The sequence below is a fragment of the Streptomyces sp. NPDC012474 genome (genome assembly GCF_042955185.1).
Taxonomy (GTDB): domain Bacteria; phylum Actinomycetota; class Actinomycetes; order Streptomycetales; family Streptomycetaceae; genus Streptomyces; species Streptomyces cahuitamycinicus.
On the sequence record NZ_JBIBEP010000008.1, the window covers coordinates 193,090 to 308,432 of the forward strand.

Here is a 115,343-nt window from a genome sequence, read left to right on the forward strand (position 1 = left end):
GCGACCACGCGCGCCGACGCCGACACCGTGTTCCGGCGGTCGGTCGCGAACGGCACGATCGACGTCAACCCCTTCGTCGTCCTCCAGGCCGGAGCCCCCCGCTATGCGGCCGGCGGGGGAGTGCTGCGGCCCGCGCCCGTCGCCTCGGACAGCGGTGAGCTGTGGCGGCAGTCGACGTACGGCGGCGATCTGCCGGCGTGGTTCGTTCAGGACACGGCGTTCCGGCCGGTGACCAGGCTGCCCGGAACCGACGCGAGCCAGGACCACTTCCCGCAGTTCAGCGTGGTCGGCACCTACGCCGTCGAGCGCCTGAAAGGCTTCTCGAAACTGTCCGAAGTGCCCCTGGAGACCTACCGGCCGCCCGCCGCCCGCGCCGCCGACGAGGCCGGCCGCGCCGCACTCGGCGGCCAGGCGCTCGCCCCAAACAGCAACCCGGGCGGCTACCTCGCCACCCCGCCGCAACTGCTCACCACCCTCCAGTCGGTGGAGGCCGTCACCGGCCCCGACTCCCCGCATGCGAAGGACCCGATCTCCGCAGTGCGGGTCAGGGTCGTCGGTGTTCACGGAACGGACAAGGCGTCCCGGGAACGTATCCGCGCAGTCGCCGAGGCGATCACCACCCGCACCGGGCTCGACGTGGACATCACGGCGGGCTCCTCCCCGGCGCCGCAGCAAGTGGCACTGGGAGAGGGCAAGTTCGGGCGGCCCGCGCTCGCGCTGACGGAGAACTGGACCGCCAAGGGCACCGCCGTCGCACTCGTCGAGGCCGCCGACCGCAAGAGCGTGCTGCTCTTCGGCCTGGTGCTCGGCGTGTGCGCGCTGTTCCTCGGCAACGCCGTGGCCGCCTCCGTACGCACCCGGCAGCGCGAACTGGCCGTCCTCGCCTGCACCGGCTGGACGGGCGCCCGCCTCGCGGGACTTGTCCTCGGTGAAGTCGCCCTGGTCGCGGCCGTTGCCGGTGCCGCCGGTGCCGGGGCCTCGTTCCCGCTGGGCTGGGCCTTCGGCCTCGACGTCACCGCGGGGCGCGCGCTGCTCGCGGTACCGCTGGTGGTGGCCACGGCTCTGCTGGCCGGCGCGCTGCCGGCGATACGGGCAGGGCGGCCGTATCCCGCACAGGCGCTGCGGGGCTCGGTTGCCGGACCGCGGCGGGCCCGGCGCGCCGGACGCGGACGCACGCTGCCCGGGCTCGCGGTGAGCGGGGCGCTGCGAACGCCGTCCCGTTCGGCGCTGGGCGCGCTGGCGCTCGCGGTGGGAGTGGCCGCGGTCTCCCTGCTCACGGCGGTCATGTGGACGTTCCAGGGCGCGGTCCAGGGCACGCTCCTCGGTGAGGCGATGTCCCTCGAGGTGCGCGGGGTCGACGTGGCCGCGGCCGTACTCACCGCGGCCCTGGGGGTGTTCGCCCTCGCCGATGTCCTCTATCTCGACAGCTGTGAACGCGACGGGGAGTTCGCCATGCTGCGGGTCTGCGGCTGGGCCGACACCGAGGTCATGCGACTGGTCGTCGCGCAGGGCGCGGTGATCGCCGTGGCGGGCGCGGTGCCCGGCGCCGCGACGGGGCTCGCACTGACCGTGGCCTTCACCGGCTCGATTCCGGCCGGGCTGCCGGTGGCGGTGGGCGTGGTCGCGGTGGCCGGAGTGCTGGCGGCCGTGGCGGGCAGCGTCGTCGCGGCCGGCCTCGCGGTACGCAGGTCGCCGGCGGGACCGTTGGCCGAAGAGGAATGATCCAAGAGCGATGGACAGAGATACGGCGAGGGAGAGAGAACCCTATGGGGGACGGTGCGTCGGTCCTGGTGGAGGACCTGCACAAGAGCTTCGGCACCGGTGACGGGCTGATCACGGCCGTCGACGGCATCAGCCTGGACATCCCGGCCGGACACAGCGTCGCCCTCGTCGGCGCCTCCGGCTCCGGTAAGTCCACGCTGCTGCATCTCATCGGGGCCATCGAACGGGCCGATGCGGGACGGGTGTTGGTGGACGGCCAGGACGTCACCGCGCTGGGGCGGCGGGGCGCCGCCGAGTACCGGCGCACGGTGGGGTTCGTGTTCCAGCGGTTCCATCTGCTGCCGGGCCTGAGCGCGCTGGACAACGTGCTGGCTCCCGTGCTGCCCCGCAAGGCCGGCTTCGACCGGGACGCGCGCGCCCGCGAACTCCTCGCCGCGGTCAGCCTTCAGGGACGGGAGTCGGCGTTGCCCTCGCAGCTGTCCGGCGGACAGCAGCAGCGGGTCGCGGTGGCGCGGGCGCTGATCGCCCGGCCCCGGCTGCTGCTCGCCGACGAACCCACCGGGAGCCTGGACTCGGCGACCGGTGAGCAACTCATGGACCTCGTAGGAGAGTTGGCCGCTCAGTCCGGCTGCACGCTCTTGGTGGCCACGCATGACATGGGGGTGGCGGAACGCTGCGCGGACGTGCTGCGGATACGGGACGGGCGCCTCGGTGAGGTGGCGGGCGGCGGGGCTTGAGATCGGGCGTGCCCGGTGAGTGGGGCGTACCTGGTCCTGCGTATCGGCGATGTATGGCAGGCGTATGCCGTCCTCGTAGCGTCAAGGACGAACGCCGTCGTGACGGGCGACGGCCTCCATTGGGGGTTGTGTAATGCGCACTCTGAACCGACTCGCAGACTCGCTTCTCGGCCGGGTGGTACCGCGCGCCGAGGCCGAGGCGACCACCACGGAGTACTGGTGCCGCCGCGACACGAGCTGCGGCCCCCAGTACCCCTCCGCCAAGGGGAACTGGCGCCGCACCTGTCAGTCGCCGGGCTCGAACTGCACCGCGTGGACGCTCTACTCCTGCTGCTACTGACGCGGTTCCCGTTGTCCCCGGCGCCTCCCCGTGGCGTCGGTCGCGCCCGGCCCTCCGTCGCGCCCTGCGGCGGGGGGCCGCGGGCTTGTGCCGAGCACCACCGCGACCACCACGTCCACGGGTACGAGACCGAGGGTCCGCGAGTCCGTGCTCACCGCCGCGTTGTCGCCGAGCACCGCCATCCGTCCCGGCGGCACCCGGCCGGGACACCCGGGAACCCCGGCCGGAACCGGGTCGCCCGGCAACGCCGCGACCCGTTTCACCCACAACCCGTCCCCGTCCGCGACAGGCCCCACCACACGGGCGCCGCTCGGCAGTTGCACCGGCAGGACGACCACCTGGCCCACGCGCAGCCGTCGGCCCGCCGAGCCCCGGCGCCGCCCCGGAAGCCGTCCGCCTCGCCCCGGAAGCCGCCCGCCTCCGCCCGTACGACTTCTGAGCCGACGGGCCAGGACCACCGCCCCGTCCCTCAGCCCGGGCTCCATGCTGTGCCCTCGTACGGTCACGAGAATCAGCCACCTGCCGAGGACCCGCTTCACCCCGCGACCTCCTGCTCCCGGCCGGGCTCGCCGCCCTCCTGAACCCCCGCCACCTCCCGCTCCGGCCCCGACGCGTCCTCCCAGAACCCCGCAGCCTGCCCCCGGAACAGCTCGGCGTACCGTCCCGACGGCAGCCTCATCAGCTCCTCATGCGGCCCTTCCTCGCGCACCGCACCCCCGTCAAGCAGCACGATCCGGTCCGCCGGACGAACCTCGCTCAGCCGGTGCGAGATCAGCAGCCGGGCCCGTCCCTGCCCCAACCCCCGGATCACATGGGCCACTTCGGCCTGAGCATCCGGATCGAGCCCCGACGTCGGTTCATCGAGCACGAACAGGTCCCGGTCCGCCCGCAGCAACGCCCTGGCCAGTGCGACCCGTTGCCACTGTCCGCCGGAGAGCACGACACCGCTGTCCCGGTCGTTCGCCCCGAAGAACCCCCGGGTCAGCATCGTGTCGTACCCGGCCGGAAGACTCGCGAGGACCTGGTGCACCCCCGCCTCGCGCGCGGCTTCGACGACCTCCGAGCCGGGTGAGCCGTCGGGAGTGCGAACGGCCAGCGCCGGATCGCCGAGCGCGATGTTCTCCGCCGCCGTCATCTCGTACGAGACGAAGTCCTGGAAGACGACACTGAGCCGGTCCCGCAGCGACTCGGGCGTGAACTCCCGCAGATCCGTGCCGTCCCACAGGATCCGCCCCCGTTCGGGGTCGTAGAACCGGCAGAGCAGTTTGACCAGCGTGCTCTTGCCAGCCCCGTTCACGCCGACGAGACCCACGCTCTCCCCGGCGCGCACCGTCAGCGTCACGCCCCGCAGCACCCACGGCAGATCCGGGGCGTAACGGAACCACACGTCATCGAGGACGATCCGGTCGCGCAGGGGTCCCGCGACCCGCCGCGCCGTGCCGGGCCGTGCGCCGCCCTCGGCCACGGCCACGTACTCGGCGAACACCAGCAGATGCTGATGGCCGTTGGCCACCGCCGTGACCGCCGAGCCGAGTCCGCCCTGTACCGAGGCCACCGCCGCGAGGAACACGGAGAGGTCCCCGACCGTCAGCGTCCCGGCCGACACCCGGCCCACCGCCCACAGCAGTCCGCCGCCCGCGATACCCGAAGCGAGCAGTGTGGGCAGCGAGTTGACGCTCAGACGCCGTACGTCGAGCCGGTGCCGGATCCGGTTGACGGCCCGCCGCTCGACGAGCATGCGCTCCCGCAGCACATCCCCGATGCCGAACAGCCGTATCTCCTTGGCCGCCGTCGTACCGCCGAGCAGCGTCGAGAAGAACGCCTCGCGGCGCTCGCCTGCCGTGACACCCGCGAACGCCACGGCTGTCGCCCGGGCCAGCCGTAGCTCCGCGACCAGCTTCGGTACGGCACCGAGCAGCACCAGTCCCGCCAGGACCGGGCTGATGGCGGCCAGCATCCCGGCGAACCCCACCAGCGTCCACCCCGACCGCAGCACGATCAGCGCGCACTGCACCAGCTGTACGGGGGTGTCCTGGCCGGACTGCTGGGCGAGCCGGAGCCGGTCGAGCCGTACCGGATCCTCGTACAGGTCCAGGCCCGGGTGGGCGTTGACCGCACGGAACAGCCGGTCCTGCGCGGTCAGCGCCACGGCCCGGGTGAGCACGCCCTGGCAGAGATCGTCGACGTACGGCAGGAGCGCGAGCAGCACGCCGATCGCGGCCAGGGTCGCGGCGGTCGCGGTGACCTCGCGCGTCCCGTGCCCGGTGAGCGAGTCGATCAGCTGCTTGGTCAGCCAGGCCGCCGCGATCGGCCCGGTGGCCTCGACCATGGCGAGCAGCAGGGTCGCCGTGAGGGCGCGGCGGTGCGCGCCGAGCGCGAGCCGCAGCGCGGTGGCCGCGACCCGGGACCGGGACACGGGGTGCTGTGCCGGGTGCGTCATACGACCGGCCGGCCCACGATCCCCGCCTTGGCGATGAGCTCCGGCGCGCTCACCGCCGACCAGCGGATCGCCACGCCGTCGCCGGTGTCGTCGAGACCGCAGACCAGGGGCAGCCCGTCCACCCGGAACGTGGTGATCCACGACTGGATCCAGGGGTCCTTCGGGCCGCCGACGATGACCCGGGCCACCGGTTCCAGGGCCTTTGTGAAGCGTGCGTTGTCGTCGTCGGTGCCCTCGGAGAGGACGGCGACGACACGTTCGCTGCCGCCGGGCTCGTCCATGGCCCTCGTGACGACCAGCGGCAGCAACTGCTCGCAGGGCTCGCAGCCCGGTGCGAAGAAGGCGACGAGCGCGGGCCGGGTGCCGTCCGGTATGTCCACCATCGCGTCGGCGGTCATCCGGTGGGCGTCGGTGATGCCGGTGACCGGGGCGGACGCCGCGTCGGCCGGGCGGGCCTCGATCTCCTTGAGCCGGCGGATGACGCCGTACAGGAGAAGGAGATTGAACAGGCCGAGGAGCAGGCCGAGTACGGAGAGACCGAAGGACACAAGGACTCCTACGGGAGGTCGGTGGAGCGGGCGGTGGAGGCGGTGGGCGCGGTGAACAGATCGGCGATGTCGTCCAGGCCGATCACGACGACGGCCAGCACCGCACCCGCGGCCACGGACACGACCAGATCGCCGCCGGTCGCCCGCCCCGGACCGGAGCCGGTGACGACCAGGGCGCCGACGGCGGCCAGCAGCAGTCCGGTGTTCCTGACCAGGTGCAGTACGCCGAGAGGGCGCCCGGTGCGGCCGAAGCAGGCGCACGTCACGGGCGGACCGCCGCCGCGTACCGCCCGCACCACGCCGATGGTGAGCGCGGCAAGGACCAGCGAGGCCAGGAACAGCCCGATGACACCGGCCCGCGTGCCGGGCAGCAGCAGCAGGCCCGCGGCCACGCCTTCGGCCGTGATGGTCGCGTACGCGAGCGGGCGGCGCATGCCGGCAGTGCCAAGGCCCATGTCGGCGAGCGTGGTGAGGAACGCACGGAATCCGGCGGGCCGTGCCTTGCCCACGGCGGATGCGGCGAGGACGACGGCGACCAGAATGTGGCAGACCGTCGAGAGCGCGGCGGCCATGGCGCTCACCCCGCGAGCAGCTGCCGGTGCAGCCGGCCCAGACAGGCATCGGGTTCGGTGCCGAGTTCGCGGCGGAAGACGGTCCGCGCCGACTCGAACGCGTCGGTCACACGTCCTGGTTCGCCGAGGTGGTGATGGGCGTTCAGGACGAGCAGCCAGCTGCGGATGCGCAGCGGCTCCGCGGCGAGCACCTGCCCCGCCGTACGCAGTGCGGAGTGCGGCTGGCCGACGCCGAGCCAGGCATCGGCCAGATCCTCGGTGGCGCGGATGCGCTCGGCGTCCAGGGTGCGCAGCGGGCCGTCGAGCATGCCGTACCGCTCGACTCCGGGCGCCGCGTGGTCCGAACTCCACAGCGCCAGCGCGGCGTTGAGCAGCTCGATCGCCCGGGGTGGGTCGTCGGTGACCGCGCTGCGGCCCCGGTCGGCGAGGCGCTCGAACACCAGGTGGTCGACGGCGTCCGGCGCGATGCGGAGTTCATAACCGCCCTGGTGACTGATCAGCGGGGTGGCCACCGGTAACCGTCGGCGCAGGAGATGGGCGTACGAGCGCAGGTTCGCGACGGCGGAGCGCGGCGGCTCGCCCGCCCACAGTGCGTCCATCAGGTTCTCCAGGGACACCACGCTCCCGGGCCTGAGCAGCAGCGCGGTGAGCAGTGCGCACGGCTTGATGCCGCGAAGTGGCCCCGGGTGTGCGCCGTCGCTGATCTCGATCGGCCCCAAGATGCGTATCAGCGGTGCCTGCACCTGCACTCCCCCTCTGTGACACGTGGTCGGCTTGGGCGCACACCGTATTATCGAAGCGCTTCGAACGTAACCCTGCTGCAACAGCCAGTGGATCATCCTCGCCGCCGCCGGCTCGTACGACGACCAGGACTGGGTCGTCACGCAGCACTCCTCCGGCGCTTGGACGATCAGGAACGCCAGAACCGGGCGGTTCTACGCCGACTCCGAACCGAGCAACGCCGTCATCTGGAACTCCGGCGAAGTCACCCCAGATTCGCTCTGGAGGCTCGAATCAGCCTCCGGAGGATTCCGGCTCAACAACGAACAATCCGGCAGGCACTTCATGTACGGAACCTCGGCCGGCGAAGTGAAATGGAACACCGGATCGACCGACAACAGCACAATCTGGTCCTTCGAACGCAAGTAGCCAAAATCCAAGAAGATCAGCCTCGATCGTCCATGAGTCCTCGTCGGTTTCCCGACGGGGGCTCTGTATTTGTGTGGTGCGGTCGACGTCGGCATGCTGCGGGCCGAGCCGGCTGTGTCCGCCCCCCCGGGCGCTCGTGAACGCCGGCCGCCGCCGCTGCCTCCGCCTGCCCGGCACGATGGCCGGGACGGGCGTCATCCCCCACGCACTCGGCTGGCTCCACGCCCTGCCGAACCCCGGCACCTGCTGGTGCGCCTGGGCGACCGGGCCACCGGCAAACGCCGCCGCGGACGGCCGCTACACAGCCGGCTCCAGGACCCCACGCAGCGGCGACGGCTTCAATCCTCCCGACCACCACACCGCGTCTGACCCACCGAACCCCCGTCCCAATTCCGACGCACCCATTGACGCCCTCCCAGCCCCCACATACCTTCCTCTCCGTCGAAGCGCTTCGACGTCTCGCATCGAAACGATTCGATGATCCCTGCGTGACGCCCCCACGACGAGCGTGACGAGCACGACTCACCGGGACAGTGAGCCATCCCACTCCCCTGGAGGCACTGAATGATGACGGCACGAAGACGTGTGGTGGCGACCGCTGCGGCGGTTCTGAGCGGGGCTCTGCTCCTGGCCTCCTGCGGCGACTCGGACAGTGGCGGATCAGACGGCAAGACGCTGAAGCTGTGGCACTACGAAGGTCCGGACAGCGCGATGGGCGTGGCCTGGAACGCGGCCATCAAGGAGTTCGAGAAGACCCATCCGGGGGTCAAGGTGGAGTTCGAGGAGAAGGGCTTCGAACAGATCCAGAAGACCGCCCCGATGGTCCTCAACTCGGACGACGCACCCGACCTCATGGAGTACAACAAGGGCAACGCGACGGCGGGGCTCCTCTCCAAGCAGGGGCTCCTGACCGATCTGTCCGCCGAGGCCGCCAAGCGGGGCTGGGACAAGAAGCTCAGCTCCGGGGTGCGGACGACCAGCCAGTACGACACCAACGGCGTGATGGGTTCCGGAAAGTGGTACGGAATCCCCAACTACGCCGAGTACACGATGGTGTTCTACAACAAGGATCTCTTCAAGAAGTACGGGATCCAGGAACCCACCACGTTCGACGAACTCACCGCCGCCATGGACAAGTTCGTCGACGAGGGCATCACCCCGCTCGCCAACGCGGGCGCCGAGTACATGGCCGGGCAGTACCTCTACCAGCTCGCGCTGTCGAAGGCCGACCGCGCGTGGGTCGACTCGTACCAGCTCTACAAGGGCAAGACCGACTTCCACGACGCCGCCTGGACCTACGGCGCCGAGACCTTCGCGGACTGGGTGAAGAAGGGATACATCAGCAAGAAGTCCAGCGGTACGAAGGCGGAGGACGCCGGGGTCTCCTTCATCCAGGGCAAGAGCCCGATCCTGTTCTCCGGCAGCTGGTGGTACGGCCGGTTCGCCGCGGAGAACACGTTCGACTGGGGCACCTTCCTCTGGCCGGACTCGGACATGACCGCCGGCTCCGGCGGCAACCTCTGGGTCGTCCCCAAGGGCGCCAAGAACAAGGAGCTGGCGTACGACTTCATCGACATCACCATGTCGAAGAAGATCCAGAACCTGCTCGGCAACAAGGGCGGCGTCCCCGTGGCGGCCGACCCCGCCGGCATCACCGACCCGCAGGCCAAGGCGCTCATCGCCAACTTCAACACGCTCTCCGAGAGGGACGGCCTGGCCTTCTACCCGGACTGGCCCGTTCCCGGTTTCTACGACGTCCTCGTCTCCGAGACGCAGAAGCTGATCACGGGGAGCGCGAAACCGGAGGCCTACCTGGACGCGGTCCAGGAGGCGTACCAAAAGGGCGCGCCGAAGACGTGACAGCCACCGTCGAACGGGGAGCACGGGACGGCCGGGTCACCGAGAAGCATCAGCACGCGAAGGGCCCGCGCCGCCCCCGGGACTCGTACACCCTGTTCCTGCTCCCGGGGATCCTCGCCTTCTTCGCGATCATCATCGTGCCGTTCCTGATGAACACGGGCGTGAGTTTCACCGAGTGGCAGGGCGTCGGCACTCCGAAGTGGGCCGGGCTCGCCAACTACAGGGAGCTGATGGGCGACTCGGAGTTCTGGGCGTCCTTCCGGCACAGCCTCTTCATGGTCGTGGCGATGGCGGCGGTACCGACGGTGATGGGGCTGGTTCTCGCGGCCGCCCTGTTCGACTTCGTCGGCAAGCACTTCGGGACGAAGACGGTCGCCGTGCTCCGCGCCTGCTTCTATCTCCCGCAGGTCCTGCCGATCGCGGTCGCGGGCATCGTCTGGAGCTGGATCCTCGCGCCGGAGAACGGCTCCCTGAACGAACTCCTGAAGGCCATCGGGCTCGGCGACCTCCAGCAGGACTGGCTCGGCGACCCCGACATCGCGCTCTACAGCGTGATGGGCGTGATGGTGTGGGTGCAGATCGGCTTCCCGCTGGTCATCTTCATGGCGGGGTTGCAACGCGTGGACCCGCAGCTGTACGAGGCCGCCGAGCTGGACGGCGCCGGCTGGTGGCGGCGGTTCTGGCACGTCACCCTCCCCCAGATCCGGCCCGAGATCTACGTCGTCCTCCTCTGGTGCACCATCGCCGCGCTCAAGGTCTTCGGCGCGGTGTACGTCCTCACGAAGGGCGGGCCCGGCGGTGCGACCAACGTCCCCTCCTACTTCTCCTTCACCACCTTCTTCGAGAAGACCCAGGTCGGCTACGGCGCTGCGATCTCGACCGTGCTGACCGTGGTCATCCTCGTGCTGGCGCTCATCGGCCTCAAGCTCCAGACCCGCGCCGAGGACGCCGAGGAAGGGCTCCGCACATGACAGCCGTACAAGCCGCGAGCACCAAGTCACGCCCGCCCGTCCGCTCCGTCGTCGGCCGCTATCCCGTCCTCGTCGCCCTGATCATCGGGGCCCTGTTCATGGTCCTGCCCTTTCTGATCGTCACGGTCAACGCGGTGAAGTCGCCCGCCGAGTACTCGGCGAACGGCCCGCTCAGCCTCCCCGAGGGCGTCTACCTGGACGGCCTGAAGGACTTCTGGGAGCGCGTCGACTTCGGCCAGAAGCTCGTGAACTCCGTACTGATCAGTGGCAGCGTGGCCCTCCTGGCCGTCGTCCTGTCCGTTCTGAACGCGTACGCGATCGGCGTCGGCCGCGTCAAGGGCCGCACCTGGGTGCTCGCCTTCTTCGTCCTGGCGAACATGCTGCCGCAGGAGGCGCTGGTCTACCCGGTCTATTACCTGAGCAAGGAAGCCGGCCTGTACGACACCCGGTTGAGCGTGATCATCGTCTTCACCGTGATCCAGGCCGCGTTCGGTACGTATCTCCTGTCCGCCGTACTCGGCCAGTTCCCGCGCGAGATCATCGAGGCCGCCAAGATCGACGGGGCGAACAAGTGGCAGGTGCTGTGGCGGATCGTGGTTCCCGTCAGCCGCCCGACCATCGGCGTGCTGCTGGTCTTCTTCTTCATCTGGACCTGGAACGAGTTCCTGCTGCCCCTGGTCATGCTGATCTCCAATGACAACCAGACCGTGTCGGTGGCGCTCGGCGTGCTCCAGGGCCAGCGCCTGATGGACGCCACGATGACGAACGCCGCGGCGCTGCTGGGCGTGCTGCCCGCCATCGTCTTCTTCCTCGTCTTCCAGCGGACCCTCACCCGTGGGATCGCCGTGGGCGCCGTCAAGTAAGGGGTACAGGCGTGAAGTTCACGGATGGCTACTGGCTGCTGCGCGAGGGCGTGACCGCGGCCCACCCGGTCGAGGTCCTCGATGTGACCGACGGGTCCGGCACCCTGGAGATCCATGCGCCGACCCGGCCCATCCGCCACCGCGGCGACCTGCTGAAGGGACCGGTCGTGACGATCAGCGCGCACGCGCCCATGCCGGACGTCATCGGCGTCACGTTCACACACTTCGAGGGCGAGGAGCCGCACGGGCCCCAATTCGGGCTCAGCAAAGAGGAGTTCACGGCTCACACCGGGTACGACGAGGAGTCCGCGACCCTCACCGCGGGCGCCCTGTCCATCAAAGTGAGCCGCACAGGGCCCTGGCACGTCGACTTCCTCGCGAACGGCCGCACCCTCACCTCCAGCGGCCCCAAGGGCATGGGCATCATGCGGGACGCCGGCACCGGCGGCCACTATCTGCGCGAGCAGTTGAACCTCGGCGTGGGCACGCAGGTCTTCGGGCTCGGCGAGCGCTTCGGACCGCTGGTCAAGAACGGCCAGGTCGTCGACATGTGGAACGCCGACGGGGGCACGGCCACGGAACAGGCGTACAAGAACGTGCCGTTCTACCTGACGGACGCGGGCTACGGCGTCTTCGTCGACCATCCGGGCCGGGTGTCGTTCGAGGTCGGCTCGGAGGCGGTGTCCCGGGTTCAGTTCAGCGCCGAGACACAGCAGTTGACATACTACGTCATCTACGGTCCGACCCCGAAGGACATCCTCCGCAAGTACACGGCCCTCACCGGCCGCCCGGCGCTGCCACCCGCCTGGTCGTTCGGGCTGTGGCTGTCGACGTCCTTCACCACCTCGTACGACGAGACCACCGTCACCTCCTTCATCGACGGCATGAAGGAGCGTGAACTCCCGCTCTCCGTCTTCCACTTCGACTGCTTCTGGATGCGCGAGTTCAACTGGTGCGACTTCGCATGGGATCCGCGGGTCTTCCCCGACCCGGAGGGGATGCTGGCCCGCCTCAAGGAGCGCGGCCTGCGCATCTCCGTATGGATCAACCCGTACATCGCGCAGCGCTCGCCGCTCTTCGCGGAGGGCAAGGCCCTCGGGCATCTGCTGAAGAGGCCGGACGGCGGTGTCTGGCAGTGGGACCTGTGGCAGCCGGGGATGGCCCTGCTCGACTTCACGAGCGAGCCCGCCCGGCAGTGGTACGCGTCGAAGCTGGAGGCGCTGCTCGCGCAGGGCGTCGACTGCTTCAAGACGGACTTCGGGGAGCGGGTCCCGCTCGATGTCGCGTACGCGGACGGCGGCGACCCCGAGCGGATGCACAACTACTACTCGTACCTGTACAACCGCACGGTCTTCGACGTGCTCAGCAAGCACCGGGGTGAGTCCGAAGCCGTCGTCTTCGCCCGCTCGGCGACGGCGGGCAGCCAGAAGTTCCCCGTGCACTGGGGCGGCGACTGCGAGGCGACGTACGAGTCGATGGCCGAGTCGCTGCGCGGCGGGCTCTCCCTCGGTCTGTCCGGGTTCGGCTTCTGGAGCCATGACATCGGCGGCTTCGAGGGCACACCGACGCCCGCCCTCTTCAAACGGTGGATCGCCTTCGGCCTGCTGTCCTCGCACAGCCGGCTGCACGGCAGCTCCTCCTACCGCGTCCCTTGGCTCTTCGACGAGGAGGCCGTGGACGTCCTGCGCCTCTTCACCCGCCTGAAGCTGCGCCTCATGCCGTACCTGTACGAGGCCGCCCGGGCCGCGCACACCGAGGGCGTGCCGATGATGCGCGCGATGGTCCTGGAGTTCCCGGACGACCCCGGGTGCGCGCATCTGGAACGGCAGTACATGCTCGGCCCCGACCTGCTGGTCGCGCCGGTGTTCTCCGACGAGGGAGACGTCTCGTACTACGTCCCCGAGGGCACTTGGACCCACTTCCTCAGCGGGCAGCCGGTGACCGGCCCGCGCTGGGTACGCGAGCGGCACGGCTTCCTGAGCGTTCCGCTGCTGGTCAGGCCAGGTGCGGTGATCCCGGTGGGGGCTGTGGAGGACCGGCCCGACTACGCGTACGCCGACGGCGTCACCCTGCGCGCGTACGAGCTCGGGCGTGGCGCCCAGGTGACGGTGCCCGTGGGAGACGTGACCTTCACCGTGGTCCGCGAAGGGCACACGCTGCGGGCTTCCTGCAGCGACCCCTCGGTGCCCTGGGGGCTGGCCTCGGGCGGGCGTGAGGTGCGGGCGAAGGCCGGCACGGGATTCCTGACGGTGGAGCGCGGCTGATGGTCAAGATCACCGATGTGGCGCGGCACGCCGGGGTCTCCCCCAGCACCGTCTCGTACGCCCTGAGCGGCAAGCGCCCGATTTCCGAGGAGACCCGGCGGCGCATCGAGGCGTCCATCCGCCAGCTCGGCTACAGTCCGCACGCCGGGGCCCGGGCGCTGGCGAGCAGCAGGTCGAACGTGCTGGCGCTGGTGATTCCCCTACGGGCCGGCATCCATGTGCCGGTGGTGATGCAGTTCGCGGTGTCGGTGGTGACCTCCGCCCGTCAGTACGACCACGACGTGCTGCTGCTGACGCAGGAGGAGGGTGAAGCGGGGCTGCGGCGCGTCGCGGACACGGCACTGGTCGACGCGCTGATCGTGATGGACCTCCAACTCCACGATCCTCGGCTGCAGTTGCTCCGCGCCCTGGACCGACCCTCGGTACTGATCGGATTCCCTCAGTCGCCCGATGGGCTGACCTGCATCGACCTGGACTTCAGGGCGGCGGGTGAGCTGTGCGTCGAGCATCTGGCCGGGCTCGGGCACCGGGTGATCGGGCTCGTGGGCTCGCCGCCCGAGGTGTACGTACGGGAGACGGGGTTCGCCCAGCGCCTGGTCCAGGGCTTCACCGCCGCGGCCGACCGGAACGGGCTGTCCTCCTCGGTCCACCCCTGCGAGTCGACGCTCGCGGCGGCCCGTCAGGTCGCCGAGCAACTCCTGCGGGAGCGGCCCGCGTTGACTGGTGTCGTCGTGCACAACGAGCCGATCCTGGAGCCGCTGATCGACGCGTTCGAGGGGCTCGGCCTACAGGTCCCGGGGGATCTGTCGGTCACGGCGATCTGCCCGGACGAACTGGCCGAGCGCGCCCGCGTCCCCGTCACATCGATCGCCATACCGGCCGCCGAGGTGGGCGCCGGGGCGGTGGACCTGCTGATGAAGAAACTCGGCGGCGGTACCGCACCGGAGGTGACTTTGCTGTCACCGCGGCTGACCGTGCGGGCCAGCACCATGCCCCGCCCTTGAACCACCCCCCGCCCCACTCCCCCCACGGAAGCAATCTTGTCCAAGCCCCGAAGCAAGGCCCTAGTTGAAGGAGCCGTGCCATGAAAGGCAAGAGAAGACGCAGAACCACCGTGGGACGGGGCGTCCCCGCCCTGGCCCTGGGCCTGACCCTGATCGCCGGACTCTGCGTCACGGCCACGGGGACGGCCGCGGCGGACGACTCCTCGTACGCCTTCCGCAACCCGAAGCTGTCCGTCGACCGCCGTGTCGACGACCTCCTCGCCCGCCTCACCCTCGACGAGAAGATCTCCCTGCTCCACCAGTACCAGCCCGCGATCCCCCGCCTCGGCATCCAGTCGTTCAAGACCGGCACAGAGGCCCTGCACGGCGTCGCCTGGCTCGGCGAGACCACCGTGTTCCCGCAGGCCGTGGGCCTCGCGTCGACCTGGGACCCGGCGTTGATGAAAAAGGTCGGTGCGGCGGTGGGCGACGAAGCGCGCGGCTTCCAGCAGGAGCGCCCGGCCGGCTGGGGCCTCAACCTGTGGGCCCCGGTGGTCAACCCGCTGCGTGACCCGCGCTGGGGCCGCAACGAGGAGGGTTACTCCGAGGACCCGTACCTGACGAGTTCGATGGCGATCGCGTACGGCACCGGCCTCACCGGCGGCGACCCCGACCACCTCGAGACGGCGCCCACGCTGAAGCACTTCCTCGGCAACAACAACGAGGTGGACCGCACCACCACCTCGTCCGACCTGCGCCCACGCGTGCTGAAGGAGTACGAGGAGCCGGCCTTCAGACCGGCGATCGAGGCGGACGCGGTGACCGGCGTGATGTCGTCGTACAACCTCGTCAACGGCCGCCCGGCGACAGTCGATCCGGCGCTCGACGACGTACGCACCTGGACCTCCCACGACCTTCTGAACGTCACCGACGCCCACGCGCCCAACAACCTGACCGGCACCGGCAGTCAGAAGTACTACGGCACCCTGACCGAGGGCAACGCGGCCACGCTGAAGGCGGGTATCGACAGCTTCACAACGGACGACACGAACTCCGTGCGGACCACGACGGCAATCAAGTCGGCAGTGTCCACAGGCCTGCTGAAGGAGTCGGACGTCGACACGGCGGCCGGGCACATCCTGAGCATCCGCGTCCGGCTCGGTGAATTCGACCCGGGCGGCGGAAAATACGGCTCCATCGACAAGTCCGTCATCAACAGCCCGGCCCATCAGAAGCTCGCGCGGAAGGCGGCGGCCGATGCGGCGGTACTGCTGAAGAACTCGGGCGCCACCCTGCCCCTGAAGTCCTCCGCGTCCCAGGACATGGCGGTCGTGGGCCCGCTCGCCGACACCCTCTACACCGACTGGTACTCGGGCACCCTGCCGTACGCCGTGACGCCCAAGGAGGGCATCGCCGCGAAACTCGGCACGTCGGTCGCGAGTAGCGAAGGCGTGGACCGGATCACGCTGAAGAACGCGGAGAGCGGGACGTACGTGACGGCGGGGACGGACGCCGACGGCGAAGTGCTGAAGGAGAGCGCGTCCAGTGGGGCCGAGGCCCGGTTCGACGTGTTCGACTGGGGCTCCGGCATCGTGACCCTGCGGTCGGCCGCGAACGGCAAGTACGTCGGCTACAACTGGTCGAACTTCGTCAACGACCAGGCCCAGCCGAACGGTTGGTTCGTGCAGCAGCAGTTCGCGCTGGAGGCGCAGGCCGACGGCACGCACCTGCTGCGGTACGCGGGCTACGAGACCCGGGAGCCCTGGTGGTCCAACCCGGTCTACCTCGGCCCGGCTGGCGACGACGGCACCCTCGGCCTGGTCACCAAGGCCGAGGCCGCGCGCTACACCAAGGACATCGTCCGCAGCGGCGTCGAGGAGGCCGTGGCGGCGGTGAAGAACAAGGACGCGGCGGTCGTGGTGGTCGGCTCCATGCCCGCGATCAACGGCCGCGAGAACGACGACCGTGAGGACATGGGCGTGGCCCCGTCCCAGGAAGCCCTGGTCAAGGCGGTGCGAGCGGCCAACCCGAAGACGGTCGTGGTCGTCGAGAACAGCTACCCGACCACCCTCGGCGCCCTCCAGAAGGAGGTCCCCGCCCTCCTGTGGACCACCCACGCTGGCCAGGAGACCGGCAACGCCCTCGCCGACGTCCTCTTCGGCGACGTGAACCCGGCCGGACGGCTCACCCAGACCTGGTACGAGTCGGAGGCCGACCTCCCCTCCATCCTGGAGTACGACAACATCAAGCACGACCGCACGTACCAGTACTTCAAGGGTGACCCGCTCTACGAGTTCGGCTACGGACTCTCGTACTCCTCCTTCCGCTACGGGAAGTTGAAGCGCTTCGACGATGGGTACGAGGTCGCCGTCACGAATACCGGCAAGCGTGCCGGGGACGAGGTCGTGCAGCTCTACACCCACCAGCGCGTCTCACGCGACAAACAGCCGCTGAAACAGCTGGAGGCGTTCCAGCGGGTCTCGCTCAAACCGGGCCAGACGAAAACCGTCAAGCTGAGGCTCACGACGAAGGACCTCGCACACTGGGACGTCACCCGTTCCAAGTGGGTGGTCGAGAGCGGCACGTACGACGTCCTCGTGGGCGCGTCCTCCGAGGACATCCGCTCCCGTACGTCCCTGAAGGTGCGCGGCGAGACGATACCGGCCCGGGATCTCTCACGGCCGACCCGGGCCGAGAACTTCGACGACTACGAGGGTGTGCGGCTGGTCGACGAGTCCAAGGTCCGCGGAACCGCGGTGGGCGCTTCGGCCGACGGGGCCTGGCTCAAGTTCGCCGATGCCCAACTGGGCTCCGGCGCGGCGAAGTTCAGCGCGCGGGTGGCCGGAGCAGCCGGGAAGGTCGAGATACGGCTCGGCTCGCCGACCGGTACGCTCATCGGCACGGCGAAGGCGTCCGGAACGGGGTCGGTGTACACGTACGAGACGGTGAACGCCTCTCTGTCCGCCGCCGCGAAGGGGCGCCAGGACGTGTACCTCGTGCTGAGCGAGGGCCAGAGATTGTCGACGTTCTCGCTGCGCTGACCCGGACGGCCTGCGGCTGATCGTCCTTCTCGTCGGTACGTGCGCCTGTACCCACGAGAGGCACCACCAGGTCGTCGGTGTGCTCGTGGCCCCGCGGGAAGCGGGCGCCGTCGAGGGGGTGGAACCCCCTCGACGGCGGGTGGAACCCGTGTCCTTGATCGCGGGCGCGTATCCGATGTCATGGTGATCAGCGTCTCGGGGCCCCCTCCGGCGTGCGGGCAAGCCGCTGTGCCGTTTCCGCTACACCTTGGGGCCCACCTGCGGGGCAGGGACGTGGGCGGAAGTGATCCTGACCGACAAGGTCTGCACTGCGATCAGGTCATCGGCAGTCACTCTGTTCGCGACTGCCTGGCGATCACCCCCTCCAGCGAGGTGCTCGAAGCGACTTCCCGTGAACGGCGCTAGTTTCTAGGTGCCCTGCCAGGCCGGTCGGTGGCGGCTCGACCAGGCAGGGGCCGGGGTTGTGAGCGGGGTGGACGGGCGGGGCCAGGGGGCCGCCGGTGGGAGTGAGGGCCGGGCGGCGCAGGTGTATGCGGTCAGGGCGTGTAGGGCCGTGATCAGGGCGGCCAGTTCCTCCGGCGCTGGGGCCCCGCGGACGACGCGTACGGTGGGGCCGCTCACTGGGGCTGGTTCCCGTGCTTGCGGGCCGGTAGTGGTGCGTGTTTGGCGCGGAGCATCGCCAGTGCTCCGATCAGCCGGGACCGGGTCTCGGCTGGGTCGATCACGCTGTCCACGAGGCCGCGCTCGGCCGCGTAGTACGGGTGCATCAGCTCGGTGCGGTACTCCTTGGTCAGGCGGGCGCGGGTCGCCTCCGGATCGGCGGCGGCGGCGATCTCACGCCGGAAGACGATGTTCGCGGCCCCCTCGGCGCCCATCACGGCGATCTCGTTGCTCGGCCAGGCGAGGGAGACGTCGGTCCCGATGGACCGGGAGTCCATCACGATGTACGCGCCGCCGTACGCCTTGCGCAGGATCAGTTGGACGCGTGGCACGGTGGCGTTGCAGTAGGCGTACAGGAGCTTGGCGCCGTGCCGGATGATGCCGCCGTGTTCCTGGTCGACGCCGGGCAGGAAGCCGGGCACGTCGACGAGGGTGATGAGCGGGATGTTGAAGGCGTCGCAGGTCTGCACGAACCGCGCGGCCTTCTCGGAGGCGCGGATGTCGAGCACTCCGGCGAACGAGGCGGGCTGGTTGGCGACGATGCCCACCACCTGGCCGTCCAGCCGCGCCAGCGCGCACACGACGTTGGTCGCCCAGTCCTCCTGGACCTCGAAGAAGTCACCGTCGTCGGTGATCTCGGCGATCACGTCCCGCATGTCGTACGCCCGCCCGGGATCCGCCGGGACCAGGTCCAGCAGCGCGTCGCCGCGGCGGTCGGGCGGGTCGGACGTGGGCTGCGCCGGGGGGAGTTCACGGTTATTGGACGGCAGGAAGGACAGCAGGTGCCGTACATCGTCGAGGCATGACTTCTCGTCGTCGTAGGCGAAGTGTGCCACGCCGGAGAGCGTCGCATGAGTGTCGGCGCCGCCCAGGACCTCGTGCGTGACGGCCTCGCCGGTGACCGCCTGCACCACGTCGGGCCCGGTGATGAACATCTGTCCGGTGCCGCGCACCATGAAGACGAAGTCGGTCAGGGCCGGGGAGTAGGCGGCGCCGCCCGCGCACGGCCCCAGGATCACACTGATCTGCGGGATGACCCCCGAACTGCGCACGTTCCGGGTGAAGATGCCGCCGTAGCCGGCGAGGGCCGTGACGCCCTCCTGGATCCGCGCGCCCGCGCCGTCGCACAGGCCCACTATGGGCGCGCCCGCGCTCTCGGCCAGGTCCATCAGCTTGTGGATCTTCTGCGCGTGCGCCTCGCCGAGGGCGCCACCGAAGATCCGGAAATCATGGGCGTACGCGAACACCGTACGGCCGTCCACCCGGCCCCAGCCCGTGACGACGCCGTCGGTGTGGGGGCGCCGGTCCTCCAGTCCGAAGCCGGTGGCGCGGTGCCGGCGCAGCTCCTCGATCTCGGCGAACGTGTCCGCGTCGAAGAGGAGTTCCAGGCGTTCGCGGGCGGTCAGTTTCCCCTTGGCGTGCTGGACCTCGGTCGCGCGCTCGCTCGGGCCGCGCCGTAAGGCCTTGTTCAGCTCGGCGAGTTCCGTGACGCGGTCGCGCAGATGACCGCTACCGGGGGCGGCGGTGCCTGCCGGGACAGGCGTGGCGGTGCCCGCCCTGTCCTGGCCGGTCACCGACACCGAGGTCGTTTCGTCGACAACGCTCATGTGGTGCAGCGTGCGCCCGGCCGCTCAAGGCGGACTCGACGGCTTGCGCGAGAGCCGGTGGAGAGCGGCTTGATCCGCGTGGTCCAGTCTGGTGCCATGACACCTCTTCACCGTTGCTCCGTCGTTCTGATGTTCCCGGGAACAGGAGCGCAGCACACGCAGATGGCGGCCGGGCTCTACGGCCACGAAGCCGTTTTCACCGACGCGGTCGACTCCGTCCTGACCCGGCTCGGCGCGGAGGGCGAGGCCGCCAGGGCCGACTGGCTGGCCGAGCGGCCCGCCGTGCCGATGGAGGCCGACATCCGCTCCGCCCCGCTGCTGTTCGCCGTGGACTACGCGATGGGGCGGCTGGTCGAGAGCTGGGGGGTGCGCCCGGCGGCGTATCTCGGGCACAGCATGGGCGAGTTCGCCGGCGCCGTGCTCGCCGGGGTCTTCCGGCTCGACGACGCGGTCCGGCTGCTGTGGGAACGCGTCCGACGGCAGCGGACCACACCTGCGGGCGGGATGCTTGCGGTCGCCGCCGCGCGCGAGGAACTCACCGGATACCTGGGGTCCGGGGTCGTGGTGGGCGCGGTGAACGCGCCCCGGCACACGGTGCTCTCGGGCCCGGAGGCCCCGCTGGACGCCGTGGCGCGCAGGCTGACGGCGGACGGCCTGACCTACCGGCGGCTCGCCACCCGCACCCCGTACCACAGCCCGGTGCTGACGCCGCTGGTCGCCGAGACCGAGGCGCTCGTCCGGGAGCTTCCGCTCTCTTTGCCCAGTACGCCCCTGTACTCGGCCTACACCACACGACCGCTGAGCGCGCCGGAGGCGACCGGGGCCGCGTTCTGGGCCGGGCAGCCGACCGCTCCCGTGCTGTTCTGGCCGACGCTGGAGCGGGTGCTGGACGACGGGGACCGGCTCCTCGTCGAGGCCGGGCCGGCCCAGAGCCTGGCGGTCATTGCCCGGGGGCACCCGGCCGTGCGCTCGGGCCGCAGCGCGGTCGTCGCCACGCTGCCTCCCCGGGCCCTGGGACCCGAGGAGGACCGGCGTACGGTCCGCGCGGCGCGCGAGCTGCTGCTCGGGCAGGCGGGGGCGGATCACTCGGGCAGGTTGCCGGTGGCGCTGCCCGCCTCGTAGGGGGTGGCGACGCCGTCGTAGGCCAGATGCAGGACCATGCCGTCGCGGGCGTGGTCCAGGTTGTGGCAGTGGTCCATCCACAGGCCGGGGTTGTCGGCGCGGAAGGCGACCTCGAACCGCTCGCCGGGCGCGATGTTCAGAGTGTCTGTCCACCAGGGGCTGCCGGTCGCCCGCTGCCCGTTCCTGGACAGGACGAGCATGCGGTGACCGTGCAGGTGCATGGGGTGGTCGTCGAGGCTGCGGTTGACGAACGAGACGCGGACCCGGTCGCCCTCCCGGACGAGCAGGGCGGGGATGTCCGGGTACACGGCGTTGTTGACGGTCCACAGCACCATGGGCCGCCCGTCGAAGAAGCCCAGGCTGTTGCCGAGAACCAAGTGGAAGTCGCGGTCGTAGCGGGTGCCGGGGCCGAAGGGCGTGGCCGCGCCGGTCGTGGTCGTACGGGAGCCGTAGTGCAGGGGGGCGAAGAGCGGTCCCGTGGCGGTGGGCATCGGCTCGGCGGTGCCGGTGGGGTCGAGCAGCAGGGACGCCGTCTCCACCTGACCCGCTCCGTAGGCGCCGTCCTCGCCGCACCCCTCGGTTCCGTGGCTGGCGCTGGTGGCGTTGGCGTCGCCGACCACGGTCAGGTGGACGGGGCCGTCGGGCTGGCGGAACGTCACATCGTAGCGGCCGCCGCCCGCGACACGCAGCCGGGTGCCGCTCAGTTCGGTGGGCCCCGACACGTCGTTGCCGTCGATCGCGGCGACCCGGAAGGGCGTACCGGCGAGTGAGTAGGTACGGGGGCAGCTGTCCGCGTTCACCAGACGCAGCCGGACCGGGGTGTCGGCCGGGACCTTCTCGCGCCGCGTCCTGGTGTCGTCGCCGAAGGCGGTGCGCAGGAGGCCACCGATGCCGTTCCGGCTGCTGAGCGCGCCTCCACCGCCGGGGCGCCCGCCGGTGGAGGATCCCGTCGCGCCCTCGACGCTCCAGGCGTGGGCGACGACAGTACGGTCCACGCCCGCCGGCCGCACGCCGGGCTCCTCCACGATCAGGGCGCCGAACAGGCCGCGTGCCACGGCCGCGCTGGGCTGCTGGTGCGTGTGGTACCAGAAGGTGCCCGCACGGGGCGGCCGGAACCTGTATACGTGCCGCTCGCCGGGGAGTACGGCATCCTGCGTCACCCCGGCCACGCCGTCCTCGGCGGCCGGGACGTCGACGCCGTGCCAGTGCAGGGTGACTCCGTCGCGGACGTTCCGGTTGACGAGGACAACCTCCACCAACTCGCCCTGCAGCATGTGCAGTTCGGGTCCGGGAAGCTGTCCGTTGAAGGCGAGGGCGGCGACCTTCTCGCCCGACGCGAGCCGCATCGTGCGGGCGGTCGCGGTGAGGGTGAAGCGCCGGTCGGGGGTGCCGGTCCGAGGGCCGGTGAGGCCGGCGAGATCACGTGTCGGCGCCTGTCCGGCCGCCGCACCGCCACCGGTGTCGTACGCGTGCTCGTGGTGGTTCTGGCCCATGCGCTCCGGCAGCCGGCTCCGCTCGGCGGCGAGGGTCCAGCCGCCCGTGACGAGCACGGCCAAGGCGGTCACCGTGGCCGTCGAGCGCACCAGTCGCCGCGCCCGCGACGGCCGCTGCCAGCCGGGCGACCCGACGACGGCCCGCCACCGCTGCTGCCACAGCCCCAGCCCCGAGGCGGCGAGGGTCAGCAGAACCATTTCGAGGACGAAGAGCCCGCCATACGGAGGGGCCGGCGGATGCAGGGTGAGCCCGGCCGCGACCAGTGAGGCCAGGAAACAGACCCGCACGGGCACGACGACCTGCCAGGAGGCAGCGGCGAGCCGGAGCCCCGGGGGGACCTCCGGCTCATTCGGGTCCGTCCCCGACCTGTCGCTCCCGCCTCCGGCGAACGCCTCCGGCGGCGCGGAGGCGGCGGTGAGCCGTAGCTCTGAGGGGACGTCCGGGTCGCCCGGATCCGCGCCCGGACTGCCGTTCCCGCGTCCGGTCGACGCCTCCGGCAGCGGGTACGGCGCGGTCGTGACGGAGTGTCCGGACGGGCCCGGCGTCGTGGCGAGTCGGCCCGGGGCGCGGCCTTCGGCGAGCGCGGCCGGCGCTGTCGGCAGCCCGTGGGGCTCGGTCGTGCCCGGGTGTCCGGACGCGTGCGGAGTCGGCGCGGTCTCCGAGGGCAGGGAGGTCGTGGCCGTGGCGGTCGCTTCTGTCGCCGTCACCGGCGTACGGGGCCGGGGCGCCCCCGCTGCCGGGGCGTGAGCCAGGCGCCAGTACGCCGGGAGCGTGAGGACCGCGACCGCCGTGCCCGCCACCGTGAGGGGGACGGCCGCGAACAGGACGAAGTCGGCGGCCGCCGGCCGGCCCGCCGTACCCTCGAGGGCGACGGCCAGCGCGACCCGTAGCGCCAGCACCAGCAAGGACACGGTCAGCAGGACCAGGCCCAGGCGGGCCCGGCGGCCGAGCGAGCGGGTCGTGGTCCGGGTTGCCAGGCGGCGGGCGCCACGGGACGCGAAGCCCCAGAAGACCGCCGCCAATACGGCCCAGAGCAGGTTCTGTTCGAAGAGGTTCTCCACCATGTGCGCAGCGTGCCGGGTGCCCTTCGAGTCTGCCTTGAGCCTGTTGGCCGACGCTTTCGGCGGCCCGGGCAGCGGCCCGGCCGGCACGTCACGTACAGGAGGGTCACGTCATGACCGAGAGACGTTGCGCGTTGGTGACCGGCGGGTCGCGGGGCATCGGACGCGCGATCGCGGTGCGGCTCGCCGAGGCGGGCTACGACATCGGATTCTGCTCCCGTTCCGCCGGCGAGGCGGCGCTGGAGACCACGCGGCTCGTCGCCGAGGCCGGCGCGGCTGTCCACCACGTCGTCTGCGACGTCACGGACGCGGCGGCGGTCCGCGCGTTCGTCGACGAGACCGAGGAGAAGCTCGGCCTGCCGCCGTACGCCGTCGTCAACTGCGCCGGCGTCCTGAAGGACCGCCCCATGGCACTGATGTCGGAGGGGGACTGGCACTCGGTGGTCGGCACCAGCCTGGACGGTGCCTTCCACATGTGCCGCACGGTGCTGCGCGGCCTGATCACCCGCAGGGCCGGCGCGGTCGTGAACGTCTCCTCCGTGATCGGCGTGTACGGCAACCCCGGCCAGGCCAACTACGCCACGGCCAAGGCGGGGCTGAACGGCCTCACCCGCGCCCTCGCCAAGGAGGTCGCCCCCTACGGGGTGCGGGTCAATGCCGTGGCGCCCGGTTTCATCGAGACCGACATGCTCGACGGCATGGCGGCCAAGGCCCGCGAGGCCGCCCTGGGCAAGGTGGCCATGGGTCGCTTCGGCAGCCCCGAGTCCGTCGCCGAACTCGTCGCGTTCCTGCTCTCCGACGCCGCCGACTACATCACCGGCCAAGTGGTGCAGATCGACGGCGGAATCGCCCTGTGAGAGCGCCGACATGACCACCTCACAGAACACCGAGGTCCCCGCCCCGCCTCCGGACCCCGCCACCCGCCCGGTGCGCGCCCTGTTCCGCGAGCGCTGGTTCAGCACCCTGTTCATGACCGACATGTGGGAGCGCTTCAGCTTCTACGGCATGCAGGCACTGCTCTTCCTCTACGCCACTGCACCGACGGCCGAGGGCGGGCTCGGGCTCGCGGACGGCACCGCCGGCGCGCTCTTCGGGCTCTACATCTCCGCGTCGTTCCTCGCCGCCATGCCCGGCGGCTGGCTCGGCGACCGGGTCCTCGGCACACACCGGGCGATGCTGACCGGGGCCCTCGTCATCGCGGCCGGGCACGCCTGCATGGCCGTACCCACCCACACCACCTTCTATCTGGGCCTGCTGCTGATCGCCTGCGGTACGGGCCTGCTGAAGCCCAACCTGCCCGTGATGTTCGACCAGATGAACCCGGGGGCGGGCAGCGCCCAGCGGCAGGCGGCGTTCTCCGTCTTCTACATGAGCGTCCAGGTCAGCGCGCTCATCGGCCCGCTCGTCACGGGTGCCCTGGGCGAATGCGTCAACTGGCACCTGGGCTTCGGCGCCGCCGGCGTCGGCATGGTCTTCGGTGTCCTGCAGTACCTGCACGGCGCCCCGACGTTGCGCGGCACCCGGACCGGCCCCGCCCACCCGCTGCCGCCCGCCGCGCTACGCCGGCTGGTGCGCGGCGCCTGGGCCGCGCTGGCCGTGGTCGCCCTGCTGGTCACCGGGGCCGTACTGGCCGGCGGGCTGCCACTGCGGCCGGTGCTCGCGCTGTGCGGGCTGGCCTCGCTGGTGGCGCCCGTCTGGTACTTCCGGCGGCTGCTGCGCGGGGCGGAGCTGGACGAGGCCGCGCGCGCACGCATCCGCGGCTACCGCAGGATCTTCGTGCCGTCAGTGCTGTTCTGGGCGATGTACGGCCAGCTCGGCTCGGTTTTCAGCCTGTTCGCGCGCGAACACACCGACCGGGACATCGCCGGGTTCACGGTCCCGGCGAGCTGGTTCCAGTCCGCGCATCCGCTGTTCCTGCTGCTGCTCGCCCCGTTCTTCGCCTGGCTGTGGCTGCGGCTCGCGGCCGGGGCGGACACGGTACGGAAGTTCGCCGCCGGGCTGCTGTGCGCGGCCGGCGGCTTCGCCGTGCTCTCGACCGGTGCCTGGTTCGCGGACGACAGCGGCGTCCTGGTGTCCGCGCTCTGGCTGCTGGGGGCCTTCCTGTGCATGACGTGCGGCGAACTGGTCTTCGGGCCGGTCGGGCTGAGCACCACGGCGGAGAGCGCGCCGGAGGGGCACGGCAGCCGCATGATGGGCCTCTTCTACCTGGGGGCCGCGCTGGGCGCCGGGGTGGGCGGCCAGCTCTCGCACCTCGTGGGCGTGTTGCCGCTGTGGACGTATCTGGCGGCCTTCGCGGCCGCGGCCACGGTCACCGCGCTGCTCCTGTTCCGCGGAGCGTCTCGCGGGACGCGGAGCGAGACGCTCCGCAGAACGGCTGAAATCTGACGTCGAGTTGCGCTGGACGAGGCCTCAAGCAATCCCGTCCAGCATCAAAAGCGGCAGGTCCGAACCGCTGACGGACCCGCCGGAAGCCCGGGCGGCCCCACCGCTCGCGGGCGACAACCCGATTGGAGTCCCATGGCGCATCGCACGCTCATCGTCGCGCGGATGGACCACGACGACGCCGAGAAGGTGGCCGCGCTCTTCGCCGAGTCCGACGCGACCGAGCTGCCCCACATGATCGGCGTCCAACGCCGCACTCTCTTCCGCTTCCAGGGCCTCTACTTCCATCTGGTGGAGGCGGAGCAGCCCATCAACGACAACCTCTACCGGGCCCGCAGCCACCCGCTCTACGACGACATCAACATCCGGCTCCAGGAGTTCATGACGCCGTACTCCCCGACCTGGCGTGAACCCAAGGACTCGATGGCCGAGTCCTTCTACACCTGGACACCCTGAGCCCGAGACGTCCGCCGCATCCCGGCCCGCCCTCCCCAGGCGGCCCGGACTCACGTCCCCACCTGGAGCACCTATGCAGACCACCGACCTCATCAAGGTCGCCATCGACGACGTACCGCCCAACCGCAAGCGCGGCGGCGACCTGCGTGTCCTGCTCAGCCCCAAGACCTGCGGAGCGACCTCGGGGTTCATGGGCGTCGGCACCCTGGAGCCCGGCGAGTTCGTCTCGGAGCACTACCACGAGTACTCGGAGGAGTTCTTCTACGCCATCCACGGCCGGCTGCTGCTGCGCGTGGACGGCCGGGAACTGGTCCTGGAGCCCGGCGAGTCCTTCATGGTCCCGATCGGCGTGCGACATCGCATCGAGAACCCGTTTGACGAGCGGGCGTTCGTCTCCTTCTTCCTCAGCCCTCTCGCCCCGCGCCCCGAACTCGGCCACGTCGACTGCGAACCGCTGCCCGGCGAGGGCACGCTGCCCGAAGTGGGAGGCGTCGCATGACCGGGCGCGCGGTGATCACCGGCATCGGTGTCGTCGCCCCCGGACAGCCGGGCCGTGAGGCGTTCTGGGAGATGATCGTCAAAGGGAAGACGGCGACCCGGCGCATCACGCTGTTCGACCCGACGCCCTTCCGCAGCCGGATCGGCGCCGAGTGCGACTTCGACCCCGAGCTGGCCGGACTGTCGTACCAGGAGATCCGGCGCACCGACCGGGCGGGCCAGTTCGCGCTGGTCGCCGCCCGGGAGGCGATGGCGGACAGCGGGCTCGACATGGACGCCGAGGACCCGCACCGGATCGGGGTGAGCGTCGGCAACGGCGTCGGCAACGCCATCTCCATGGAACAGGAGTACCGCACTGTCAGTGACAACGGCCGGCAGTGGCTCGTGGACCAGGGCTACATGAAGCCCCACCTGTACTCGTACGTGATGTCCAGCTCGCTGGCGACCGAGGTGGCGTGGGCGGCCGGGGCCGAGGGCCCGGCGACCGTCGTCAGTTCGGGGTGCTGTGCCGGGATCGACGCGGTCGGCTACGCCGTCGACCTGATCCGGGAGGGCTCGGCGGACGTGATGGTCGCCGGCGCCACGGACGCGCCGATCTACCCGGTCACCGTGTCCTGCTTCGACACTCTGCGTGCCTCCTCCACCAGCAACGACGACCCGGAGCACGCGTGCCGCCCGTTCGACCGGCGTCGCAACGGGCTGGTGCTGGGCGAGGGCTCCGCGGTCTTCGTGATCGAGGAGCTGGAGCACGCCCGCCGCCGGGGCGCGCGGATCTACTGCGAGGTCGCGGGCTACTCGGCCCGCGCGAACGGCTACCACATGACCGGCCTCAGGCCCGACGGCCGCGAGATGGGCGAGGCGATCACCGCCGCGCTCGACGAGGCCCGGATCAACCCCGAAGAGATCGACTACGCCAACGCCCACGGCAGTGGCACCAAGCAGAACGACCGGCACGAGACGGCCGCGTACAAGCGCAGCCTCGCCGAGCACGCCTACCGCGTCCCGGTCAGCTCCATCAAGTCGATGGTCGGGCACTCGCTTGGGTCCATCGGCTCGATCGAGATCGCGGCCAGCGCCCTGGCCATAGACCGGGGCACGATCCCGCCCACCGCCAACTACGAGGAGCGCGACCCCGAGTGCGACCTGGACTACGTGCCGGGCACCGCGCGGGAGGCGGAGCTCGACGTCGTCCTCAGCGTCGGCAGCGGCTTCGGCGGCTTCCAGAGCGCGGTTGTCCTCACCTCGCCGAGGAGGGTCGCGTGAGTGCTCCCGTCATCACCGGGCTGGGCGTGGTCGCGCCCAACGGGCAGGACCGCGAGGCGTGGTGGCAGGCGACCCTCGACGGGACGTCGGGCCTCAGCCGGATCAGCCGCTTCGACCCGGACCGCTACCCGGTGCGGGTCGCGGGCGAGGCCACCGGCTTCGACCCGTCCGAGCACGCGCCGCAGCGCCTGGTCAGCGAGACCGACGCCATGACGCAGTACGCCTTCGCCGCGACCAACGAGGCGCTGGCCGACGCGGCCGTGGTCCCGGACGACTTCGCCGACCTGGACATGGCGGTCATCACCGCCAACTCCTCGGGCGGCGTCGAGTTCGGCCAGCGCGAGCTGCAGAAGCTGTACAGCGAGGGCCCGCAGGCCGTCGGCGCGTACATGTCCATCGCCTGGTTCTACGCGGCGACCACCGGGCAGTTGTCCATCCGGCACGGCATGCGCGGCCCGTGCGGGGTGCTCTGCTCGGAGCAGGCCGGCGGCCTGGACGTCCTGGCGCAGACCCGGCGGGTCCTCGCCAAGGGCACCCGGCTGGTGCTGTCCGGCGGCACCGACGCTTCGCTGTCCCCGTACGGGCTGGTCTGCCAGCTCTCCAACGGGCGGCTCAGCGAGGAGCACCGGCCCGAGCGGGCGTACGTGCCCTTCGACTCCGACGCGAGCGGCTACGTCCCGGGGGAAGGCGGCGCGATCCTCGTCGTGGAGAGCCACGACGACGCCCGCGCCCGGAACGTGGAGCGGATCTACGCCGAGGTCTCCGGCTACGCCGCCACCTTCGACCCGCGCCCCGGCTCCACTCGCCCGCCCGGGCTCCGACGGGCCGCCGAACTCTCCCTGGCCGATGCCTCGCTGGCACCGTCGGACGTCGACGTGGTGTTCGCCGACGGCTACGGCGTACCCGAGCTGGACCGGCAGGAGGCCGAGGCCCTCACCGCCGTGTTCGGCCCTCGTGCGGTCCCGGTGACGGTGCCCAAGACCATGACCGGCCGGCTCTACGCCGGCGGAGCGGCACTCGACGTGGCCGCCGCCGCGCTCGCGCTTCGCGACCAGGTGATCCCGCCGTCGGTCAACGTCCGCCCCGACCCGGAGCACCGGCTCGACCTGGTCGTCGACCAGCCCCGCGAGACCCGGCTGCGCACCGCGCTGGTGCTGAGCCGCGGCTACGGCGGCTTCAACGCGGCCGTGGTGCTGCGGGCCGTACAGCACCGGCGCGGTGCCGCGGGCCGTACAGCACCGTGTGGTGCCGCGGGCCGCTGACACGCATCTCGCTTCTCGCCCTCTCGTTCACCGCAAATCACATCTCCCCATTGGAGGAATCCCATGAGTGCCAACATGACCTTTGACGACCTCAAGGCGGTCATGAGCCGGTGCACCGGTGACGTCGACGACCTCAGCCCGGACAAGCTCGACGTCGCCTTCACCAACCTCGGCTACGACTCCCTCGCCGTGTTGGAGATAGCCAGCCAGGTCCAGCGCGAGTACAGCCTGCAGATACCGGACGAGGCCATCGAGGGCATGAACTCGCCCCAGGACGTGATCGACTACGTCAACGCCAGCCTCTCGGCGGTCTGACATGGCGCTCACCGACAACACCGTCGTCATCGACGCGCCCATGGAGCTCGTCTGGAAGATGACGAACGACGTCGAGTCCTGGCCCCGGCTGTTCTCCGAGTACGCGTCCGCCGAGATCCTCGGCCGCGACGGCGCCACCGTACGGTTCCGGCTCACCCTGCACCCGGACGAGAACGGCGCCGTCTGGAACTGGGTCTCCGAGCGCACCCCCGACCCGAAGACCCGGACTGTGCGGGCGCGGCGGATCGAGACCGGCCCCTTCGAGCACATGGACATCTTCTGGACCTACACCGAGACCGACGGCGGTGTGGAGATGCGCTGGCGGCAGGAGTTCGCCGTCCGCTCCGGACTGCCGTTCGGCGACAAGGAGATGACCGAGCGGCTCAACACCAACACCCGCCGGGAGATGGCCCGGATCAAGGGGCTGGTGGAGGAGGCCGCCGCGCGGGAGGCGGTGCGCTCGTGACGACGACGCAGGCCGGGCTGCGGGTCCTGCTGCGAATCCGGATCACCCCGGGGCAGGAGGCCGCGTTCGAGGAGCTGTGGCGCGGCCACGCCGAGACCGTGCGCCGGTTCCCCGACAACCACGGCCAGCAACTGCTGCGGGACACCGCCGAGCCCGGCGGCTACACCGTACTGACGGACTGGACGGACGAGCGGTCCTTCCGGGCCTTCGAGCGCAGCGCCGACCAGCAGGCGTACCTCAAGGTGCTCTGGCCGCTGCGGGAAGGCGGCGAGATGCGGCTGCTCGAACCGCTCCACGAACTGTCACCGGCCGCCCCGGCCGAAGCCTAGGGACCAGGAGGAACCGATGAGTACGCAAGCGGAACAGGTGACCGAGCTGATCGACTTGGTCGAGTCGGTGCCGGCCAAGGAGCTGGAGGCCGTGGCGGCCCAGCGGGAGGGCGGCCTGGACGGCGCGCTGACGTTGATCTTCGAGCTGCTGGTGTCGGAGTTCAACCCGGAGAAGGCCAAGGGCCAGGGCGGCGTCTTCCAGTTCGAGATCGCCTCCGGTGAGGGGCCGAAGCTCCACTACGTGCAGGTCGATGCCGGCACCTGCCGGAGCGACAAGGGCCGGCACGAGAACCCCGACATCACCATCGGGATCAAGTTCCCCGACATGCTGGCGATGGGCGTCGGCAAGCTGCCCGGCGCGAAGGCATTCCTGACGGGCAAGCTGAAGCTGCGCGGCAGCCCGCTGATGGGCACCAAGCTCGGCGAGTGGTTCGACCACCCCGAGGTCTGAGGCGAGCACGCCGCGTAGGAGCGATACGGAAACCGCCGCCGGGACCAGCGCCCGGCGGCGGTTTCCGTGCTGTGCGCCGTCGTACGGCCGAAGACGGCGGACGGGGTCGTCAGTCGACGCCCAGCACGGACATGTGCGCGATCGACAGCATGGCCTGCTCGTGCACCAGGGCCAGATAGGCGTCCGGGTGGGCGGGCCGGGAGGCGTCGAGCAGGTACGGCTCCAGCCACGTCTCGGACTTCGTGCCGAAGCAACGTTCCGTCAGATAGCTGACGACATCGTACGGGTGGCCGTCGTACTGGACGACGCGGACCAGGGTGTCCTCGTGCAGGAACAGGGCGGTGCGCACGATCGACGGGTGCTCCGACGACAGCAGCAGCTTCGCCCGGAGGTTGGCGGTGGCGCGTGTGGCGGCCAGTTCCGCGCCCGCGCCCCGGCGCAGCGGATAGCGCAGGGCGACCGTACCGGCCGCGGGCCGCTCGTCGGGGCTGTGCTGTTCCAGCACGGTCATGAAACTGCGGTGGAAGTGCCGCCGGAATCCCTCGGGGGTCTCGGTGTCGCGGGGCTCGGCCAGGTACGGCAGGATCGCCCGCTCGGCCTCGTGCACCCCGTTCTGCACCGACATGTGCCGGGCGATCCGGTCGGCCGAGACGCCGTCGTGGTGGATCACCCGCACCAGGTTGTCCCCCCGGACGAACAGGCCGGTGCCGAGCAGCATCCCGACCGTCTCGCCGGAGCTGTCCTTGATGACGGGCGAGTCGACACGGGTGAAGTTGTGCGGTGCGAAGACCTCCGTGAGTTCGTCCTCGTGGCCGGGACGGACGCGGTAGGTGATGGCGTTCAGTGGCATGGGGGTTTCTCCTCCTCGGCGACGCGCGTTACGCGTCGACGGCCTTCAGGGAGCAGCGGGTGCCGGTGCTTGTGGGGGCACCGGGGGTGGGTGCGGTGCTGGGCGGTGCTTCAGGGAGTGGCGAGTTCCGCCACGGTGACGGTGACCAGGGCCAGTGCGGCCAGTGCCGTACGCAGCCGGTGCCAGGCGCGCCACAGCGGCCGGGGGTCCTGCCAGGGGCCGTCCGCGGCGAGCCCGGCCAGCGAGCGGTTGATCGGCACGTTGCCGAGGTGTGAGACGGCCTGCACCCCGATGAGCAGCACCGACGCGACCGGGAACAGTACCTGGCCCGGTCCGTCGGCGAGCACGCCCAGAGCGAACCCGCTGAGGGTCACGAGGTTGACAAGGATCGGCATCAGCGGGTGGTAGCCCTTGCCCAGCAGGGCGTGGGCCCTGAGGTAGTCGGCGCGGTCCATGACCGACATGGCGGGGCCCACACTGACCAGAACCGCCACGAAGACGCCCGTGACAGTTCCCGTTCCGATCAGCACGAGCCCGATCAGTACTTCCTTGAGCATCACGACTCCCGGTCCCTGGTGGATGTACCGGCCACCCTGACCCCACCTGCTCGATTCGCTGTGGAGGGGTGCTCGACAGTGGGTTCGCAGGGCCCGCGTCCGGCCTGTCGAGCCGTCTTCGAGTCCGCTTCGACCTGGCCCTCCCAGAGTCGGGGCAACGGTCCGCCGTACACGGGCGGCGACCAGGGCGGGAAGGTGACTGTGGTGGATCCGGTCCAGGTACTGATGCCCGGGGCGCTGCTCGCCGGCGGTCTCGCGGCCGGCGGTCTCGCGATCTCCGTGCTGGCGGCCCCGTTGTTCACCACGCTGCCCACCGGAATGTACGTCCCGGTACACAAAGGCCTCGTGACCCGCTTCGACCCGTTCATGCCGCTGTCGCTGCTGAGCTGCCTGCTGTGCGACCTCGCCCTGGTCGCCACGGGCCCCACCACCGCCGTACGGCTGCTCGCGGCCCTCGGAGCGCTGCTGGTGGCCGCGGCCATGACGGTCTCGCTCACCAAGAACGTGCCGATCAACCGATGGCTGTCGACGCTCGATCCCCTGCACCTGCCCGCCGACTTCGACCGCCTCGACCCGCGTGAGCGCTGGATCCGCTGGAACCGCGTCCGGGGCGCGCTCGCCGTCGCCGCGCTGCTGGCGAACGTCAGCGCCGCCGCCGTGCTCATCTGACCAAGGAGAAGGTGTGGACACCATGACCGGAGTGGTCGGCCCGGCGATGACCGCCGCCCTGCCGCCCCACGTACGGCTGCTGCTGCTGACCGACGGCAAACGGATATCCCGGGTGCTGCACGTCGTCGCCGAGCTGGGCGTCGCCGACGAGCTGGCCGGCGGCCCGCTCACGGTGGCCGAGCTCGCCGGACGGACCGGCACCCACGCGGACTCGCTGGGGCGGGTGCTGCGCGTCGCCGCCGCCTTCGGTGTCTTCACCCAACAGCCCGACGGCACCTACGCGCTCACCGACATGGGTGAGGTGCTGCGCACCGACGTGCCCGGCAGCCAACGGGACATGGTGCTGTACAACGGCGACGAGATGCTGTGGCGGTCCTACGGCTCCCTGATGCACACCGTGCGCACCGGCGAGCCCGCCTTCGAGGCCGCCTACGGGCACGGTTTCTTCGAGCACCTGGAGCAGGACCCGCAAGCGGGGGCGCTGTTCGACCGCGCGATGACCGGGATGAGCCGGGCCACCACCCGGATGCTGCTCGACAGCTTCGACTTCGGACGCTTCGGCAAGATCGCCGACGTCGGGGGCGGGCGCGGCTGGTTCCTCTCCGAGGTGCTCCGGCGCCACCCCGAGGTGCGCGGCATGCTCGTCGACCGTCCGGCGGTGGTGGCCGAGGCGCACAAGCTCCTCGACGAGGCGGACGTCGCGAACCGCGTCGAGGTGGTGCCCGGCGACTTCTTCGAGGAGTTGCCGGTCGGCCTGGACGCGTACGTCCTCAAGGCGGTGCTGCACGACTGGGACGACGAGCGGGCCGCCGCGATCCTCGGCCGCATCCGCGACGCCCTAAGTGGCACCCCCGAAGGACGGCTGCTCATCTGCGAGTTCCTGGTCGGACCCGCCAACGAGTGGGACCGCGGCAAGCTCCTCGACCTCGACATGCTCATCCGCTTCGGCGGGCGGGAGCGCAGCGAGCCCCAGTGGCGGGCGCTGCTCGCGAGGGCGGGCTTCGAGCTGGTGAACGAGCCGGTCGCCGGGCGCTGGGCGGTCCTGGAGTGCCGCCCCCTCCCGGTCGACCGGTGAACGAGATCAGACGAACAGACGAATGCGCGGCCACGGTCGCAAGGAAACGGAGGATGGCATGCAGCTTCGACTGGTGGGAAAGAACGCGCTGGTCACCGGCGGTAGCCGGGGCATAGGGCGGGCCGTGGTGCTGGCGCTCGCGAACGCCGGCGCCTCGGTGGTGACCTGCTACCGGCAGGAGGGCGAGGCCGTGGACAGCCTCTCCCGTGAGCTGAAGGAGATCGGCGGCGAGCACGCCCTGGTGCGCGCCGACGTCGGCACGGCCGAGGGGGTCGAGACGCTGCTCGCGGAAGTCCGGGGGAGGTTCGAGACGCTGGACGTGCTGGTCAACAACGCGGGTGTGATCAGCCAGGTCCCCTTCGCCCAGCTGCCGTTCGAGGAGTGGGAGCGGGTGATCAGCACCAACCTCACCGGCCCGTTCATGGTGATCAGCAAGGCCCTGCCGCTGCTGCGCGAGGGCTCGTCGGTCATCAACATCGGCTCGCGCGGCGCCATGGCGGGCATCCCGCTGCGGGGCCACTACACCGCCTCCAAGGCGGGCCTGGTCGGCCTGACCCGCACGCTGTGCAAGGAACTCGGCGGCAAGGGTATCCGGTTCAACGTCGTGGCCCCCGGCGTCATCGACACGTCCTCGCCCGACGAACTGAGCGAGGAGCAGCGCGCCGCCTACGACGAGCGCTACCTCCGGATGATGGCGCTCGGCCGGTTCGGGCGCCCCGAGGAGATCGCCGGCGCCGTGCTGTTCCTGGCGAGCGAGCTGTCCACCTACGTCAACGGCGAGACCCTGCACGTCGACGGGGGTGTCTGAAATGGCCGCACAGCCCGGCACCTTCCGGTTGCTGCTGACCGTCGAGGTCAAACCGGGCATGGAGGCGGACTTCGAGAAGGAATGGGCCGAGGGCAGCAAGGAGGTCACGGCCCAGCGCGCGAACCTGGGCCACACCCTGGCGCGCAGCGCGAAGGAGGCCTCCGTCTACTACGTGGTGAGTGACTGGACCGACCGGGACTCCTTCCTCGCCTTCGAGAGCAGCGTCGAGCACGTACGGCACCGGGAGAAGCTGCACCCGTACCGCACGGGCGGGTCGCTGGCGATGATGCACCTGGTGAAGGTCGCCGGATGAGCGCGGTGCCCGGCCGGGTGCGGGTCCTGCTGCACCTGCGGGCCACCGCGGAGCAGGTGCCCGAGGTCGAGGAGGCGTACCACCGGGTCAGCAAGGACCTGGCGGGCACGCCGGGCCTGCTGGCCAACGAACTGCTGCGCGACGTGGCCGACCCCGGCGCGTACGCCGTGCTCAGCGAGTGGGAGAGCATGGCCGCCTTCCGCGACTGGGAAGTGGGCGCCGGACACCGCGGGACCACCTCGCCGCTGCGCCCCTACCAGGACACCGAACGGCCCAGCCCTTTCGCCCTGTTCGCGGTGGAGGCGGGGTACTGACGCCTCGCTGACCACCGCAGCCCCGCCCTGTGCCGTGAGGAGCATCCCTCTTCACGGCACAGTCGTGTGCCCGGGCGGGGCGGCGGACGCGCGGGGCGGCGGGCTGGGGGAGGACGGGAGGGCCGGCGCGGTGGGTGCGGGGGTGGGCGGCACGAAGCGGGCACCCGGCCAGTACGTCGGCCGGGTGCCCGCTGCCGTTCCGCGGAATCGGGGGCTCAGGGCAGGCGTACCACCTGGCCCGCGTAGACCAGCCCGGCACCGAAGCCGGCCAGGAGGGCGAGACCGCCGCTGGGGGCGCGGCCGGCGGCCAGCAGTTCCTCCATCGCGAGCGGGATGGAGGCGGCGGAGGTGTTGCCGCTGGTGACGATGGACCGGGCGATGGCGGTCCGTTCGGTCAGGCCCAGCTGTTCGACGACGAAGTCGGTGATGAGCATGTTGGCCTGGTGGGGGATGAACGCGTCGAGCTGGTCCACGGTGACGCCCGCGAGGTCGAGCATCTTCCGGGCGGCGGGGACGAGTTCGCCGGTGGCCCAGCGGAAGACCTTCCAGCCCGCCATGGTGATGGCGGGCTGGGCGTCCGGGCGCGTCCCGATGCCGTCGTGCCAGGGTGAGGTCATCTTCAGGGCCGCGTTGCGCGATCCGTCGGCTTGCCAGACCACCGGCCCGATGCCGGGTTCGTCGGAGGGGCCGACGACCACGGCGCCGGCGCCGTCGGCGAAGAGGAAGGCCGTGTCGCGGTCGGAGTGGTCGAGGATGTCCGTCATCCGCTCGGCGCCGATGACGAGGACGTAGTCGGTGCGGGCCAGGCGGACCAGGTCACTGGCGAGCGCGATGGCGTGGCAGAAGCCCGCGCAGGCCGCCGAGACGTCGAAGGCGGCGGCCTTCCCGGCGCGCAGCCGGTGCGCGACCTCGACGGCCACGGCGGGCATCTGCTCCATGGAGGTGATGGTGGCGACGATGACCGTGCCGAGTTGGTCCGCGCCGATGCCCGCGGCTGCGAGTGCCTTCTCGGCGGCGGCGGTCGCCATCATCGGCAGGGTCTCGTCCGGGGAGGCATAACGGCGGGAGCGGATGCCCGAGCGCTTCTCTATCCAGTCGGGGTCGAGTCCGGTCCGTTCGGCGATCTCGGCGTTGGGCACGGACCGTTCGGGCCGGTACGTGCCGACGCCCAGGAGGCGGCTGTGGCGCAGGGACTGGGTGTCCTGAATCGTGGTCATGACTGTCGGTCGTCCTTTCGAGACGCACGGGCGGACTTCGCGGGGGAGTTCCGGCGTCCCCGGTCGGTCAGGCCCCAGGGCTTGTACGTGGAGACGGCCGTCATGAAGACCAGGCAGAGCACGGCGAGGAGGGCCGAGCCGGCCATGGTCCAGCCGACGGTGTCGAGTTCGCCGCCGCGTACGGTGGCGCCCTCGTCGACGAGTTCGTTGGCGCGCAGGATCTGCTGGTGGATGACGGAGAAGCCGAGCAGCATGACGGCCATCGTCAGGAAGAACTTCACGGCGACCCATCTGCGGTGCAGCAGGCGCCACTTGGTGCCGGCGCCCACGACGATGCCGGTGATGAGGGCGAACATGCTGGTCATCCCGAGGAAGATCTCGTCGAGCATCGACATCGTGCGGTACATGGCGGCCTGCTGCTCGGCGTTGTGGGTGGTGGCGCCCGCGACCGACATGGCGAACATGCCGGTGACAAGGCCGAGCCAGCCCACGGAGATGCCCACATGGGCGGTGAGGACCGCCTTGCGCAGACGCTGGGAGACCGTCCGGCTGTCGTCGCGCACGCTTGCCATCCACCGGTTGACGGCGGGGACGTAGAGCAGGACGAGGCCCACGACGGACGGGATCAGGCTCGCCACGGCGAGGCTCGCCTGGAGCGGGCCCACCAGCGGGCGACCGCCGAGTTGGGCGAGGCCGAGGCCGGTGAACAGCAGGCCCAGGGATGTGAACACCGTGAGCAGTACCCGGCCCCACTGGCGGCCGGCCCGGAGCATCTCGGCGAAGAAGCCGAACAGGGCGCAGAAGGCGATGGTCAGGGCCAGGTCACCCGTGGTTGCCGCGCCGGCGACACCGGTTTCGACCTGGTGGGCGATCTCGAAGACGTTGCTGGCGATCGCGGCGAGCGTCGCCACGATCACCATGGCGTAGGCCCAGCCGACGGCGGCCGGCGGGTGGGGGGCGGGTGCCGCGACCGCGGCTGCCGCAAGGGCAGGGCGGGCCACCCGAGTGGGTCCGGCCGCCTGCGGGCCCCGGCTCCGCTCTGTCCGATCAGTCGTACTCACCGTCGCGCCTCCTTCGATCCAAGGCGCGTCCGCCCCACGGCAGCGGGGCTCTGAGCGCCGTCGGTAGCGGGTTCGTGGCGCGCCAAGAGTCGCCGGGCAGCCTCGAAACCCACTCGAAGGCGGGTGGACGGCCCGTTGTCCGGTGCCGCCCCCGGCCGGGGCGGCGCGTGACGAAGGCCCGTGGGGGCGGGGTGGGTCCCGGGGCGGTCGGTTTCCCGGCCGTCCGATGTGGGGGTGGCTGTCCGCCGGGTGGGAGGGCCGGGCGGTCGCACGGTCGTGGGGTGCCCCGCTGGGGCGGGCCCGGGCGGCACGCTCCCGGCCCAGGGGGTGTCGCGGGCGGGTCAGGGACGGCCGGAGTCGTCCAAGGAGTCGACGAACTTGGTGAGGAGGCGGGCGAAGTGCCTCTGCTCGTCGGGGTTCCAGTCCTTCAGGGCGCGGGAGTAGAAGTCCTGGCGGGTGCGGTGCGCGGCGGACACCGCCTCGCGGCCCGTCTTGGTGAGCGCCAGACAGCTGCGGCGGCCGTCCTCCTGGGAGGCGACGCGGCGCACGAAGCCGGACCTGACCGCGTCGGCGACGATCCGGCTGGCTCGCGAGGGGTCGATGGCGAGCCGGTCCGCGACGAACCCGACGGTGACGTCCCGGTCGCTCTCGCTCCTGCCCTCGTCGACCGCGTCGATGACGGAGAGCGTGTTGAGGTTCAGCGGTTCCGCCATCCCCTCTATGACGGGCCGCGCCAGACTGCGCCGGGACTGCCGCCGCCGGATCCGGATCATCGCCAGCTCCACGGAGTTGAGCACGCTGTCCTCCACGGGCGCCTCGTTCCTTGCGCCTGGGGCGCTCCCACGGCCGGTGTCGGCCGGCAGGTCGTCGTTACCACTCACGCCTTCGAGATTACTCGCTCTGGGCATATGACTGGACCGGACATTCCTGAACGTGGAACACTTATATGTCAAACTCATGTATATGCTCGAAGCAATTAGCCGGCTCGTGGGGAGATCATCACGTCCCCAATATCCTGAGGAGTCAGAGATGTCCGCCAAGCCCACCGCCGCCCGCACCCGGAGCACACTGCGTATCCGAGCTCTCGCCGTTCTGGCCACCGTGGCCGTCGGCGCGCTGATCTGGCTCGTGGCCGACACCGTCCTGGACATCGGCCTTCGAGTGCCGGACGGCCCCGGCTCCACCACCACGACGCCGCTCGCCCTCCCGGCCGTACTGATCGGCACTGCCGTCGTCTCCCTGCTCGGCTGGGCCCTGCTCGCCCTGCTGGAGAAGGTGGTGGCCGGCCATGCGCGTGCTGTCTGGACCGTCGTCGCGGTTCTGGTGCTCGTCGTCTCCCTCTTCGCACCGCTGTTCGGCGCGGGTCTGAGCGGCGGCAACCGGGCCACGCTCGTCCTGCTGCACCTCGCGGTCGGTGCGATCCTCGTCCCGGCTTTCCGCCGGAGCGCCGCACTCGCCTGACCGGCGGCGACCCGCGCGCCCCGGCCGGTCCAGCGCCTCTCCACATGGATTCGAGCGCTCGGGCAGATCTTGGAGCCCAGGCACCCCTGCCATGGAAGGAGATCCCCAATGTGCGGCATCGCAGGCTGGGCCGGCCGCGAGGGCGGACCGGTCGGGCAGGAGCGCGGACTCGCGGCCGGCATGGCGCGGACGATGGCCTGCCGGGGCCCGGACGGCTCGGGCGTCTGGGCGGACCGCCGGGCCACGCTGATCCACACCAGACTGGCGGTCATCGACGTGAGCGGTGGCCGCCAGCCCATGACCGCCGGGCCCGACGGACGTACGGACGCCGGCGCGGCCGCGGCGGGGGAGGAGTCGTCCGCGGTCCTCTCCTACAACGGCGAGGTCTACAACTTCCGGGAGCTGCGCGCCGAGCTGACCGGTCTCGGCCACCGCTTCGTCACCCGCAGCGACACCGAGGTGGTGCTCCACGCCTACCTGGAGTGGGGCGAGCGGTGTGTGGAGCACCTGGAGGGCATGTTCGCGTTCGCGGTCTGGGACCCGCGCCGCCGCACGCTGCTGCTGGCCCGCGACCGGTTCGGCATCAAGCCGCTCTACTACGCGCAGACCGCCGGCGGCCTGGTCTTCGGATCCGAGCCCAAGACTTTGCTGGCGCATCCCGCCGTGCGTCCGGTCGTCGACCTCGACGGACTACGGGTGCTGTTCTCGATGGCCCGCGCCCCGGGCGAGAGCGTCTACCGCGACGTCCGTGACCTGCCGCCCGGACACACCCTGGCCTACGGCCCGGACGACGGCGGCGTACGGCTGCGCCGCTACTGGCAGTTGGAGGCCCGCCCACACGAGGACGGCCTCGACGACACCGTGCGTGCCGTGCGCGAGGTGCTGGAGAGCAGCGTCTCCCGCGAGCTGGTCGCGGACGTGCCGCTGAGCGTGCTGCTCTCCGGCGGCCTCGACTCCAGCGCGGTCGCCGCCCTCGCGGCCCGCGCCCTGGCCCGCGAGGGCGGCGACAAGGTCCGCACCGCCACCGTCACCTACAGCGGCTACAGCGACAACTTTCAGCCCGACCTGGTGCGCAGCGCGCCCGACGCGCCGTTCGCGCGGGCTGTCGCCGAGCACGTCGGCTCCGACCACCTGGAGATCGAGCTCAGCACCGCCGACCTCATCGACCCGGTGGCGCGCCGTGCCGTGCTGCGCGCCCAGGACGTGCCCGCCCCCTTCGGGGACATGGACACCTCCACGTACCAGGCGTTCGCGGGGGTGCGGCCGTACTGCAAGGTCGCGCTCACCGGCGAGAGCGCCGACGAGATCTTCGGCGGCTACAGCTGGGTACACATCCCCGACCTGGCGTACGAGGAGCAGTTCCCCTGGGTCGCCTTCGAGCAGTGGCATCCGGGCACCCGGGAGGGGCTGGGGCAAGGGCTGCTGTCCGCCGCGTTCAAGGACCGGCTCGACATGCGCACGTACTACGCGGAGCGGTACGCCGACGCCATGGCCGGCATCCCCCGGCTGGCCGGGGAGGACGCCGAGGAGCAGCGGGCCCGCGAGATCTGCCATCTGCATCTGACCCACTGGCTGCCCCGGCTCCTGGAGCGCAACGACCGGCTGAGCATGATCTCCGGGCTGGAGGTGCGGGTGCCGTTCTGCGACCACCGTCTGGTGCAGTACGCGTACAACATCCCGTGGGCGATGAAGACGTTCGACGGCCGGGAGAAGAGTCTGCTGCGGGCGGCTGTGAGCGACCTGCTGCCCGAGCAGGTTCTGGAACGGCCCAAGGCGCCGTTTCCGGTGAGCCAGGACACGACGTACACCAAGGCGCTGCACGAGGAGTTCGCGGAGGTGCTGGCCGACCCGTCGTCCCCGGTCCTTCGCCTGCTCGACCTGGACAAGGCCCGCCACGTCGTCTCCGCGGAGGGCGAGGCAGAGACCCGTGACTGGCTCCATCGCATGAACGTCGAGATGGCCCTCCAGGTGAATACCTGGCTGGTGGGGCTCGGGGACTGCCTGGAGCTGTGACCTCGGCTCTCCCGGCCGTCCGCTCGTGATCAGGGGCGCCCCGCAGGGCGCCCCTGATCACGAGCGGTCACCGTCAGACAGCGGCATGGGGCGCGGCTGTGCGCAGGGCCGTGCGGAGGAGGTACGGCAGGCGGTACTGGAAGAAGCGGTGGGAAGAGGTGTCGCTGACGAGGCCAACCTCCAGGAGCATGAACTCCACCAGTTCCTCCAGCAGTTCCTCGGTCTCGTCAGGGTTCCGGCCCAGAGCACGGGCCGCGTTCTCCACCGTCAGCACGCCCTCACCCGTTCCGGCCAGCTTGGCCAGCGCGTCACGCAAGGACGGCGCGAGGCCCTGGCAGCGCCGGACGACGTGGTGGAAGGGGGTCGGACGCTGGGAGGAGACGGTCGCTGGACGATCCCTGCTCATCCAGTCGATGAGCTGCCGTATCGACCAGTGCGGTCGCAGCCCGAGCAGACCGGCCGCCTCCACCACGGGGCCCGGCAGTCCGCCGCACAGGTCGATCATCGTGCCCAGTGCGGAGGCGTCGTCCGGGAGACGGTCACGCCCCAGGGCCTCGAGGAAGAGTTCCCCCGACTGGTCCGGGTGGAGCGGCGGTACGTCCACGGGCGTCCCGAGCCGGCCGCCGTACAGACGTCGGTATCCGGCCACCAGCAGGCCCGACCTGGAGTGTGCCGGGACCAGGTCAGTGACCTGGTCGGCGGCACCGACGTTGTCGACCACCAGCAGCACGCCGCGCGTGGCGAGCCAGGACTGGAGGATCCTGGCTCGCCCGGGTCTGGTCGTGGGCAGCTCGGAGCGCCGGCATCCGATTGCCTCCAGCAGCTCCGCCAGAACGTCCTCGACGGTCCGTGGCGCGGCCGGGTCCCCGAAGGACACGTACAGCCGCCCGCCGGGGAAGACGTCGCCCAGACCGTGGGCGACGGCGACGGCGAGGGCCGTGGTGCCCGCGCCGGGCGGCCCGGCCACGGCGACGCACCGCGCGCCGTCCGTGCCGCCCGGCTCCGTGAGCAGCCGGGTGATCCGGGAGATCTCGGCGGTCCGTCCTCGCAGCGGTGTGTCCCGGGGCAGGGCCACCAGGGGCTCGTCATGCGGGCCCTTGGTGTGGGTGCCGATCATTGTGGTCCGCTCCTTGGGCAGGTCGAGCCCGCGGTCGCCGGCCAGTACCTGCTGGTGCAGCCGCTGGAGCTCCGAGCAGGGCTCCAGCCCCAGCTCCCGGGTGAGCAGCCGGCGGATGCGCTGGAAGACCTCCAGGGCGTCCGGGCGCCGGCCCGCCCTGTACAGCGACAGCATGAGCTTGGCGTGCAGTCCCTCCCGGGTCGGGTTGTCGGCGGCCAGGCCGGAGAGTTCGCTGATCAGACGGTGATGGCGGCCGAGGCGCAGATCGGCGTCGATCCGCTCCTCCATCACCTCGTAGCGCTGTTCCTCCAGTCGCAGGGCGTCGATGCCCACGACCGGGCCGGGGGCCAGATCACTGAGAACGGGCCCCCGCCACACGGCGAGGGCCCGGTGGAGCAGATCGGCGGCCTCGGCCACCGCGCCGCGCTCCATGACCTTTCTGCCCCGTGCCGCGAGTTCGGTAAACTCCTATGCGTCCAGGCAGGATTGCGGCATGGAGAGCCGGTAGCCGCCGTGGGTGGTCACCAGCGCCTCGGGCGAATCGGGGCAGCCCGGGGACTGCGACTCACCGAGTCCGGGCAGTTTGCGCAGTTGGTAGATGTAGGTCTGCAGGGTGGTGGCGGCGCTGCACGGTGGGCGCTCTTCCCACAGCTCCTCGACGAGTTGATGCAGGGGAACCGTGGTGTTGGCCCGCAGGGCCAGTAGCGCGAGTACCTGACGTACCTTCGGGGCGGATGGCGTGACGTGTACGCCGTCATGCACGACTTGCAGTGTTCCGAGTAAACCGATCTGCAGCACTGGCCCTCCCGTTAAATCGCATCTGACACGGCCTGATGCCCGACGTGAGCGTGCGGTTGATCCCTTGACTCTGGCTTGAGCTGCGCTCGACGAACGAGGGCGATTCGGGGCCTCAAAACCCTCGACAGCGACCACTTCCCCTCGGGTACGCTACACAAAGCATTCATATGCTGAAGGCATTTAGTTGCGAAAAGCTGAGCATGCACCTGACAAGGATTCCCTTATGACGCACCCAGGCACGGGTCCCCTGAGCGGAGCGGCCGCTCCTGCTCAAGCGCTGCCGCCACGTTTCCCCCTCCTGCTCGCGTCCCTGCTGCTGACCAGCGCCATGTCGATGCTCGACCAGTCGATCGTCGCCACCGCCGGGCCCAGCCTGACCGGTGACCTGGGAGCCCTGGACCTCTACAGCTGGACGTTCACGGCGTACATGCTCACGTTCAGCGTGGCCATGCCCATCTACGGGAAACTCGGTGACATTCTCGGGCGCCGGACCGTCTACCTCTTCGCCGTGCTGATCTTCCTCGTGGGCTCCGCCGCCTGCGGCGCCGCCGGTTCGATGGGCCAGCTCATCGCGTTCCGGGCGCTCCAGGGGCTGGGCGGGGGCGGGCTCCAGGTGAGTGCCTTCTCCGTGCTGGGTGATCTGATGCCGCCTCGGCAGCGTGCCAAGTACCAGGGGTGGTTCGCCGGGGTCATGGTGATCGCCAACCTGGCCGGGCCGCTCGCCGGCGGTGTGCTGACCGACCAACTGGGCTGGCGCTGGATCTTCTACGTCAACCTCCCGCTCGGGCTCCTCGCGCTCGCGGGGCTCGCCACCCTGCTGCCCCGCACCGCCCGCCGCACGACACGGCCGCGGATCGACTACTCCGGTACGGCGCTGCTGTGCGTCCTCATCGGCTGCCTGGTCCTCGGCACCGACCGGGCCGGACGGGACGGATGGGGCGACCCGGGCGTCCTCGCGCTCGGTGTCGCGGCGGTGCTGACGGCCGTGCTGTTGGTGCGGCGGGAGCGGTCCGCCGCCGAACCGATCGTCCCGCTGGGCCTGTTCGCGGACCGCACCTTCACCATCTGCGTGGCCGTGGCCTTCGGGGTCAGCTTCGCGTTCTTCGGCTGCGTCAACTTCGTGCCGCTCTTCTACCAGGCCGCGCTGGGTGTCAGCGCCACCCGGACCGGGCTGCTCTTCCTCCCGGCGATGATCGGTATGGCGGTGGCCACGGTCGTGGCGGGACAGGTGATCGCGAAGACCGGGCGGTACAAGTGGTTTCCGGTGGCGAGCACGGCGCTGGCAGGGGTCGCCGCCGCCGTCATGTCGCTGACGTCGCAGGACACCCGTGCCACGGTCGTCGCGCTGCTGCTCGCCGTCATGGGCATCGGGGTCGGACTGTCCTCCCAGGTGACCACGCTCGTAGCCCAGAGCACCGCGCCCCGGGAACACATGGGGGTCAGCACCTCCACGGTGGGCCTCGCCCGCAACCTGGGCACGGCTTTCGGCGCGACGGTCTTCGGCTCCATCCTCAACGCCCGGCTGGCCACCGAGGCAGCGGACCTGCTCCCCGCCAAGACGGCCGAGCGGATCGTCTCGGGCACCTGGGACCCCGCCCGGTCGGGCTCCCTCGCCCCCCGCACGGCCGAGGCGGTCTCGCAGGTCTACGGCAACGCGATGTCGACGGTCTTCCTCTCGGCCGTACCTGTCCTGCTGGTCGGCCTGGTCCTGGCCCTGCTGCTGAAGGACGTGCGACTGGAGGCGCGCGGTCCGGGTGGGCCGAGTGGCCCCGGGGGACCGAGCGCTAAGCCCGGCACCGGTGGGTGAGCGCCGCCCCCTCGGCGTCAGCGGAGGTCCGTGTCCTGCCACACCTCGGCGAGGTCGCTCCATACCGCGCGTTCATGGGCAGGCAGGTGCGAAAGCGACGTCGGGGTGAGGCGTTCCGGGTGGCCCGGGAGCGGGGCGGCCGGCGGGACGGCGTACGGGGAGAAGCCGTAGTACTCCGGTGGGGTCATGGCGCCGAAGGTCTGCCCCACGGCGACCAGTCCCGCCGCCATGTCGTGCCATGCCCGCCGCAGCCATGTCCTTACCTTGCGCACAACGACTCCCTTCACCCGGATTCCGGGGCCCGAAGCTAGTTCCCCGTCCTTGAAGGCGGCTGGAGCGGACGTCCAGTGGAACGCCGACGGTGCCCAGTGGGGGATGAGTCGTCGTCCAGCGGACTTCGAGTGGGGACGGGCACGGTGTTACCGGGGGTCACGTCCACGGCCTGGCGGACCTCCGACCGGCAGGCTGGGCGTGTCGTCCTCCCCCGTGGCGCTGCGCCCAGCCGCCGCCCGGCCGCCGGCAGCCCTGTGTTGCCGGCGGCAACCGGGCCCGTCGTTCGGACGGGGTCACGAAAGCGCCGACACGAACGAGGCCCAGGCGGGGCGTAGGTGGTCTCGCCCGCGGTGGTCGGGCCGAAGACTGCGTCGATGAGGGTGCGGGTGCCGCAGGCGACCAGGGCGAGCAGACGTACCTGCGGGTATCCGGTCCCGCCGTGGTTGCCCGCCTGCTTGGTGAACCGGGTCAGGACGGGGGTGTCGGGGACCGTCAGGGTGGTGCCGTCGAGCGCGACCACCAGCAGCCCGCGCCAGCGGCTCCCCGGCCCATGCCGGGTTGCGGCCGGGCCCCGCAGCAGGTCGAACAGCCACCGCAGCGGTTTGCTGCCCACACGCCGGCGGGCCTGGGCCAGCGCGCTCGCCGTCGGCGCGGCCACCGGCAGCCCAACCAGTGACCCGGTGAGCTTGCGCCACACGCCAAGGTATCCCGTCTCCGGGAACAGGCACGCGGCCAGGACCAGGTACACCACGACCCGGGAGGGCGGATCCCGCAACCGCGACTGCACGGCCCCGGTCGCGCTCAGGGCCTCGTCGATCATCTCGAAGGGAGCAAGCTGGGTGAGCTCACCGAGATGACCGGGCGCGAACTGGCCTCCCGCCACCGTGACGGTACGCGTGATGGCACACTGTTCGGACAGCGGAGCCTCCGGTCTCGTGAACGGCTTGTCTTGGTCGACTGCCAGTTCTGCCGGGGCTCCGCTCCTCATGTCCGGCGAAACCGCACCTCAAGGCCCCCTGGACAACCCCGCCAGGCCCATAACTTCACGGCCTTGGTACTAGCTAGTAGTGCTTGGTCAGGTCGGTTGTGGTGGTGCGTGTCCTTCGGGCCTGGTGTGGCGTTGAGGGTGTGTGACTCCGGACGAGATTGCTTTGGTGCGTGGTGAGTTGGAGGCGTTCGCGGCGGAGGTGTTCGAGCCGTTCGCGCGCAATGACCAGCGCCGGTGGGGGCAGGTCTACCTGCGGGGGCTGCTGACCGACGGGCATCGTAAGTCGGTCGAGCCGATGGCCGCCCGGCTCGGCGAGGACGGTAACCGTCAGGCTCTTGCCAACTTCATCACCACCAGCCCCTGGGATCCGTCGCATATCCGGGCCCAGCTGGCCTGGCGGATGGAGGCAGCGATCCGGCCGAAGGCCCTGGTCTTCGACGACACCGGCTTCCTCAAGGACGGGACCGCCTCGGCGTGCGTGTCACGGCAGTACACCGGCACCGCCGGCAAGGTCACCAACTGCCAGGTGGGCGTCTCACTCCACCTCGCCAGCGACCATGCCTCGGCGGCGGTCAACTGGCGGCTGTTCCTGCCCGAGACCTGGGACCCGGCCTCACCGAAGGCCGACCCGGGCAAGGTCGCCCGCCGCACCGCCTGCGGCACCCCGGACGACGTCGGGTACGTGGAGAAGTGGCAGCTGGCCCTGGACATGCTCGATGAGACCCGCTCCTGGGGACTCGACGTGCCGCTGGCCATCGCGGACGCCGGATACGGCGACGCCGCCGCGTTCCGGCACGGACTGCAGGCCCGCGGCCTGAACTACGTGGTGGGAATCTCCACCACGCTCTCGGCCCAGCCCGCCGACGCGGTGCCGGTGGCCGAGCCGTACTCGGGCAGCGGACGCCCGCCCGTGCCGAAGTACCCCGACCCGCCCCGGTCGGTGAAAGAGCTGGTCATCGCGGCGGGCCGGAAGGCGGCCAGGCCGGTGCAGTGGCGGGAGGGCTCCCGGCCCGGCACCGGCCGCTCCGGGGTCAAGCGGATGTACTCCCGCTTCGTGGCCTTGCGGATCCGGCCCGCCGGACGCGAGATCCGCCAGCACGCCGACGGCCCGGAACTGCCCGAGTGCTGGCTGCTGGCCGAATGGCCTGCCCGTGAGAGCGAGCCGGTCCAGTTCTGGCTGTCCGACCTGCCCGCCGACACCCCTGTGACCACCCTGGTCCGGCTCGCCAAGCTCCGCTGGCGCATCGAGCACGACTACCGGGAGATGAAGCAGGCCCTGGGTCTGGCCCACTTCGAGGGCCGCACCTGGGGCGGATGGCACCACCACGTCACCCTCGTCTCCGTCGCGCATGCCTTCTGCACCCTGCAACGACTGGCCCGGGCCCCAAAAGACGCGGCGCCGGCCTGAGCCTCTACCAAGTCGTCCGCGAGCTACAGACCCTCCTCGCGACCTGGGCCGACGCCTGCCCCACCTGCCACCGCGACATACCCACCCGCACACCGACCTGACCAAGCACTACTAGCTAGGTCCACCCCGGCGATGTGACATCTCGTGACAGATGAGAGGCTCAGACGGGTGAGCGAGACACCACCGAACACCCTGCAATACCGCTTTGACGGGCCAGAAGAGGCTCCCGTCCTGATCCTCGGTCCCTCACTGGGTACCACATGGCACATGTGGGACCGCCAGGTCCCCGAGCTGATCAAGCACTGGCGTGTCTTCCGGTTCGACCTGCCCGGCCACGGCGGCGCTCCCGCGTACCCGGCGGGATCGGTGAGTGACCTCACCACGCGGCTGCTGGCCACCCTCGAAGGGCTCGGCGTGCAGCGCTTCGGCTACGCGGGCTGCGCGCTCGGCGGTGCCGTCGGCATCGAGCTGGCCCTGCGCCACCCGGAGCGGCTCGCCTCGCTCACGCTGATCGCCGCCTCGCCCCGCTTCGGCACGCCCGACGAGTTCCGGCAGCGAGGTGTGATCGTCCGGACGAACGGCCTGGACCCGATCGCCCGCAGCGCACCCGAGCGCTGGTTCACCGGCGGGTTCGCCGCCGCGCAGCCCGCGATCACCGAGTGGGCCGTGCAGATGGTGCGCACCACGGACCCCGGTTGCTACATCGCCTCCTGCGAGGCGCTCGCCTCCTTCGACGTGCGCCCCGAGCTCGGTCGGGTCGGCGTACCGACCCTGGTCCTGGTCGGATCGGACGACCAGGTCACCGGCCCCGCCGAGGCCCGCACGCTGGTCGCCGGCATCCCGGACGCCCGCCTCGCCGTCGTCCCCGGCGCCTCCCACCTGGTCCCGGTGGAGCAGCCCGGGGCGGTCACCGACCTGCTGGTGCGGCACTTCTCCACTGCCTGGCAGCCCGTCTTCGAGGCCTCCACCGGCCAGACCGCCCTGCCCGCGGCCGCACTCAAGCCGGTGCTGTCTCCCGCCCCGCCGCAGCCCCTGCAGACGGGGCCCGTCGCCGAGATCGCCCCGCTCGCCGTACCGCCGCAGGCCCAGGGCCGGCCCGACCCGTACGACGCCGGGATCAAGGTCCGCCGTGAAGTGCTGGGCGATGCGCACGTGGACCGGGCGCTGGCCCAGGCCGACGCGTTCTCCGGGGACTTCCAGGAGTTCATCACCCGTTACGCCTGGGGCGAGATCTGGGACCGCCCCGGCCTGGACCGGCGCACCCGCAGCTGCGTCACCCTCACCGCCCTGGTCGCCGGCGGCCACCTGGACGAGCTGGCCTTCCACACCAGAGCCGCCCTGCGCAACGGCCTCACCCCGGGGGAGATCAAGGAGGTGCTGCTCCAGGCGGCCGTGTACTGCGGTGTCCCGGCCGCGAACAGCGCGTTCAAGGTGGCTCAGCGGGTCATCCGGGAAGAGACCACGCCCCAGGAGTGAGTCCGCGGCAGGAGCGCGGAGGCAGGATGGATCCATGAAGCTCACGAAGAAGTCGCACGCCTGCGTCCGTCTGGAGAAGGACGGCCGGACCCTCGTCCTCGACCCCGGGGCCTTCACCGAGGAGGACGCCGCGCTCGGCGCGGACGCGATCCTCGTCACCCACGAGCACCCCGACCACTTCGACGCGTCCCGGCTGCGCGCCGCGATGGAGAGCAACCCGGCCGCCGAGATCTGGACCCTGCGGGCGGTCGCGGAGAAGATCTCCTCCGCCTTCCCCGGCCGCGTCCACACCGTAGGCCACGGCGACACCTTCACGGCCGCCGGCTTCGACGTCCAGGTCCACGGCGAACTCCACGCGGTGATCCACCCGGACATCCCGCGCGTCACCAACGTCGGCTACCTCGTCGACGGCGGCAGGGTCTTCCACCCCGGCGACGCCCTCACCGTCCCCGACCAGCCGGTCGAGACACTGATGCTCCCCGTCATGGCCCCCTGGAGCAAGATCTCCGAGGTCATCGACTACGTGCGAGAGCTGAAGCCGCAGCGCGCCTACGACATCCACGACGCCCTCCTCACCGACCTGGCCCGTCCGATCTACGACCGGCAGATCGGGCAGCTCGGCGGCGGCGCGCAGCACCTGCGGCTGACGCCGGGGGAGTCCGCCGAGGTCTGAGGCCGCGAGGGGACCGGGCCGCGTTGTCAGACCCGCCGGGTAGGTTGTGGGACATGCGCATCGCGACCTGGAACGTGAACTCGATCACCGCCCGCCTGCCGAGGCTCCTGGCCTGGCTGGAGAGCAGCGGCACGGACGTGCTGTGCCTCCAGGAGGCCAAGGTCGCCGAGGAGCAGTTCCCCGCGGAGCAGCTGCGCGAGCTGGGCTACGAGTCGGCGGTCCACGCGACCGGCCGGTGGAACGGCGTGGCGGTGCTCTCCCGCGTCGGCATCGAGGACGTCGTCAAGGGCCTGCCCGGCGACCCGGGGTTCGACGGCTCGGTGGAGCCCCGCGCCATCTCGGCGACGTGCGGCCCGCTCCGCGTCTGGTCGGTCTACGTGCCCAACGGCCGCGAGGTGGACCACCCGCACTACGCCTACAAGCTCCAGTGGTTCGAGGCCCTCAAGGCCGCCGTCGCCGGTGACGCGGCGGGCAGCCGCCCCTTCGCGGTGATGGGCGACTACAACGTGGCGCCGACGGACGACGACGTCTTCGACCCCGCCTTCTTCGAGGGCTCCACCCACGTCACCCCCGCCGAGCGCGGGGCTCTGGCCTCCCTGCGTGAGGCGGGCCTGTCCGACGTGGTCCCGCGGCCCCTCAAGTACGACCACCCGTTCACGTACTGGGACTACCGTCAGCTCTGCTTCCCGAAGAACCGCGGCATGCGGATCGACCTGGTGTACGCCAACGCGCCCTTCGCCAAGGCGGTCGGCGACGCGTACGTGGACCGCGAGGAGCGCAAGGGCAAGGGCGCCTCGGACCACGCACCCGTGGTCGTGGACCTGGACGTCTAGGACCGTCCAGGACCTGCCGTCCTGCGGCCTGATCCAAACGACCCTAGGGCCGCAGCAGCCGCAGGTCGACCGAGTCCGCCAGGGCCGCCAGGCCCGCGTCCCCCGGGTGCAGACGGTCCCCGCTGTCGTACGCGGGGAGCATCCGGGAAGGCCGCCGCGGGTCACGGACCACGGCGTCGAAGTCGAGCACGCCGTCGAAGGCCTCGCCACCGCGGATCCACTCGTTCACCGCGACCCGCTCGGCGTCGACGTCGGCGGTGCACCGGGCCTCGCCCTCGCAGGGCAGGATCGTCGCGGCGAGCATCCTCAGCCCCCTGGCGTGCCCCCGCGCCGCCAGCTCGCGCAGCCCGGCGATCACCCGCTCCGCCGACGTGCCCCACCGCAGGTCGTTGACGCCCTCGAAGACGACGGCCGTACGCGCCGACGGCTGGGCGAGGACATCCCGGTCGAAGCGGTGCAGGGCGCTCACCCCGGCCGTGTCCGTGGACACCCCGTCGCCGGGGTACCGGTCGGTGACCACGCGGTTGCCCGAGACCCCGAGGTTCAGCACGCCGTAGCGCGGGACGGTGCTCTGCTGCAGGAACCGGCCGGCCAGGACGTTCGGCCAGCGCCGGTTCGCGTCCACCGTGGACCTGTCGCCGTCGGTGATCGAGTCCCCGAGCAGCACCACGGAGCCGGGACCGCCGCTCACATCGACCCCGGCGAGCAGCGGCCAGCGGGTGATCGTCGAGGTGTACGCCCCGGCGGCGGCGTCCGCCGCGTGGTCGCCGGGCTCGCTGACGTACGAGCGCTGCTGGGCGAGCCCGTGCACCGGCGCCGCCGCCACCGTCCCGGGCAGATGGAAGCTAACCAACAGATTGGCGTCCGCCGGCACGGAGAAGCCGAGCGGATCGCTGTACGCCTGGGCCCCGGCCGGGACCGTCACGCCCGCCGCACCGCCGAACGACAGCGCCGCAGGGGTGCCCCGCGAGGCCGCGCCGGACGCCTGCACCGCGACCGTCGCGCTCCCGATCCGCACGGGAGCGGCCGCGAAGGTGTTGTCGAACCGCACCCGCACCCGGGGCCCGCCGGACGACGTGTGCACGACCAGCCGCAGGGTCCGGTCCGTCCAGGGGCCCACGGCGGCGTAGCCTCCCGTGGCTGTCGTCCAGCTGCCCGTCCAGCCCTGCGTGGCGGTCCGCACCGACACCGCGAAGACGTGCAGCCCGGCCGCGCTCGGCAGCCGGACCGAGGTCACCGCGCGCCCCGGCACCAGCGGTACCGTCCTGACGTACAGGCGGGCCTGCCGGGCGAGTTGGCCGCCGGGTGTGTTGAGGTGCGGCAGTGCCACGGCCTTGGTCGCGAGCGGCCCGGTGAGCCAGTCGGGCGCGGTCAGCCGGTAGCCGGAGCGGGTGCCGTTCGCGTACGTGACCGTGCCCGGGCCGCCCACCTCCGTGCCGGCGGTGCCCGTCACCAGGAAGGCCAGGGCGTCCCCGCGGCCCGAGACCCGCACGTCCTGCCCGGCGGCGCGGACGTTGTCCGGCTCGCCGGGCCGGCGCTTCGGCCAGGTCAGCCGGGCGCCCTGCACGGTGAGCGCGCGGCCGGGCGTCCAGCCGGCGGCAGTGAGGTCCCGAGCCGACAGGGAGGCGCCGGAGCCGTCGAAGTCGGCCTCCTGCGGCCGGCTGTCATCGCTGACGGCCACGTTGTCGAACAGCCGCTCCAGCGGCACCGGCGCCGCGCGCCCCCGCTCGGCGGCCTGCGCCGACACCGCCGGCACCAGCGACCCGCACAGGGTCAGGGCGACCAGGATCCCCCGGACACATCGGCGCACGGCCGACTCCTCCCGCTCATCGACACACGACGCGACACACGAAACGCAGAGACGAAACAGAAGGGACAACGACGGCCGGGACACAAGACGCACGGTGAAAATAGGGAGGCGGGAGTGACCCGTCAACGCGCGCCGCGTGAACTCGGCCTGAACTCGACCGGGAGCGGCGGACCCGCGCGCCCTGTGGTGCAAACGGCGGTACGAATGACACGCTGGCAGTATGAACATCCCTTTCCTGGGCAACCGGCGCCAGAAGGTCGGGTTTCCCGACCCCGCAGGCATCGCGGAACTCCTCGCCGAGTGCGAACTGCTCCGCTCCCAGGCGTACCGGGAGGGCGTCCGGCTGGACGACTCGGCGGCCTCCCTGGAGGCGCTCGACCAGCTCGTGCCGCGCTGGCGGGACGACGAGGAGACACTGCCCTGGCTGGGCAACGACGCCGGGCTCTACCTCGGCACCGTCATCGTGCGTACGGTGCCGGGAGCCGCCTGGGAGATCCGGTCCGACGGCCAGCCGGTCGTACGACTGGTCTCCGGCCGGGAGTTCGATGTCGTGGACTCCGGGCACGAGTGGGCGGTGAACGGGGTCCCCGAGCTGTCGCAGCTGTACGCCGAAGTCGCGGAGTCGTGAGCCCCATGACCCAACCTTTGGCCCAAAGTCCGACGTAAATACGGCTAATGATCGAAAAGTGCGTGTCGCCCGACAAGTCCGATCTTGCCTGGATACGTTGCGGCAACCACCACACAGCTGAGAGTGAGTAGGGCTGAGCATGGCCGTCGAGCCGCTGATCGAGCTGCGTGACGTCAACAAGCACTTCGGGGAGCTGCATGTCCTGCAGGACATCAACCTCACCGTCGCCCGGGGGGAGGTGGTCGTGGTCATCGGCCCGTCGGGGTCGGGAAAGTCCACCCTGTGCCGGGCGATCAACCGGCTGGAGACCATCGAGTCCGGGGAGATCGTCCTCGACGGGCAGCCGCTGCCCGAGGAGGGAAAGCCCCTGGCCCGGCTGCGCGCGGACGTGGGCATGGTCTTCCAGGCGTTCAACCTCTTCGCCCACAAGACCGTCCTGCAGAACCTCTCCCTGGGGCAGGTCAAGGTGCGCGGGCGCAAGAAGGAGGATGCCGACAAGCGCTCCCGTGAACTGCTCGACCGGGTCGGCGTCGCCGACCAGGCGGACAAGTACCCGGCGCAGCTCTCCGGCGGCCAGCAGCAGCGCGTGGCCATCGCCCGTGCCCTGGCCATGGAGCCCAAGGCGATGCTCTTCGACGAGCCGACCTCGGCCCTCGACCCGGAGATGATCAACGAGGTACTGGAGGTCATGAAGCAACTGGCCCGCGACGGCATGACCATGATCGTCGTCACGCACGAGATGGGCTTCGCCCGCTCGGCCGCCAACCGCGTCGTCTTCATGGCCGACGGCCGGATCGTCGAGGACCGCACCCCCGACGAGTTCTTCACCAACCCCACCAGCGACCGCGCCAAGGACTTCCTCTCCAAGATCCTCAAGCACTGAACGGGCAGGCACCGAACGGCTCATCGGATCGGACCTCGACTACGATGTGCCCTTCATCCCTGTCGGAGAGGGGGACTTCGCGGAAGACCGCCGATCCCGCCAGGGGTGAGCAGACCGCCCGCCCGGTCCGTGGGGCACTCCCCACCGGGTGCGGCCCCCACGGCCCGAAGGCCACGGGGGCGGCGGTTCACATCGGCCAGGCTCGTCCGGCGGCAGCCGGAGATCACTGCTCGCGCAGCGGAACCGACACGTACGACGGGTCGTTCGCCGGTGAGGAGAAGGTCAGCTGCGCGCCGGACGGGTTGTGCTCGATGTAGAGCGGGTCGACCGTGTCGACGACCAGGGCGAGGCGATGCCCGGCCGGGACGTCATAGGCCGTGGAGTTCAGCTCCAGGTCGACGCCGAACGGCTTTCCGGGGGTGCGCCCGTGGAAGGTGTACGGCGCGTGGGTGACCAGCTTGCCGAGGCCGAGCGGCCCCACGTCGTACAGGTAGGCGACGAGGGTGCCGCTCTCCTTGGTCGGGGTGAGGGTCGTGTGCAACCTGGTCGTCCCGCGCACCCGTTGGGTCGCGGCGTACTTCTCCGACTGCCAGACTGCGGCCCAGCGGCGGGGGAGCAGCGGGATCGAGGCCATGGGGGGCAGTTGGGCCACCTGGTCGAGGATGCTGGACAGGAAGACGACACCGCCGTCCGCCCCCGAGTTCACGTTCGCGCGGATCGTCTTCGAGCCTCCGAGGGCGATCTTCCGGTCGGTCGCACCGGCCGACTTCCAGTCGGGGTAGCCCTCGTAGCCGCCGGAGGAACGGGACTTGAGCTGGACGGGCTGCTCGCGGTCGATGCCGTTGTCCTCGCCCCTGAGGTAGTGGTCGAACCAGCGCTCGGTGTCCGTCCACACGTCGTTGGGCAGCCCGAACAGGCCGGTCATCTCGGCCGTGGCATGGTCGCCGGGCCGCATCTCCAGCCGCTTCGGGCCGGTCAGCTTCTCGTAGAAGTCGGCGTACTGGTTGGGCGGGAAGATGCTGTCGCCCCAGGCGTTGGCGAGCATGATCGCCGTGCCGTTCTCGTTGATCCGGTCGACGTACATCGCGGCGGAACGTTTCTTCCCCCAGGCGACGAGTTCCGGTTCCTTCGCCAGGTTGGAGCTGTAGAAGTCGTCGAAGATCTGCCGGAGTTCGGCGCTCTGGCGGCCCGTCACCAGGCTCGCGCCGTCCAGCAGGGCGGACGCCTGGACGTGCTGGGTGCGCCCGGCGTAGATCGAGTCGATCAGATCGGCCCAGCCGCTGAGTGAGGCGACCGCTTTGACCCGCTTGTCGTGCGCGGCGGTGAGCAGACTGATGCCCGCACCGTAGGAGACCCCCGCCATGCCGACGTGCCCGGCGTTCGCGGGGGTGTGGGCGAGGGCCCAGTCGATGACCTTCGACGCGTCGGCGACATCGGGTGGGCCCGCCACTTCTATCTCGCCGCCCGACTGCCAGAACCCGCGCACGTTGTAGGTGACGACGACGTACCCGGAGTCGGCGAGCTTCTGTGCCTGGGCCAGGTACTCGATCTGGGGCAGGCCCCAGCTCGTGGGCATGACGAGCAGCGGGTAGCGGTCGGTGCCGCGGGTACCGGCCGGGGTCACGACGTTGGCCTTGAGGACGGTGCCGCCGTCGCCGGCGATGTCGACGAAGCGGACGGGGTTCGGCGCCGCCTGGGCGGTGGGGGCGAATCCGAGGGCGGTGCCGGCGACCAGGGTCGCCGAGACGGCGCCTGCGGCGGTGGTGCGCAAGGCCTTGCGGTGGGGTCCCACGGGTCACTCCTCACTCGTGTCAGTGCAAAGTGACCGAACGGTAACCTCGACCTCTTACCAGGGGTAACCCGTCGGTAAGTTACGTGCCAGTAACGATTGTTGAGCAGTGGAGGACTTCAGGAGGCACGGTGTGTAGTGCGTGGAGCCGTCGCCGCGGTGGGCAGTGCGGTCTGCGCCGCCCGCGTCACGTCCTCCACCAGTTTGACGACGTCCGGGCCGTACGCCTGCGAGTTGATCACCTTGAGCAGCAGCACGAACGATCCCGTGCGGTACTTGCGGGTCAGGCGCTCGTGGTTGCGGGCCAGGTAGCGGGTGGCGGCCTGGTTGGTGATGGCCCGCTGGCCGCAGAAGAGGAACACGGGCCGGGCGTCGCGGCGGTCGCCGACGGTGAGCCGCGCCAGCAGCACGTACTCCGTGATGCCCGGGTCCATGCGGTAGCGCTCGCCGCCGATCTGGAAGGCACCCCGGTCCGGCCCCGGTTCGGCGTCGATGTTGACACGCACGCCGGGCAGCATGGCCGACATGTGCGCCATCATGCGGCGGTTCGACCCCGGGCCGCCCACACAGAACTCCGTGCGCTCCCCGAAGCCCTGATGCGCCGAGTCCTGGGTGACGACGTGGAGGTGCGCCCCGCAGTCCTTGATCAGCGCCGAGAGCTCGAGAAGCGCGTACACGTCGAAGCGGTGGACCGCCGGTTCGCTCGCGGCCGGATCGCGGTTGACGACGAGCAGGGACTCGGAGTTCTCGGGCAGCCCGAAGAAGGCCTGCTTGCGCCGGAGTTTGCGCTTCCACAGGAGCGTACGGGTGAGCCAGCCGAGCGCGGCGCTGATGCCCGCCGCCATCACGCCCAGAACGATGTTGCGCACGTCGTCATTCATGGGCGCGCATGGTAGCGGGCCCGACGCACCGGTGTTCGACGCCTGCCTGACGCGGCCATGGCGATGAATTAAGCTGCGCGGACGGCCTTTGACTGGAGGTGCGGATGCGTCGCCCTGTCGCACGGAATCTGACGGTCCTTGCGGTTTCGGCCGCTGCGGTGGTGTCGGTGGGAGCGGCGGCGCCGCCACCCGCCGCGCAGAGCCCCGGCGGGGGGAAGACCCCGCTGGCCGTCGGCTACGGGGGCGCCGTCTCCAGCGTCGACCCGGACGCTTCCGCCGCCGGGATCGAGATCCTGAGGAAGGGCGGCAACGCCGTCGACGCGGCCGTCGCCACGGCCGCCGCGCTCGGCGTCACCGAGCCCTATTCCGCCGGCATCGGCGGGGGCGGCTACTTCGTGTACTACGACGCCAAGTCCCGCACCGTACGGACCATCGACGGCCGAGAGACCGCCCCGCTGACCGCGGACGAGAACCTGTTCGTCGAGAACGGCAAGCCCCTGGCCTTCGCCGACGCCGTCAGCAGCGGCCTGAGCGTCGGCACCCCGGGCACGCCCGCCACCTGGCAGACGGCTCTCGACCGGTGGGGCAGCAAGCGGCTCTCCAGCGTGCTGAAGCCCGCCGAGCGGATCGCCCGCGACGGCTTCACGGTCGACGAGACGTTCCGGTCCCAGACGGCGTCCAACGAGGCCCGTTTCCGCTACTTCCCGGACACCACCCAGCTGTTCCTGCCGGGCGGGCGGCTCCCCGTCGTCGGCTCCACCTTCAAGAACCCCGACCTCGCCCGTACGTACGCGGAGCTGGGACGCAAGGGCGTCGACACGCTGTACCACGGCCGGCTCGGCCGGGACGTCGTCGACACGGTCAACAAGCCGCCGGTGGACCCCGGCTCCGGCTGGAACGCCCGGCCCGGCGACCTGTCCGCCAAGGATCTGGCCGCCTACCGCACCAAGGTCCAGGCACCCACCAGGACCTCGTACCGGGGTCTCGGCGTCCACTCCATGGCGCCGTCCTCCTCCGGAGGCACGACGGTCGGGGAGGCGCTCAACATCCTGGAGCGGACCGACCTGTCGAAGGCGAGCAAGGCCCGCTATCTGCACCGCTTCATCGAGGCCAGCCGGATCGCGTTCGCCGACCGGGGCCGGTGGGTTGGCGACCCCGCCTTCGAGGACGTGCCGACGAAGGAACTGCTGTCGCAGAGGTTCGCCGACGCGCGCGAGTGCCTCATCAAGGACGACGCCGTGCTCACCAGCCCGGTGCCCCCCGGCGACCCGCGTCATCCCGAGCGGTGCGGCTCCGGCGGTACGGCCGCGCCGACGACCTACGAGGGCGACAGCACCACGCACCTGACGGTGGCCGACAAGTGGGGGAACGTCGTCGCCTACACCCTCACCATCGAGCAGACCGGCGGCAGCGGGATCACCGTCCCCGGGCGGGGGTTCATCCTCAACAACGAGCTGACGGACTTCTCCTTCACGCCCGCCAACCCCGCGGTGCACGACCCCAATCTGCCGGGGCCGGGCAAGCGGCCGCGGTCGTCGATCTCGCCGACGATCGTGCTGGACCGGCACGACAAGCCCGTGGTGGCGCTGGGGTCGCCGGGCGGGGCGACGATCATCACGACCGTTCTGCAGACGCTGACCGGGTTCGTCGACCGGGGACTGCCGCTGGCCGACGCGATCGCCGCGCCCCGGGCCAGTCAGCGCAACGCCGCGCAGACCGAGCTGGAGCCCGGCCTGTACGACAGTGCCGTGCGGAAGCAGCTCGAGGCGATCGGGCACTCCTTCAAGGTCAACCCTGAGATCGGTGCCGCTACGGGTGTTCAGCGACTGCCCGGCGGAAAGTGGCTGGCAGCCGCCGAGAGCGTACGGCGGGGCGGGGGGTCGGCGATGGTGGTGCGGCCGGTGCGCTGAGGGCCCTCCGCGGGAGTGTGGGGGCTGAGCGCGCAGTTCCCCGCGCCCCTCAGGGCGTTGCCGTCTCGGGCGTGCGGAAGGCGAGGCTGCCGTCCTCCACGTCGACCGAGACCCGGCCGCCTTCCTCGACCCTGCCGTCCAGCAGCAGGCGTGACAGCTCGTTGTCCACCTCGCGCTGGATGGTGCGGCGGAGCGGGCGGGCACCGTACTCCGGCTGGTAGCCGCGGTCGGCCAGCCATTCCACCGCGCGGTCGGTGAAGGTCACCGTGATGCCCTTGCTCTGCACGAGGGAACGGGTGCGGTCCAGCAGCAGGTTGGTGATCCGGCGCAGCTGCTCCGTGGTGAGCTGGCGGAAGACGACGATCTCGTCGATGCGGTTGAGGAACTCGGGGCGGAAGTGCTCGCGCAGGGGCCGCAGGATCTGTTCGCGGCGGGCCTCCTCGTCCGCGTCGGCGCCGCCCGCGGCGAAGCCCGTCGTGGCGCCCCGGCGGGTGATCGCCTCGGAGCCGAGGTTGCTCGTCATCACGATGACCGTGTTGCTGAAGTCCACCGTGCGGCCCTGGGAGTCGGTCAGCCGGCCGTCGTCGAGGACCTGGAGCAGGATGTTGAAGACGTCCGGGTGGGCCTTCTCCACCTCGTCCAGCAGCAGCAGCGAGTACGGGTGGCGGCGCACGACCTCGGTCAGCTGGCCCGCCTCCTCGTGGCCCACGTAGCCGGGCGGGGCGCCGATCAGCCGGCTGACGGTGTGGCGCTCCTGGTACTCGCTCATGTCGAGCCGGACCATGCGGTCCTCGCTGCCGAACAGCGCCTCGGCGAGCGCCCGGGCCAGTTCGGTCTTGCCGACGCCCGTCGGGCCGAGGAACAGGAAGCTGCCGATCGGGCGGTCGGGGGCCGCCAGCCCGGCGCGGGAGCGCAGCACCGCGTCCGAGACGACCCGCACGGCCTCGTCCTGGCCGACCACCCGCTGGTGCAGATGCTCCTCCAGGCCCAGCAGACGGTCCTTCTCCTCCTGGGTGAGGCTGCTGACCGGGATGCCCGTCTGCCGGGACACCACCTCGGCGATCGACTCGGCCCCGACCACCAGGTCCTGACCCTCGTCGATCTCGCTGTCGCCGCCGGCGTCGGTGATCCGCTGCTTCACGTCCACGATGCGGTCGCGCAACTGGGTGGCCTGCTCGTACTGCTCGTCCGCGACCGCCTGGTCCTTGTCCCGGGTCAGCTGCTCCAGCTCCCGCTCCAGGGCCCGTACGTCCGTGCCCTTGGTCCGCGCCCGCAGCCGCACCCGGGCACCGGCCTGGTCGATCAGGTCGATCGCCTTGTCCGGCAGGCGGCGGTCGGAGAGGTAGCGGTCCGACAGCTCCACGGCGCTCACCAGTGCCTCGTCGGTGTAGCGGACCTGGTGGTGGGCCTCGTAGCGGTCCTGGAGGCCGCGCAGGATCTCGATGGCGTCCGCGGGCGTCGGCTCCGGCACCATGATCGGCTGGAAGCGGCGGGCCAGCGCCGCGTCCTTCTCGATCCGGCGGTACTCCTCCAGTGTGGTGGCGCCCACGATGTGCAGCTCGCCCCGGGCCAGGGCCGGCTTGAGGATGTTGCCGGCGTCCATCGAGCTGCCGTCGCCGCCACCGGAACCGGCACCCACGACCGTGTGCAGCTCGTCGATGAAGATGATCAACTGGTCGGAGTGGGCGCGGATCTCGCCCACGATGTTGTTCATCCGCTCCTCGAAGTCACCCCGGTAGCGGGTGCCCGCGACCACACCCGTGAGGTCCAGGGCGACCACGCGGCGCCCGATCAGCACGTCGGGCACGTCCGCCTCGGAGATGCGCTGCGCCAGCCCCTCCACGATGGCCGTCTTGCCGACCCCCGCGTCACCGATCAGCACCGGGTTGTTCTTGCCGCGCCGGGAGAGGACCTCGACGGTCTGCTCGATCTCCTGGTCCCGGCCGATCACCGGGTCGATCCGGCCCTGCCGGGCCAGCTCGGTGAGGTCACGCCCGTACTTGTCGAGCGTCGGCGTGTTCGTCGGGCGCGGGCGCTCGGCCTGGGGTGCCTCCGGTGCCTCGGGCGGTTCGGAGGGGGCGAAGCGGGCCGCGTTCAGGATGTGCCCGGCGGCCGAGTCGGGGTTCGACGCCAGGGCGCTGAGCACGTGCTCCGGGCCGATGTAGCCGTAGCCGCGGGCCCGGGCCATGTCGTGCGCGTCCAGCAGGGCACGCTTGGCGGCGGGGGTGAGGGATAGCGCGGTCGGCGGCGGGGCGTCGTCCGGCGTGTGCTGGGCCGGGCCCGAGCGGTCGTCGATCTGCGACGCCAGCGAGTCGGGGTTCGCGCCGGCCTTGCTGAGCAGGGTGCGCGTGGGCTCGGTGGCGAGCGCCGCCCGCAGCAGATGCTGCGTGTCGAGGTCCCGGCTACCGTGCTCGGCGGCGTACTGGGCGGCGCCGCGGACGAGCTCCCGGGCCGGCTGGCTGAGCAGCCGCCCGAGATCGATCTGCCGGGGACCGGGACGCGGTCCGCCGAAGAAGCGTGCGAGGAATTCTCCGAAGGGATCCGAGCCGTAGCCCTCCGGGCTGGTGAAGCCGCTGCTCATGGGCCTTCCGTTCCCGGCGTCCCCGGCGCGCGGGCGGGGGACGCCCTCGCTTGTCGACGTGCCGGGGTCGGGTAACCCGGGTGGCAGCCGGTTACACCTGGGGCGCGCTCGTAGAACACCTTCGCACGATCGCCGACAAGGGGCACCTTCGGGGCATAGCAGGGCATTCCTGGCGCCGACGCCAAGGTCAGCGCGCGGTCAGGATCCTCGGGCCCGACTCCGTGATCGCCACCGTGTGCTCGGCGTGGGCCGCGCGGGAGCCGTCGTTCGTCTTCAGGGTCCAGCCGTCGGGGGCGGCGTGGAAGTCGTCCGTGCCGCCCGCGACGACCATGGGCTCGATCGCCAGCACCATGCCGTGCCGCAACCGCATGCCCCGCCCGGGACGGCCCTCGTTCGGCACCCCGGGGTCCTCGTGCATGCGGCGGCCGATGCCGTGGCCGCCGAAGCCGTCCGGGATGCCGTAACCGGCGCCGCGGCACACCGTGCCGATCGCGTGGGCGATGTCGCCGATGCGATTGCCGACGACGGCCGCCTCGATGCCGGCCGCCAGGGCCCGCTCGGCGGTCTCGATCAGGCGGAGGTCCGCCTCGCGCGGGGTGCCCACGACGAAACTGAGCGCGGAGTCGCCGACCCAGCCGCCCAGTTCGGCGCCGAAGTCGATGGAGACGAGGTCGCCGTCGCGCAGGCGGTAGCGGCCCGGGATGCCGTGCACGATCGCGTCGTTGACCGAGACGCAGAGGACGGCGGGGAAGGGGGTCGGTGCGAAGGACGGGCGGTATCCCAGGAAGGGTGACGTCGCGCCCGCCTCGCGCAGTACGCCGTGCGCGACCTCGTCCAGTTCCAGCAGGGATACGCCCACGGCGGCGGCCTGCCGGGCGGCCGTCAGGGCCCGGGCGACGACCTGGCCCGCTTCGTACATCGCGTCGATGGAGGTGTCTGTCTTGAGCTCAACCATGCCAATTACTATACCGGTATTAGAATGGGGTCATGGTGCGCACCCCTCTCACTCCCGAAGAGCGCGAACGCGGCGAGCGGCTCGGCAAGCTGCTGCGTGAGGCGCGTGGTGGCCGGAGCATGACTCAGATCGCGGCGAGCGCGGGCATCTCCGCGGAGACCCTCCGGAAGATCGAGACCGGCCGGGCCCCGACCCCGGCCTTCTTCACGGTGGCCGCGCTGGCCGGAGCGCTCGGGCTGTCCATGGACGAACTGGCCGGGCAGTGCGTGCCGGTGCCCCTCTGAGGCTCCCGCGCCACGCGTGAAAACTCCCCGTAGCACGCCCGTAACACGACTGGTGTTGCCTACGGGGCGGAGTGCTCCGGTCTCACGGGAGTTGAGCGATGGCGGCGGATCAACTCCCGGCAGAAGTCGGCGAGTTCGTGACCTACTTGGGCGGTCTGCTGGCGCGCCTGGACCCGTCCGGCGGATGGTGCGCGGTGTTCTGGCGACGCGACCCGGAGGGCATGCGGGCCTGCCTCGAAGGACGCGAGATGCCGCCCTGGGACGTGGTCGAGGCCCTGCTGCGGGACCTCGCCGGGCAGTACGGCCCGGGGGGAGCCGACCCGGAGGCGGACCGGGCCCGCGCCCTGCACGCCGCAGCGCTCGCCGCGTACGACGGCCGGCCCGGGGGCCGCGACGCCCTCGGCGACCGTCTCGACGTCATGCTCCGCGAACAGAAGTACGCCGCCGAACGCCAGGCCGCCCTGGCCCGTCACCTGACCTCGGCCACGACCCGCGAGGAGGCGGACGCCCTGCGCCTGGACCTGGCCTGGGCCCGGGACGACCACGAACGGGCCGCAGCGCGCTGCGCTGAGCTCCGGGCGCGGATGGCCCGCCTGGACCGACGTGACGAGGAGGTCCGCCCGGGGGCGTGGGACGCCGCCACCGGACTGCGCGGCGCCGGGGCGAGGCCGTCCCTCGCCGGTGACCGGTACGAACCCGGGGCCCCGCGGGCCGTGACCGGTGCCGTCGGCCGGCACGGCGCCGGAGACCCGGGAGCGGCGGGGGGCCCGGCCGGCCCGGGGGAGGCCGCCGGGTCCGACGTGTTCCCGGCCCGTGCCGAGGCCGACGCAGCCGGCCGGTACGACGCCGTGGTCCCGGACGCGCGGGGGCACGCCGCGCAGCGTCCGGCGGACCAGGGAGCGGGGCGGCGCGCCCCGCAGTACCCCGGGGGCCCGGCCGGCCCGGGGGAGGTCGCCGGGTCCGACGGGTTCCCGGCCCGTGCCCCGGCCGGGGCCGATCCCGTCGGCCGGTACGACGCCGTAGCTCCGGAGGCCGGGCGGCGCGTCCCGCAGTACCCCGGGGGCCCCGCCGCCCCCGGGCAAGCCGCCGAGGCCGTCAGATCCGACGCGCACCCCGCCCCCGCCCCTGCTCCGGCCGATCCCGTCGGCCGGTACGGCCCCGAAGCCGCCGAGGCCCGGCGGCGCGCCCCGCAGTATCCCGGGAGCCCCGCCGCCCCCGGGCAAGCCGTCGCGGGCGGCACGTCAGGCCGGAGCACCGCTTGGGGCGCAGCCCCGGCCGCGACCGTCCCCGGCGCGTTCGGCGCCCCGACCACCGACGCCGCCCCAGCCGCTCCCGAAGCCCCGGCGCCCCCACCTTCCACCCCCAAGCAGCGCAAACGCCGTCGTGGCGGTGCTCGCTTCGCCGGGATGGCGGACGAGGGCGCCGCGGCCGTCGCCGTGCCGCCGACGGCTGACGTGCCGGTGCTGCCCGCGCCCGCCCCCGCGAGCGCGAGCACCGGCCGTACCCCACGTGGCGCGCGGTTCGCCGGGGCCGTCGGGGAGGCGGTGGTGGAGCGCCCGGCGCGGGAGGCCGGCGCGGCGAGGGCTGCGGACGTGGCCGAGGTCGGACGGACCGTCGACCTGCTGGCCCGGCTGCGGAGCGAAGGGCGCAGCGGGGAGGCCCACGCGCTGCTGACCGAGGTCGCCTCATGGGAGCCCGCCCGGTTTCCCCTGTTCGTGGAGCGGCTGCACGTCGCCCGTCTGGACGCCGACTGGCAGACCCTGCTGTGGGAGGCCGCCTCGCTGCCCGCCGGGCGGCTGGTCGCAGCCGCCGACGCACTGGTCGCGGCCGGGCGGGCGGAGGACGGGCAGCACATGCTGCGGCAGGGGATCGCACGGCCGCCCGGCGAGGTCGGGGACGCCGTCCTCGGCCTGGCCGCCGAGGGGCGCCACCGCGAGGTGCGCGTGCTGCTCGACGCCTACGTGCGGGCCCGGACCCCCGAGGAAGCCGCCCGCAGCGCCGAACCCGACCCGCGGCGTCTCGTACCGCTCCTCCTGGAGGCCGCCCGGGGCGTGTCGGACGAGTGCAGCTGGGATCTCGTGCACGCCCTGCGGGTCGCCGGATTCGCCGCCTGACCGGCGACGTCACGCCCCGGGCGGCTCACCCACAGGAGTGTGAATCGCGCAATGCCCCGCGGGTTGGCGACGATGGTCTTGGCAACCCCGTGCCAGAGGCTTACGTTCGTGGCTCTACGGCCGCTTCTACGGGCGTAGAGGCGCAGACGTCGCGTCGAAGGAGCAGCTCATGGCCAACGTCGTACGTGCCGCCCTGGTCCAGGCCACCTGGACCGGCGACACCGAGTCCATGGTGGCGAAACACGAGGAGCACGCCCGCGAGGCGGCCCGCCGGGGCGCGAAGATCATCGGTTTCCAGGAGGTCTTCAACAGCCCCTACTTCTGTCAGGTCGAGGAGCCGGAGCACTACCGCTGGGCCGAGCCCGTCCCCGACGGGCAGACCGTGCGGCGGATGCGGGCGCTCGCGCGCGAGACCGGCATGGTGATCGTCGCGCCGGTGTTCGAGGCGGAGCAGCCCGGCTTCTACTACAACACCGCGGCCGTGATCGACGCCGACGGCACCTACCTCGGCAAGTACCGCAAGCACCACATCCCGCAGCTCAAGGGCTTCCGCGAGAAGTTCTACTTCAAGCCCGGCAACCTCGGCTGGCCCGTCTTCGACACGGCCGTCGGCAAGGTCGGCGTCTACATCTGCTACGACCGCCACTTCCCGGAGGGCTGGCGGCAGCTCGGCCTGGCCGGGGCCCAACTGGTCTACAACCCCTCGGCCACCCACCGCAGCCTGTCGTCCCACCTGTGGCGGCTGGAGCAGCCCGCGGCCGCCGTCGCCAACGGGTACTACATCGCCGCGATCAACCGCGTCGGGCAGGAGGAGTACGGGGACAACGACTTCTACGGCACGAGCTACTTCGTCGACCCGCGTGGGCAGTTCGTGGGGGACGTCGCCAGCGACAGCCAGGAGGAGCTCGTGATCCGGGAGCTGGACATCGACCTCATCGAAGAAGTGCGGCAGACGTGGGCCTTCTACCGCGACCGCCGTCCCGACGCCTACGAAGGGCTGGTGCAGCCGTGACCAACGACCTCCTGGGCCGCCACCGGGCCGTGCTCCCGGACTGGCTCGCCCTCTACTACGAGGAGCCCCTGGAGATCACCCACGGGGAGGGCCGCCACGTCTGGGACGCGCAGGGCAACCGGTACCTCGACTTCTTCGGCGGCATCCTCACCACCATGACGGCGCACGCGCTGCCCGAGGTGACCAAGGCGGTGAGCGAGCAGGCCGGGCGGATCGTCCACTCCTCCACCCTGTACCTCAACCGCCCGATGGTCGAACTCGCCGAGCGCATCGCGGCGTTGAGCGGCATCCCGGACGCCCGCGTCTTCTTCACCACCTCCGGCACCGAGGCCAACGACACCGCCCTGCTGCTGGCCACGGCGTACCGGCGCAGCAACACCCTCCTCGCGATGCGCAACAGCTACCACGGCCGCTCCTTCAGCGCCGTCGGCATCACCGGCAACAGCGGCTGGTCCCCGACCTCGCTCTCCCCGCTCCAGACGCTGTACGTACACGGCGGCGTGCGCACCCGCGGCCCCTTCGCCTCGCTCAGCGACGACGATTTCATCGCGGCGTGCGTCGACGACCTGAAGGACCTGCTTGGCCACACCCGCCCGCCCGCCGCGCTGATCGCCGAACCCGTCCAGGGCGTCGGCGGCTTCACCGCACCGCCGGACGGGCTGTACGCCGCCTTCCGCGAGGTGCTGCACGAGCGCGGCATCCTGTGGATCGCCGACGAGGTGCAGACCGGCTGGGGCCGCACCGGCGAGCACTTCTGGGGCTGGCAGGCCCACGGCCGGAACGGGCCGCCCGACATCATGACCTTCGCCAAGGGCATCGGCAACGGCATGTCCATCGGCGGGGTCGTCGCCCGCTCCGAGATCATGAACTGCCTGGACTCCAACAGCATCTCCACCTTCGGCGGCACCCAGATCACCATGGCGGCGGGTCTCGCCAACCTCAACTACCTGCTGGAGCACGACCTCCAGGGCAACGCCCGGCGCGTCGGCGGTCTGCTCATCGAACGGCTGCGTGCGGTCGCCGCGCACGTTCCGGCCGTACGGGAGGTACGCGGCCGGGGGCTGATGATCGGCATCGAGATCACCAGGCCGGGGACCGACGAGGCCGATCCGCAGACCGCCGCGGCCGTCCTGGAGGCGGCCCGCGAGGGCGGCCTGCTGATCGGCAAGGGCGGCGGGCACAACACCAGTTCGCTGCGCGTCGCCCCGCCGCTGTCCCTCAACGTCGCGGAGGCCGAGGAAGGCGCCGCGATCCTCGAGAACGCTCTGCGGAGCATCCCGTAGCAGTGCACTGAGCAAGGGGCCCGCCACCATGACCATCACCCTGGATTCCCTGGAGCCCGCCCTGTCGGTCAGGCAGGTCCTCACCCTGGAGCGGGTGCTCGCCGGGGAGCCCGAGGTGGTGGCCGGCGCGAGCCATCTCGACCGGGCGGTGCGCTGGGTGCACGTCGCCGAGGCCGCCGACGTCGGAGTGATGCTCACCGGCGGCGAGATGGTCCTCACCACCGGAGTGCTGCTCGCCGGCGACGAGGACAAGCAGGCCGAGTACGTCCGGTCGCTGCACCGCGCGGAGGCCGCCGCCATCGTCCTCGGGCTCGGCCGCGCCTTCCCCGCGGCGCCGGACGTGATGCGCCGGGCCGCCGAGCGGTGCGGGCTGCCGATGGTCGTCCTGCACCGGCCCTTCCCCTTCGCCGAACTGACCGAGGAGGTCCAGTCACGGCTCGTGCGGCGCAAGTTCGCCGCCGTCAGCCTCTCCGAGGCCGTCCGCACCGAACTCACCGCCCTCATCACCGCCGGCGCCCCGCTGCAACGCCTGCTCGACGAGGTCGCCCGGCACAGCGCCTGCCCGGTCGTCGTCACCAACCTGGCCCATCGTGTCCTCGTCACAGCGGGGGAGCGGCCCGCGGTGGACGACGTGCTGCGCGACTGGGAGCGCATCGCCCGGCAGGCCGGCGGCGTCGAGGGCGACGGCTGGATCCGGGCCGAACTGGGCGGACGCGGGGAGCGGTGGGGACGGATCGTGCTGTGCGGCTACCGGGGCGACACCGCCACCGGACGGCTGCTGGCCGACCGCGCCGCCGAGGCCCTCGTCCTGCACCGCATGCTCGCCGGCGGCGCCGCCTGCTCCTGGGAGGAACAGTCCGCGCAGAGCCTGCTGACCGACCTGGTCAGCGGCGTCGTACCGGCACGGCAGCTGCTGCCCCGGGCCCGCGCGGCCGGGCTTCCGGTCAACCGGCGCACCTTCGTGCCGCTGGTCGTCCGTGACGGCGACCCCGCCCGGCTCGAACGCCTCCTGCGGCTGCTGGGCATGCCCGGCCTGGTCGCCGAACTGGCCGACGGGGCGACCGCCGTGCTGCTCAGTCTGCCCCGGGACCAGGACGCGGGCGCCCTCGCCACGCACTTCGCGACCCGGCTGCGGACCGAGACCGGCCCGGGCCACACCGTCGTCGCCGCTGCCGAAGCCCGCGCCTCCTGGGACGACGTACCCACCGGGCTGCGCGAGGCCCGGCACGTCGCGGACGCCGTCGCCGACTCCTCAGCCGTGCTGGACCTCCCGCCGGTCGTACGCCTGAAGGACGTCCACCTGCGGGGCCTGATCCGGCTGCTGCGCGACGACCCGCACGTGCAGTCCTTCGCGGAGCGCGAGCTGGACGGGATGCTGCGCGAGACCGACGAGGACCTGCTGTCGGTTCTGCGCACCTACCTCGCCAGCGGCCGCAACAAGTCCCGCACCGCACAGCTCCACCACGTCTCCCGGCCGGCCCTGTACCGCCGCCTGGAGGCCATACAGGTCCGCCTCGGGGTGGACCTGGACGACTTCGAGCAGGCCGCCTCGGTGCACATCGCACTCCTCGCGCACGACGCGCAACAGCAGTGAGACCACGGGATCACCTGGGAAACGGCGGTGAAACATGGGTCCAGGGCAGAGTGACACGGTGGCACGCCGCACGCCCTTTGACGTGACACGGTGCAACTCAACGACGACCCCGCGAGTTCCTAGGCTCACGGCACACCGAGCGACCGGAGGTCCCGATGAGCCAAGTGATCCGTGCCGCCGTCTTCCAGACCGCCTGGACCGGCGACAAGGAATCGATGATCCGGGTCCACGAGCAGGCGGCCCGCGACGCCGCCGCGCAGGGCGCCCAAGTCCTCTGCTTCCAGGAGCTGTTCTACGGACCGTACTTCTGCCAGGTCCAGGACCCGGCGTTCTACGAGTACGCCGAGCAGATCCCCGAAGGCCCGATCGTCCGGCGCTTCCAGGCACTCGCGAAGGAACTCGGCATCGTCCTGGTGCTGCCGATGTACGAGGAGGAGCAGCCCGGCGTCCTCTACAACACCGCCGCCGTGATCGACGCGGACGGCTCCTACCTCGGCAAGTACCGCAAGACGCACATCCCCCAGGTCAGGGGCTTCTGGGAGAAGTTCTACTTCCGCCCGGGCAACTCCGGCTGGCCCGTCTTCGACACGGCCGTCGGCAAGGTCGGGGTCTACATCTGCTACGACCGCCACTTCCCGGAGGGCTGGCGCGCCCTGGGCCTCGCGGGTGCCGAGATCGTCTTCAACCCGTCGGCCACCTCCCGGGGCCTGTCCGGCTACCTCTGGCAGCTGGAGCAGCCGGCGGCGGCCGTGGCCAACGAGTACTTCGTCGGCGCGATCAACCGGGTCGGGGTCGAGGAGTACGGCGACAACGACTTCTACGGCACCTCCTACTTCGTGGACCCGGAGGCCCAGTTCGTCGGCGAGGTCGCGAGCGACAAGGAGCCCGAGCTGGTCGTCCGCGACCTGGACATGGCCAGACTCCGCGAGGTCCGCGACCGCTGGCAGTTCTACCGGGACCGGGCACCGGGGGCGTACGGGCCACTGACGGCACCGTAGGCGGCCCGACAGGGGCGCGGGGAACTGCGCGGACCAGCCACACACAGCCCGCACCTTCACACGGCGAGGAGCGACACACCATGAGCACCCGAACCGTCATCCGCGGCGGCCTCGTCATCACCGCATCCGACGAGACCCACGCCGACGTCCTGATCGAGGACGGCCGAATCGCCGCCCTCGCAACCTCCAGCACCCCCGCAGCAGAGGCCTTCACCGCCGAACGGGTCATCGACGCCAAAGGAAAGTACGTCATCCCCGGCGGCGTCGACGCCCACACCCACATGGAGCTGCCCTTCGGCGGCACCTTCGCCTCCGACACCTTCGAGACCGGCACCCGGGCCGCCGCCTGGGGCGGCACGACGACGATCATCGACTTCGCCGTGCAGAGCGTCGGCCACAGCCTGCGCGAGGGACTCGACGCCTGGCACGCCAAGGCCGACGGCAACTGCGCCGTCGACTACGGCTTCCACATGATCGTCTCCGACGTCAACGAGCACACCCTCAAGGAGATGGACCACCTGGTCGAGGAGGGCGTCACCTCCTTCAAGCAGTTCATGGCCTACCCGGGCGTCTTCTACAGCGACGACGGCCAGATCCTGCGTGCCATGCAGCGCTCCGCCGAGAACGGCGGCCTGATCATGATGCACGCCGAGAACGGCATCGCGATCGACGTCCTGGTCGAACAGGCCCTGGCCCGGGGCGAGACCGACCCGCGTTACCACGGCGAGGTCCGCAAGGCCCTGCTGGAGGCCGAGGCCACCCACCGCGCCATCAAGCTCGCGCAGGTGGCCGGCGCGCCCCTGTACGTCGTGCACGTCTCGGCGACGGAGGCGGTCGCCGAGCTGGCCCGGGCCCGCGACGAGGGATTGCCCGTCTTCGGCGAGACCTGCCCGCAGTACCTGTTCCTGTCCACCGACAACCTCGCCGAGCCGGACTTCGAGGGCGCGAAGTACGTGTGCAGCACCCCGCTCAGGCCCCGCGAACACCAGGCGGCACTCTGGCGCGGCCTGCGCACGAACGACCTCCAGGTCGTCTCCACCGACCACTGCCCCTTCTGCTTCACCGGCCAGAAGGACCTCGGCCGCGGTGACTTCTCCAAGATCCCCAACGGGCTGCCGGGCGTGGAGAACCGTATGGACCTCCTGCACCAGGCGGTCCTCGACGGGCACATCTCGCGCCGCCGCTGGATCGAGATCGCCTGCGCGTCCCCGGCCCGCATGTTCGGCCTGTACCCGAAGAAGGGCACCATCGCGCCGGGCGCCGACGCCGACGTCGTCATCTACGACCCGCACGCCGAGCAGGTCATGTCGGCCCAGACGCATCACATGAACGTCGACTACTCCGCGTACGAGGGCAAGCGCACCACCGGCCGGGTCGAGACGGTCCTCTCGCGCGGCGAACCCGTCATCACCGAGCGGGAGTACACCGGCCACGCCGGGCACGGCGTGTTCACCCCGCGTTCCACCTGTCAGTACCTCAACTAGGAGTGGCGCAGATGGACTTCGGACTCGTCCTGCAGGCAGACCCGCCGGCCTCACGGGTGATCAGCCTGATGAAGCGGGCGGAACGGAACGGCTTCACGTACGGCTGGACCTTCGACTCCGCCGTGCTGTGGCAGGAACCGTTCGTGATCTACAGCCAGATCCTCGCCAACACCACGACCCTGAAGGTCGGGCCGATGGTGACCAACCCCGGCACCCGCACCTGGGAGGTCACCGCCTCCACCTTCGCCACCCTCAACGACATGTTCGGCAACCGCACGGTCTGCGGCATCGGCCGTGGCGACTCCGCGATGCGCGTGGCCGGCCGCAAGCCCAACACCCTGGCCCGGATCAGCGAGGCCATGAAGGTCATCCGGGACCTCGGCAGCGGACGGGAGGCCGACCTCGGCGGCGGCACCGTCGTCCGGTTCCCCTGGATCAAGCAGGGCGCCGAACTGCCCGTGTGGATGGCCGCGTACGGCCCCAAGGCCCTGAAGATGACCGGCGAGGAGGCGGACGGGTTCATCCTCCAGCTGGCCGACCTCTATCTCACCGAGTACATGGTCAAGGCCGTGAAGGACGCGGCTGCCGCCGCCGGACGGGACCCTGCCGAGGTGACCGTCTGCGTGGCCGCCCCGGCCTACGTCACCGAGGACGACTCGCCCGAGGCGCTCGCCCACGCGCGCGAGCAGTGCCGCTGGTTCGGCGGCATGGTAGGCAACCACGTGGCCGACCTGGTCTCCAAGTACGGGGAGCACTCGGCCGCCGTCCCCGACGAACTCACCGAGTACATCAAGGCCCGCGAGGGCTACGACTACTCCCACCACGGCCGCACCGGCAACCCGGACACCCAGTTCGTGCCCGACGAGATCGTCGACCGGTTCTGCCTGATCGGCCCGGTCGAGAAGCACATCGAGAAGCTGGACGCGCTGCGCGCGCTCGGTGTGGACCAGTTCGCCGTCTACGACATGCACGACGCGCAGGAGGCCGTGATCGAGGCCTACGGATCGCGGGTGATCCCGGCCGTCAACGGCTGACCTCCGCCTTCGCACCCCCTGTGAACTCCCCCTTCCCAGCGGCTCGGGAAGGGGGCCCAGGACGCTCCCCGGCGTATTCGGAGCGCACCCCCATCGGCGTCACCGCACGGCCTTTCCCGTCCCACCTCCCCTGATTGGCCCGGCCCATGACCGATACCGCTCCCACGACCCCACCGCCGCCCACTCAAGTCACCCTCGCCGACGGCCGGGTGGAGATCGCCCCGGGCGCCCCGGCACCGACCGGCCCCTACGCCAACGAGGACCTGCTGCCGGTCCCCGTCGAGAAGCGCACCTGGACCACGTACAACTTCTCCGCGCTGTGGGTCGGCATGGCCCACAACACGGCCTCCTGGACCCTGGCGTCCGGGCTCATCGCCGTCGGCATGGACTGGAAGCAGGCGGTGCTCACCATCGCCCTGGCCAACGTGATCGTGCTGATACCGATGCTGCTCACCGGGCACGCCGGACCCAAGTACGGCATACCCTTCCCGGTCTTCGCCCGGGCCTCCTTCGGCATCCGCGGCGCCAACCTGCCCGCCGTCGTACGGGCGTTGGTGGCATGCGGCTGGTTCGGCATCCAGACCTGGATCGGCGGCGAGGCGATCTACTTCCTGGCCGGCAAGCTCATCGGCACCGGCTGGACGGACACGGCGAAGGTCGGCGGCTACGCCTGGACGATGTGGCTGTCGTTCGCGATCTTCTGGGCGCTGCAGGTCGTCATCATCTACCGGGGCATGGAGACGATCCGCCGTTTCGAGAACTGGGCGGCGCCCTTCGTGCTCGTCGGCGCGTTCGTGATGCTGTGGTGGATGAGCGACAAGGCGGGCGGTTTCGGCCCGCTGTTCGACCAGCCCTCCAAGCTCGGCTGGGGCGCCGACTTCTGGAAGCTGTTCGCCCCCGCTCTCATGGGCATGATCGGCTTCTGGTCCACGCTGTCGCTGAACATCCCAGACTTCACCCGCTACGGCAGGAGCCAGAAGGCGCAGACCCGGGGCCAGGCGCTCGGCCTGCCGACCACCATGACCCTCTTCGCGTTCCTGTCGGTGATGGTCACCTCGGGCTCCCAGGCCGTCTACGGCGAGGCCATCTGGGACCCGGTGCAGCTCGCCGCCAAGACCGACAGCACGGTCGGCCTGCTCTTCGCGCTGGTCACCGTCCTGGTGGCGACCCTCTCCGTCAACGTCGCGGCCAACCTGGTCTCGCCGGCGTTCGACTTCTCCAACATCGCGCCCCGCCGGATCAGTTTCCGGGCCGGCGCCCTCGCCACCTGCGTCATCGGTGTGCTGATCTTCCCGTGGAAGCTGTACTCCGACCCGCAGGGCTACATCTTCACCTGGCTCGGCCTGGTCGGCGGCCTGCTCGGCACCGTCGCGGGCATCCTCATCGCCGACTACTGGATCCTGCGCCGCTCCCGGCTCGACCTCGCCGACCTGTACCGCCCGGGCGGCCGCTACTGGTACGAGGGCGGCTGGAACTGGCGGGCCGTCGTCGCCTTCGCGGTCGGCGGTGTCCTCGCCGTCGGCGGCGCGAGCTTCAAGCCGCTGATCGACGGCCGTCCCATCCCGGCACTCGCCGATCTGGCCGACTACGGCTGGGCGGTGGGCCTGGGCACGTCGATGGTGCTGTACCTGGTGCTGATGGCCACGCGGGGCCGCAGCACCGTCTGAGGAAGGCCGGCGCGCCGGAGGGCGTTCAGTCCTTGTCGCTCCCCAGCGCGGCCACGGCCTCCTTCGCGGCCTTGATGGCACCCTTGTTGATCGTGTCCGTGCTGGGCGCCTTCTTGGACTCGAAGTCGCTGCCGTTGTAGGTGATCATCACCAGCGCGTTGGAGGCGCGGGCGATCACGACGCCCTCGCGGGTCTCCTGCTTGTCCTCGGTCGTGAGGTTCACGACGGAGTAGGCGCTGTCTCCCAGACCGGGCACGGCCCCGCCGCCGCTCTTCTTCTCCGTGTGCTCCTCGTACGCCTTACGCGCGGCCTCGTCCGACTCCATGACCTCGTAGGAGACGTCGAGCCAGCGGTAGTCGTATCCCTTGAGCGCGTTCCACGAGCAGGTGCGGCGCAGCTCCGAGTCCGTGGACGGGATCTCCTTGCCGGCCGTCTTGGCGCCCGGCACCAGCGACCCGATCGTCTTCTTGGCGACGCTCTCGCACGGGGCGGGCGCGGCCGAGTACGCCTTCGACACCGTCGACGTCGACGGGGCGGACGCGGACTGTGTCTCGGTCTTCTCTTCGGCCGGCTTGTGCTCGGCGGCCTGCGGCGCCGCGAGCGGACCGGACGACAGCGCCCAGCCCGCGGCGGCGAGCACGACCACCGGGGACAGACGTGCGGTCAGGGCCAGGGGGAGAGGTAGGGAACGCACGGAGCCCTTCTCGTGGGGGGACGGAAGGTGCGGAGCGGGTCCGCACGGCGGACGGGACGACAGTGTCACATGAGTAACTGTGGTGCGGAAGTGCGAACTCGCTCCGTGGCTGCGCGGTGACGGGGTCTCACCGCCACGGTCGGTGGTTTCGGTGGATTGAACGGCGAGTGGGTGATTTGCGCAGCCATGTCGACGCGAGGATTCCGTCGGCAACGACAGCGAGAGGTCGGGCCGGTGGTGGATTGAGAACAGGGCGGAGGCCGTGAGTTCACATCGCCGGATCTGACCGGTTCCGAACTGGAGCAGTGCGGCCGCGATCGATGGCTGAGCGCCCGTGGCGACTGGCCGATGCCGGGGCGGTCGTTACCTCCGCCACGGGCAGGGGCGGTCTGCGTGTCTGCCGCAGGCGGTCACACGCCCGCGCCGAGCGGCGGTCTGTGAGTAAGTCCTCGTAGTCCGGTGCTGCTGGTTCCGTCTCGGTTACGGCTGAGCCCAGGCGAATACCTCGCGCCTGCCTCTCGGCGGGACTTGGCGGCTACAATTGTGGTCTTGCCTCCGCCGGGGTAGAGAAGTTGGGAGTCAGGTCTGGCGTCTACCGCGGCGGAGTCGCGCCGCATCAATCGTGGGGGGCGACTCATGGAGCGGTCGGAGGAAGTTCTCAAGTCCCATCTTCCCGAACTGGCTGATTTACAGCTGTCGCAGATCGACGCACTGCCGTCAGCGGGACTGCGGGCGTCGGTGCGAATGTTGCTGGAGAGACTCGAGGACGAGCAAGAGCCGCTCTACTCGTTCAATGCAAACATATGATCGAGACTCTGGGTGTTCGCACTCACGGACTGCGACGAGCGGACCTGGAGCGGCTTGCCCGAAACGTCGACGACGCGGCAATAATGGAGCGTCTGTGTGAGGCGGAACTCAGCAAGCACCTGCTGCTCTTCCATGGCGTCCTCGCTGAGGCGGCCCGATGCTTTCCCAGAGTTTACGCCGAACTGGAATTGGCTGGCGTATGGGAGATACTGGGGCGTGTTCAGCAGGAGGCCCCTGATGTCTTCGGCCGGCTTTTTCGCATGCCGCAGTTGGGGGCCTGGGCTGTCGACTGTCTGAGAAGCGTGACTCAGGCGCACCAAGCGAGTCCTGCCCTGAGGGTGAATCTTTCCCGGGCAGGAACCTTCGCAGCCACCGGCGGCATCTGGGGCGGGACGGATTTCGATCTGCCATTGGTCTTGCCGGACAAGCGGCTGGTGCTGCCCGGCTTCAGAGCGCTACCGGTACCGGTGCAGGGGGAGGTCCGGCTCCGACGACACAAGGGCCGTCTGGATATCGGTACAGGCGGGGCGCTCGCGACGTTACCCCAGCCCGCATCGGTGAGGATACGAACCCGGGACGGCAAGCTGTCGCTGTCGGTGGATCTCGATGACACCACACCATACTTGGATCGCTATCGACATCAGCGAGTAGAAGAATTGAGTGCGCGGGATCTACGCAAGTGGTCCGAAAGGGTTGCCGGCGCCTGGCGTATTCTTGCCCAGCGCCACCCGGACACGGCACAAGCCATGTCCACCTCTGTTCAGGCCATCGTTCCTCTTCGATCCGATATGGCAGGGTCGACTGTGGCTGCCACGTCGCCCGCGGTATTCGGCGCCATCGCCACGTCGTTGGCCGGGGACGACCTGACCTTCGCCGAGACGTTGGTTCACGAGTTTCAGCACCTGAAACTGTGTGCTGTGCTCGATCTTTTCCCGCTGGTGATGGCTGGAGGCGGAGCACTGTCCTACGCGCCCTGGCGGGAAGATCCCCGTCCTGCGCGCGGACTGCTGCAGGGCGCCTACGCCTATCTCGGCGTCACTCGATTCTGGCGGGTGCAGCGCTGGCACATGCGGCCTGATCAGGCGCTGCGGGGGCATGCCGAGTTCTACCGGCGCTGTGCGGAGACTCTGCAAGTACTCCACGACCTCCTCGCGTCCGGTCGGCTGACGGCAGAGGGGCGGCGCTTCGTCGAAGTCGCAGAGCTGCAACTGCGTGGGTGGCAGCGTGACGATGTCCCCGACCTCGCGCGTCGCCTTGCCCGTGCTGCCTCCTACGAGCATCGGACGACGTGGGAGGCGCGTCACGTATCAGTGGATCCCGAGCCGGTTGCTCGGCTGGTCGAGGCGTGGAACACCGGGAGGATCCCAGAGTCGGCCACGTGCGCTGTCGTGCCGTACCGGGTCCGGCCCGTCCATCACAGGCCCGCTCATGCGAGGGGAAGTCTGCTGACTATGCGCTATGCCGATCCCGAGCGTTTCCGGGAGTTGCTGGAGGAAGGCGGACCGGACGGTCGGGGAGCACTGCGCCTCAGCGCGGCGGATGTCGCGCTGCTTCGTGATGACATGCGTTCCGCGACCGCAGCCTACCGGGCAGAGATTTGCCGGGGTGATGTCGAGCCGGAGGTCTGGTCGGGTCTGGCTGTGGCCGCCGTCGACCGCCTACCTGACGCGGCCGCCGCTTTCCTGCGTCGTCGGCTTCCCCTGGTCCTCGCCCTTCATTCGGCCATTCATGCCATCGATGGGAGCCGCGTCGATCCGATCGAACTCGCGGGATGGCTGGCCGACGTCGAGGCAACGGAGAGGCTGCGATGACGATAACTCCCTTTCGGCAGTTCGTTCTGAAAGTCCACAGTCGCTGCAACCTGGCGTGTGACTACTGCTACGTCTACCAAATGAATGATCAGTCATGGAGGCAGCAGCCGCACCGCATGAGCCTGACCACCATGCATCAGGTGGTCGAGCGGATCGCTGAGCACGCCGAAACCCATCGTCTGCTGTCGCTCTCCCTGATTCTGCACGGTGGCGAACCCTTGCTGGCCGGGACAGGCTTTATCACTGTGCTGATCCAGCGTCTGCGCGAAACCGTCCCCGCCCAGGTGAACGTGAGTATGCAGACCAACGGGACCCTGCTCACAGAGGAGTGTCTCGAGGTTCTGGCCGGTCTCGATGTGAAGATCGGTGTGAGTCTGGACGGTGACGCGGGGGCTTCCGATCGGCATCGTCGCTTTGCCAGTGGCGAGGGTAGTCATCGCCATGTCGAGCGGGCCCTTCGCTTGCTCAGCGAAGAGCGGTTCCGAGGAACCTTCGCCGGTCTGCTCTGCACCATCGACCTCAACAGTCCTCCGCTCCCGACATACGAGGCGCTGCTCGAGCACGCGCCACCTGCAGTCGACTTCCTTCTCCCCCATGGCACGTGGTTGCAGCCGCCCCCGGGGCGCGGCAGAGGCGCGAGCGGCACGCCGTACGCCGACTGGCTGCTCGCGATCTTCGACCGGTGGTACGACGAAGCGGAGACCTGGGTGCGGATGTTCGGGGAGATCACTCAGGCCGTCCTGGGAGGAACTCCTGCCGTCGAGGGGTTGGGTCTGCGCCCGTCGACGGTGGTGGTCGTGGAGACGGACGGATCGATCAAGCAACTCGACTCTCTTGCGGCTGCTCATGCGGGGGCCGCGGATCTTGACCTGCAGGTGTCGACCAACGCGTTCGACGCTGCCTTGTCGCATCCTCTCACCAGGCTTCGACAGGGCGGCGTCGACTCATTGCCGACAGTCTGCCGGGAGTGCGCGGTCCTGCGGGTGTGCGGGGGCGGACTGTTCACGCACCGATACGACCATGAAGGCGGCTTCCTGAATCCCTCGGTCTACTGCCCGGATCTGCTGCACCTGATCACGTCGATATCGAGTCGGGTGTCGGCGGACCTGGGCAGGACTGTTCAGTAGGGCTCGATGTCGATGCTGATGCGCCCGCGCTGCTGTGCGATCCGGGTAACCGGATGTTCCATGGAGAGGACTTCCTCGTAGCGCCGGAGGATGTCGACTCGCAGATCTTCCGCTTGCTGGGCGTTGCCTGTGGCTCGCAGGTCCAGGCTGAAGTTGGCGCCCATCGCGAGGGTGTCCGGGTGTTTCTCACCCAAGACGCGGCTGCTGACCTCGTAACAATGGCGGCTCAGGTCGAGCGCGCCGGCCGTTTCTCCGACGGCTGCGAGGTCGCTGGCCAGGTTTGCCGTGGCCTGCAAGGTGAAGGGATGCTCCGGGCCGAAGACTTCGCACAGTCCCTGCACCGCGGTGGTGTCCAATGCGCGTGCCTCTTCGGGGCTGTTACGCCTGAGGACCAAGGCGAGGTTCACCATGGTGGCCCAAGTGATGTCACTCTTCGGGATGTCGAGCTTGGGGCACAGCGCAAGTGCCGAGCGTCCCAGCTTCTCGGCCTCGCGGAGCCGGTCGGTGACCCTCAGGTCATTGATCCGGTTGATATTGGCCCGCAGGGTGTAGCGGTGCTCCTCGCCCAGGAAATCGACGTATCGGCGGACTGCTGTCTCGCTTGCCTGGAGAGCGTCTTCGTAATGGCCGGCTTTGCGCAGCGCGACCGCGAAACTCTTCTGTGCGTTGAGCGAGTCCAGGGTCTCGGGGCCCGTGCGCAGTTCGAGGGCGGCAATGACGTCGCGGGCCACGTCGAGGGCCAGATCATACTGGCCGCAGCCCCGAAGGTCGTGTGAGATCGAGTCCTTGGAGGTGAGGGTGCGCAGGTTGGTGGGTCCGAGGGCACGCTCCCGCTCGGTGTAGGCCAGTTCGTCCTGCCGCAGTGCGTCGCGGAACTGTCCCAGTCGCCTGTAGTCGGCACCCAGGTTGTTGCGGACGTTGAGGGTCCGGGGATGGTGTGGGAGGAAGACATGTTCGAACAGAGGCAACAGCTTGCGGTCAAGTTCGAGTGCCTCCTCGAATTTCCCGAGTGTGCGCAGGTCGCCACCGTAGCTGTTGGCGCAGATGAGAGTGACTTCGTGGTCCTCGCCGAACTTCCCGGTCAGCAGCTCAAGCGTTTCCTGGTTGAGTTCTCGCGCCTCTTTGGACCGCCCTGCCAGGCGCATGGCGATTCCGACTTCGACGGCGAGCTGGAGGACACGTTCGTCGTCACGTCCTGATGTGTCGCGCCAGACCTTGAGCGCTGCCTCGCCGAGCCGGAGAGATTCCTCGTGTCCACCTCGCAGGTGCAGGCGGCGAACCTGGTCGACGACGAGCTGGCGCAGGTCGGAATGGTCGCTGTTCAGAGCCCCTGCGGGGATGAGGTGCTGCAGGGATCGTTCGTATTGAGCGTCGTTGCTCTCTCGATCCGGGTTCCGCGGATTGGTGGACGCGAGGAGGATGTGTACCGCTGTGCGATATGCGTCGCAGTCCTCAGGGCGTTCGACGGCGATCTGCCCGCGGGTGACGCGTTGTACCACCCGGTGCACGGTCAGGACATTGCGCTTGCCGTCCGTCTTCGCGAGTGAGTAACGGTGCAGCCGTCGTGCGGCTTGCCGGAAACGCCGGGTGTCAGCCAGTACTTCGGCGAGGGTCTCTGGCGCACGCACGTTCCTGCCGCCGGTGAGGAACAGTTCTTCCGCCATCGGCTCCGGGGAGAAGAACGCACACAGGTTGAAGAGTTCGGTGGCGTCCGAGCCGAGTTGACGGCTGGAGATGCTCCATGTGGTGGCTACGACATGGGGGTAGTCCATGTCGACATGCTCGCTGAGCAGCTCATGCGGGTCATCTTCGAACATGCCCAGATAGTCGTTGACCGAGCTTCCGGTCTCGGCCAGATAGGCAGCGGCATGTTCCGCGGCGATGGGGAGATTGTCCAGCGCACGTGCCAGGCGTACGGCATCGACGTGGCGGCTTCGTTCGGACTCCGAGGTGAGCGGATTTCCTTGCTCATCGAGCACTGCCAGGTCGGGAACCCTCCTGCGGAGAAAGTCGACGGTTTCTTCTTCGGAGAATTGTGTGACCTCGATGCCCTCGGCCTTGGTGTGGCGACGCCACTGCTGCTCGCGCGACGTGATGATGACGTGACCGTGCGGTCGGCCACCGGGCAGGTAGCGTTTGACGACCTCCGGCTGCGTCGCGTTGTCGAAGATGAGCAGCCACCGGTCGTAGGGACCGCTGCGCAGTGCGTCCATCACCGTCCAGATCGACTTGTCGCGCTGCCCGTCGGGCGAGACCAGTCCCAGCCGTTTCCCCAGCTTCAGGAACGCGTCGCGCATGCGGTCTTCATGTTCGGACCGCACCCACCACACGAGGTCGTACTCCTTGGCGAACCGGTGCGCGTACTCGACGGCGATCTCCGTCTTGCCGATGCCCCCGAGGCCGAACACTGCCTGAGGGGGCTGGCTCAAGACTTCGACGGCGGATGTCGTCAACCGCTGACGCAGTATCCGCAGCTCCTCCCCCCGGCCGGTGAAGTGTGGGTTCCGGGCGGGAATCTCGTCGCCAAAGATCAGACTGCGCGCGAAGGCTTCCACGAAGCCGCTCCTTGGTCGTTTATCGATCGTGCGTTCCGGAAGGTGAGGCTCTTGTCGGGGGGACGTCGCACGCCGTGAGCCGACTGTCCATGGTACGTGCTTTCAGGTCTGCATGAAGCTGCCTGCGCCCACCTTCATCCGCGGCGTCAACGTTTCGGCTTGACTCACTCGTTGGGGTGTTAACCGTGAAACGGGATGTGTTCCTGCGAACCCCGGGCCCTGTGGGGTTCCGGCCGGTATGTTGTGCGTCGGCATTGCGATTCACGGCCACAGTGCGGTCATGGCGTGATTTGTGGCGAGGGCTTGTACATGGCGTTCGCATAGCGGATGGCGAGGTGGGGAGGCGGTCGCTTTTGATTGACAGGGTGAGTTACCAAGGGAGACACTTGTTGATCCATGCCTGGTCGGGCATTCGGCGCGATTCAGGCGGCCACCTGCGTGGAGGCGGCCATGAGTGAGGCGCCGATGGACGCGAGGCCGAGCTGCGGCTCGACCCGATGCACCTCGAGCTGCATCGGGGAGAGCTCCGGCACCAGAGGGCCGACGCATATTGAATTCGCACCGTGGTTCGACTTGTTGATGCCGTACAAGGAAGTGGTGCCATCGCCGGGGGAGTGCCCCGCTGATGCGTCAGTTACTTCCGATCAACTGCGGACGGCGGCAGAGAGAGCGTATTGCGCGGGAGATCTGGCATCGGCAATGCAGCGCGCTGCGGATGCCATTGACCGCTACCGCGAAGTGAACGATGAATGGGGTGTTGCGGACGCCCTGGCTCTCCGCGGCGCAGTGGCCCGCTGCGCGGGAGACTGGCATATGGCCGTCGGGCACTACCGCCAAGCGTTATCGATGTTCACTATTCTGGGGGACCTGTCGTCAGCGGCGCGTGTTTACCGGTCGCTTGCCGAGGTGTTCTTCACGGCAGGTGAATTTGAGGAAGCCATCGCCGTGATGCACGAGGGACTGAGCGTTCTCCCCGACGACCCGACGCTGTTGAGCGGTCTCGGCTATTCCTTGTGGTCCGCGGGGCATGAGGCGGATGCTCTGGCCCACCTCAACCGGGCGCTGGCCGTCGACTCGGAGAACCCAGCCGCGTTGTTCGCGCGAGGGCAGATCCACGCCGACCTCGGCCGGCCGCGTCTCGCGCTCGCCGATTTGGACCGCTTGCGAGCCTGTGTCCACGACGAGGTGCACCGGCGTGCCGATCTGAAGTCGGCCAGGGGAGTCAGTCTCATCGCTCTCGGCCGTACCGCAGAGGGCGAGGCGGAATTGGAGGAGGCCCTTCTTCTCGTTCCGCACAGGGGCAGAACCCAGTGGCGGGTCGCCGAAGCCCGGCTGCGTGAAGGAGACACCGAACGGGCCCGCATCGCCCTGCGCGCGGCTGTCGCTTCCCCCCAGCCCCTGCCGCCGGCGCACGCCGACCGAGCTCGACGGTTGCTCCGCCGGATGTCGTCGGCACGCGTGTGAACATGACGACACAGCATCGACGGGCGCTGCTGATCGGCATATCCGGCTTCTTGTCTGAGGATCAAGAAGTCCTGGGTGACCTGCATTTCGCTCACGACGCGATCGCGGGTCTCGCCGCTGTCCTGCGTGAGGATTTCGGCTTCTCCGTCTCCCAGGTCACGCAACGAAGCATGACCGCGGCCCACTTGGGTCGGCTGGTGAAGGAAACCTTGGAGTCCGCCGACGCCGACACCGTCCTCCTGGTGCACCTGCTGACCCATGGCGAAGCCAGGGACCAGGCCCTTTACGCACTGGGGTCCGACGCCGTACCGCACGAGAGCACGGAGATCGGCGGATGGCTGACGGGACTGCAGCACGTCGAGAACCGGCCGACGGTGCTGTTCACGCTCGACCTCTGCAGCTCGGGCACGGTCACCCAACTGCCATGGCAGTCCCGCTACGATCGCACCGGTCGCAAAGGCTGGGTAATCGCGGCCTGTGAACCCGACCAGGACGCTTTCAACGGCCACTTCACCACGGCACTCACCACTGTTCTGCGTGACATAGCGGAACACCGCCTGGCCGTGGCGCCCCACTTGCCCTACATTCCGCTCGGCACCGTGGCAGACGCGGTTCGCCGTACTGTCGTGACCTTGGCAGACGCCCACCGTGTCTACCGCCAGTACGTCACGGTCAGCCGCGTGGAGGTCAGCGCGGAGCACGTGGTGCTTCCCCTCTTCCTCAATCCCTCCCACACAGGCGAAGAACCCAGACCTGACAAGACCCGTACGAGTGCGTCCAGCCGGACGGCCGTCGCGCCGCCGGCTCTTGAAGCCCTCATCGACGAGGTGGGGAACGGACAGGACCTGAGGCACTTCGTCGACTCCGCAACCGGCCTGGGAGGGTGGCACGGCTCGGCTCAGAGCGCCGGAGGCTTCACGGGCCGGGCCCATGAGCTTCGCCGCATCTCGCGTTGGCTCGATGGCGAGGACCCGTCGCCGATCGCCCTCGTCACCGGCAGCCCCGGCGCCGGCAAGTCCGCGCTCCTCGGTGTGCTGGTGTGCGCCGCGCATCCTCGTTTGCACCAGCTCACGCGCCGCATCTGGGCCACCGCAGTGGCTGCACCGGCTCCCGTGCCGCATCTCGTGGTCATCCATGCCCGCGATCGCAGCCTCACCGCTATCACCTCGTCGCTCGGCGTCCAGCTCGCGCTGGGGGCGCTCGGCCCCGAGGAGCTCCAGGCCACTCTCCAGAAGCTGCGGCTTCCCCAGCCGCCGACCGTGGTTCTCGACGCACTCGACGAGGCTGCGGACATCCGGGCCACCATCGCCTGGCTGACCCGCCTCATGGCTCTGAAGCGCCCCGACGGGTCCGCTGCTGTCCGGCTCCTCATCGCCACCAGGGCCTACGAGGAGACCGCGGTACTGCATGCCCGAGCCTCCTCGGCCGGGTGCTGCTTCGATCTCGACGCCGTCGCACCGGCCGTTCTTCTCGCAGACCTGCATGCTTACGTGAGCGGACTCCTGCGTGCCGTCCCCGCACTGCGCGGCCGCCATCAGATGAGCGGAGCTTTCGCAGGCGCCCTGGCCGAGACTCTCGTCGCCCACCGGGGCAGCGGGTGGGGCGAGTTCCTGGTGGCAGGCCTCTACACACGCCACTTCACCGCCCTGTTCGACCCGCACCTGGGAAACGACGCCGCCGAACAGTGGGGCAGGGACGCGCCGCGCACCCTGTCCCAGGTGCTTGAACTCCACCTGGCCGGCCCGACTGCGCATCCCTGGCTGCAACTGGTCCTGACGGCCCTCGCCCACGCCCACGGCGAGGGCATGCCGGCCTCCGTGATCCAGCGAGCGGTCGCTGCCCTGGCGCCCGCGACAGCGCCGTCACTCGCAGACGTCCAGGACGCCCTCACCACCGGGTACACCTTCCTGTGCCGCTCCATCGACAGGGACAACGTTCCCGTCTACCGGCTCTTCCACCGCGAACTCACCCGCTGTTTGCGCCGCGAAGAACAGTCCACACCGGTACTCCGCTCCCTCCTCGACGGTCTCGGGCCCGTAGGCCGCCGTCATTGGTCCGCCGCCGAGCCGTACGTCCTGCGACACGTCCTCACCCACGCGGACGACTGTGGCGCAGCGGCGGACGTCGTCGGAGATCCGGGATACCTGCTGTATGCCGACCCGAGGGACTACGGGCCGTTCCTCGAAGGACCGGTACGGCACGTGGTGAGCCGATGGCTCACGGCACCGCACTCCCTCGATCGGCGGATGGCTCTGGCCCTGTCGGCCGTCGAACAGAACGAGCCCGGGATCGCACATCAGGTCGCGACACTGCCCGGTGAACCGCCATTGCCCTGGCTTCCCTTGTGGGCAGCGGGTCGTGAGACGAGCTCATCCGCCACCGGTGCTCCTGCGGTGGCGGTCCTCACCGCACGCGGCGACCTGCAATCCTGGAACTGGGAACCACCCGAGGCGGAAGCCCTGACCACGGCGACACCAAGGGCACTCGCCTTCGCGCGCAGTGACGGCCGCAGCGTGCTGATCATCGGAACGTCGCAGGGGCAGATAGCAGTTGCCGACCGCAAGGGGCGGACGGTCACGTGGGCAACGCACGGGAACGCCGTCACCGCCCTCGCCGCCACGCACCAGGCGGGAGGATCACTCGTCATCAGCGCGACCAGCGCCGGTGAGGTGACGGCATACGACCTGCAGTCCGGCACGCAGGTGGGCCCGGTGGTGACGGTCCCTGACGCACCACCCACGACCCTCGCCGCTGTCGGACACGGCACCTTGACGGCAGTGGTCTGTACGTCCGGTGGCGGGAGGCTGTGGAGCTGGTTCTGCGGCGGTCCCGACGCACCCTCGCTGCGACAGTGGGCAACCGAGTCCCCGGTCTGCAGCCTCGCCGTGGGGCATTCCGCCGGGCGCCTGGTGCTTCTGGCGGGCCAGGCCGACGGGACCACGATCGTGTGGGACATGCAGAGTCACACGCGAAAGCGCGTCCTGCCTACGAATCGTGCCGCGGTGAACGCCATCGCTCTGGGACGCATGGGGGATCTCTGCGTTGCCGTCATCGGCAGTCAAGACGGCACCCTCGCCGTGTGGGATCTCTCCACGTTTCGACGAGTGGGCGAGCCGATCCGGGTGGACGGTGACCCGATCCGGGCTGTGGCGCTGCACCACAGCTCCGACGGTGATCTGTGCTGCCTGGTCTGCGGCGACTCGACCACACTGTGGAACCTCAACCAGCGCACCCGGCTCCAGGACTTCGGGCAGCAGGGTGTACACCACGCCGTCCTCACCAGTCAGGAAGACCAGCCCGCCCCCGCACCTTCCGCCGCAGTGCCGAAAGTCACCGGTGTAGGAACCCTCGCCGTGGAGCAGGGGCCGACCGGCAAGGCGAACATCGCCCTCTACGCCGACGATGAAGGCACCTGCTACGCGGTGAACCCGCTGACCGGCCGGCAAGTCTGTGAGCCCCTTCCCGGTGACGGTGCGCCCGTCACAGGAATCGAATCCGTCGCCCTGGGCGGCGTCGCTGTCGCCCTGCTTCGGTCACCTCGCCGCTGTCGTCTCTGGGACCCGTCCTCGGGAGCGCACGCCACTCGCATCCCGTGGGAGGAGCCGAACCAACGGCCTGCTGACCTGCGTCTGAGCAGCTCATTCGTAGGTGACACTCTGATCACCGTCCACGCCGGTACGGACGGACACCTCAGAATCGGTGACGTGATCACTGCGGATGGCCATCAGGGTGCGGTCACCATCGTCGTGGCCACACGTCTGTCCGGCCGAGCTGTTGCCTTGTCCGGTGGCACCGACGGTGTCCTGCGTGTCTGGGACCTCGAGTCAAGCCGGTGTGTTGACGAAATCGAATTCGACCAACCGATCTTCGCCGTCGTGCCGAACGGTGAAGGCATCGTGCTGGTGGGAGCAGGGGAGCGCGTCTATGCGCTCCAGCACCTCTCTACACGCCCCGACGGCCGACGAACCTTGCGATCTCCCCGACCAGCTCCCCACAGTGCAGATAACTCTTCGCCCTGTGCGGATCCACTAGGTGAATGCTGACGGCATGGTCCCTCACCACACCGGAGAATCGCTGCGAAACGCCGCCCCTCGGTACTGCCACCGGATCGCCGCGGTCGGCGACGTTGACCCACGCGGCGACGCCGGACGGCCTGGCTCCACGCCCCTGCACAGGGGGGAGCAGTCGGTCGAACACGACCGTCCGCATGGCCAGCGGACTACCCAGTGTTACGAGCAACTCCAGTTGGAGATCAGGATCACGGCTCAGTGCCTCATAAGCCACCACACTGCCGAGGGAATGAGCCAGAAGCACCCTCGGCCGGTGTTCGCGCAGCACGGCGGCCACCCGCTCCTGCGCCTGTTCCCGTCCCTCGGGAAACGCCGGGTCGAAGTAGGATGCCAGTTCGCTCACCGTCGCGGTGACGATGCGCAGCGCCCGCTGCCCGTACCGTTCCGTGAACCACTCGGTCATCGAGCGCAGCACGGATGTGAGGCGCCCTTGACTCACCAGCGGCGCAGGCGGCGATTCCCCCTCAGCCGACCGGACTTCCTCGATCCACTGGGCGAGCAACCGCTGCGCGAACGGCGTCAGCGGGGGCGATCCCCCGGCCCCCATGCGCTCGCCGCGAAAGAGGCAGTCCGCGTAATACGCCACCGGACACGGCTCCTGCGAGGGGACACCGGCCCCCTTACGCAGCCCCCGTGCGATCCACTTCGCCCAATCTGCCTCGATGGCGCTGACAGCGGTCGGCAGGTCGCCGGCTGCGTCCCGCAGGTACCCGTAGTTGCGGATTCCGTGAACCCCAGCCAGTGCGCCGGCATCCATGTCCCAGCCCCCCATGGCCGTGTCCCGAAGACCGTCCCCTGGCTGCGCCCGCCCCGTCAGCGAACTCCGGCGCACTGCCCCTCCGGGGCGGTTTCGTCAACGCTAGCAGCGCGATGTGCGTGGAGCCATGGGGCCTTCGCAGGGGGGTGAGGAGCGGTGGTATGACCTTCGCGTCGAGCGCCCTGGTCACATCGGCACGAACCCCTGGGGCCATCGTGCACACGCGTCGCGTCAGGCGGCGACGCGGGAACGATGGAGCATCGAGAGCAGGTGCAGATGCGATGTCCGCTTCGCGGAGGCAGCCCGTGCATCCGGTACATACCGGTGCCTGCCCGGGGATCATGCGACCTGATGAAGAGCGGCTGCGTCGATCGGTGACGTGCGTCTGCCCGCTGGTCCTTCCGCTGGTGCATCAACACAGACATCGAGGTCAAAAATGCAGTTCACGACTCGCCCCACCCTGAGCGGCACCTTCGGCATGGTCTCCTCGACCCACTGGCTCGCCTCGCAGTCCGCGATGGCCGTCCTGGAGAACGGCGGCAACGCCTACGACGCGGCCGTGGCGGGCGCCTTCGTCCTGCACGTCGTCGAGCCGCACCTCAACGGCCCGGCCGGCGAGGTGCCGATCCTGCTCGCCCCGGCCGGCGGCGAGGTACGGGTGCTGTGCGGCCAGGGCGTCGCACCGGCCGGGGCAACCGTCGCGCACTACCGGGGTCTCGGCCTGGACCTGGTGCCCGGCACCGGGCCGCTCGCCGCCGCCGTACCGGGCGCGTTCGACGCGTGGATGCTGCTGCTGCGCGACCACGGCACGCAGTCCCTCGACGACGTCCTGAAGTACGCCATCGGCTACGCCGAGCACGGCCACGCGCCCGTGGAGCGGGTCGGCGAGACCGTCGAGACCGTGCGCGAGCTGTTCGGGACGGAGTGGACCTCGTCGGCGGACGTCTACCTGCCCGGCGGTAAGGCGCCGCGCCCCGGCGAGCTCTTCGCCAACCCCGCACTCGCCGCCACCTGGAAGCGCCTGCTCGCCGAGACCGCCGGCGCGGGCGACAGGGAGGCGCGCATCGAGGCCGCCCGGCAGGTGTGGCGCGGCGGGTTCATCGCCGACGCCCTGGTCCGCCAGGCCGGTCGTCCGACCAGGGACACCAGCGGGGAACGGCACGCCGGCACCCTCACGGCCGCCGACCTCGCCGCCTGGTCCGCGACCTACGAGACGCCGGTGGCGTACGACTGGAACGGCTGGACCGTGTGCAAGCCGGGCCCCTGGAGCCAGGGCCCCGTCCTCCTCCAGCAACTCGCCCTGCTCCCGCCCGAACTGCCCCCGTACGGTTCGGCCGACTACGTCCACCTCCTGGTCGAGAACTGCAAGCTCGCCATGGCCGACCGGGAGGCCTGGTACGGGGACGCAGCCGACGTACCGCTCGACGACCTGCTGTCCGACGCGTACAACACGGCCCGCCGCGCCCTCGTCGGCGAGCCGGCCGAGAACGATCTGCGGCCGGGCAGTCCCGGCGGACGCACCCCGCGGCTCAGCGCGCACGCGCGCGTGGCCGCCGCCGCCCAGGAGGGCTTCGACGCCCTGGGGGCGGGCGAACCGACCGTCGCCAAGAGCCCGGCGTCCCCCGTGCCGGGCGAACCGGAGGTCCTCGCCGACGGCACCACCCGCGGCGACACCTGCCACCTCGACATCGTCGACCGCTGGGGCAACCTGGTCTCGGCCACCCCCAGCGGCGGCTGGCTCCAGTCCAACCCCGTCGTGCCCGAACTCGGCTTCCCGCTCGGCACCCGGCTCCAGATGACCTGGCTGGAGGAGGGCCTGCCGGGCTCCCTCAGCCCCGGTCGCCGGCCCCGCACCACCCTGACGCCCTCGATCGCCCTGCGCGACGGCGTGCCCGTCATGGCGTTCGGCACGCCCGGCGGGGACCAGCAGGACCAGTGGCAGCTGCACTTCTTCCTCGCGGTCGCGCTGCGCGCCCCCGTGCGGGGCGGCCCCGACCTCCAGGGCGCGATCGACGCGCCGAACTGGCACAACGACAGCTTCCCCGGCTCCTTCTACCCGCGCGGCATGCGCCCGGGCAGCGTCACCGTGGAGTCCCGCACCGACCCGGCCGTCATCGCAGAGCTGCGGCGCCGCGGCCACGACGTGACCGTGGGCGGGCCCTGGTCGGAGGGCCGGCTGTGCGCGGTCGCGCGGGACCCGGAGACGGGCGTCCTGTCGGCCGCGGCGAACCCGCGCGGGATGCAGGGGTACGCGGTGGGCCGGTGAACCGGCGGAACGCTGTTCATCGCGATGCCGCACGGAGTACACCCGGCGGGCGGGCACTGTCAGTGGCACGTGTTGTCATGGAGGGGTGAACGACAGCAACGAAACCATCGAAGAGTTTCTCGCGGAGCACGCCCCCGACGTCGAAGAGGCGATCCGCAAGGCGGCCGCCACCGAGATCATGCCGCGCTGGCGCCAGCTCGCCGCGCACGAGGTCGACCAGAAGAGCGGCCCGCACGACCTGGTCACCGACGCCGACCGCAAGGCCGAGCTCTGTCTGACCGAGGCCCTGGCCGCCCTGCTGCCCGGCTCGGTCGTGGTCGGCGAGGAGGCGGTCCACGCCAACCCGGCGTCCTACGAGGCGATACGCGGCGACGCCCCGGTCTGGATCGTCGACCCGGTCGACGGGACGCGTCAGTTCGTCCGCGGTGAGGCCGGCTTCTGCACCCTGGTCGCGCTGGCCCACCGCGGCACCCTGATCGCGTCCTGGACGTACGCGCCCGCCCGCGACCGGCTCGCCACCGCCCAGCGCGGCAAGGGCGCCTACCTCGACGGGGAGCGGCTGTTCGCCGGAGTGCCGGAGCCCGGCCGGGACCTGCGCGTGGCCACCTCCCACCCCGACTACACGACGGACGAGGAGAAGCACGCCCTGCTCGGTCTGCGCACCGACGGCGTGGCACCGCGCCCGTGCGGCTCGGCCGGGCTGGAGTATCTCGCCATCGCCCGCGGCGAGTCGGACGCGGTGGCCTTCTCCTGGGAAGCCGCCTGGGATCACGCGGCCGGTCTGCTGCTGGTCGAGGAAGCCGGTGGCACCCACCTGACGCTCGCGGGCGAGCCGTTCCGCATCGCGGGCGGCAACGACCTGCCCTTCACCGCCGCCCGCGACGCGGCCACGGCCCGCAGGGTGGCGCACCTGCTGTCGGGCGGGGCATGAGCGGTACTCCATCGCATGCCGCACACGGTTGACTACGCAGTGTGCCGGTGCGAGGGGTTCCGTCGTCGCAAAAGCGGCCTTCCCTGCCGGAAATCACCGGCGGCCGGTGACTGTCAGTTCCCGGGCATATCCTGATCCCCAGTGGCCGTCGGCTGACGAAGGGGTCCAGGTGCCGTCGATGCTCGATGCCGTCGTAGTGGGAGCGGGGCCGAACGGACTGACCGCGGCCGTGGAGCTGGCCCGCCGCGGCTTCTCCGTCGCCGTCTTCGAGGCCCGGAGCACCGTGGGGGGTGGAGCCCGCACCGAGGAGCTCACCCTCCCCGGCTTCCGGCACGACCCGTGCTCCGCGGCCCACCCGCTCGCCATCAACTCCCCGGCGTTCCGCGCGCTGCCACTCGACCGGTACGGCCTGGAGTGGCTGCACGCCGAGCTGCCCATGGCGCACCCCTTCCCGGACGGCACGGCGGCCGTCCTGGCCCGGACCGTCGGCGAGACCGCCGCCTCCTTCGGCCCGCGCGACGCCGGCGCGTACTGCAGGCTCATCGAGCCCTTCCTGCCCAAGTGGGACACCCTCGCCCGGGACTTCATGTCGCTGCCGCTGACCGCGCTGCCCCGCGACCCGGTGACTCTCGCCCGCTTCGGCCTGGCCGGGCTGCCCCCGTCGACGCTGCTGATGCGCCGCTTCCGCGACGAACCGGCCAAGGCACTGTTCTCCGGGCTCGTCGCCCACGTCATGGCCCCGCTCGGCGGCTTCGCCACCGGCGCCATCGGCCTGGTCTTCGCCCTCGCGGCGCACGCCCGCGGCTGGCCCGTCGCCCGCGGCGGCTCCCAGTCCCTCTCCGACGCCCTCACCGCCTACCTGCGGGACCTCGGCGGCAGCGTCCACACCGACTACGAGGTCAAGCGCCTCGACGATCTGCCGCCGGCCCGGGCGTACGTCTTCGACACCTCGCCCACCGCCCTGGCCCGCATCGCCGGTTTCGGCAACCACTACGCCGGTTACCGCTACGGACCGGGCGTCTTCAAGATCGACTACGCGCTGGACGGCCCCGTGCCCTGGACCGCCAAGGAGGCCCGCGCCGCCGGCACGGTGCAGGTCGGCGCGAGCAGCGCGGAGATCGGCGCGGCCCTGAACGCGGCGTCCCGGGAGGGCCGGGCCCCCGACAAACCGTTCCTGATCACCGTCCAGCCGAGCGTCGTCGACCCCACCCGGGCACCGGCGGGCAAGCACGTCTTCTGGGCCTACGGACACGTCCCGCACGGCTGGACCGGCGACCTCACCGACACCATCGAGCGCCAACTGGAACGCTTCGCCCCGGGATTCCGCGACCGCGTCCTGGCCCGCGCCACGGCCGGCCCGCCCGAACTCGCCGCCCGCAACGCCAACTACGTCGGCGGGGACATCGCCTCCGGCGCGGCCTCGGGCCTCCAGCTCCTGCTGCGCCCCAAGCTCACCCTGTTCCCGTACCGCACCCCGCATCCGGCCGTCTTCATCTGCTCGTCGGCGACCCCGCCGGGCCCCGGAGTGCACGGCATGTCGGGGCACAACGCGGCGAAGGCCGTCTGGAAGAGGCTGAGGCAGACGTGACGGCCATCGAACTGGTGCAGGGCGACATCACCCGCGAGAGCGCCGACGCGATCGTCAACGCGGCCAACTCGTCGCTGCTGGGCGGGGGAGGGGTGGACGGGGCGATCCACCGCCGCGGCGGCCCCGCCATCCTGGAGGACTGCCGCAGGCTCCGCGCGGCGCACCTCGGCAAGGGCCTGCCCACCGGCCAGGCCGTCGCCACCACCGCGGGCGACCTGGACGCCCGCTGGGTCGTCCACACGGTCGGCCCGGTGTTCAGCGAGACCGAGGACCGCTCCGCCCTCCTGGCCTCCTGCTACCGCGAGTCGCTCCGCGTCGCCGGTGAACTCGGCGCCCGCAGCGTCGCGTTCCCCGCCGTCTCCACCGGCGTCTACGGCTGGCCGGTGGACGACGGCGCCCGCATCGCGATCGAGACCGTACGGGCGGCGGATACCACGGTCGAGGAGGTCAGGTTCGTCCTCTTCGACCGGCCCGCGTACGAGGCGTTCGCCGCGCACCTTCGCTGAGCCGCGGGACGGCCGCGCTCAGACGGGCTCGGGCTCGAAGTGCCGCATCAGGTACCGGCCGGGCTGGACGACGCCGTAGCTGCTCTCCGGGACGGTGTTCCACACCCCGGGAAGATCGCCCAGCGGTTCCGACACCACCAGCCGGGTCTCGTCCGAGATGTGGTTCAGGAAAGCGAGATCGGGGTGCAGGGCGCGCACGTCCTCCACCCGGCTGCTGTAGTACAGCGAGCGCGAGGCCCCGCCGCTGGAGTACCGGAAGAACCACACCCGCTCACCGTCGGTCACCGCGATCGTCATCTGGAGGGGCTCCGGCACCCCGTGCTCGTGCCCGAGCCGCTCGACGAGCCCCGCCATCCGGGCCACCGCGCCGGGCGGATCGCCGTCGAGACCGAGTGTGAGGGCCACGTGGAACATCACCTCGGAATCCGTCGTGCCCTCGAGCGAAGGGAACAGCTCCGGCGCGATGGCCATCATGAGATCGCGGCGCAGCGCGGAGAACCCGGCGATCGCCCCGTTGTGCATCCACATCCACCGCCCGTGCCGGAAGGGGTGGCAGTTGGTCTGCTGCACGGCGGTGCCGGTGGAGGCCCGCACATGGGCGAAGAACAGCGACGAGCGGACGTGGTCGGCGATCTCCCGCAGATTGCGGTCGCTCCAGGCCGGACCCGTGTCGCGGATGACGGCCGGGGTACGCAGATGCCACGCGTACCAGCCGACGCCGAAGCCGTCGCCGTTGGTGGTCTCGACCCCCATCCGCGCGTGCAGACTCTGGTCGATCAGCGAGTGCTCGGGACGGTAGAGGACGTCGTCGAGCAGCACGGGGGTGCCCGAGTAGGCGAGCCAGCGGCACATGGTCGGTACTCCCGTTCCGAGCCGCCCCGGCCGTGCCGAGCGGCCCGCTCTGGATGATGATCGCCGATGCGCCCCGCGCGCCGGTGCGTCACCCCAGGAAACTCCCGGCGCAGCGGTGACCGCATCGCCCGCCACGGGTGGTTGACGGGGAACGATGAGGCACGGCGGGCATGCGCGGGTGAGCGAACACTGAGATGCTGATCGGGACGATCGCCAGGTCAGGACCGACTGACGGACGGCAGGCAGGGGTGGACCCCATGGCCGCGACTGATGCGACTCCTCAGGCGGGGCTCGCGTGCGCCGACCCCACCGGCGACCCGCTGCTGCGCACCCGGTTCGCCCTGCCGGCCAGGCCCGCCACCTTCGTGTGCCGGCCGCGCCTGACCGGGCACCTCGACCAGGCGCTGGGGACGCCCCTGACGATGGTCAACGGGTCGGCCGGGGCGGGCAAGACGCTCCTGGTCGCCGACTGGGCCGCACGCCTGCGCCACCCGGTCGCCTGGCTCACCGCCGAGACCACCGATCAGGGCCCCGGCGTCTTCTGGGCGCACGTGCTGCAGGCTCTGCGCGCGGCCGGCATGGCGGTGGCGAGCGAGGTCGGCAGCCCCGCGGAGGCGAGCCGCGTGGACCCGCGGACGCTCACCCGGCTCGCCGCCGGTCTCGAGGCCAGGGAGCACCCCGCGGTCGTCGTCCTCGACGAGTTCGATCGCGTGGCCTCCCGCGAGATCGCCGAACAGCTGGAGTTCGTCCTGCACCACGCCGGGCGGGGCCTGCGTCTGGTGCTGGTCACCCGCACCGAACCCCTGCTGCCGCTGCACCGCTACCGGGCGTCGGGCGAGATGACGGAGATCCGGGACGCAGAGCTGGCCTTCACCCCCGATGAGGCCCATGAGCTCCTGGCACGACATGGCCTGCACCTGCCCGCGAGCGCCGTGCAGGCCGTGGTGGAACGGACCCGGGGATGGGCCGCGGGGCTCAGGCTCTGTGCGCTCGCCGCCCGGCAGAGCCCGGATCCGCACACCTACCTCAAGCAGTTCGAGGCGGATCACAGCGCGGTGGCCGACTTCCTGCTGGCCGAGGTGCTCGACCGGCAGGCCCCCGGCATACAGGACCTGCTGCTGCACATCAGCGTTCTGGAGCGCTGCTGCCCCGACCTGGTCAACGCGCTGACACAGCGCACGGACGCGGAGGCCGTCCTGGCCGCGTTGCAGCGCGAGAACGCCTTCGTCCACTACCTCGGCCACTCGTGGTACACCCTGCACCCCTTGTTCGCCGAGATCCTCCGCGCCCACCTGCGCGAGCGCTTCCCCGGCCTGGAGCAGGAACTGCGCAGCCGGGCGGCCCGGTGGCTGCGGCGTTCCGGAGCCCTGCCCGAGGCGCTCGCCCAGGGTGCGGCGGCGGACGACTGGGTGTTCACCGCACGGGCGGTGATCGACGACCTCGCCCTCGGGCAGCTGTTCACCGGCCTGCGCTCCGACGACCTGACCGCGCTGTTCGAGCGGATGGGCCCCGACGTCAGGGGCCCGGCCCCGGACCTCGTCCGCGCGGCCCGCGAGCTGGCCGGCCGCGATGTCGAACACGGCCTGGCACACCTGCGCCGGGCCGAGGAGGAACTGGCCCGGGACGGCGCGACGGACCCGGCGGCGGCCGGGCTCGCCTGCGCCCTGCTGGAAGCCCTGGCGGCCCGGCTGACCGGAACCCCGGGCAGGGCGGAACGCGCCGCGGAGCAGGCGCTGGCCCTCCGGCCGGACGTTCCCGGGCGTCTGCTCGACGAGCACCCGGAGCTGAACGCCCTGCTGCTCACCCACCTGGGCTGCGCCCGTCTGTGGGCCGGGCGCTTCGAGGACGCCCGGACCGTCCTGTCGGCGGTTGCCGGACGACCCGGCGGAGCGGCCATGGCGCTGCCCCGATGGGAGGCTCTGGGCCACCTGGCTCTGATCGACTACCTGAACGGCTGGCTCGGCCGGGCGGAGCACAAAGCCCTGGCGGCGGCCGGCCAGGCACAGCGGTACAGCCTGTCCCAGCGGTCCGGGGCCGGCCTCGGCGCTCTGGTCCGGGCCGCCGTCCTCATCGACCGTGCCGAACTCGACGAGGCGCAGACGCTTCTCGACGAGGCCGCCGCCTCCCGCCTTCCCGGAGAGGATCCCGTCGAGGAAGCGGGCCGGATGCTCACCAGGGGCCGGCTGCTGCTGGCCAAGGGAGATACCCGGGCGGCGCTGGCGGCGGCGGACACGATCGTCCCGGCCGTCGTGAGCTCACCCTGGGCCGAGGACCACGCCGCGGCCCTCGCCTCCGCCGCCTACCTGGCCCAGGGGCAACCCGAGTCGGCCCGGAAGGCCGTCGAACATGTGGCCGACCGCCGGGCCGCCTGCGCCGTGCAGGCCGCCCGGGCCCGGCTCGCGGCGGGCCACCCCGAGGAAGCGCTCGAAATGCTCCACAGCCTGCCGGAGGCCGACCGGCCCGGGCCGGCGGTGACCGTCCGGGCCACGCTGGTCCGTGCCCAGGCCGCCCACGAGCTCGGCGACCACACCACCGCCCACCGCCTGCTCGGCCGGGCCCTCCAGGACGGCAGGCGCGAGCAGCTGCGCCTGCCGTTCCTGGAAACCGGCCCCTGGATCCGCCCGCTGCTCGGCACCGGCCGCCTGCGGGAGCTGGCGGCCGGCTGGCTCCTCCCCGGACCCGGGAACGGTCCCCCCGTCCCCACCGCACAGCCGCGGCCGCTCGTGGTCGACGAACTGAGCGCGCGTGAGCGTGACGTGCTGCGCAGGCTGGCCGAGATGAGGTCGACGGAGGAGATCGCAACCGACCTCCACGTGTCGGTGAACACCGTGAAGACCCACCTCAAGAGCATCTACCGCAAGCTCGCGGTGAGCCGGCGCGGCGACGCGGTCCGCCGCGCCCGCGAGGCGCGGATCCTGTGACCCCGCGGCTGGCCTGCCCACCTTGCGCGGGGCGTGGCTCGGGCCCTCTGGCGCGGGGCGTGGCTCGGGCCCCGTCGTGCGGGGCGCCGCTCGGCCCTACCCCCTCACGGGGGGGGGCGGGTGCGGCGCGGCTGCGGCTCAGCACGGACGCGAGCTCCGCGGGGCGCCCGCGGAGGTTCACCTGTGCCGGGTGAGGGCGCGCGGGCCGCCGAGGCGGACCATCGCTGGGGAAGGGCGCGCCTCCCACTCTCGGGCCGCCCGCGGGAGAGCAGCTCATGCGCTACGAGATCCGCATCGCCGGACAGATGTCGGAGACACTGGCCAAGGTCTTCCCGGAACTGGACCACGTGGTGGTGTCCGGGCAGACGCTGCTGTACGGCCCGGTCGTGGACGAGGCCCACCTGTACGGTCTGCTGGCCCGTTTCCAGTCGCTGGGGCTCAGGGTCGTGGAGATGCGCCAGTTGCCGGAGTGACCGGCTCACGAGGGCGCCGCGTGAACCCGGCCGGAGCGGGCGGCGGCGCCCAGTGCGGCGAAGTCCCGCTCGTTACGGTCGGCGTAGGACTGCGCGAACGCGGTGAGCGCGCGATCGAAGCGGTTCCCGCCGCCGAGGTACGCCCCGATGGCCACGGGATCGCCCGAGCGGGCATGGGCCCTCGCCAGGCTCGCTCCGCACAGCCCGGCGAACAGCCGCAGCAGGTCCGGGCCCATGGTGTCCGGCCGTGCGATGCCCTTCCAGTCGCGCAGCTGACGTACGTAGAAGTCCCGCTCGTGTCCGTCGAGGCCCGTGGCGTGCGTCCAGCCGAGGAGGATGTCGCTGGTCGTCTGGATCAGCCGCTGGCCCGCCACCACGCGGCGTCCCTCGTTGTCGTAGCGGATGCCGTCGGTGTGGTCGGCGAGCACCGACGCCTGTGCCTCCTTGGCCTGCAACAGCAGCGGGTCGTCGTCGTCCCGGCCGAGCAGGAGCACGATCCAGCAGCGGGTGCCGACGCTGCCGACGCCCACCACCTTGCGGGCGATGTCGACCAGCCGGAAGCGACGCAGCAGGTGCCGGCGCTCGGACGACAGGGTCCGCGCGTATCCCTCCAGGACGGCGCGCAGCTCCTTCTCCTGCCCGTGCGGCGCGGAGTCGTCCACCAGGTCGCGCAGCGGGGTGATCAGGGGCGGGTCGGGGGTGATCCGCCGGCCTTCGTCCGTGACCCGGGTGAGTTTCTCGAAGGCCTGGAGGTGAGTGCGGGTCCTGGCCTTCGCCGTCGCCTCGTCGGTACGGCGCCTGGCCTCCTTGGTCATCGACGCGGCCATCAGTTCCCGCAGCCGGTCGGCGTCGTCCTGCGCGTACCAGATGTCCAGGGTGCGCATGCCCGCGAACTCCCGCATTCGCTGCCGGTAGGCCCGCACACACCTCTCCACGACCCGGTTCTGCTCCTCGGTCTCGAAACCGTTGGCCCGGCCCGCGATGGCGAAACTGGCCGCCAGCCGCTTGACATCCCATTCGAACGGTCCGGCCAGGGTCTCGTCGAAGTCGTTGATGTCGAACACCAGATGGCGTTCCGGCGAGGCCAGCAGCCGGAAGTTCAGCAGATGGGCGTCGCCGCAGAGCTGCACCCGCAGTCCGGTGTCCGCGACGGCCCCGAGGTCCGCCGCCATGATGGCCGCCGCGCCCCGGTAGAAGCGGAACGGGGACTCCAGCATCCGGGCGTAGCGGATCGGCACCAACTCCGGTATGCGGGTGGCTGACTGACGTTCCACCACCTCGACCGGGTCGAAGCGCTGCGGCCCCGCGTCGAAGTAGCCGTGGGACGAGCGGGGGACGTGCCGTCGCACGTTCCGGCCCTCGGCCGCCCGTTCGGCCGGCGACAGGAAGGTCGTGAGAGGGCCCGGTACGGTCATGGCTCAGTCCTCCGGCCGCGGGGTGAGGTCGTCCGAGGGCTCCCGTCCCCGACGGCGCAGGCCCGCCTGTACGGCACCGGCGAGAATCCGTGCGGCGACGCCCACCAGCAGCAGTCCGCCCGCCATCTGCACCATCGTCAGTACGCGTCCGGTCTGGGAACGGGCGGCGATGTCCCCGTACCCGACCGTGGTGAACGTGGTGAGTGTGAAGTACAGGGAGTCGGTCTTGGTCAGCGGTTCGCTGAAGGAACCCGGGGCGGAGTGCTCCAGGAGGTAGTAGGTGCCCGCGAAGAGCAGGAGGAAGAGGATCAGCGTGGCGGCCAGGGCCTCGACGGCCTTCAGCCGCGGGTAGGGCGAGTACGCGATGGCCCGGACCTCCCACCAGAAGACCACGACGCACAGCAGCAGGCCGCAGGCGAGCAGTGCCGAGGTGCCGGTCGTGCTCCGCCCGTCAAGAGGCAGCACGTAGTAGACGGTGACGAGACCGGTCGCGATGAGCACCGCGCGCACGAGGACCGCGGCCCTCGCGCGTCGCCGCGGACCGTGCGGTCGCCGACGCCGCTCTCGCTCCTGGTCCTGCTTCTGCCGGAGCCTGGCGGGCGTGGCCCGGGCCATCGCTGGATCGTTCATCTCGTTTCTCGTGCTCCTGCGCCGACATGGGGTGTCACCACCTCACCACCTCACCGCGGTGGCGCCGGGGACGGATCACCCACCAGGGGTGACCCGGTGGCCGGTGGCGCAGGCGACGCTGCTCGGCAGCGGCGTTCCCGCCCAGGAGGACCGGAGGACCGGAGGACCGGAGGACCGGAGAGCCGGAGAGCCGGAGAGCCGGAGAACCGGAGAACCGGAGAACCGGAGAGCCGGAGAACCGGAGAGCCGGAGTACCGACGGATCGGCGGCTCGCCGGAGAGGAGGAGCGGCTCGCGCACGCCCGGCGGGCGGCGCCGCGCGGATCGTCCGCCGGCGTTGCGCACGGCCCCACCGGGAACGCCTGAGCCGGCGGGCCGGGAAAGCGCCCCCCGTTGTTCCCGCGCGGCGGCCACACGATCACCCGCTCCGGGTGATGCGGCGCGGTGCGGATCGCGAGCAGGCTGACAGCGGCACGCAACGGCTGCCGGGCGGGTGCCCGGGACGGAGGGGTGACATGAGTGCGCAGACCTACCTGGCGTACGACTTTCCGCTGCTGAGCGCCTTCTGGGCGATGCTGTGGTTCTTCCTGTGGATCATGTGGTTCGTGCTGCTCTTCCGGATCGTCTTCGACATCTTCCGCGACGACTCGCTGAGCGGCGGGGCCAAGGCGGGCTGGCTGGTGTTCTGCATCGTCCTGCCCTTCCTCGGGGTGTTCGTCTACGTCATCGCCCGCGGCAAGAACATGGGACGCAGGGAAATCTCACACGCCCGCGAGCAGCAGGAGGCCATGGACAGCTACATACGGCAGACCGCCAGGGGCGGCGACGACCGGCCGAGCAGCGTCGACGAACTCGCCAGGCTGTCCGAGATCCGCGCCCGCGGTGACATCACGGACGAGGAGTTCCGCAAGGCCAAGGACCTGGTCCTGAGCGGCTCCGGCCCATCGGCATCCTCGCGGCAGGCCACCTCCTCCTCTGGTCGCTGACCGCGCCGAACGCAGCAGAAACGAGGCAACTCATGACCGCCACACACCCGACGCACGGGCACAGGACGGCGAAGCACGGCTTGGCCACCGGCACGATGGTCTTCGCGGCCGTCATGCTCATGATTACCGGGATCCTCGCCGTGATGCGCGGCATCGCGGCCATCGCCGAGGACGAGGTCTTCGTCTCGACCCCCAACTACGTCTTCGCGTTCGATCTCACCGGCTGGGGCTGGATCCACCTCGCCCTGGGTGTGGTCGCCGTGCTCGTCAGCATGGGTCTGTTCCAGGGGTCCGGCTGGGCGCGCGCCGTCGGCGTGGGCATCGCCGGACTCGTCATCATCGCCAACTTCCTCTCCCTGCCGGCCTACCCGGTCTGGTCCGTGGTCATGATCGCGATGTCCGCGTTCATCATCTGGGCCCTGTGCACCCCACGCAGGGGTGACGCCTGAGCCGTCGCCTCAGGTCCGCCTGCGGACCAGCAGCAGGGCCACGTCGTCGTCCGGTTCGGGACTCAGCGCGCTGAGCAGACTGTCGCTCGCGCGCTGCAGGCTGGGCCCCGTGTTCCGGAGCAGGCGGGTCAGCGTGTCGAGGCCGGTGTCGATCGGCTCCGACCGGTTCTCGACCAGCCCGTCCGTGTAGAGGGCGAGCAGGGAGCCCGGGGCGAGGTCCACCTCCAGCGTGCCGAACGCCACGCCGCCGACCCCGAGCGGCACACCGCTCGGCACGTCGAGGAGCTTCGCGCTCCCGTCCGTCCCGGCGAGCACCGGCGGCAGATGCCCGGCGCTGGACAGCTCGCAGGTGCCGCGCTCCAGGTCGCACACCGCGTACACACACGTGGCGATGGCGTCGCCCAGCGAGCCGGCGATGTCGTCGAGGTGGCGCAGCAGCTCGGCCGGTGGCAGGTCCAGCCGGGCCAGCGCCCGCGTCGCCGTGCTCAGCTGCCCCATGATCGCAGCGGCCTGGACGCCCTTGCCCATGACGTCCCCGACGACCAGCGCGGTGCGCCCCGGGCCCAGCGGCAGGACGTCGTACCAGTCGCCGCCGACCTCACTGAGGGCCGGGCGGTAGCGGGCGGCGATGTCCAGCCCCTCCCGTTCGGCGGGCGTGCTCGGCAGCAGGCTGCGCTGCAGGGTCAGGGCGGTGCCGCGCTCGCGGCCGTAGAGGCGGGCGTTGTCTATGCAGATCGCGGCCCGGGCGGCCAGTTCGGAGGCGAGCACCTGGTCCCGGTCGTCGAAGGGGCGCTCGTTGACCGTGCGGTAGAGCGAGAGCGTGCCGAGTACCTTGCCCCGGGCCACCAGCGGCAGCGCCAGGTAGGAGTGGGCACCGGCCTCGTGCAGGGCCTGGGCGGCCCGTGAGTCCCGGGCCAGACGCCGCAGCATCTTGCCGTCCACGCGCTCGATCAGGACCGGGCGGGCGCTGCGCACGCACTGGGTGATGACCCGCGACGAGCCGTACGTGGCCACCTCGCCCACCGGGTCGGCGGCGTGGATGGCGTCGGTGGGGTAGCCGGCCGCGACGGCCAGCGCCCGGAACTCGGCCGGGGCGCCGCCCGACACGGGTGTGATGGTGCCGCTGGCCACGACCGACTCCAGGACGTCCACGGCGGCCAGGTCGGCGAGGTGCGGCACGACCACACCGGCCAGCTCCCGGGCGGTCTGCTGGAGGTCCAGCGTGGTGCCGATCTTCATGCCCGCGTCGGCGATCACCGACAGGTGCTGGCGCGCCTGCGCGACCTCCGCCGCGGCCTGCTGGCGCTCGGTGACGTCCAGCACGGCCATCGCGAGCCCGAGCACCCGGCCGTCGGTGTCCTCGATGCGGTGATACGACTCCGAGTAGGCGCGCTCCCGGACGTCCGCCGCCGTACGGCCGACCGTCTGCTGGTCGAGCAGGGGTCTGCCGGTCTCCAGGACGTGCCGCATCCGGGCCTCGATGGTCGCCACGTCCAGACCCGGCAGCACCTCACCCAGGCGGCGCCCCAGCACGGCTTCCTCGGGCACCCCGTTGATCCGCTCCAGCGCGGGATTGACCCCGACCCAGCGCAGGTCGTTGTCGAAGACGGCGATGCCGAGCGGCGTCTGGTTGACGAGGCTGTGCGAGAGGGCGAGGTCGCGCTCCACCTGCCGTACGGTCGTCGCGTCCGTGGCGAGTCCCAGCAGGTGGGGCTGTCCCTCGGGGTCGAGGAGGCGCATCGTACGGAACTCCACGGCGCGTTCCGTGCCGTCGCGGTGCCGCAGCGGGAAGACACCGGCCCACCGGTCCCCCGTACTGACCTGGGCGAAGAGCTCCCTGCCGCGGGGCCGGTTCTCGGGGGAGACCAGGAGGGTGTCCGCGCGCTGCCGAAGGGCCTCCGCCGCGGTCCAGCCGAGCAGGTGCTCGATCTCGGGGCTCCACAACGCGATGCGCCCGCCCGCGTCCAGGACCACCGCCGCGACCTTCAGCAGATCCAGCAACCCGCCGGGCGCGGCCGTGACGGCGTCGCGGTCCGAGGTCGCATACCCGTTCATGCGAGCCGCTCCTTCCGGCGCGGCAAAGGTACCGCCATGATCTGTCGCTCTGGCTGTCCGATGAGGTCACATTACGGTCGGAGGAGCGGCACTGTCGCGCCGAAATGACAAAAAGCCGCGGGTGGGTGCTCGTGGCGGGAGGGAGTGGCCTCGTGGACGACTGGACGCTGCGGGAGAGCCTGGTCACCGGGTCGGGGACCGTGCGCTGGGACCGGCTCGGCGACCCCGGCGGAGAGCCGGTGGTGCTGCTGCACGGGACGCCCTTCTCCTCGTACGTGTGGCACGAGGTCGCGCCCGCCCTGGCCGCCGCCGGGCACCGCGTGCACGTGTGGGACATGGCGGGCTACGGCACCTCCGGCATGCACGCCGGACAGGACGTCTCACTGGGCGCCCAGGGCCGGATCTTCGCCGGGCTGCTCGCGCACTGGGGACTTCAGGAGCCGGCGGTCGTCGCGCACGACTTCGGGGGGTGCGTGGCCCTGCGCGCCCATCTGCTGCACGGAGCCCGCTACCGGCGGCTCGCGCTGGTCGACCCGGTGGCGCTGAAGCCCTGGGGCTCCCCCTTCTTCCGGCTGGTCGGGGAACACAGCCGGGTCTTCGAGCAGCTCCCGGCGGCACTGCACGAGGCCCTGGTGCGCGAGTACGTCTCGTCCGCGAGCCACCCCGGACTGCGTCCCGCCGCCCTCGACGCCCTGGTCGGGCCCTGGACGGGGGAGGAGGGCCAGGCCGCCTTCTACCGGCAGATCGCGCAGGCCGACCAGCGCTACACCGACGAGATCCAGCCGCTCTACCCGACGATCGACCTGCCCGTCACGGTGTGCTGGGGCACCGAGGACACCTGGATCCCGTTCGCCAGGGGGCGGGAACTCGCCGCCCTGATCCCGGGAGCCCGGCTGGTGCCCGTCCCGGAGGCCGGTCATCTCGTCCCGCTGGACGCGCCCGCCCGGCTGACGGGTGAGTTGCTGATGTTCCTCACGTCCTGAACGCCGCCCGACCCCGAGGATCCACCAGGACCGCACAAAGTCCGACGGGATCATTGCTTCGTTTGTGTTCGAGTCCTAGGGTGTGCCTGCTCAGCAGTTGCTCCGTCACCGTCAGTTGCACGGATCCCAACAGAAACACCCATCGTGGGTGGGCGGTTGGGGCTCCCGTCTGACATGCCCTCAGTCCGTGCAGCACCCTGTCGAACCGAGGAAGGCCACGGTCATGCCGCACCCCCACTCGCACCCTTCTCCCGCCGACCGGCCGGTCGTCAGCCGCCGCCGACTGCTGGAGGGAGGAGCCGCCGTGCTCGGCGCGCTCGCCCTGTCCGCGTCGCCCGCCGCGGCACACGCGGCCGGGCGGCGTCCGGCCGCGGACGGCCCTCCCGAGTGGAACGACGGCCTGAGCGTGTACCGGGTGGGCACCGAGCCACCGCACACCACCCTCATGCCCTACGCGGACCTCGGGCAGGCCCTGAAGGGCGACCGCGAGCGCTCGCCGTACCGGCTGAGCCTCGACGGCACCTGGAAGTTCGCCTACGCGGACCGCCCCGACGACCGGGACACCGACTTCCACCGCACCGACCTCGACGACTCCGGCTGGGACTCCATCCCCGTCCCCTCGGCCTGGCAGCTGCACGGCTACGACTTCCCGATCTACGTCAACATCACCTACCCCTGGTGGGGCCCCAACGGCCGTGGCGAGGAAGCCCAGCCACCGGCCGCCCCGACCCGCTACAACCCCGTCGGCCAGTACCGCCGCACCTTCACCGTGCCCCGCAACTGGCGGGGCCGGCGCACCTTCCTGCACTTCGAGGGCGTCAAGTCCGCCCACTACGTGTGGATCAACGGCGAACTGGTGGGCTACCACGAGGACTCCTACACCTCCGCCGAGTACGACATCACCCCCCACCTCAAGCCGGGCACCAACCAGATCGCCGTAGAGGTGTACCGCTACTCCGACGCGGAGTGGCTGGAGGACCAGGACATGATCCGGCTGAGCGGCATCTTCCGCTCGGTCCACCTGTACTCCACGCCCAGCGTGCACCTGCGCGACTTCAAGCTGGACACCCCGCTCGGTGACGGCTACACCTCCGCCGAGCTCGAGGTCACCGCGCACGTGCGCGACTACGGCGGCGAGGGCGGGGGCCGCTACACCGTCGAGACCCAGCTCTACGACGCCCGTGGCCACGCGGTCTGGTCCCGGCCCCTGAACCGTTCCGCCGACGTCCCCGACGGCGACGAGGTGACGGTCGAGGCGTCCAGAGCCGTCCCCTCACCGAAGCTGTGGTCGGCCGAGCACCCGAACCTCTACACCGCCGTGCTCCGTCTGCGCGACCCCGCCGGCAAGGTGGTGGAGACCCTCTCGCACCGGGTCGGCTTCCGCGAGTTCGCGCTGAAGGACGGCCTGATGCGCATCAACGGCAAGCCGGTCTCCTTCCGCGGCACCAACCGCCACGAGATGCATCCCGTCACCGGCTCGGCGATCAACCGCGCGCAGATGGTCGAGGACATCGGGATCATCAAGCGCCTCAACATCAACAGCGTCCGCACCTCGCACTACCCCAACAGCCCGCTCTGGCTCGAACTCGCCGACGAGTACGGCCTGTACCTCGTCGACGAGACCAACCTGGAGACCCACGGTGTCCGCGACGAGTTCCCGGGAAGCGGTCACCCCGAGTGGACCGAGGCCTGCGTGGTCCGCGCCCAGAACATGGTCCACCGCGACAAGAACCACGCCTCCGTGGTCATCTGGTCCCTGGGCAACGAGGCGGGCGGCGGTACCACCTTCAACGCCATGCACGACTGGATCCGCTCCTACGACCCCACCCGCGTCATCCAGTACGAGGGCGACGACCGCCCGGGCATCAGCGACATCCGCTCCGAGATGTACGACAGCCCGCAGCGGGTCGAGCAGCGCGCCAAGGACACCGGTGACACCCGGCCGTACGTGATGATCGAGTACTCCCACGGCATGGGCAACTCCAACGGCAACTTCAAGAAGTACTGGGACATCGTCCGCCGCTACGACGTCCTCCAGGGCGGCTGGATCTGGGACTTCGCCGACCAGGCCCTGAGCTGGCCCACCCCCGCCCGCAAGCTGCTGACCGAGTCCGGCCCGGGAGCGCTGCGCGGCGAGATCATCGCGCCCGCCGGCACCTTCGACCGCGCCAAGGGCGTCTCGGGCGGCACCGTCTTCCCCCGCGACACCCGCCTCGACCTCACCGGCTCCCTGACCCTGGAGGCCTGGGTCACTCCGGACATCACCGGTGGCCATCAGCCCGTCATCGCCAAGGGCGACACCCAGTACGCCCTCAAGCAGACCGACAAGAACCTGGAGTTCTTCATCCACGGCGGCGGCCAGTGGGTCACCGCGAGCTGGGCCCTGCCCGACGGCTGGACCGGCAAGGAGCACCACATCGCCGGCGTCTTCGACGCGGACGCGGGCACAGTCACCCTGTACGTCGACGGGCAGGTGCGCGGCACCCGGACCACCACCCGCCGCCCCGGCGTCAACACCGCGTCCCTGTCGCTCGCCACCGACATCGACAACCCGACCCGGGAGTTCAGCGGCACCATCCGCCGCGCCCGCGTGTACGCCCGCGCCCTGAGCGCCGCGGAACTGGCCTCGGACACCCGCAAGGCCGACGACGAGGGCGTGCGCTTCTGGTTCGACGCGGCCACCGCCGGCCTCACCGAGAAGCGCCCGCGCGACAAGACGTTCTACGCGTACGGCGGTGACTGGGGCGACAACCCCAACGACGGTGCCTTCGCCGGCGACGGCATCGTCCTGCCCGACCGCACCCTCACCGGCAAGTCCGCCGAGGTCAAGCAGATCTACCAGGCCATCAACGCGACCCCGGCCTCCGGTGGCCCCGGCGCCGTCACGCTCACCAACGAGTACCTGTTCACCAACCTCCGCGAGTTCGACGGCCGTTGGTCCCTCGTCGCCGACGGCAAGGTCGTCCAGCGCGGCCGGCTGACCCGCGACCAGCTGAACGTCGCCCCGCTGAGCAGCAAGGACGTCAAGGTCCCGGTGCGCCTCCCGGCGAAGCCCGAGCCCGGCACGGAGTACTTCCTCCAGCTCTCCTTCACCACCAGGGAATCCGCCAAGTGGGCCAAGGCCGGCTTCGAGGTGGCCAAGGGGCAGCTCGAACTCGACGCGGGCAGCCCGGCCGTGAAACCCGCGCCGCTGCGTACCGTGCCCGCCCTCGGCCACACCGACGGGGACAAGAGCGTCACCGTGAAGGGCAAGGGCTTCGCCGTCACCGTCGACAAGAGCACCGGCACCATCACCTCCTACGAGGCGGGCGGCACCCCGCTCATCACCTCCGGCCCCGTCCCGAACTTCTGGCGGGCGCCCACCGACAACGACCGGGGCAACGGCCACCACACCCGCAACCAGACGTGGCGGGACGCCGGAGCCAGGCGGAAGGTGGCCGACGTCAGGGTGCGGCCCCTGGACGGCCGGGCGGTCGAGATCACCGTCACCGGCACGCTGCCCACCGGCACCGAGTCCACGTACAGCACGACGTACACGGTCTTCGGCAACGGCGAGATCAAGGTCGACAACACCCTGCACCCGGGGGCGGCGAACCTGCCGTACATCCCGGAGGTCGGCACCCTGCTGTTCCTGCCGAGGGGCCTGGACCGGCTGCACTACTACGGCCGGGGCCCCGAGGAGAACATGTGGGACCGCAACAACGCCACCGACGTGGGCCTGTACTCCGGCACCGTCTCCAAGCAGTGGACCCCGTACCTGCGCCCTCAGGAGAACGGCAACAAGACCGACGTCCGATGGGCGGCGCTGACCGACGGCAGGGGGCGCGGACTGCTCGTGTCCGGTGAGCCGCTGCTGGAGGTCAACGCCTCGCACTTCACGCCCGAGGACCTCTCGGTCGGCGCCCGCCACGACTACCAGCTCACCCCCCGGGACGCGGTGGTCCTGCGGCTCAACCACCGCCAGATGGGCGTGGGCGGCGACAACAGCTGGGGGGCGCACACGCACGACGAGTTCAAGCTGCTCGCGGGCCGCGACTACGCGTACACCTACCGGCTGCGTCCGCTCACGCGCGTGAGTGAGGCGATGGAGGCCTCGCGACGGCCGACCGCCACCGCGTAGACCGTGTCGGCGGCGCCGCCTCAACCGGCGGCGTCGCTGATGCCCAGCCGCAGATGCTCCACGTGGTACACGGCCTGGTCGAGCAGCTCGGCGACATGGTGGTCGTGCAGCGCGTACACCACCGAACGGCCCCGCCGCTCGCCCACGACCAGACCCAGATTGCGCAGCAGCCGCAGCTGGTGCGAGCAGGCCGACTGCTCCATGCCCACCTCGGCGGCCAACTCCGTGGCCGGCAGCGGGCCTTCGCGCAGCCGCGCCAGGATCAGCAGCCGGGAGGGTGTGGACAGGGCCTGGAGCGTGGTGGCGACCTTCGCGACGTTGTCCGCGTCCAGGCGTACGCGCTCGCCGGCGTCCTGCGCGGGAGTGACGGCTCCATGACCCATGACGTCATCCTAGCGGCCCCACGCGAACACATGAATGAATCTTCATCTGTGCCCGTGAGACGGTGCCGGGCCCGCACGTCGATGTCGGATTCTCGCCAGCCCCGTGCCGCCCGGTGCCGGATGCTGGACTCATGCAGACGGGGATGCACACCGACACCGAGCGCTGCGTGCGCGCCGTACGGTCGAAGGACGCACGCTTCGACGGCTGGTTCTTCACGGCCGTCCTGACCACCGGCATCTACTGCCGTCCCAGCTGCCCGGTGGTGCCGCCCAAGCCGGAGAACATGGTCTTCCACCCCAGCGCGGCGGCCTGTCAGCAGGCCGGGTTCCGGGCCTGCAAACGCTGCCGGCCCGACACCAGCCCCGGCTCCCCGGAATGGAACCAGCGCGCCGACCTCGTGGCCCGTGCCATGCGGCTGATCGCCGACGGGGTCGTGGACCGCGAGGGCGTGCCCGGCCTCGCCGGCCGGCTCGGCTACAGCACGCGGCAGGTCGAGCGGCAGCTCCTCGCCGAACTGGGCGCCGGCCCACTCGCGCTCGCCCGCGCGCAGCGCGCCCAGACGGCCCGGCTGCTCATCGAGACGACCGCCCTGCCCATGGCGCAGATCGCCTTCGCCGCCGGCTTCGCCTCCATCCGTACCTTCAACGACACGGTCCGTGAGGTCTTCGCCCTGCCCCCGGGGGAACTGCGCGCCCGCGCCCCGAAGCGGCAGGGCACGAGCACCCCCGGCGCGCTGTCCCTGCGGCTGCCGTTCCGCGCCCCGCTCAACCCCGACAACCTCTTCGGCCACCTCGCCGCGACGGCCGTACCCGGCGTGGAGGAGTGGCGCGACGGCTCCTACCGCCGCACCCTGCGCCTCCCGTACGGTCACGGCGTCGTGGCCCTCACCCCCGGCCCGGACCACATCGCCTGCCGCCTCACCCTCAGCGACCTGCGCGATCTGACCGTCGCCATCAGCCGCTGCCGCCGCCTGCTCGACCTGGACGCCGACCCGGTGGCGATCGACGACCAGCTCCGCACGGACCCGGTGCTGGCGCCGCTGGTCGCCAAGGCGCCCGGCCGGCGCGTGCCGCGCACGGTCGACGAGGCCGAGTTCGCCGTCCGGGCCGTGCTCGGCCAGCAGGTCTCCACCGCCGCCGCCCGCACCCACGCGGCCCGCCTGGTCACGGCGTACGGCGAACCGGTCGAGGACCCCGAGGGCGGCCTCACGCACCTCTTCCCGGCCCCCGAGGCCCTCGCGGCGCTCGACCCCGGGACCCTGGCGATGCCGCGCACCCGCCGCACGACCTTCACCACCCTGGTCCGTGCCCTCGCCGACGGCGATCTCCACCTCGGCGTGGAGAGCGACTGGCCCCGCACCCGAGAGCGGCTTCTGGCCCTGCCCGGTTTCGGCCCCTGGACGGTGGACGTCATCGCCATGCGCGCGCTCGGCGACCCCGACGCCTTCCTCCCCACCGACCTCGGTATCCGCCGCGCGGCCCGGGAACTGGGCCTGCCGTCCACTCCCGCCGCGCTCACCGCCCGCGCCGGAGTCTGGCGCCCCTGGCGGGCCTATGCGGTCCAGTACCTCTGGGCGACCGACAGCCACCCGATCAACTTCCTTCCGGTATAGGGACCTTCCGATGAAGCAGCACACCGTGACCGACAGCCCCTACGGCCCGCTCACTCTCGTCGCCGACGACGGTGTCCTGTGCGGCCTGTACATGGCCGACCAGCGTCACCGCCCGCCCGAGGAGACCTTCGGCACCCGCGACGACACCCTCTTCGCCGAGACGGAAGAGCAGCTGAAGGCCTACTTCGCGGGCGAGCTGAAGGAGTTCACGGTCGAACTCCGCCTGGACGGCACCCCGTTCCAGCGCACGGTCTGGGACGCCCTGCGCCGCATCCCGTACGGCGAGACCCGCACCTACGGCCGGCTGGCCGGCCTCCTCGGCTGCCCCACCGCCTCCCGCGCGGTCGGCCTCGCCAACGGCCGCAATCCCGTCGGCATCATCGTGCCGTGCCATCGGGTGATCGGGGCGAACGGCAGCCTGACGGGGTACGGCGGCGGCCTGGAGCGCAAGCAGCGCCTGCTGGACTTCGAACGCGGAGCCTCGCTCTTCTGATGTCACGCGCCGGGCGGACCTGCTCCCGGCCCGCTTCGGCCGTGAGGCCGCGCAGAGGCTCCGGCAGGGCCCTGCCGACGGGGCCCCGGCGACGTCGTCGGCACGGTCGTCGTACGGGGTCGGCTCGGCGCCGACGATGAGCAAACCGGTGCCGCCGCCGGTCAGAACACCCGGTGCCCGTTCTCCAGCTCCGTCGTGCCCGAGCCCTCGGCCAGGACGTCGAGGGCGGTCAGGACACGACGGCTGTGGGCGCCCGGCAGACAATCGGCCAGCTCCTCGCGCGGGACCAGCCGCCAGGACAGCAGTTCCTCCTCCTGGAGGCGGATCGCCTTGATGTCGTCCTCGCTGAGCACCCCGCCGTCGTACACGTACACCACCAGCGGCGGACGCCCCGTGCCGTGCACCCAGTCCACCGTCAGCAGCCGGCCGAGTTCCCGGTCCAGGCCGATCTCCTCCGCCGCCTCGCGCCGGGCCCCCTGCCGCGGGGTCTCGCCGTCGTCCGACTCGATCGTGCCGCCGGGCAGCGTCCAGCCCTCCCGGTAGTTGGGCTCGACGAGCAGCACCCGGCCCTCGCCGTCCCGGAACAGCACGGCGGCACCGGCCAGGACGCGGGGCAGGGAGGCGATGTAGGCGGCGTAGTCAGAAGAGGAAGTCACCGGTGCAGGGTAACCACCGCATCCCGCCTCACCCCCGGCGGTCAGATCGCCGCCCCCGCCAGCCGCAGCGTCCGTTGCGCCAGTTCGCTGATCCGCACCCGGTCGAAGCCGAACACCGCGCTGCGGACCGTGTCCTCCAGCGGGGCCTTCCACTGGCCGGGGATGGCCGCCGCCCCGCCGAACACGCCGGCCACCGAACCGGCGGTGGCGCCGTTGGAGTCGGTGTCCAGGCCTCCGCGGACGGTCAGGGTGATGGTGCGGGTGAAGTCACCGTCGCCGTAGAGCAGCCCGGCGGTGAGGACGGCCGCGTTCGGGACGGTGTGGATCCACCCCATGCCGGTGGTCTCCTCGGCGACCGTGGTGAGCGTGTCCTCCCAGGACATCCGGGTGTCGTGCAGGGAGACCACCCGGCGCACCGTGCGGGCGAGGCGGCTGCTCGCCGGGATCACGGCCAGGGCCTCGTCGACGGCGTGCCGCACGGTGGGCGCCGTGAACGCCGCCGCGATCAGCGCCGCCGCCCACATCGCCCCGTAGACCCCGTTCCCGGTGTGCGACAGCACCGCGTCCCGCCGGGCGAGCTGGGCGGCGCGGCGCGGGACGCCCGGGCAGGTCCAGCCGAAGATGTCGGCGCGGATGAGGGCGCCGATCCACTCCTGGTACGGGTTGTCGTACGTCGCCGTCAGCGGCGGCTTCAGCCCGCTCGCGAGGTTGCGGTAGGCGGCACGCTCGGCGGTGAACGTCTGCAGATACGGCAGCCGCAGCAGCCACAGGTCGCCGACCTGCTCGGTGCTGAAGCCGAAGCCGTGCGTCTCCAGCAGGTCGAGGCCGAGGATCGCGTAGTCGACGTCGTCGTCACGGCAGCTGCCGTGGATGCGGCCGCGGACGCACCGGCGCCACTCGGGACGCAGCTCGAAGCCGTCGTGTTCGCTGATCGGCTCGGGCAGGTAGTCGGTCAGCGGCAGTGCGTCTGCCTGCCGGAGGTAGCGGTCGATGCGGTCGCGCGTCCAGAGCTCGCTCTGCTCGACCGGCTTGCCCAGCATGTTTCCCGCGATGCGGCCCGTCCAGCCGCCGAGGATGCGGTCGGTGAGATCTGTGTCGGTGTGTGCGGGGCCCATGACGGGTGTCTACCCGTTTCACGAGGTGCCTACGGGGTCGGGTGTGCGGTGCGTTCGCGGCTGCGGGGCCGTCGTGGCCGGTCGCGCAGTTCCCCGCGCCTCCAGGAGCCTCGGTCCAGGGGCTGGGCACGTGCTGACGCCAGGGCCGTCCTGCGGTTAAGGTCACAGCGGCGCGACTGGCCTTGACGTGCGTGAGGGCCCGGAGAGCAAGGGGAGTGCAAGTGGCGGACGCTGCAGTGAGCGACACCCGGAAGGCACAGCGGGTGCTCGTCGCCGCGGACAAGTTCAAGGGGTCGCTGACGGCCGTGGAGGTCGCCGAGCGGGTCACGGCCGGGCTGCGCCGGGTCCTGCCGGACCTGGAGGTCGAGGCGCTTCCGGTGGCAGATGGCGGCGACGGGACCGTGGCCGCGGCGGTCGCGGCCGGGTTCCAGCGCCGGGAGGCACGGGTCGCCGGCCCCCTCGGCGACGAGGTGACGGCGGCGTTCGCGCTGCGCGACGGCACCGCGGTCGTGGAGATGGCCGAGGCGAGCGGGCTGCAGCGGCTGCCCGCCGGGGTCTTCGCCCCGCTCACGGCGTCCACGTACGGCTCCGGCGAGCTGCTGCGGGCCGCCCTGGACGCGGGCGCCCGCACGATCGTCTTCGGGGTCGGCGGCAGCGCCACCACCGACGGCGGAGCCGGGATGCTGTCGGCGCTCGGCGCCCGGTTCCTGGACGCCGCCGGGGAGCCGGTGCCTCCGGGCGGCGGCGGACTCGCCGAACTGGCCACCGCCGACCTGTCGGGACTCGACCCGCGACTCGCCGAGATCGAGCTGGTGCTCGCGAGCGACGTCGACAACCCCTTGACCGGCCCTAAGGGCGCACCGGCGGTCTACGGCCCCCAGAAGGGCGCCTCCCCCGAGGACGTGGCGGCCCTGGACGCCGCCCTCGCGCACTTCGCGAAGGTGCTCCAGGGCCCGGCCGGCCCGAAGGCCGCGGAGTACGCGGCGTCGCCGGGTGCGGGCGCGGCGGGCGGCATCGGCTACGGCGCCCTGCTGCTGGGCGCCCGGTTCCGCCCCGGTATCGAGGTCATGCTCGACGTCCTGGGCTTCGCACCCGCCCTGGACCGTGCCGACCTGGTCATCACCGGCGAGGGCTCCCTCGACGAGCAGACCCTGCACGGCAAGGCCCCGGCGGGTGTCGCCGCCGCGGCCCGCGCCGCGGACAAGGACGTCGTGGCGGTCTGCGGACGCCTCGCCCTGCCGCCCCAGGTTCTGGGCCGTGCCGGATTCCGCCGGGCCTACCCCCTGACGGACGCCGAGCCGGACGTGGCGAAGTGCATCGCCGGGGCGGGCCCGATCCTGGAACGGGTCGCGGAACGCATCGCCAGGGACTTCCTGACCTGAGCCGGGCGGTTCCCGCCGCCGCAGGCACGAAGAAGGCCCCCGAGCCATCGGCTCGGGGGCCTTCATCGTCGTACGGTCGCTACGGAAGCTGCGCCGCCCGCGCCTCGCGGCGGTTGTCGCGGAAGTTGTTCACCCGCCGAGCCGTCGCGAACAGCGGAATCACCGCCCCCGTGACCAGCTGGAGCGCGCACCCCGTCTGCAGGAGGAGCTGTCCGCCGGGCGCGCCGAAGGCCCAGGCCGCCAGCAGACCCATGGACAGGACGATCCAGACCAGCATCGCCACCGCGAGCCAGCCACGGGGCTTCGGGTACTCGACCCGGCTCACCATCAGCCACGCCGTCCCCACGATCGCCAGCAGCGTGGCCTCGAACGGCAGCTCGAGCAGCACGATCGCGACGACCGTCAGCGCACCGAACGGCGAGGGCATGCCCTGGAACGTGCCGTCCTTCACCGTCACGCACGAGAACCGCGCAAGCCGCAGCACCACCGCCAGCAGCACCACGATCGCCCCGACCGCCGCCACCCGCTGGTGGGCGTCGTTCGCGACCATGCCGTAGACGAGGACGAAATACGCCGGTGCCAGGCCGAAGCTGATCAGGTCGGACAGGTTGTCCAGCTCCGCGCCCATGGGGGAGGAGCGCAGCTTGCGCGCCACCAGGCCGTCGAAGAGGTCGAAGACCGCCGCGCAGAGCATGAGGATGACCGCCGTGGCCGCGCTGTGGCGGGCCATGCCGGTCTCCTGGCTGCCGGTGAGGTGCGGGATCAGGATGCCGGTGGTGGTGAAGTACACCGCCATGAAGCCGCACGTGGCGTTGCCGAGGGTCAGGGTGTCCGCTATCGACAGACGGAGGGAGAGGGGCATCTCCTCTTCCTCGTCGACCTCGTCGGCCTCCGGGACCCACCCGGCCTTGGTATCAGGATCAATCACGGTCAATGCGAGTCACCCCAGCCACCGTCTTCTGACCGACCTCGACCGCGATCTCCACGCCCTCCGGCAGGTACAGGTCGACACGCGAGCCGAAGCGGATCAGGCCGATCCGCTCGCCCTGCTCCACCTTCGTGCCCTGGGGCAGATAGGGGACGATGCGGCGGGCCACCGCGCCGGCGATCTGGATCATCTCGATGTCGCCGAGCTCGGTGTCGAAGTGCCAGACGACCCGCTCGTTGTTCTCGCTCTCCTTGTTGAAGGCGGGAACGAAGCCACCGGGTACGTGCTCCACCGACGTCACCGTGCCGGCCAGCGGCGCGCGGTTGACGTGGACGTTGAGCGGGCTCATGAAGATCGCGACGCGGGTGCGGCCGTCCTTCCACGGCATGATGCTCTGCACCACACCGTCGGCGGGCGAGATGACCCGGCCCTGGGTGATCTCGCGCTCGGGGTCGCGGAAGAACCACAGCATTCCCGCCGCGAGCGCGGTGGCGGGAACGGCGACGGCCTTGGCCGCGCCGGAGCGGCGGGCCCGGGCCAGGCTGAGGGCTGCGGTGGCGACGGTCGGAAGGAGCCACGGCGATGCTCCGCGCGCGAGGCGTACGCCGGCCCGGCTGTCGCGAGATGCAGAGGTTTGGCTGTGGGGCATGGATGACCTTCGTAGCGGATGATGCCGCACTCTGACGGGGGACGGCGGCTTTCCGGCGATCGTAGCGGCTCGGGGCCGTAACTGGGTAAGCCAGGCAGCCGAGTCGGCGGCGGAAGAGTGCTGACGGGGTGTGATCTTCTTCTCCAAGAAAACACCCCGTATCCGGACATCTAGCCCTGGAATCGATACTCTTCGAGCAGCCGCCTGCCGATGATCATTTTCTGGATCTCGGCGGTACCTTCACCGATGAGCAGCATCGGAGCCTCACGGTAGAGGCGCTCGATCTCGTACTCCTTGGAGAAGCCGTAGCCTCCGTGGATCCGGAAGGCGTCTTCCACGACCTCCTTGCAGTACTCGGAGGCGAGGTACTTCGCCATCCCGGCCTCCAGGTCGTTTCGCTCCCCGGAGTCCTTTTTGCGTGCTGCGTTCACCATCATCGCATGGGCGGCCTCGACCTTGGTAGCCATCTCGGCCAGCTTGAACTGGATCGCCTGGTGCTGGGCGATCGGCTTCCCGAAGGTGTGACGCTGCTGCGCGTACCGGACGCCGAGTTCGAACGCACGCTGAGCGACGCCGCAGCCACGCGCCGCCACGTTGACGCGGCCGACCTCCACGCCGTCCATCATCTGGTAGAAACCACGGCCGGTGACCCCGCCGAGCACGCGATTCGCAGGAATCCGCAGGCCATCCATGATGAGTTCGGTGGTGTCGACCCCCTTGTAGCCCATCTTGTCGATCTTGCCGGGGATCGTGAGGCCGGGGCGGGCCTCGCCGAAACCCGGCTCCTTCTCGACGAGGAAGGTCGTCATCGACTTGTGGGGCGCGGTGCCCTCGGGGTGACCTTCGTCACTTCGCACCAGAACGGCCACCAGGGACGACGTCCCGCCGTTCGTCAGCCACATCTTCTGACCGTTGAGGACGTACTCCTCGCCGTCCTGCACCGCCTTCGACGTGATCGCCGACACGTCCGAGCCGAGGCCCGGCTCCGACATCGAGAACGCGCCCCGGATGTCACCGGCCGCCATCCTCGGCAGGAAGTGGTCCTTCTGCTCCTGCGTCCCGTGCTGCTTGAGCATGTACGCCACGATGAAGTGCGTGTTGATGATGCCCGACACCGACATCCACCCGCGGGCGATCTCCTCCACGCACAGCGCGTAGGTCAGGAGCGACTCGCCCAGACCCCCGTACTCC

At 70.9% G+C, this 115,343-nt stretch carries 96 protein-coding genes and 2 pseudogenes (2 of these 98 only partly in view); 62 read left to right on the plus strand and 36 right to left on the minus strand.

Features of this window, described 5'->3' with window-relative positions:
* From ACFY9S_RS19700 to ACFY9S_RS19710, 3 genes are all read left to right on the plus strand, one after another.
* Positions 1-1,722: the 3' portion of an FtsX-like permease family protein gene (locus ACFY9S_RS19700; RefSeq protein ID WP_391130032.1), read on the plus strand. It extends 1,140 nt beyond the left edge of the window; only the last 1,722 of its 2,862 coding nucleotides appear in the window; its start codon lies off the left edge, out of view; the stop codon is at positions 1,720-1,722.
* A gap of 44 nt (positions 1,723-1,766) precedes the next feature.
* A complete protein-coding gene (locus tag ACFY9S_RS19705) occupies positions 1,767-2,459 on the plus strand; it encodes an ATP-binding cassette domain-containing protein (protein WP_391130035.1) in 693 nt (230 codons plus the stop codon).
* A gap of 133 nt (positions 2,460-2,592) precedes the next feature.
* On the plus strand, positions 2,593-2,799 hold the full coding sequence (locus ACFY9S_RS19710) for a hypothetical protein (RefSeq protein ID WP_102909453.1): 207 nt from the start codon (positions 2,593-2,595) through the stop codon (positions 2,797-2,799).
* On the opposite strand, the gene ACFY9S_RS19715 is transcribed toward ACFY9S_RS19710, so the two are convergent.
* Genes ACFY9S_RS19715 through ACFY9S_RS19735 form a run of 5 tightly spaced genes read right to left on the minus strand, consistent with a single transcriptional unit; the run spans position 2,793 to position 7,102 of the window.
* Positions 2,793-3,338, minus strand: a complete 546-nt coding sequence (locus ACFY9S_RS19715; protein ID WP_391130039.1) for a S26 family signal peptidase — start codon at positions 3,336-3,338, stop codon at positions 2,793-2,795. The two genes, ACFY9S_RS19710 and ACFY9S_RS19715, sit on opposite strands and share 7 nt — an antisense overlap.
* Positions 3,335-5,239, minus strand: coding sequence for an ATP-binding cassette domain-containing protein (locus ACFY9S_RS19720; protein WP_391130043.1), 1,905 nt, complete (start codon positions 5,237-5,239; stop codon positions 3,335-3,337). The genes ACFY9S_RS19715 and ACFY9S_RS19720 overlap by 4 nt, the downstream gene beginning before the upstream one ends.
* Positions 5,236-5,787 (minus strand): hypothetical protein, encoded by a 552-nt coding sequence (locus ACFY9S_RS19725; RefSeq protein ID WP_391130046.1) that lies wholly within the window; start codon positions 5,785-5,787, stop codon positions 5,236-5,238. The genes ACFY9S_RS19720 and ACFY9S_RS19725 overlap by 4 nt, the downstream gene beginning before the upstream one ends.
* An 8-nt stretch (positions 5,788-5,795) precedes the next feature.
* Complete coding sequence (locus tag ACFY9S_RS19730; protein ID WP_391130049.1) at positions 5,796-6,359, minus strand: MauE/DoxX family redox-associated membrane protein; 564 nt, start codon at positions 6,357-6,359, stop codon at positions 5,796-5,798.
* Positions 6,360-6,364: 5 nt separating this feature from the next.
* The gene (locus ACFY9S_RS19735; RefSeq protein WP_391130052.1) at positions 6,365-7,102 is read right to left on the minus strand and encodes a BTAD domain-containing putative transcriptional regulator; all 738 of its coding nucleotides are present in this window, start codon (positions 7,100-7,102) and stop codon (positions 6,365-6,367) included.
* Between the two features lie 94 nt (positions 7,103-7,196).
* Here ACFY9S_RS19735 and ACFY9S_RS19740 point away from each other — a divergent pair, with 94 nt between their 5' ends.
* The 7 genes from ACFY9S_RS19740 (at position 7,197) to ACFY9S_RS19770 (ending at position 17,490) form a co-directional block, all read left to right on the plus strand.
* Positions 7,197-7,508 (plus strand): RICIN domain-containing protein, encoded by a 312-nt coding sequence (locus tag ACFY9S_RS19740; protein WP_391130418.1) that lies wholly within the window; start codon positions 7,197-7,199, stop codon positions 7,506-7,508.
* A 564-nt stretch (positions 7,509-8,072) separates the two neighbouring features.
* Positions 8,073-9,368: an extracellular solute-binding protein gene (locus tag ACFY9S_RS19745; protein WP_391130055.1), complete on the plus strand. Its 1,296-nt coding sequence runs from the start codon at positions 8,073-8,075 to the stop codon at positions 9,366-9,368.
* On the plus strand, positions 9,365-10,339 hold the full coding sequence (locus tag ACFY9S_RS19750; RefSeq protein ID WP_391130058.1) for an ABC transporter permease subunit: 975 nt from the start codon (positions 9,365-9,367) through the stop codon (positions 10,337-10,339). The genes ACFY9S_RS19745 and ACFY9S_RS19750 overlap by 4 nt, the downstream gene beginning before the upstream one ends.
* Positions 10,336-11,202: an ABC transporter permease subunit gene (locus ACFY9S_RS19755; RefSeq protein WP_391130061.1), complete on the plus strand. Its 867-nt coding sequence runs from the start codon at positions 10,336-10,338 to the stop codon at positions 11,200-11,202. Before ACFY9S_RS19750 ends, ACFY9S_RS19755 begins: the two co-directional genes overlap by 4 nt.
* An 11-nt stretch (positions 11,203-11,213) precedes the next feature.
* Entirely contained in the window at positions 11,214-13,466 is a 2,253-nt protein-coding gene (yicI, locus tag ACFY9S_RS19760; RefSeq protein WP_391130064.1) for an alpha-xylosidase, read from the plus strand.
* Entirely contained in the window at positions 13,466-14,470 is a 1,005-nt protein-coding gene (locus ACFY9S_RS19765; RefSeq protein ID WP_391130067.1) for a substrate-binding domain-containing protein, read from the plus strand. Before yicI ends, ACFY9S_RS19765 begins: the two co-directional genes overlap by 1 nt.
* An 80-nt stretch (positions 14,471-14,550) precedes the next feature.
* Positions 14,551-17,490, plus strand: a complete 2,940-nt coding sequence (locus tag ACFY9S_RS19770; protein ID WP_391130070.1) for a glycoside hydrolase family 3 C-terminal domain-containing protein — start codon at positions 14,551-14,553, stop codon at positions 17,488-17,490.
* Between the two features lie 240 nt (positions 17,491-17,730).
* Here the strand turns inward: ACFY9S_RS19770 and ACFY9S_RS19775 are convergent.
* From ACFY9S_RS19775 to ACFY9S_RS19785, 3 genes and pseudogenes are all read right to left on the minus strand, one after another.
* Positions 17,731-17,880 (minus strand): annotated as a pseudogene (locus ACFY9S_RS19775) (DUF6308 family protein); the annotation flags it as partial.
* Between the two features lie 18 nt (positions 17,881-17,898).
* Positions 17,899-18,111, minus strand: a complete 213-nt coding sequence (locus ACFY9S_RS19780) for an acyl-CoA carboxylase epsilon subunit (protein ID WP_391130073.1) — start codon at positions 18,109-18,111, stop codon at positions 17,899-17,901.
* A complete protein-coding gene (locus ACFY9S_RS19785) occupies positions 18,108-19,757 on the minus strand; it encodes a carboxyl transferase domain-containing protein (protein ID WP_391130075.1) in 1,650 nt (549 codons plus the stop codon). The genes ACFY9S_RS19780 and ACFY9S_RS19785 overlap by 4 nt, the downstream gene beginning before the upstream one ends.
* A gap of 96 nt (positions 19,758-19,853) precedes the next feature.
* Between ACFY9S_RS19785 and ACFY9S_RS19790 the strand changes: the two genes are divergently transcribed.
* Positions 19,854-20,879 carry an acyltransferase domain-containing protein gene (locus ACFY9S_RS19790; protein ID WP_391130078.1) on the plus strand — a complete coding sequence of 342 codons (1,026 nt, stop codon included), beginning with the start codon at positions 19,854-19,856 and terminating at the stop codon, positions 20,877-20,879.
* Here the strand turns inward: ACFY9S_RS19790 and ACFY9S_RS19795 are convergent.
* The gene (locus ACFY9S_RS19795; RefSeq protein WP_391130081.1) at positions 20,840-23,437 is read right to left on the minus strand and encodes a multicopper oxidase domain-containing protein; all 2,598 of its coding nucleotides are present in this window, start codon (positions 23,435-23,437) and stop codon (positions 20,840-20,842) included. The two genes, ACFY9S_RS19790 and ACFY9S_RS19795, sit on opposite strands and share 40 nt — an antisense overlap.
* Before the next feature lie 110 nt (positions 23,438-23,547).
* On the opposite strand from ACFY9S_RS19795, the gene fabG reads away from it, so the two are divergent.
* From fabG to ACFY9S_RS19845, 10 genes are all read left to right on the plus strand, one after another.
* Entirely contained in the window at positions 23,548-24,291 is a 744-nt protein-coding gene (gene fabG / locus ACFY9S_RS19800; protein WP_391130084.1) for a 3-oxoacyl-ACP reductase FabG, read from the plus strand.
* Positions 24,292-24,301: 10 nt separating this feature from the next.
* Entirely contained in the window at positions 24,302-25,819 is a 1,518-nt protein-coding gene (locus tag ACFY9S_RS19805; RefSeq protein WP_391130087.1) for an oligopeptide:H+ symporter, read from the plus strand.
* Positions 25,820-25,951: 132 nt separating this feature from the next.
* Positions 25,952-26,272, plus strand: a complete 321-nt coding sequence (locus ACFY9S_RS19810; RefSeq protein ID WP_391130090.1) for a TcmI family type II polyketide cyclase — start codon at positions 25,952-25,954, stop codon at positions 26,270-26,272.
* A gap of 73 nt (positions 26,273-26,345) precedes the next feature.
* Positions 26,346-26,771 (plus strand): cupin domain-containing protein, encoded by a 426-nt coding sequence (locus ACFY9S_RS19815; RefSeq protein WP_391130093.1) that lies wholly within the window; start codon positions 26,346-26,348, stop codon positions 26,769-26,771.
* Positions 26,768-28,033: a beta-ketoacyl-ACP synthase II gene (locus ACFY9S_RS19820; protein WP_391130096.1), complete on the plus strand. Its 1,266-nt coding sequence runs from the start codon at positions 26,768-26,770 to the stop codon at positions 28,031-28,033. Before ACFY9S_RS19815 ends, ACFY9S_RS19820 begins: the two co-directional genes overlap by 4 nt.
* Positions 28,030-29,295, plus strand: a complete 1,266-nt coding sequence (locus tag ACFY9S_RS19825) for a beta-ketoacyl synthase N-terminal-like domain-containing protein (protein ID WP_391130098.1) — start codon at positions 28,030-28,032, stop codon at positions 29,293-29,295. The genes ACFY9S_RS19820 and ACFY9S_RS19825 overlap by 4 nt, the downstream gene beginning before the upstream one ends.
* A gap of 63 nt (positions 29,296-29,358) precedes the next feature.
* Positions 29,359-29,610 carry a phosphopantetheine-binding protein gene (locus ACFY9S_RS19830; protein ID WP_391130101.1) on the plus strand — a complete coding sequence of 84 codons (252 nt, stop codon included), beginning with the start codon at positions 29,359-29,361 and terminating at the stop codon, positions 29,608-29,610.
* A 1-nt stretch (position 29,611) separates the two neighbouring features.
* Positions 29,612-30,076, plus strand: coding sequence for an SRPBCC family protein (locus ACFY9S_RS19835; protein WP_391130104.1), 465 nt, complete (start codon positions 29,612-29,614; stop codon positions 30,074-30,076).
* Positions 30,073-30,405: an antibiotic biosynthesis monooxygenase gene (locus tag ACFY9S_RS19840; protein WP_391130106.1), complete on the plus strand. Its 333-nt coding sequence runs from the start codon at positions 30,073-30,075 to the stop codon at positions 30,403-30,405. Before ACFY9S_RS19835 ends, ACFY9S_RS19840 begins: the two co-directional genes overlap by 4 nt.
* Before the next feature lie 16 nt (positions 30,406-30,421).
* Positions 30,422-30,856, plus strand: coding sequence for an SCP2 sterol-binding domain-containing protein (locus ACFY9S_RS19845; RefSeq protein ID WP_391130109.1), 435 nt, complete (start codon positions 30,422-30,424; stop codon positions 30,854-30,856).
* Positions 30,857-30,965: 109 nt separating this feature from the next.
* On the opposite strand, the gene ACFY9S_RS19850 is transcribed toward ACFY9S_RS19845, so the two are convergent.
* Both ACFY9S_RS19850 and ACFY9S_RS19855 read right to left on the minus strand, forming a co-directional pair.
* Positions 30,966-31,706, minus strand: a complete 741-nt coding sequence (locus tag ACFY9S_RS19850; RefSeq protein WP_391130112.1) for a SchA/CurD-like domain-containing protein — start codon at positions 31,704-31,706, stop codon at positions 30,966-30,968.
* Positions 31,707-31,816: 110 nt separating this feature from the next.
* Entirely contained in the window at positions 31,817-32,263 is a 447-nt protein-coding gene (locus tag ACFY9S_RS19855; RefSeq protein WP_391130115.1) for an anthrone oxygenase family protein, read from the minus strand.
* Positions 32,264-32,467: 204 nt separating this feature from the next.
* Between ACFY9S_RS19855 and ACFY9S_RS19860 the strand changes: the two genes are divergently transcribed.
* From ACFY9S_RS19860 to ACFY9S_RS19880, 5 genes are read left to right on the plus strand one after another with little or no spacing between them, the layout of a single operon-like run.
* Positions 32,468-32,932 (plus strand): anthrone oxygenase family protein, encoded by a 465-nt coding sequence (locus tag ACFY9S_RS19860; RefSeq protein ID WP_391130118.1) that lies wholly within the window; start codon positions 32,468-32,470, stop codon positions 32,930-32,932.
* A 22-nt stretch (positions 32,933-32,954) separates the two neighbouring features.
* Positions 32,955-34,007, plus strand: coding sequence for a methyltransferase (locus ACFY9S_RS19865; protein ID WP_391130421.1), 1,053 nt, complete (start codon positions 32,955-32,957; stop codon positions 34,005-34,007).
* A 58-nt stretch (positions 34,008-34,065) separates the two neighbouring features.
* The gene (locus ACFY9S_RS19870; protein WP_391130121.1) at positions 34,066-34,815 is read left to right on the plus strand and encodes an SDR family oxidoreductase; all 750 of its coding nucleotides are present in this window, start codon (positions 34,066-34,068) and stop codon (positions 34,813-34,815) included.
* Position 34,816: 1 nt separating this feature from the next.
* Positions 34,817-35,128: an antibiotic biosynthesis monooxygenase gene (locus ACFY9S_RS19875; RefSeq protein WP_391130124.1), complete on the plus strand. Its 312-nt coding sequence runs from the start codon at positions 34,817-34,819 to the stop codon at positions 35,126-35,128.
* A complete protein-coding gene (locus ACFY9S_RS19880) occupies positions 35,125-35,442 on the plus strand; it encodes an antibiotic biosynthesis monooxygenase (RefSeq protein ID WP_391130126.1) in 318 nt (105 codons plus the stop codon). Before ACFY9S_RS19875 ends, ACFY9S_RS19880 begins: the two co-directional genes overlap by 4 nt.
* Positions 35,443-35,657: 215 nt before the next feature.
* Here the strand turns inward: ACFY9S_RS19880 and ACFY9S_RS19885 are convergent, their stop codons facing one another.
* The 3 genes from ACFY9S_RS19885 to ACFY9S_RS19895 all read right to left on the minus strand — a co-directional run bounded on the left by ACFY9S_RS19885 (position 35,658) and on the right by ACFY9S_RS19895 (position 38,583).
* Positions 35,658-36,659 (minus strand): beta-ketoacyl-ACP synthase 3, encoded by a 1,002-nt coding sequence (locus tag ACFY9S_RS19885; protein WP_391130129.1) that lies wholly within the window; start codon positions 36,657-36,659, stop codon positions 35,658-35,660.
* Positions 36,656-37,720: a hypothetical protein gene (locus tag ACFY9S_RS19890; RefSeq protein WP_391130131.1), complete on the minus strand. Its 1,065-nt coding sequence runs from the start codon at positions 37,718-37,720 to the stop codon at positions 36,656-36,658. The genes ACFY9S_RS19885 and ACFY9S_RS19890 overlap by 4 nt, the downstream gene beginning before the upstream one ends.
* A gap of 341 nt (positions 37,721-38,061) precedes the next feature.
* On the minus strand, positions 38,062-38,583 hold the full coding sequence (locus ACFY9S_RS19895; RefSeq protein ID WP_391130424.1) for a MarR family transcriptional regulator: 522 nt from the start codon (positions 38,581-38,583) through the stop codon (positions 38,062-38,064).
* Between the two features lie 166 nt (positions 38,584-38,749).
* Here ACFY9S_RS19895 and ACFY9S_RS19900 point away from each other — a divergent pair, with 166 nt between their 5' ends.
* Both ACFY9S_RS19900 and asnB read left to right on the plus strand, forming a co-directional pair.
* Complete coding sequence (locus ACFY9S_RS19900) at positions 38,750-39,181, plus strand: DUF6069 family protein (protein WP_391130134.1); 432 nt, start codon at positions 38,750-38,752, stop codon at positions 39,179-39,181.
* Positions 39,182-39,289: 108 nt separating this feature from the next.
* Positions 39,290-41,194: an asparagine synthase (glutamine-hydrolyzing) gene (gene asnB, locus ACFY9S_RS19905; RefSeq protein ID WP_391130136.1), complete on the plus strand. Its 1,905-nt coding sequence runs from the start codon at positions 39,290-39,292 to the stop codon at positions 41,192-41,194.
* A gap of 73 nt (positions 41,195-41,267) precedes the next feature.
* On the opposite strand, the pseudogene ACFY9S_RS19910 reads toward asnB, so the two are convergent.
* Both ACFY9S_RS19910 and ACFY9S_RS19915 read right to left on the minus strand, forming a co-directional pair.
* Positions 41,268-42,767: pseudogene (locus tag ACFY9S_RS19910) on the minus strand (BTAD domain-containing putative transcriptional regulator); the annotation flags it as partial.
* Between the two features lie 12 nt (positions 42,768-42,779).
* On the minus strand, positions 42,780-43,073 hold the full coding sequence (locus tag ACFY9S_RS19915; protein ID WP_391130139.1) for a winged helix-turn-helix domain-containing protein: 294 nt from the start codon (positions 43,071-43,073) through the stop codon (positions 42,780-42,782).
* 259 nt (positions 43,074-43,332) lie between these two features.
* Here ACFY9S_RS19915 and ACFY9S_RS19920 point away from each other — a divergent pair, with 259 nt between their 5' ends.
* A complete protein-coding gene (locus tag ACFY9S_RS19920) occupies positions 43,333-44,916 on the plus strand; it encodes a DHA2 family efflux MFS transporter permease subunit (protein ID WP_391130141.1) in 1,584 nt (527 codons plus the stop codon).
* A gap of 17 nt (positions 44,917-44,933) precedes the next feature.
* Here the strand turns inward: ACFY9S_RS19920 and ACFY9S_RS19925 are convergent, their stop codons facing one another.
* Complete coding sequence (locus ACFY9S_RS19925) at positions 44,934-45,188, minus strand: DUF6059 family protein (RefSeq protein ID WP_391130143.1); 255 nt, start codon at positions 45,186-45,188, stop codon at positions 44,934-44,936.
* Positions 45,189-45,223: 35 nt separating this feature from the next.
* Positions 45,224-46,072, minus strand: coding sequence for a transposase domain-containing protein (locus ACFY9S_RS19930; RefSeq protein ID WP_391130145.1), 849 nt, complete (start codon positions 46,070-46,072; stop codon positions 45,224-45,226).
* Positions 46,073-46,319: 247 nt separating this feature from the next.
* Here ACFY9S_RS19930 and ACFY9S_RS19935 point away from each other — a divergent pair, with 247 nt between their 5' ends.
* The 4 genes from ACFY9S_RS19935 (at position 46,320) to ACFY9S_RS19950 (ending at position 50,567) form a co-directional block, all read left to right on the plus strand.
* On the plus strand, positions 46,320-47,585 hold the full coding sequence (locus ACFY9S_RS19935) for an IS701 family transposase (RefSeq protein ID WP_391130148.1): 1,266 nt from the start codon (positions 46,320-46,322) through the stop codon (positions 47,583-47,585).
* Between the two features lie 168 nt (positions 47,586-47,753).
* Positions 47,754-49,061, plus strand: coding sequence for a 4-carboxymuconolactone decarboxylase (gene pcaC / locus ACFY9S_RS19940; RefSeq protein WP_391130151.1), 1,308 nt, complete (start codon positions 47,754-47,756; stop codon positions 49,059-49,061).
* A gap of 34 nt (positions 49,062-49,095) precedes the next feature.
* Positions 49,096-49,734 (plus strand): MBL fold metallo-hydrolase, encoded by a 639-nt coding sequence (locus ACFY9S_RS19945; protein WP_391130154.1) that lies wholly within the window; start codon positions 49,096-49,098, stop codon positions 49,732-49,734.
* A gap of 53 nt (positions 49,735-49,787) precedes the next feature.
* The gene (locus ACFY9S_RS19950) at positions 49,788-50,567 is read left to right on the plus strand and encodes an exodeoxyribonuclease III (protein WP_391130157.1); all 780 of its coding nucleotides are present in this window, start codon (positions 49,788-49,790) and stop codon (positions 50,565-50,567) included.
* Between the two features lie 43 nt (positions 50,568-50,610).
* Here ACFY9S_RS19950 and ACFY9S_RS19955 read toward each other — a convergent pair whose 3' ends face one another.
* A complete protein-coding gene (locus ACFY9S_RS19955; RefSeq protein WP_391130160.1) occupies positions 50,611-52,377 on the minus strand; it encodes a GDSL-type esterase/lipase family protein in 1,767 nt (588 codons plus the stop codon).
* Positions 52,378-52,597: 220 nt separating this feature from the next.
* On the opposite strand from ACFY9S_RS19955, the gene ACFY9S_RS19960 reads away from it, so the two are divergent.
* Entirely contained in the window at positions 52,598-53,005 is a 408-nt protein-coding gene (locus ACFY9S_RS19960) for a DUF6278 family protein (RefSeq protein ID WP_062930051.1), read from the plus strand.
* A gap of 139 nt (positions 53,006-53,144) precedes the next feature.
* Positions 53,145-53,888 carry an ATP-binding cassette domain-containing protein gene (locus ACFY9S_RS19965; protein WP_391130164.1) on the plus strand — a complete coding sequence of 248 codons (744 nt, stop codon included), beginning with the start codon at positions 53,145-53,147 and terminating at the stop codon, positions 53,886-53,888.
* 223 nt (positions 53,889-54,111) lie between these two features.
* Here ACFY9S_RS19965 and ACFY9S_RS19970 read toward each other — a convergent pair whose 3' ends face one another.
* On the minus strand, positions 54,112-55,680 hold the full coding sequence (locus tag ACFY9S_RS19970) for a CocE/NonD family hydrolase (protein WP_391130167.1): 1,569 nt from the start codon (positions 55,678-55,680) through the stop codon (positions 54,112-54,114).
* A gap of 116 nt (positions 55,681-55,796) precedes the next feature.
* Positions 55,797-56,558: a hypothetical protein gene (locus ACFY9S_RS19975; protein ID WP_391130170.1), complete on the minus strand. Its 762-nt coding sequence runs from the start codon at positions 56,556-56,558 to the stop codon at positions 55,797-55,799.
* A 104-nt stretch (positions 56,559-56,662) separates the two neighbouring features.
* On the opposite strand from ACFY9S_RS19975, the gene ggt reads away from it, so the two are divergent.
* Positions 56,663-58,468, plus strand: coding sequence for a gamma-glutamyltransferase (gene ggt / locus ACFY9S_RS19980; protein ID WP_391130172.1), 1,806 nt, complete (start codon positions 56,663-56,665; stop codon positions 58,466-58,468).
* A 49-nt stretch (positions 58,469-58,517) separates the two neighbouring features.
* On the opposite strand, the gene ACFY9S_RS19985 is transcribed toward ggt, so the two are convergent.
* A complete protein-coding gene (locus ACFY9S_RS19985) occupies positions 58,518-61,049 on the minus strand; it encodes an AAA family ATPase (protein WP_391130175.1) in 2,532 nt (843 codons plus the stop codon).
* A 187-nt stretch (positions 61,050-61,236) separates the two neighbouring features.
* Positions 61,237-62,004 carry a type I methionyl aminopeptidase gene (gene map, locus ACFY9S_RS19990; RefSeq protein WP_391130178.1) on the minus strand — a complete coding sequence of 256 codons (768 nt, stop codon included), beginning with the start codon at positions 62,002-62,004 and terminating at the stop codon, positions 61,237-61,239.
* 32 nt (positions 62,005-62,036) lie between these two features.
* Here map and ACFY9S_RS19995 point away from each other — a divergent pair, with 32 nt between their 5' ends.
* The 9 genes from ACFY9S_RS19995 to ACFY9S_RS20035 all read left to right on the plus strand — a co-directional run bounded on the left by ACFY9S_RS19995 (position 62,037) and on the right by ACFY9S_RS20035 (position 73,474).
* Positions 62,037-62,288, plus strand: coding sequence for a helix-turn-helix domain-containing protein (locus tag ACFY9S_RS19995; protein WP_391130180.1), 252 nt, complete (start codon positions 62,037-62,039; stop codon positions 62,286-62,288).
* Positions 62,289-62,386: 98 nt separating this feature from the next.
* A complete protein-coding gene (locus ACFY9S_RS20000) occupies positions 62,387-64,402 on the plus strand; it encodes a hypothetical protein (RefSeq protein WP_391130183.1) in 2,016 nt (671 codons plus the stop codon).
* Positions 64,403-64,571: 169 nt separating this feature from the next.
* The gene (locus tag ACFY9S_RS20005) at positions 64,572-65,414 is read left to right on the plus strand and encodes a nitrilase-related carbon-nitrogen hydrolase (protein WP_391130186.1); all 843 of its coding nucleotides are present in this window, start codon (positions 64,572-64,574) and stop codon (positions 65,412-65,414) included.
* Entirely contained in the window at positions 65,411-66,697 is a 1,287-nt protein-coding gene (locus ACFY9S_RS20010; protein WP_391130189.1) for an aminotransferase class III-fold pyridoxal phosphate-dependent enzyme, read from the plus strand. The genes ACFY9S_RS20005 and ACFY9S_RS20010 overlap by 4 nt, the downstream gene beginning before the upstream one ends.
* 28 nt (positions 66,698-66,725) lie before the next feature.
* Positions 66,726-68,291, plus strand: a complete 1,566-nt coding sequence (locus ACFY9S_RS20015; RefSeq protein ID WP_391130192.1) for a PucR family transcriptional regulator ligand-binding domain-containing protein — start codon at positions 66,726-66,728, stop codon at positions 68,289-68,291.
* Positions 68,292-68,446: 155 nt separating this feature from the next.
* Positions 68,447-69,289, plus strand: a complete 843-nt coding sequence (locus ACFY9S_RS20020; protein WP_391130195.1) for a nitrilase-related carbon-nitrogen hydrolase — start codon at positions 68,447-68,449, stop codon at positions 69,287-69,289.
* An 80-nt stretch (positions 69,290-69,369) separates the two neighbouring features.
* The gene (hydA, locus tag ACFY9S_RS20025; RefSeq protein WP_391130198.1) at positions 69,370-70,773 is read left to right on the plus strand and encodes a dihydropyrimidinase; all 1,404 of its coding nucleotides are present in this window, start codon (positions 69,370-69,372) and stop codon (positions 70,771-70,773) included.
* An 11-nt stretch (positions 70,774-70,784) separates the two neighbouring features.
* On the plus strand, positions 70,785-71,807 hold the full coding sequence (locus ACFY9S_RS20030) for a TIGR03842 family LLM class F420-dependent oxidoreductase (RefSeq protein ID WP_391130201.1): 1,023 nt from the start codon (positions 70,785-70,787) through the stop codon (positions 71,805-71,807).
* 146 nt (positions 71,808-71,953) lie between these two features.
* Complete coding sequence (locus tag ACFY9S_RS20035; protein ID WP_391130204.1) at positions 71,954-73,474, plus strand: NCS1 family nucleobase:cation symporter; 1,521 nt, start codon at positions 71,954-71,956, stop codon at positions 73,472-73,474.
* 25 nt (positions 73,475-73,499) lie between these two features.
* Here ACFY9S_RS20035 and ACFY9S_RS20040 read toward each other — a convergent pair whose 3' ends face one another.
* The gene (locus tag ACFY9S_RS20040) at positions 73,500-74,168 is read right to left on the minus strand and encodes a hypothetical protein (RefSeq protein ID WP_391130207.1); all 669 of its coding nucleotides are present in this window, start codon (positions 74,166-74,168) and stop codon (positions 73,500-73,502) included.
* An 803-nt stretch (positions 74,169-74,971) separates the two neighbouring features.
* Between ACFY9S_RS20040 and ACFY9S_RS20045 the strand changes: the two genes are divergently transcribed.
* Positions 74,972-76,786, plus strand: a complete 1,815-nt coding sequence (locus ACFY9S_RS20045) for an aKG-HExxH-type peptide beta-hydroxylase (protein ID WP_391130210.1) — start codon at positions 74,972-74,974, stop codon at positions 76,784-76,786.
* Positions 76,783-77,913, plus strand: a complete 1,131-nt coding sequence (locus tag ACFY9S_RS20050; RefSeq protein ID WP_391130213.1) for an FxsB family cyclophane-forming radical SAM/SPASM peptide maturase — start codon at positions 76,783-76,785, stop codon at positions 77,911-77,913. Before ACFY9S_RS20045 ends, ACFY9S_RS20050 begins: the two co-directional genes overlap by 4 nt.
* Here the strand turns inward: ACFY9S_RS20050 and fxsT are convergent.
* The gene (fxsT, locus tag ACFY9S_RS20055) at positions 77,907-80,468 is read right to left on the minus strand and encodes an FxSxx-COOH system tetratricopeptide repeat protein (protein WP_391130216.1); all 2,562 of its coding nucleotides are present in this window, start codon (positions 80,466-80,468) and stop codon (positions 77,907-77,909) included. The two genes, ACFY9S_RS20050 and fxsT, sit on opposite strands and share 7 nt — an antisense overlap.
* A gap of 699 nt (positions 80,469-81,167) precedes the next feature.
* Between fxsT and ACFY9S_RS20060 the strand changes: the two genes are divergently transcribed.
* Together ACFY9S_RS20060 and ACFY9S_RS20065 are read left to right on the plus strand one after the other, a co-directional pair.
* On the plus strand, positions 81,168-81,932 hold the full coding sequence (locus ACFY9S_RS20060; protein WP_391130218.1) for a tetratricopeptide repeat protein: 765 nt from the start codon (positions 81,168-81,170) through the stop codon (positions 81,930-81,932).
* 2 nt (positions 81,933-81,934) lie between these two features.
* Positions 81,935-85,975, plus strand: coding sequence for a hypothetical protein (locus tag ACFY9S_RS20065; RefSeq protein ID WP_391130221.1), 4,041 nt, complete (start codon positions 81,935-81,937; stop codon positions 85,973-85,975).
* Here the strand turns inward: ACFY9S_RS20065 and ACFY9S_RS20070 are convergent.
* Complete coding sequence (locus ACFY9S_RS20070; RefSeq protein ID WP_391130224.1) at positions 85,875-86,759, minus strand: hypothetical protein; 885 nt, start codon at positions 86,757-86,759, stop codon at positions 85,875-85,877. The genes ACFY9S_RS20065 and ACFY9S_RS20070 overlap by 101 nt on opposite strands.
* 436 nt (positions 86,760-87,195) lie before the next feature.
* Here ACFY9S_RS20070 and ACFY9S_RS20075 point away from each other — a divergent pair, with 436 nt between their 5' ends.
* The 4 genes from ACFY9S_RS20075 to ACFY9S_RS20090 all read left to right on the plus strand — a co-directional run bounded on the left by ACFY9S_RS20075 (position 87,196) and on the right by ACFY9S_RS20090 (position 92,050).
* Positions 87,196-89,025 (plus strand): gamma-glutamyltransferase, encoded by a 1,830-nt coding sequence (locus ACFY9S_RS20075; RefSeq protein ID WP_391130227.1) that lies wholly within the window; start codon positions 87,196-87,198, stop codon positions 89,023-89,025.
* Positions 89,026-89,110: 85 nt separating this feature from the next.
* A complete protein-coding gene (locus ACFY9S_RS20080) occupies positions 89,111-89,956 on the plus strand; it encodes an inositol monophosphatase family protein (RefSeq protein ID WP_391130230.1) in 846 nt (281 codons plus the stop codon).
* Between the two features lie 178 nt (positions 89,957-90,134).
* Positions 90,135-91,544 (plus strand): NAD(P)/FAD-dependent oxidoreductase, encoded by a 1,410-nt coding sequence (locus ACFY9S_RS20085; protein ID WP_102911966.1) that lies wholly within the window; start codon positions 90,135-90,137, stop codon positions 91,542-91,544.
* Complete coding sequence (locus ACFY9S_RS20090) at positions 91,541-92,050, plus strand: O-acetyl-ADP-ribose deacetylase (protein ID WP_391130233.1); 510 nt, start codon at positions 91,541-91,543, stop codon at positions 92,048-92,050. The genes ACFY9S_RS20085 and ACFY9S_RS20090 overlap by 4 nt, the downstream gene beginning before the upstream one ends.
* 18 nt (positions 92,051-92,068) lie before the next feature.
* Here the strand turns inward: ACFY9S_RS20090 and ACFY9S_RS20095 are convergent, their stop codons facing one another.
* Positions 92,069-92,902, minus strand: coding sequence for a class II glutamine amidotransferase (locus tag ACFY9S_RS20095; RefSeq protein ID WP_391130236.1), 834 nt, complete (start codon positions 92,900-92,902; stop codon positions 92,069-92,071).
* Between the two features lie 257 nt (positions 92,903-93,159).
* Here ACFY9S_RS20095 and ACFY9S_RS20100 point away from each other — a divergent pair, with 257 nt between their 5' ends.
* Positions 93,160-95,823: a LuxR C-terminal-related transcriptional regulator gene (locus tag ACFY9S_RS20100; protein ID WP_391130239.1), complete on the plus strand. Its 2,664-nt coding sequence runs from the start codon at positions 93,160-93,162 to the stop codon at positions 95,821-95,823.
* Positions 95,824-96,098: 275 nt separating this feature from the next.
* On the plus strand, positions 96,099-96,296 hold the full coding sequence (locus ACFY9S_RS20105) for a hypothetical protein (protein ID WP_391130241.1): 198 nt from the start codon (positions 96,099-96,101) through the stop codon (positions 96,294-96,296).
* A gap of 5 nt (positions 96,297-96,301) precedes the next feature.
* On the opposite strand, the gene ACFY9S_RS20110 is transcribed toward ACFY9S_RS20105, so the two are convergent.
* Together ACFY9S_RS20110 and ACFY9S_RS20115 are read right to left on the minus strand one after the other, a co-directional pair.
* Complete coding sequence (locus ACFY9S_RS20110; RefSeq protein WP_391130244.1) at positions 96,302-97,711, minus strand: DUF2252 family protein; 1,410 nt, start codon at positions 97,709-97,711, stop codon at positions 96,302-96,304.
* A 3-nt stretch (positions 97,712-97,714) separates the two neighbouring features.
* A complete protein-coding gene (locus tag ACFY9S_RS20115; RefSeq protein ID WP_391130248.1) occupies positions 97,715-98,341 on the minus strand; it encodes an ion channel in 627 nt (208 codons plus the stop codon).
* 514 nt (positions 98,342-98,855) lie between these two features.
* Here ACFY9S_RS20115 and ACFY9S_RS20120 point away from each other — a divergent pair.
* On the plus strand, positions 98,856-99,326 hold the full coding sequence (locus tag ACFY9S_RS20120; protein ID WP_391130250.1) for a PLDc N-terminal domain-containing protein: 471 nt from the start codon (positions 98,856-98,858) through the stop codon (positions 99,324-99,326).
* A 32-nt stretch (positions 99,327-99,358) separates the two neighbouring features.
* Positions 99,359-99,775, plus strand: coding sequence for a hypothetical protein (locus ACFY9S_RS20125; protein WP_391130253.1), 417 nt, complete (start codon positions 99,359-99,361; stop codon positions 99,773-99,775).
* A 9-nt stretch (positions 99,776-99,784) separates the two neighbouring features.
* Here the strand turns inward: ACFY9S_RS20125 and ACFY9S_RS20130 are convergent, their stop codons facing one another.
* The gene (locus ACFY9S_RS20130) at positions 99,785-101,830 is read right to left on the minus strand and encodes a SpoIIE family protein phosphatase (RefSeq protein WP_391130256.1); all 2,046 of its coding nucleotides are present in this window, start codon (positions 101,828-101,830) and stop codon (positions 99,785-99,787) included.
* 152 nt (positions 101,831-101,982) lie between these two features.
* On the opposite strand from ACFY9S_RS20130, the gene ACFY9S_RS20135 reads away from it, so the two are divergent.
* Positions 101,983-102,813, plus strand: a complete 831-nt coding sequence (locus ACFY9S_RS20135; protein ID WP_391130259.1) for an alpha/beta fold hydrolase — start codon at positions 101,983-101,985, stop codon at positions 102,811-102,813.
* A 223-nt stretch (positions 102,814-103,036) separates the two neighbouring features.
* Complete coding sequence (locus tag ACFY9S_RS20140) at positions 103,037-106,933, plus strand: glycoside hydrolase family 2 TIM barrel-domain containing protein (protein WP_391130262.1); 3,897 nt, start codon at positions 103,037-103,039, stop codon at positions 106,931-106,933.
* Between the two features lie 20 nt (positions 106,934-106,953).
* Here the strand turns inward: ACFY9S_RS20140 and ACFY9S_RS20145 are convergent, their stop codons facing one another.
* On the minus strand, positions 106,954-107,316 hold the full coding sequence (locus ACFY9S_RS20145; protein ID WP_102908330.1) for a metalloregulator ArsR/SmtB family transcription factor: 363 nt from the start codon (positions 107,314-107,316) through the stop codon (positions 106,954-106,956).
* 131 nt (positions 107,317-107,447) lie between these two features.
* On the opposite strand from ACFY9S_RS20145, the gene ACFY9S_RS20150 reads away from it, so the two are divergent.
* The gene (locus tag ACFY9S_RS20150) at positions 107,448-108,929 is read left to right on the plus strand and encodes an AlkA N-terminal domain-containing protein (RefSeq protein ID WP_391130265.1); all 1,482 of its coding nucleotides are present in this window, start codon (positions 107,448-107,450) and stop codon (positions 108,927-108,929) included.
* 10 nt (positions 108,930-108,939) lie between these two features.
* Positions 108,940-109,422, plus strand: coding sequence for a methylated-DNA--[protein]-cysteine S-methyltransferase (locus ACFY9S_RS20155; RefSeq protein WP_391130268.1), 483 nt, complete (start codon positions 108,940-108,942; stop codon positions 109,420-109,422).
* Between the two features lie 161 nt (positions 109,423-109,583).
* Here ACFY9S_RS20155 and ACFY9S_RS20160 read toward each other — a convergent pair whose 3' ends face one another.
* A complete protein-coding gene (locus ACFY9S_RS20160) occupies positions 109,584-110,078 on the minus strand; it encodes an NUDIX domain-containing protein (protein ID WP_391130271.1) in 495 nt (164 codons plus the stop codon).
* A 41-nt stretch (positions 110,079-110,119) separates the two neighbouring features.
* Positions 110,120-111,193, minus strand: a complete 1,074-nt coding sequence (locus ACFY9S_RS20165; RefSeq protein WP_391130274.1) for an ADP-ribosylglycohydrolase family protein — start codon at positions 111,191-111,193, stop codon at positions 110,120-110,122.
* Positions 111,194-111,456: 263 nt separating this feature from the next.
* Here ACFY9S_RS20165 and ACFY9S_RS20170 point away from each other — a divergent pair, with 263 nt between their 5' ends.
* Positions 111,457-112,575, plus strand: coding sequence for a glycerate kinase (locus tag ACFY9S_RS20170; RefSeq protein ID WP_391130427.1), 1,119 nt, complete (start codon positions 111,457-111,459; stop codon positions 112,573-112,575).
* A gap of 79 nt (positions 112,576-112,654) precedes the next feature.
* Here ACFY9S_RS20170 and pssA read toward each other — a convergent pair whose 3' ends face one another.
* From pssA to ACFY9S_RS20185, 3 genes are all read right to left on the minus strand, one after another.
* Positions 112,655-113,437, minus strand: a complete 783-nt coding sequence (gene pssA / locus ACFY9S_RS20175) for a CDP-diacylglycerol--serine O-phosphatidyltransferase (protein ID WP_161363176.1) — start codon at positions 113,435-113,437, stop codon at positions 112,655-112,657.
* A gap of 58 nt (positions 113,438-113,495) precedes the next feature.
* On the minus strand, positions 113,496-114,152 hold the full coding sequence (locus ACFY9S_RS20180; RefSeq protein ID WP_102908334.1) for a phosphatidylserine decarboxylase: 657 nt from the start codon (positions 114,150-114,152) through the stop codon (positions 113,496-113,498).
* A gap of 170 nt (positions 114,153-114,322) precedes the next feature.
* On the minus strand, positions 114,323-115,343 hold the 3' portion of the coding sequence (locus tag ACFY9S_RS20185) for an acyl-CoA dehydrogenase family protein (RefSeq protein ID WP_391130277.1). The gene runs 185 nt beyond the window's last position; 1,021 of the gene's 1,206 nt are visible here — the last part of the coding sequence; its start codon lies beyond the right edge, outside the window — the gene reads right to left on this strand; the stop codon is at positions 114,323-114,325.

Bases quoted from the DNA above. Each gene is read 5' to 3' on its own strand.
- ACFY9S_RS20030 (WP_391130201.1), top strand. From the start codon at position 70,785: ATGGACTTCGGACTCGTCCTGCAGGCAGACCCGCCGGCCTCACGGGTG.
- ACFY9S_RS19805 (WP_391130087.1), top strand. From the start codon at position 24,302: ATGACCACCTCACAGAACACCGAGGTCCCCGCCCCGCCTCCGGACCCC.
- ACFY9S_RS19975 (WP_391130170.1), bottom strand. From the start codon at position 56,558: ATGAATGACGACGTGCGCAACATCGTTCTGGGCGTGATGGCGGCGGGC.
- ACFY9S_RS19950 (WP_391130157.1), top strand. From the start codon at position 49,788: ATGCGCATCGCGACCTGGAACGTGAACTCGATCACCGCCCGCCTGCCG.
- ACFY9S_RS19790 (WP_391130078.1), top strand. From the start codon at position 19,854: ATGACACCTCTTCACCGTTGCTCCGTCGTTCTGATGTTCCCGGGAACA.
- ACFY9S_RS19820 (WP_391130096.1), top strand. From the start codon at position 26,768: ATGACCGGGCGCGCGGTGATCACCGGCATCGGTGTCGTCGCCCCCGGA.
- ACFY9S_RS19900 (WP_391130134.1), top strand. From the start codon at position 38,750: ATGTCCGCCAAGCCCACCGCCGCCCGCACCCGGAGCACACTGCGTATC.
- ACFY9S_RS19960 (WP_062930051.1), top strand. From the start codon at position 52,598: ATGAACATCCCTTTCCTGGGCAACCGGCGCCAGAAGGTCGGGTTTCCC.
- ACFY9S_RS19875 (WP_391130124.1), top strand. From the start codon at position 34,817: ATGGCCGCACAGCCCGGCACCTTCCGGTTGCTGCTGACCGTCGAGGTC.
- hydA (WP_391130198.1), top strand. From the start codon at position 69,370: ATGAGCACCCGAACCGTCATCCGCGGCGGCCTCGTCATCACCGCATCC.
- ACFY9S_RS19705 (WP_391130035.1), top strand. From the start codon at position 1,767: ATGGGGGACGGTGCGTCGGTCCTGGTGGAGGACCTGCACAAGAGCTTC.
- ACFY9S_RS20065 (WP_391130221.1), top strand. From the start codon at position 81,935: ATGACGACACAGCATCGACGGGCGCTGCTGATCGGCATATCCGGCTTC.
- ACFY9S_RS20020 (WP_391130195.1), top strand. From the start codon at position 68,447: ATGAGCCAAGTGATCCGTGCCGCCGTCTTCCAGACCGCCTGGACCGGC.
- ACFY9S_RS19830 (WP_391130101.1), top strand. From the start codon at position 29,359: ATGAGTGCCAACATGACCTTTGACGACCTCAAGGCGGTCATGAGCCGG.
- ACFY9S_RS19920 (WP_391130141.1), top strand. From the start codon at position 43,333: ATGACGCACCCAGGCACGGGTCCCCTGAGCGGAGCGGCCGCTCCTGCT.
- map (WP_391130178.1), bottom strand. From the start codon at position 62,004: ATGGTTGAGCTCAAGACAGACACCTCCATCGACGCGATGTACGAAGCG.
- ACFY9S_RS19870 (WP_391130121.1), top strand. From the start codon at position 34,066: ATGCAGCTTCGACTGGTGGGAAAGAACGCGCTGGTCACCGGCGGTAGC.
- ACFY9S_RS19995 (WP_391130180.1), top strand. From the start codon at position 62,037: ATGGTGCGCACCCCTCTCACTCCCGAAGAGCGCGAACGCGGCGAGCGG.
- ACFY9S_RS20075 (WP_391130227.1), top strand. From the start codon at position 87,196: ATGCAGTTCACGACTCGCCCCACCCTGAGCGGCACCTTCGGCATGGTC.
- ACFY9S_RS20070 (WP_391130224.1), bottom strand. From the start codon at position 86,759: ATGGATGCCGGCGCACTGGCTGGGGTTCACGGAATCCGCAACTACGGG.
- ACFY9S_RS20130 (WP_391130256.1), bottom strand. From the start codon at position 101,830: ATGAACGGGTATGCGACCTCGGACCGCGACGCCGTCACGGCCGCGCCC.
- ACFY9S_RS19985 (WP_391130175.1), bottom strand. From the start codon at position 61,049: ATGAGCAGCGGCTTCACCAGCCCGGAGGGCTACGGCTCGGATCCCTTC.
- ACFY9S_RS20015 (WP_391130192.1), top strand. From the start codon at position 66,726: ATGACCATCACCCTGGATTCCCTGGAGCCCGCCCTGTCGGTCAGGCAG.
- ACFY9S_RS19710 (WP_102909453.1), top strand. From the start codon at position 2,593: ATGCGCACTCTGAACCGACTCGCAGACTCGCTTCTCGGCCGGGTGGTA.
- ACFY9S_RS20060 (WP_391130218.1), top strand. From the start codon at position 81,168: ATGCAGCGCGCTGCGGATGCCATTGACCGCTACCGCGAAGTGAACGAT.
- pssA (WP_161363176.1), bottom strand. From the start codon at position 113,437: ATGCCCCTCTCCCTCCGTCTGTCGATAGCGGACACCCTGACCCTCGGC.
- ACFY9S_RS19945 (WP_391130154.1), top strand. From the start codon at position 49,096: ATGAAGCTCACGAAGAAGTCGCACGCCTGCGTCCGTCTGGAGAAGGAC.
- ACFY9S_RS19885 (WP_391130129.1), bottom strand. From the start codon at position 36,659: ATGACCACGATTCAGGACACCCAGTCCCTGCGCCACAGCCGCCTCCTG.
- ACFY9S_RS20145 (WP_102908330.1), bottom strand. From the start codon at position 107,316: ATGGGTCATGGAGCCGTCACTCCCGCGCAGGACGCCGGCGAGCGCGTA.
- ACFY9S_RS19785 (WP_391130075.1), bottom strand. From the start codon at position 19,757: ATGAGCGTTGTCGACGAAACGACCTCGGTGTCGGTGACCGGCCAGGAC.
- ACFY9S_RS20035 (WP_391130204.1), top strand. From the start codon at position 71,954: ATGACCGATACCGCTCCCACGACCCCACCGCCGCCCACTCAAGTCACC.
- ACFY9S_RS20140 (WP_391130262.1), top strand. From the start codon at position 103,037: ATGCCGCACCCCCACTCGCACCCTTCTCCCGCCGACCGGCCGGTCGTC.
- ACFY9S_RS19755 (WP_391130061.1), top strand. From the start codon at position 10,336: ATGACAGCCGTACAAGCCGCGAGCACCAAGTCACGCCCGCCCGTCCGC.
- ACFY9S_RS19965 (WP_391130164.1), top strand. From the start codon at position 53,145: ATGGCCGTCGAGCCGCTGATCGAGCTGCGTGACGTCAACAAGCACTTC.
- ACFY9S_RS19850 (WP_391130112.1), bottom strand. From the start codon at position 31,706: ATGCCACTGAACGCCATCACCTACCGCGTCCGTCCCGGCCACGAGGAC.
- ACFY9S_RS20095 (WP_391130236.1), bottom strand. From the start codon at position 92,902: ATGTGCCGCTGGCTCGCCTACTCGGGCACCCCCGTGCTGCTCGACGAC.
- ACFY9S_RS19880 (WP_391130126.1), top strand. From the start codon at position 35,125: ATGAGCGCGGTGCCCGGCCGGGTGCGGGTCCTGCTGCACCTGCGGGCC.
- ACFY9S_RS20155 (WP_391130268.1), top strand. From the start codon at position 108,940: ATGAAGCAGCACACCGTGACCGACAGCCCCTACGGCCCGCTCACTCTC.
- ggt (WP_391130172.1), top strand. From the start codon at position 56,663: ATGCGTCGCCCTGTCGCACGGAATCTGACGGTCCTTGCGGTTTCGGCC.
- ACFY9S_RS20120 (WP_391130250.1), top strand. From the start codon at position 98,856: ATGAGTGCGCAGACCTACCTGGCGTACGACTTTCCGCTGCTGAGCGCC.
- ACFY9S_RS20150 (WP_391130265.1), top strand. From the start codon at position 107,448: ATGCAGACGGGGATGCACACCGACACCGAGCGCTGCGTGCGCGCCGTA.
- ACFY9S_RS20110 (WP_391130244.1), bottom strand. From the start codon at position 97,711: ATGACCGTACCGGGCCCTCTCACGACCTTCCTGTCGCCGGCCGAACGG.
- ACFY9S_RS20125 (WP_391130253.1), top strand. From the start codon at position 99,359: ATGACCGCCACACACCCGACGCACGGGCACAGGACGGCGAAGCACGGC.
- ACFY9S_RS19855 (WP_391130115.1), bottom strand. From the start codon at position 32,263: ATGCTCAAGGAAGTACTGATCGGGCTCGTGCTGATCGGAACGGGAACT.
- ACFY9S_RS20085 (WP_102911966.1), top strand. From the start codon at position 90,135: ATGCTCGATGCCGTCGTAGTGGGAGCGGGGCCGAACGGACTGACCGCG.
- ACFY9S_RS20000 (WP_391130183.1), top strand. From the start codon at position 62,387: ATGGCGGCGGATCAACTCCCGGCAGAAGTCGGCGAGTTCGTGACCTAC.
- ACFY9S_RS20005 (WP_391130186.1), top strand. From the start codon at position 64,572: ATGGCCAACGTCGTACGTGCCGCCCTGGTCCAGGCCACCTGGACCGGC.
- ACFY9S_RS20105 (WP_391130241.1), top strand. From the start codon at position 96,099: ATGCGCTACGAGATCCGCATCGCCGGACAGATGTCGGAGACACTGGCC.
- ACFY9S_RS19730 (WP_391130049.1), bottom strand. From the start codon at position 6,359: ATGGCCGCCGCGCTCTCGACGGTCTGCCACATTCTGGTCGCCGTCGTC.
- ACFY9S_RS20050 (WP_391130213.1), top strand. From the start codon at position 76,783: ATGACGATAACTCCCTTTCGGCAGTTCGTTCTGAAAGTCCACAGTCGC.
- ACFY9S_RS20165 (WP_391130274.1), bottom strand. From the start codon at position 111,193: ATGGGCCCCGCACACACCGACACAGATCTCACCGACCGCATCCTCGGC.
- ACFY9S_RS19765 (WP_391130067.1), top strand. From the start codon at position 13,466: ATGGTCAAGATCACCGATGTGGCGCGGCACGCCGGGGTCTCCCCCAGC.
- ACFY9S_RS19865 (WP_391130421.1), top strand. From the start codon at position 32,955: ATGACCGGAGTGGTCGGCCCGGCGATGACCGCCGCCCTGCCGCCCCAC.
- ACFY9S_RS20045 (WP_391130210.1), top strand. From the start codon at position 74,972: ATGATCGAGACTCTGGGTGTTCGCACTCACGGACTGCGACGAGCGGAC.
- ACFY9S_RS20180 (WP_102908334.1), bottom strand. From the start codon at position 114,152: ATGCCCCACAGCCAAACCTCTGCATCTCGCGACAGCCGGGCCGGCGTA.
- ACFY9S_RS19745 (WP_391130055.1), top strand. From the start codon at position 8,073: ATGATGACGGCACGAAGACGTGTGGTGGCGACCGCTGCGGCGGTTCTG.
- ACFY9S_RS19720 (WP_391130043.1), bottom strand. From the start codon at position 5,239: ATGACGCACCCGGCACAGCACCCCGTGTCCCGGTCCCGGGTCGCGGCC.
- fabG (WP_391130084.1), top strand. From the start codon at position 23,548: ATGACCGAGAGACGTTGCGCGTTGGTGACCGGCGGGTCGCGGGGCATC.
- ACFY9S_RS19810 (WP_391130090.1), top strand. From the start codon at position 25,952: ATGGCGCATCGCACGCTCATCGTCGCGCGGATGGACCACGACGACGCC.
- ACFY9S_RS20100 (WP_391130239.1), top strand. From the start codon at position 93,160: ATGGCCGCGACTGATGCGACTCCTCAGGCGGGGCTCGCGTGCGCCGAC.
- ACFY9S_RS20115 (WP_391130248.1), bottom strand. From the start codon at position 98,341: ATGAACGATCCAGCGATGGCCCGGGCCACGCCCGCCAGGCTCCGGCAG.
- ACFY9S_RS19795 (WP_391130081.1), bottom strand. From the start codon at position 23,437: ATGGTGGAGAACCTCTTCGAACAGAACCTGCTCTGGGCCGTATTGGCG.
- ACFY9S_RS19835 (WP_391130104.1), top strand. From the start codon at position 29,612: ATGGCGCTCACCGACAACACCGTCGTCATCGACGCGCCCATGGAGCTC.
- asnB (WP_391130136.1), top strand. From the start codon at position 39,290: ATGTGCGGCATCGCAGGCTGGGCCGGCCGCGAGGGCGGACCGGTCGGG.
- ACFY9S_RS19845 (WP_391130109.1), top strand. From the start codon at position 30,422: ATGAGTACGCAAGCGGAACAGGTGACCGAGCTGATCGACTTGGTCGAG.
- ACFY9S_RS19770 (WP_391130070.1), top strand. From the start codon at position 14,551: ATGAAAGGCAAGAGAAGACGCAGAACCACCGTGGGACGGGGCGTCCCC.
- ACFY9S_RS19815 (WP_391130093.1), top strand. From the start codon at position 26,346: ATGCAGACCACCGACCTCATCAAGGTCGCCATCGACGACGTACCGCCC.